Source organism: Paenarthrobacter sp. AT5 (genome assembly GCF_032764245.1).
Classification (GTDB): domain Bacteria; phylum Actinomycetota; class Actinomycetes; order Actinomycetales; family Micrococcaceae; genus Arthrobacter; species Arthrobacter ureafaciens.
In genome coordinates, this window is record NZ_CP136443.1 from 1 (window position 1) to 103,448 (window position 103,448).

At 62.9% G+C, this 103,448-nt stretch carries 99 protein-coding genes, 1 pseudogene and 1 riboswitch; of the genes and pseudogenes, 45 read left to right on the forward strand and 55 right to left on the reverse strand.

Translation table 11 applies throughout. The features are described from left to right. The 3 genes from RI444_RS22535 (at position 1) to RI444_RS22545 (ending at position 4,366) form a co-directional block, all read left to right on the forward strand. Positions 1-627: a DUF3105 domain-containing protein gene (locus tag RI444_RS22535; RefSeq protein ID WP_316963966.1), complete on the forward strand. Its 627-nt coding sequence runs from the start codon at positions 1-3 to the stop codon at positions 625-627. A 344-nt stretch (positions 628-971) separates the two neighbouring features. Beyond that, positions 972-2,936, forward strand: coding sequence for an N-6 DNA methylase (locus tag RI444_RS22540; protein WP_316963967.1), 1,965 nt, complete (start codon positions 972-974; stop codon positions 2,934-2,936). A gap of 161 nt (positions 2,937-3,097) precedes the next feature. After that, positions 3,098-4,366 carry a hypothetical protein gene (locus tag RI444_RS22545; RefSeq protein WP_316963968.1) on the forward strand — a complete coding sequence of 423 codons (1,269 nt, stop codon included), beginning with the start codon at positions 3,098-3,100 and terminating at the stop codon, positions 4,364-4,366. Positions 4,367-4,784: 418 nt separating this feature from the next. On the opposite strand, the gene RI444_RS22550 is transcribed toward RI444_RS22545, so the two are convergent. Then, a complete protein-coding gene (locus RI444_RS22550) occupies positions 4,785-5,810 on the reverse strand; it encodes a DUF808 domain-containing protein (protein ID WP_316963969.1) in 1,026 nt (341 codons plus the stop codon). A gap of 415 nt (positions 5,811-6,225) precedes the next feature. Between RI444_RS22550 and RI444_RS22555 the strand changes: the two genes are divergently transcribed. From RI444_RS22555 to RI444_RS22570, 4 genes are all read left to right on the forward strand, one after another. Continuing rightward, entirely contained in the window at positions 6,226-6,501 is a 276-nt protein-coding gene (locus RI444_RS22555) for a hypothetical protein (protein ID WP_316963970.1), read from the forward strand. 9 nt (positions 6,502-6,510) lie between these two features. Next, positions 6,511-6,765 carry a hypothetical protein gene (locus tag RI444_RS22560; RefSeq protein ID WP_316963971.1) on the forward strand — a complete coding sequence of 85 codons (255 nt, stop codon included), beginning with the start codon at positions 6,511-6,513 and terminating at the stop codon, positions 6,763-6,765. Between the two features lie 114 nt (positions 6,766-6,879). Beyond that, positions 6,880-8,049, forward strand: coding sequence for an ATP-binding protein (locus RI444_RS22565; RefSeq protein ID WP_316963972.1), 1,170 nt, complete (start codon positions 6,880-6,882; stop codon positions 8,047-8,049). Further along, the gene (locus tag RI444_RS22570) at positions 8,042-9,088 is read left to right on the forward strand and encodes a hypothetical protein (RefSeq protein WP_316963973.1); all 1,047 of its coding nucleotides are present in this window, start codon (positions 8,042-8,044) and stop codon (positions 9,086-9,088) included. The genes RI444_RS22565 and RI444_RS22570 overlap by 8 nt, the downstream gene beginning before the upstream one ends. Positions 9,089-9,149: 61 nt before the next feature. On the opposite strand, the gene RI444_RS22575 is transcribed toward RI444_RS22570, so the two are convergent. Beyond that, positions 9,150-14,063 (reverse strand): DUF4082 domain-containing protein, encoded by a 4,914-nt coding sequence (locus RI444_RS22575; RefSeq protein WP_316963974.1) that lies wholly within the window; start codon positions 14,061-14,063, stop codon positions 9,150-9,152. 443 nt (positions 14,064-14,506) lie between these two features. Between RI444_RS22575 and RI444_RS22580 the strand changes: the two genes are divergently transcribed. The 4 genes from RI444_RS22580 to RI444_RS22595 all read left to right on the forward strand — a co-directional run bounded on the left by RI444_RS22580 (position 14,507) and on the right by RI444_RS22595 (position 18,249). Then, complete coding sequence (locus tag RI444_RS22580) at positions 14,507-14,893, forward strand: metalloregulator ArsR/SmtB family transcription factor (protein WP_316963975.1); 387 nt, start codon at positions 14,507-14,509, stop codon at positions 14,891-14,893. Beyond that, positions 14,890-16,845, forward strand: a complete 1,956-nt coding sequence (locus tag RI444_RS22585; RefSeq protein ID WP_316963976.1) for a cation-translocating P-type ATPase — start codon at positions 14,890-14,892, stop codon at positions 16,843-16,845. The genes RI444_RS22580 and RI444_RS22585 overlap by 4 nt, the downstream gene beginning before the upstream one ends. Next, positions 16,842-17,363, forward strand: coding sequence for a signal peptidase II (gene lspA / locus RI444_RS22590; RefSeq protein ID WP_316963977.1), 522 nt, complete (start codon positions 16,842-16,844; stop codon positions 17,361-17,363). The genes RI444_RS22585 and lspA (RI444_RS22590) overlap by 4 nt, the downstream gene beginning before the upstream one ends. A gap of 442 nt (positions 17,364-17,805) precedes the next feature. Continuing rightward, complete coding sequence (locus RI444_RS22595) at positions 17,806-18,249, forward strand: hypothetical protein (protein ID WP_316963978.1); 444 nt, start codon at positions 17,806-17,808, stop codon at positions 18,247-18,249. Positions 18,250-18,327: 78 nt separating this feature from the next. Here RI444_RS22595 and RI444_RS22600 read toward each other — a convergent pair whose 3' ends face one another. After that, positions 18,328-18,942 (reverse strand): copper resistance protein CopC, encoded by a 615-nt coding sequence (locus tag RI444_RS22600; protein WP_316963979.1) that lies wholly within the window; start codon positions 18,940-18,942, stop codon positions 18,328-18,330. Between the two features lie 307 nt (positions 18,943-19,249). Between RI444_RS22600 and RI444_RS22605 the strand changes: the two genes are divergently transcribed. Next, the gene (locus RI444_RS22605; protein WP_316963980.1) at positions 19,250-19,432 is read left to right on the forward strand and encodes a hypothetical protein; all 183 of its coding nucleotides are present in this window, start codon (positions 19,250-19,252) and stop codon (positions 19,430-19,432) included. A gap of 296 nt (positions 19,433-19,728) precedes the next feature. Here RI444_RS22605 and RI444_RS22610 read toward each other — a convergent pair whose 3' ends face one another. From RI444_RS22610 to RI444_RS22625, 4 genes are all read right to left on the reverse strand, one after another. Further along, positions 19,729-20,418 (reverse strand): DsbA family protein, encoded by a 690-nt coding sequence (locus RI444_RS22610; RefSeq protein ID WP_316963981.1) that lies wholly within the window; start codon positions 20,416-20,418, stop codon positions 19,729-19,731. Next, positions 20,418-21,335, reverse strand: coding sequence for a cation diffusion facilitator family transporter (locus tag RI444_RS22615; RefSeq protein WP_316963982.1), 918 nt, complete (start codon positions 21,333-21,335; stop codon positions 20,418-20,420). Before RI444_RS22615 ends, RI444_RS22610 begins: the two co-directional genes overlap by 1 nt. Further along, positions 21,332-21,709: a metalloregulator ArsR/SmtB family transcription factor gene (locus RI444_RS22620; protein WP_316963983.1), complete on the reverse strand. Its 378-nt coding sequence runs from the start codon at positions 21,707-21,709 to the stop codon at positions 21,332-21,334. Before RI444_RS22620 ends, RI444_RS22615 begins: the two co-directional genes overlap by 4 nt. 70 nt (positions 21,710-21,779) lie before the next feature. Then, entirely contained in the window at positions 21,780-23,876 is a 2,097-nt protein-coding gene (locus tag RI444_RS22625; protein ID WP_316963984.1) for a cytochrome c oxidase assembly protein, read from the reverse strand. Positions 23,877-24,075: 199 nt separating this feature from the next. Here RI444_RS22625 and RI444_RS22630 point away from each other — a divergent pair, with 199 nt between their 5' ends. The 5 genes from RI444_RS22630 (at position 24,076) to RI444_RS22650 (ending at position 29,427) form a co-directional block, all read left to right on the forward strand. Continuing rightward, positions 24,076-24,501 (forward strand): metalloregulator ArsR/SmtB family transcription factor, encoded by a 426-nt coding sequence (locus tag RI444_RS22630; protein WP_316963985.1) that lies wholly within the window; start codon positions 24,076-24,078, stop codon positions 24,499-24,501. A 45-nt stretch (positions 24,502-24,546) separates the two neighbouring features. Then, on the forward strand, positions 24,547-25,515 hold the full coding sequence (locus RI444_RS22635) for a cytochrome c oxidase assembly protein (RefSeq protein WP_316963986.1): 969 nt from the start codon (positions 24,547-24,549) through the stop codon (positions 25,513-25,515). Then, positions 25,512-27,143 carry a cytochrome c biogenesis protein ResB gene (locus RI444_RS22640; RefSeq protein ID WP_410510810.1) on the forward strand — a complete coding sequence of 544 codons (1,632 nt, stop codon included), beginning with the start codon at positions 25,512-25,514 and terminating at the stop codon, positions 27,141-27,143. The genes RI444_RS22635 and RI444_RS22640 overlap by 4 nt, the downstream gene beginning before the upstream one ends. After that, positions 27,133-27,990 (forward strand): SURF1 family protein, encoded by an 858-nt coding sequence (locus RI444_RS22645; RefSeq protein WP_316963987.1) that lies wholly within the window; start codon positions 27,133-27,135, stop codon positions 27,988-27,990. The genes RI444_RS22640 and RI444_RS22645 overlap by 11 nt, the downstream gene beginning before the upstream one ends. 432 nt (positions 27,991-28,422) lie before the next feature. Then, positions 28,423-28,596, forward strand: a riboswitch (cyclic di-AMP (ydaO/yuaA leader). 3 nt (positions 28,597-28,599) lie between these two features. Continuing rightward, positions 28,600-29,427: a M23 family metallopeptidase gene (locus tag RI444_RS22650; protein ID WP_316963988.1), complete on the forward strand. Its 828-nt coding sequence runs from the start codon at positions 28,600-28,602 to the stop codon at positions 29,425-29,427. A 34-nt stretch (positions 29,428-29,461) separates the two neighbouring features. Here the strand turns inward: RI444_RS22650 and RI444_RS22655 are convergent, their stop codons facing one another. The 8 genes from RI444_RS22655 to RI444_RS22690 form a co-directional block, all read right to left on the reverse strand. After that, positions 29,462-30,892 carry a TrkH family potassium uptake protein gene (locus RI444_RS22655; protein ID WP_316963989.1) on the reverse strand — a complete coding sequence of 477 codons (1,431 nt, stop codon included), beginning with the start codon at positions 30,890-30,892 and terminating at the stop codon, positions 29,462-29,464. Positions 30,893-31,019: 127 nt separating this feature from the next. Further along, positions 31,020-31,676 carry a vitamin K epoxide reductase family protein gene (locus tag RI444_RS22660; protein ID WP_410510811.1) on the reverse strand — a complete coding sequence of 219 codons (657 nt, stop codon included), beginning with the start codon at positions 31,674-31,676 and terminating at the stop codon, positions 31,020-31,022. A 43-nt stretch (positions 31,677-31,719) separates the two neighbouring features. Next, positions 31,720-32,331, reverse strand: a complete 612-nt coding sequence (locus tag RI444_RS22665) for a TlpA disulfide reductase family protein (RefSeq protein ID WP_316963990.1) — start codon at positions 32,329-32,331, stop codon at positions 31,720-31,722. 45 nt (positions 32,332-32,376) lie between these two features. Beyond that, positions 32,377-33,126, reverse strand: coding sequence for a cytochrome c biogenesis CcdA family protein (locus tag RI444_RS22670; RefSeq protein WP_316963991.1), 750 nt, complete (start codon positions 33,124-33,126; stop codon positions 32,377-32,379). A 4-nt stretch (positions 33,127-33,130) separates the two neighbouring features. After that, the gene (gene lspA, locus RI444_RS22675) at positions 33,131-33,625 is read right to left on the reverse strand and encodes a signal peptidase II (protein ID WP_316963992.1); all 495 of its coding nucleotides are present in this window, start codon (positions 33,623-33,625) and stop codon (positions 33,131-33,133) included. 317 nt (positions 33,626-33,942) lie between these two features. After that, positions 33,943-34,314, reverse strand: coding sequence for a winged helix-turn-helix domain-containing protein (locus RI444_RS22680; protein ID WP_316963993.1), 372 nt, complete (start codon positions 34,312-34,314; stop codon positions 33,943-33,945). A 70-nt stretch (positions 34,315-34,384) separates the two neighbouring features. Further along, a complete protein-coding gene (locus tag RI444_RS22685) occupies positions 34,385-35,623 on the reverse strand; it encodes a ZIP family metal transporter (protein WP_316963994.1) in 1,239 nt (412 codons plus the stop codon). After that, entirely contained in the window at positions 35,620-36,693 is a 1,074-nt protein-coding gene (locus RI444_RS22690; RefSeq protein WP_410510812.1) for a multicopper oxidase domain-containing protein, read from the reverse strand. The genes RI444_RS22685 and RI444_RS22690 overlap by 4 nt, the downstream gene beginning before the upstream one ends. Before the next feature lie 125 nt (positions 36,694-36,818). Here RI444_RS22690 and RI444_RS22695 point away from each other — a divergent pair, with 125 nt between their 5' ends. Beyond that, positions 36,819-37,493 (forward strand): metal-dependent transcriptional regulator, encoded by a 675-nt coding sequence (locus RI444_RS22695; protein WP_316963996.1) that lies wholly within the window; start codon positions 36,819-36,821, stop codon positions 37,491-37,493. Between the two features lie 213 nt (positions 37,494-37,706). Here the strand turns inward: RI444_RS22695 and RI444_RS22700 are convergent, their stop codons facing one another. From RI444_RS22700 to RI444_RS22725, 6 genes are all read right to left on the reverse strand, one after another. Next, the gene (locus RI444_RS22700) at positions 37,707-38,117 is read right to left on the reverse strand and encodes a four-helix bundle copper-binding protein (protein WP_316963997.1); all 411 of its coding nucleotides are present in this window, start codon (positions 38,115-38,117) and stop codon (positions 37,707-37,709) included. Positions 38,118-38,242: 125 nt separating this feature from the next. Next, on the reverse strand, positions 38,243-39,121 hold the full coding sequence (locus RI444_RS22705; RefSeq protein ID WP_316963998.1) for a F510_1955 family glycosylhydrolase: 879 nt from the start codon (positions 39,119-39,121) through the stop codon (positions 38,243-38,245). An 83-nt stretch (positions 39,122-39,204) separates the two neighbouring features. Further along, positions 39,205-39,822 carry a DUF305 domain-containing protein gene (locus RI444_RS22710; protein ID WP_316963999.1) on the reverse strand — a complete coding sequence of 206 codons (618 nt, stop codon included), beginning with the start codon at positions 39,820-39,822 and terminating at the stop codon, positions 39,205-39,207. A 147-nt stretch (positions 39,823-39,969) separates the two neighbouring features. Continuing rightward, the gene (locus RI444_RS22715) at positions 39,970-40,464 is read right to left on the reverse strand and encodes a hypothetical protein (protein ID WP_316964000.1); all 495 of its coding nucleotides are present in this window, start codon (positions 40,462-40,464) and stop codon (positions 39,970-39,972) included. A 95-nt stretch (positions 40,465-40,559) separates the two neighbouring features. Next, positions 40,560-42,710, reverse strand: coding sequence for a copper-translocating P-type ATPase (locus RI444_RS22720; protein WP_316964001.1), 2,151 nt, complete (start codon positions 42,708-42,710; stop codon positions 40,560-40,562). A gap of 63 nt (positions 42,711-42,773) precedes the next feature. Further along, complete coding sequence (locus RI444_RS22725; RefSeq protein WP_316964002.1) at positions 42,774-43,082, reverse strand: heavy-metal-associated domain-containing protein; 309 nt, start codon at positions 43,080-43,082, stop codon at positions 42,774-42,776. 238 nt (positions 43,083-43,320) lie between these two features. Here RI444_RS22725 and RI444_RS22730 point away from each other — a divergent pair, with 238 nt between their 5' ends. Beyond that, on the forward strand, positions 43,321-43,722 hold the full coding sequence (locus RI444_RS22730; RefSeq protein WP_316964003.1) for a hypothetical protein: 402 nt from the start codon (positions 43,321-43,323) through the stop codon (positions 43,720-43,722). A 19-nt stretch (positions 43,723-43,741) separates the two neighbouring features. Here the strand turns inward: RI444_RS22730 and RI444_RS22735 are convergent, their stop codons facing one another. Further along, positions 43,742-44,806, reverse strand: coding sequence for a cation diffusion facilitator family transporter (locus RI444_RS22735; protein WP_316964004.1), 1,065 nt, complete (start codon positions 44,804-44,806; stop codon positions 43,742-43,744). After that, on the reverse strand, positions 44,803-45,165 hold the full coding sequence (locus RI444_RS22740) for a metalloregulator ArsR/SmtB family transcription factor (RefSeq protein WP_316964005.1): 363 nt from the start codon (positions 45,163-45,165) through the stop codon (positions 44,803-44,805). Before RI444_RS22740 ends, RI444_RS22735 begins: the two co-directional genes overlap by 4 nt. 144 nt (positions 45,166-45,309) lie before the next feature. Between RI444_RS22740 and RI444_RS22745 the strand changes: the two genes are divergently transcribed. Together RI444_RS22745 and RI444_RS22750 are read left to right on the forward strand one after the other, a co-directional pair. After that, entirely contained in the window at positions 45,310-45,492 is a 183-nt protein-coding gene (locus RI444_RS22745; protein WP_316964006.1) for a YegP family protein, read from the forward strand. Positions 45,493-45,652: 160 nt separating this feature from the next. After that, a complete protein-coding gene (locus RI444_RS22750) occupies positions 45,653-46,180 on the forward strand; it encodes a hypothetical protein (protein WP_316964007.1) in 528 nt (175 codons plus the stop codon). An 18-nt stretch (positions 46,181-46,198) separates the two neighbouring features. Here the strand turns inward: RI444_RS22750 and RI444_RS22755 are convergent, their stop codons facing one another. From RI444_RS22755 to RI444_RS22775, 5 genes are read right to left on the reverse strand one after another with little or no spacing between them, the layout of a single operon-like run. Further along, on the reverse strand, positions 46,199-46,342 hold the full coding sequence (locus tag RI444_RS22755) for a hypothetical protein (RefSeq protein ID WP_316964008.1): 144 nt from the start codon (positions 46,340-46,342) through the stop codon (positions 46,199-46,201). A 9-nt stretch (positions 46,343-46,351) separates the two neighbouring features. Continuing rightward, positions 46,352-46,750 (reverse strand): hypothetical protein, encoded by a 399-nt coding sequence (locus tag RI444_RS22760; RefSeq protein ID WP_316964009.1) that lies wholly within the window; start codon positions 46,748-46,750, stop codon positions 46,352-46,354. Beyond that, positions 46,750-47,064 carry a hypothetical protein gene (locus RI444_RS22765; protein WP_316964010.1) on the reverse strand — a complete coding sequence of 105 codons (315 nt, stop codon included), beginning with the start codon at positions 47,062-47,064 and terminating at the stop codon, positions 46,750-46,752. The genes RI444_RS22760 and RI444_RS22765 overlap by 1 nt, the downstream gene beginning before the upstream one ends. 28 nt (positions 47,065-47,092) lie before the next feature. After that, positions 47,093-48,391, reverse strand: a complete 1,299-nt coding sequence (locus RI444_RS22770; RefSeq protein WP_316964011.1) for a Y-family DNA polymerase — start codon at positions 48,389-48,391, stop codon at positions 47,093-47,095. A 38-nt stretch (positions 48,392-48,429) separates the two neighbouring features. Next, positions 48,430-48,861 (reverse strand): translesion error-prone DNA polymerase V autoproteolytic subunit, encoded by a 432-nt coding sequence (locus tag RI444_RS22775; protein ID WP_316964012.1) that lies wholly within the window; start codon positions 48,859-48,861, stop codon positions 48,430-48,432. Between the two features lie 925 nt (positions 48,862-49,786). On the opposite strand from RI444_RS22775, the gene RI444_RS22780 reads away from it, so the two are divergent. Next, a complete protein-coding gene (locus RI444_RS22780; RefSeq protein WP_316964013.1) occupies positions 49,787-50,998 on the forward strand; it encodes an IS110 family transposase in 1,212 nt (403 codons plus the stop codon). A 98-nt stretch (positions 50,999-51,096) separates the two neighbouring features. On the opposite strand, the gene RI444_RS22785 is transcribed toward RI444_RS22780, so the two are convergent. Continuing rightward, complete coding sequence (locus RI444_RS22785) at positions 51,097-51,840, reverse strand: GAF and ANTAR domain-containing protein (protein WP_166842556.1); 744 nt, start codon at positions 51,838-51,840, stop codon at positions 51,097-51,099. A 998-nt stretch (positions 51,841-52,838) separates the two neighbouring features. Here RI444_RS22785 and RI444_RS22790 point away from each other — a divergent pair. From RI444_RS22790 to RI444_RS22805, 4 genes are all read left to right on the forward strand, one after another. Further along, the gene (locus RI444_RS22790) at positions 52,839-54,086 is read left to right on the forward strand and encodes an IS110 family transposase (protein ID WP_021474832.1); all 1,248 of its coding nucleotides are present in this window, start codon (positions 52,839-52,841) and stop codon (positions 54,084-54,086) included. A gap of 188 nt (positions 54,087-54,274) precedes the next feature. After that, a complete protein-coding gene (locus RI444_RS22795; RefSeq protein ID WP_316963928.1) occupies positions 54,275-54,706 on the forward strand; it encodes a hypothetical protein in 432 nt (143 codons plus the stop codon). Positions 54,707-54,808: 102 nt separating this feature from the next. Further along, positions 54,809-55,159 (forward strand): DUF3846 domain-containing protein, encoded by a 351-nt coding sequence (locus tag RI444_RS22800; RefSeq protein WP_316963929.1) that lies wholly within the window; start codon positions 54,809-54,811, stop codon positions 55,157-55,159. A 69-nt stretch (positions 55,160-55,228) separates the two neighbouring features. Beyond that, entirely contained in the window at positions 55,229-56,581 is a 1,353-nt protein-coding gene (locus tag RI444_RS22805; protein WP_316963930.1) for a ParB/RepB/Spo0J family partition protein, read from the forward strand. A gap of 717 nt (positions 56,582-57,298) precedes the next feature. On the opposite strand, the gene RI444_RS22810 is transcribed toward RI444_RS22805, so the two are convergent. After that, a complete protein-coding gene (locus RI444_RS22810) occupies positions 57,299-57,634 on the reverse strand; it encodes a hypothetical protein (protein ID WP_316963931.1) in 336 nt (111 codons plus the stop codon). Positions 57,635-57,856: 222 nt separating this feature from the next. On the opposite strand from RI444_RS22810, the gene RI444_RS22815 reads away from it, so the two are divergent. Genes RI444_RS22815 through RI444_RS22825 form a run of 3 tightly spaced genes read left to right on the forward strand, consistent with a single transcriptional unit; the run spans position 57,857 to position 61,141 of the window. Next, positions 57,857-58,249, forward strand: a complete 393-nt coding sequence (locus RI444_RS22815; protein WP_316963932.1) for a MobC family plasmid mobilization relaxosome protein — start codon at positions 57,857-57,859, stop codon at positions 58,247-58,249. Between the two features lie 3 nt (positions 58,250-58,252). Further along, positions 58,253-59,881 (forward strand): relaxase/mobilization nuclease domain-containing protein, encoded by a 1,629-nt coding sequence (locus tag RI444_RS22820; RefSeq protein ID WP_316963933.1) that lies wholly within the window; start codon positions 58,253-58,255, stop codon positions 59,879-59,881. Between the two features lie 27 nt (positions 59,882-59,908). After that, positions 59,909-61,141 (forward strand): hypothetical protein, encoded by a 1,233-nt coding sequence (locus tag RI444_RS22825; protein ID WP_316963934.1) that lies wholly within the window; start codon positions 59,909-59,911, stop codon positions 61,139-61,141. A 95-nt stretch (positions 61,142-61,236) separates the two neighbouring features. Here the strand turns inward: RI444_RS22825 and RI444_RS22830 are convergent, their stop codons facing one another. The 6 genes from RI444_RS22830 to RI444_RS22855 form a co-directional block, all read right to left on the reverse strand. Next, positions 61,237-64,635, reverse strand: coding sequence for a Swt1 family HEPN domain-containing protein (locus RI444_RS22830; protein ID WP_316963935.1), 3,399 nt, complete (start codon positions 64,633-64,635; stop codon positions 61,237-61,239). 6 nt (positions 64,636-64,641) lie between these two features. Continuing rightward, on the reverse strand, positions 64,642-67,425 hold the full coding sequence (locus tag RI444_RS22835) for a DUF1156 domain-containing protein (protein WP_316963936.1): 2,784 nt from the start codon (positions 67,423-67,425) through the stop codon (positions 64,642-64,644). Positions 67,426-67,468: 43 nt separating this feature from the next. Then, positions 67,469-70,996, reverse strand: a complete 3,528-nt coding sequence (locus tag RI444_RS22840; protein ID WP_410510813.1) for a helicase-related protein — start codon at positions 70,994-70,996, stop codon at positions 67,469-67,471. Between the two features lie 96 nt (positions 70,997-71,092). Then, entirely contained in the window at positions 71,093-71,290 is a 198-nt protein-coding gene (locus RI444_RS22845) for a helix-turn-helix domain-containing protein (protein ID WP_316963938.1), read from the reverse strand. Positions 71,291-71,491: 201 nt separating this feature from the next. Beyond that, a complete protein-coding gene (locus tag RI444_RS22850) occupies positions 71,492-71,920 on the reverse strand; it encodes a DUF4913 domain-containing protein (protein ID WP_316963939.1) in 429 nt (142 codons plus the stop codon). A gap of 13 nt (positions 71,921-71,933) precedes the next feature. Further along, positions 71,934-73,364 carry a type IV secretory system conjugative DNA transfer family protein gene (locus RI444_RS22855; RefSeq protein WP_316963940.1) on the reverse strand — a complete coding sequence of 477 codons (1,431 nt, stop codon included), beginning with the start codon at positions 73,362-73,364 and terminating at the stop codon, positions 71,934-71,936. A 114-nt stretch (positions 73,365-73,478) separates the two neighbouring features. On the opposite strand from RI444_RS22855, the gene RI444_RS22860 reads away from it, so the two are divergent. After that, positions 73,479-74,453, forward strand: coding sequence for an IS481 family transposase (locus tag RI444_RS22860; protein ID WP_207604780.1), 975 nt, complete (start codon positions 73,479-73,481; stop codon positions 74,451-74,453). Here the strand turns inward: RI444_RS22860 and RI444_RS22865 are convergent. Genes RI444_RS22865 through RI444_RS22910 form a run of 10 tightly spaced genes read right to left on the reverse strand, consistent with a single transcriptional unit; the run spans position 74,425 to position 84,015 of the window. Next, a complete protein-coding gene (locus RI444_RS22865) occupies positions 74,425-74,784 on the reverse strand; it encodes a hypothetical protein (RefSeq protein ID WP_316963941.1) in 360 nt (119 codons plus the stop codon). The genes RI444_RS22860 and RI444_RS22865 overlap by 29 nt on opposite strands. Continuing rightward, on the reverse strand, positions 74,781-76,367 hold the full coding sequence (locus RI444_RS22870) for an ATP/GTP-binding protein (protein WP_316963942.1): 1,587 nt from the start codon (positions 76,365-76,367) through the stop codon (positions 74,781-74,783). Before RI444_RS22870 ends, RI444_RS22865 begins: the two co-directional genes overlap by 4 nt. Next, positions 76,367-77,875 carry an SCO6880 family protein gene (locus RI444_RS22875; RefSeq protein WP_316963943.1) on the reverse strand — a complete coding sequence of 503 codons (1,509 nt, stop codon included), beginning with the start codon at positions 77,873-77,875 and terminating at the stop codon, positions 76,367-76,369. Before RI444_RS22875 ends, RI444_RS22870 begins: the two co-directional genes overlap by 1 nt. Further along, entirely contained in the window at positions 77,862-79,199 is a 1,338-nt protein-coding gene (locus RI444_RS22880) for a hypothetical protein (RefSeq protein WP_316963944.1), read from the reverse strand. The genes RI444_RS22875 and RI444_RS22880 overlap by 14 nt, the downstream gene beginning before the upstream one ends. A gap of 1 nt (position 79,200) precedes the next feature. After that, the gene (locus RI444_RS22885) at positions 79,201-79,938 is read right to left on the reverse strand and encodes a hypothetical protein (RefSeq protein WP_316963945.1); all 738 of its coding nucleotides are present in this window, start codon (positions 79,936-79,938) and stop codon (positions 79,201-79,203) included. A 27-nt stretch (positions 79,939-79,965) separates the two neighbouring features. Beyond that, on the reverse strand, positions 79,966-80,235 hold the full coding sequence (locus tag RI444_RS22890; RefSeq protein WP_045732737.1) for an integral membrane protein: 270 nt from the start codon (positions 80,233-80,235) through the stop codon (positions 79,966-79,968). A gap of 18 nt (positions 80,236-80,253) precedes the next feature. Continuing rightward, positions 80,254-80,856 carry a DUF6668 family protein gene (locus tag RI444_RS22895; RefSeq protein WP_316963946.1) on the reverse strand — a complete coding sequence of 201 codons (603 nt, stop codon included), beginning with the start codon at positions 80,854-80,856 and terminating at the stop codon, positions 80,254-80,256. A 33-nt stretch (positions 80,857-80,889) separates the two neighbouring features. Continuing rightward, positions 80,890-82,386: a chromosome partitioning protein ParA gene (locus RI444_RS22900; RefSeq protein WP_316963947.1), complete on the reverse strand. Its 1,497-nt coding sequence runs from the start codon at positions 82,384-82,386 to the stop codon at positions 80,890-80,892. Between the two features lie 43 nt (positions 82,387-82,429). Then, positions 82,430-82,939: a hypothetical protein gene (locus RI444_RS22905; protein ID WP_316963948.1), complete on the reverse strand. Its 510-nt coding sequence runs from the start codon at positions 82,937-82,939 to the stop codon at positions 82,430-82,432. Further along, complete coding sequence (locus tag RI444_RS22910) at positions 82,936-84,015, reverse strand: CHAP domain-containing protein (protein ID WP_316963949.1); 1,080 nt, start codon at positions 84,013-84,015, stop codon at positions 82,936-82,938. Before RI444_RS22910 ends, RI444_RS22905 begins: the two co-directional genes overlap by 4 nt. Before the next feature lie 265 nt (positions 84,016-84,280). Here RI444_RS22910 and RI444_RS22915 point away from each other — a divergent pair, with 265 nt between their 5' ends. The 14 genes from RI444_RS22915 to RI444_RS22980 all read left to right on the forward strand — a co-directional run bounded on the left by RI444_RS22915 (position 84,281) and on the right by RI444_RS22980 (position 92,466). Then, entirely contained in the window at positions 84,281-85,018 is a 738-nt protein-coding gene (locus RI444_RS22915) for a hypothetical protein (RefSeq protein ID WP_316963950.1), read from the forward strand. After that, complete coding sequence (locus RI444_RS22920) at positions 85,015-85,776, forward strand: hypothetical protein (protein ID WP_316963951.1); 762 nt, start codon at positions 85,015-85,017, stop codon at positions 85,774-85,776. Before RI444_RS22915 ends, RI444_RS22920 begins: the two co-directional genes overlap by 4 nt. Before the next feature lie 9 nt (positions 85,777-85,785). Continuing rightward, positions 85,786-86,085, forward strand: a complete 300-nt coding sequence (locus RI444_RS22925; protein ID WP_316963952.1) for a hypothetical protein — start codon at positions 85,786-85,788, stop codon at positions 86,083-86,085. Positions 86,086-86,262: 177 nt separating this feature from the next. Next, positions 86,263-86,499 carry a hypothetical protein gene (locus tag RI444_RS22930; RefSeq protein ID WP_156784058.1) on the forward strand — a complete coding sequence of 79 codons (237 nt, stop codon included), beginning with the start codon at positions 86,263-86,265 and terminating at the stop codon, positions 86,497-86,499. 343 nt (positions 86,500-86,842) lie between these two features. Continuing rightward, positions 86,843-87,997 (forward strand): hypothetical protein, encoded by a 1,155-nt coding sequence (locus RI444_RS22935; protein WP_316963953.1) that lies wholly within the window; start codon positions 86,843-86,845, stop codon positions 87,995-87,997. A 365-nt stretch (positions 87,998-88,362) separates the two neighbouring features. Further along, positions 88,363-88,560 carry a hypothetical protein gene (locus tag RI444_RS22940; RefSeq protein WP_316963954.1) on the forward strand — a complete coding sequence of 66 codons (198 nt, stop codon included), beginning with the start codon at positions 88,363-88,365 and terminating at the stop codon, positions 88,558-88,560. Between the two features lie 12 nt (positions 88,561-88,572). After that, the gene (locus RI444_RS22945; protein WP_316963955.1) at positions 88,573-88,923 is read left to right on the forward strand and encodes a hypothetical protein; all 351 of its coding nucleotides are present in this window, start codon (positions 88,573-88,575) and stop codon (positions 88,921-88,923) included. 53 nt (positions 88,924-88,976) lie between these two features. After that, positions 88,977-89,258 (forward strand): hypothetical protein, encoded by a 282-nt coding sequence (locus tag RI444_RS22950; RefSeq protein ID WP_316963956.1) that lies wholly within the window; start codon positions 88,977-88,979, stop codon positions 89,256-89,258. Further along, the gene (locus tag RI444_RS22955) at positions 89,255-89,590 is read left to right on the forward strand and encodes a hypothetical protein (protein ID WP_316963957.1); all 336 of its coding nucleotides are present in this window, start codon (positions 89,255-89,257) and stop codon (positions 89,588-89,590) included. The genes RI444_RS22950 and RI444_RS22955 overlap by 4 nt, the downstream gene beginning before the upstream one ends. An 82-nt stretch (positions 89,591-89,672) precedes the next feature. Then, complete coding sequence (locus RI444_RS22960; RefSeq protein ID WP_316963958.1) at positions 89,673-90,068, forward strand: hypothetical protein; 396 nt, start codon at positions 89,673-89,675, stop codon at positions 90,066-90,068. A gap of 70 nt (positions 90,069-90,138) precedes the next feature. Then, entirely contained in the window at positions 90,139-90,504 is a 366-nt protein-coding gene (locus RI444_RS22965; protein WP_316963959.1) for a hypothetical protein, read from the forward strand. A 93-nt stretch (positions 90,505-90,597) separates the two neighbouring features. Next, entirely contained in the window at positions 90,598-91,230 is a 633-nt protein-coding gene (gene parA, locus RI444_RS22970) for a ParA family partition ATPase (protein WP_069695459.1), read from the forward strand. A gap of 12 nt (positions 91,231-91,242) precedes the next feature. Beyond that, positions 91,243-91,470: a hypothetical protein gene (locus tag RI444_RS22975; protein ID WP_316963960.1), complete on the forward strand. Its 228-nt coding sequence runs from the start codon at positions 91,243-91,245 to the stop codon at positions 91,468-91,470. Between the two features lie 90 nt (positions 91,471-91,560). Then, entirely contained in the window at positions 91,561-92,466 is a 906-nt protein-coding gene (locus RI444_RS22980; RefSeq protein ID WP_156784059.1) for a hypothetical protein, read from the forward strand. A 13-nt stretch (positions 92,467-92,479) separates the two neighbouring features. Here the strand turns inward: RI444_RS22980 and RI444_RS22985 are convergent. The 9 genes and pseudogenes from RI444_RS22985 to RI444_RS23025 all read right to left on the reverse strand — a co-directional run bounded on the left by RI444_RS22985 (position 92,480) and on the right by RI444_RS23025 (position 102,085). Continuing rightward, positions 92,480-93,057, reverse strand: a pseudogene (locus tag RI444_RS22985) (recombinase family protein). A 185-nt stretch (positions 93,058-93,242) separates the two neighbouring features. Then, complete coding sequence (locus RI444_RS22990) at positions 93,243-93,986, reverse strand: PP2C family serine/threonine-protein phosphatase (protein ID WP_251425534.1); 744 nt, start codon at positions 93,984-93,986, stop codon at positions 93,243-93,245. 24 nt (positions 93,987-94,010) lie between these two features. Beyond that, positions 94,011-94,694, reverse strand: a complete 684-nt coding sequence (locus tag RI444_RS22995; protein WP_251425466.1) for a vWA domain-containing protein — start codon at positions 94,692-94,694, stop codon at positions 94,011-94,013. 25 nt (positions 94,695-94,719) lie between these two features. Beyond that, positions 94,720-97,161 carry a protein kinase domain-containing protein gene (locus RI444_RS23000; RefSeq protein ID WP_316963961.1) on the reverse strand — a complete coding sequence of 814 codons (2,442 nt, stop codon included), beginning with the start codon at positions 97,159-97,161 and terminating at the stop codon, positions 94,720-94,722. Next, the gene (locus RI444_RS23005) at positions 97,158-97,586 is read right to left on the reverse strand and encodes a helix-turn-helix domain-containing protein (protein ID WP_316963962.1); all 429 of its coding nucleotides are present in this window, start codon (positions 97,584-97,586) and stop codon (positions 97,158-97,160) included. Before RI444_RS23005 ends, RI444_RS23000 begins: the two co-directional genes overlap by 4 nt. 484 nt (positions 97,587-98,070) lie before the next feature. After that, the gene (locus tag RI444_RS23010) at positions 98,071-98,883 is read right to left on the reverse strand and encodes an AAA family ATPase (protein ID WP_193594591.1); all 813 of its coding nucleotides are present in this window, start codon (positions 98,881-98,883) and stop codon (positions 98,071-98,073) included. Beyond that, the gene (locus tag RI444_RS23015; RefSeq protein WP_316963963.1) at positions 98,880-100,307 is read right to left on the reverse strand and encodes a Mu transposase C-terminal domain-containing protein; all 1,428 of its coding nucleotides are present in this window, start codon (positions 100,305-100,307) and stop codon (positions 98,880-98,882) included. The genes RI444_RS23010 and RI444_RS23015 overlap by 4 nt, the downstream gene beginning before the upstream one ends. Positions 100,308-100,348: 41 nt before the next feature. Then, the gene (locus tag RI444_RS23020; RefSeq protein WP_193594589.1) at positions 100,349-100,954 is read right to left on the reverse strand and encodes a recombinase family protein; all 606 of its coding nucleotides are present in this window, start codon (positions 100,952-100,954) and stop codon (positions 100,349-100,351) included. Between the two features lie 177 nt (positions 100,955-101,131). Next, positions 101,132-102,085: a LysR family transcriptional regulator gene (locus RI444_RS23025; protein WP_316963964.1), complete on the reverse strand. Its 954-nt coding sequence runs from the start codon at positions 102,083-102,085 to the stop codon at positions 101,132-101,134. A 106-nt stretch (positions 102,086-102,191) separates the two neighbouring features. On the opposite strand from RI444_RS23025, the gene RI444_RS23030 reads away from it, so the two are divergent. Continuing rightward, a complete protein-coding gene (locus RI444_RS23030; protein ID WP_316963965.1) occupies positions 102,192-103,379 on the forward strand; it encodes a TDT family transporter in 1,188 nt (395 codons plus the stop codon). Positions 103,380-103,448 lie beyond the last annotated feature (69 nt).

A 103,448-nucleotide genomic window follows, 5' to 3' on the forward strand; every position in this document is an offset into this window, starting at 1 on the left:
ATGAAACCCCGGACAACACCCGGTTCACAGCAACGCTCACCCACCAACACAAAAGGGTCCAGGTCGCCCGCCCGATTGCAGCGGCCATTGATCGCCGTCGGCGTGCCACTCCTCCTCGCAGCCGGCGCGCTCACCTACGGGCTCACCGCAAACGGCAGCGGTCAACCGACCCCGTCAGCAGAGAAGGGCCCGACCATGATCGAAGGAGTCATCAGCTATGCCGGCCTGAGCAGGAACCACGTCCAGACCGCGGTGACCTATCCGCAACGTCCCGGCGTCGGCGGAGACCACTCACCGGTGTGGACGAACTGCGGAGCCTACGACCGGCCCGTGCAGGAAACCCGGGCAGTGCACTCCCTTGAACACGGTGCCGTCTGGATCAGCTACCAACCCGGGCTTCCCGCCGATGACATCGCCAAACTCGCCCGGCTTGCAACCAACCAGAGCCACGTGTTGGTCAGTCCCTTTCCCGGACAGGGATCCCTCATCGAAGCAACCGCCTGGGGAAAACAACTAAGCGTCACAGACCCGGCAGATCCGCGGCTGTTCGCATTCATCAAAGCATTTCAGCAGGGTCCGCAGACACCCGAACCCGGCGAGACCTGCAGCGGCGGAGTCAACGGATAAATCAGGAGACATACCGCCGCTCGACCGGTCAGCCCCCAACGCGCGCTGTCCCATGATCTGCCGCTCACCCGTTGATGGCTCCCGGGCGGGACGACAAACCGCCAATCTAAACTGCGATTTAACCGCCAACTCCGACTAAAAGTCACAGGGGGGAGTGTCCCGAAGTGGTGTGTCCCACTTCCAAGGAATCGGGACGTATTCTCCCGAGCAGGGGACCGGCACGTCAGGCTTTCGGTTGCTGGACCGAGGAGGTCCAGGTTGGTGAGCCTCGCGACAGATACAGTAGACAGACGGCAGCGACTGAGTCGCAAGCCCAGAGGCCCAACGCTTTATCCTAGGAAAACGTGTCTGCAGAACCACTTTTTTACCCGTCCGCCGAGCCCCACGTCATCGTTGCTCCAGGCAGGGTCTTGGATTTCATCGACGGTGTTACCCAGCGTCCCGACACTCCAGAAGAGTATGTCCGGCAGGAAATCTCCAAGTCACTTGTGCGGGAGTATGGGTACTCCAAGGCTGACGTAGCCATCGAGTGGCCGTTGAAGTTCGGCAGTCGCCGCGTCCGTGCGGACATCGCGATATTTGATCCGAACCGCGGACGGGAGCAGTCTGAAGCCCGAATCCTCATTGAGTGCAAGAAGTCATCGATCCGCCCGGCGGACCGTAAAGAGGGCGTCGGCCAGTTGCAGAGCTATATGGCGGCCTGCCCCAACGTCGTGTACGGCATGTGGACGAATGGCCTGGAGTTGGAGTGCTTTCACGCCGTTGTCAAGGATGGCGTCCGTGTGATGGAAAGCGTCCCGGACATTCCACGGTTCGGTGCTGACGCTGAATCAGAGGACCGGCCGGAATTTGAGCAGCTTCGCCCAGCTGCCAGCGATTCACTCCTGTTCGCCTTCAGGCGTGCCCACGACTACATTGCCGGTAACCAAGGTCTGCAGAAACCTGACGCGTTCTGGGAATTGCTGAAGCTGATATTCTGCAAGATTCAGGACGAACGCCAGTCGGAACGTCCAACCTTCTATGCCGCTGCTACGGAACGGTCCGGGGTAAACGGACCGCTGAAGAGCAAGAAGCGCATCGACGCGCTGTTCAAGGCCGTCAAAGCTGATTACCCGCAGATTTTCAAACCACAGGAAGAAATCGAACTATCGCCGGTGGTTCTGGCCTACATCGTTTCCCAGCTGCAGATGTTTGCTCTCCTTGACAGCGATGTAGATGTCAAGGGCAAAGCTTACGAGGAGATCGTCGGATCCAACCTCCGCGGGGACCGCGGAGAGTTCTTCACGCCCAGGAACATCTGCTCCATGATGGTTTCAATGCTCGATCCGAGCGACAGTGACATCATCTTGGACCCTGCCTGTGGTACGGGCGGCTTCCTGATTACTGCCATGAACCATGTCTTGGCCAAGGTAGAGGCTGAGGTCAACGCCACTTCTCGCAGTGACGCCGGCAAGATCGCGAGCATAGAAGCGCGGAAGAAGAAGTTCCTCGAACGGAACCTCATCGGGATGGACTTCAACCCCAGCCTCGTCAAGGCCAGCAAGATGAACATGGTCATGAACAACGACGGTTCCGGCGGGCTTTACCAAGCAAACTCACTGGCGTCGCAGGCGCTCTGGTCTGATGAGCTTCGTGCAAGGGAGCTCTTCGGCACGGTGGATTACATTGTGACGAACCCGCCGTTCGGCTCGAAGATACCCATCGACGATCCAGCCATCCTGGATCGTTTTGACCTCGGCCATCACTGGACTTATGACGAAGAATCAGACCGCTGGGTAAAGGGAACGGAGACTAAGTCCCGGCCACCGGAAATTCTCTTCATTGAGCGCTGCGTTGAGCTGCTGAAGCCAGGCAGTGGTGTGGCTGCAATGGTGCTCCCGGACGGTATTCTGGGGTCCCCGGGGTTGGGCTACGTCCGCCAGTGGCTGCTGGATCACACCCAGATCCTGGCCAGCGTTGACCTTCATGCTGATACCTTCCAGCCGGGGACAAGCGTCCAGACAAGTGTCCTGGTATTTCGGCGGAAAACCGCGGATCAGGTACGTTCAGAGCAGCTCTCGCGGATGATGAACGACTACGACATCTTCATGGCCATCTGCGATCACGTGGGCCATGACAAGCGCGGCAACTCCATTTACGTGCGGGACGACGAGGGCAACGAAATCATTGAAGAGACCAGTGACGTTGTGATGATGACGGTGGATGGGCGGAAGACGGCCCAACTTCACCGTGCCCAAGAGCGAAAGGTCGACGACAACACTTCAGAGATTGCGGAGGCGTACCGGGTATGGTCACTCCAGAGCGTCTAGAGGTACTTAGCGCTCCTGGAACGCAAGGCCCCGATTTGTGGGCCCCTGTTCTAGCGTCGGTCGTTTCCACTGGGCAACGAAGGCTTGAAGCACGTTCATATCTCACCGACGGGTACGGCCAGCGGCAACTTATTGAGTCTGCGCCATCTGGTTGGACGACGATGAAGGACATTGCTGAAGTGTGGCAGCCTTCCCGATTGAAGGGGATCGTTGTCAGGGCTGGCGCAGGACTACCTTTCCTGTCGGCTGGACAGGTCTTCGAGGCGGTGCCAGTAGTAAGGAAGTGGCTCGCGCGGGGGCATGTGCCCGATGAAGCGGGCCGGTATGTGAGTCCGGAGCAAATCCTCATGAGCTGCTCTGGCCGAGTCGGCAGGATCACAGCCGTCTACCCGCATCACGAAAACATCGTCGTCACTCACGACTTGCTGCGAATAGTTCCCAGGGACGCCAATCACTACGGCTGGCTGTACGCGTACATGAGAACGACCCAGTTCCACGGCATCGCCAGCGCGTCGCAGTACGGCCACATGATCAAGCACCTTGAGCCCGAGCACGTTCAGCTCATGCCAGTCATCATGCCCTCGACGGAAGTCGTGGAAAAAACGTCGCGTTTGGTCGCTCTCGTGCTGGAGAAACGGCGGGAAGCGGCGGCAATTGAGGCCCAGGCAAACGCACAGTACGAGTCTCTAATTAATCCAGGAGGGGGAATTCTGGAACGCGTTGTGCACGGAACTGTGAAGGCATCGTCCCTGAACAGTTCCCGCCGTCGTCTCGACGCTGAACACTTTCGGCCGGACTATCAGCAGATTGAACAGCTTGTTCTTTCGGCAGGGACCCGCCCCCTTCAGTCTTTGGAGGACGTGACGGAGAAGGTGTCCCTCGGCAATCGTTTCCGGCGTTATTTCGGGGAGAACGGCACATCGTATCGAAGCGCGGAAGAGTTGTTTGATCTCAACGCTCCGGTAACCAAGCGTGTGTACGCAGGCCTCGTGGACAACCGGGAAAAGTACACGCTTAAGTCCGGTTGGATCATCATGGCCTGCTCAGGACAGGTCTATGGATTGAATGGACGAGTGCTTCTTCTGACAGGGGCTCACGACGGCATATTCGGCAGCCATGATTTGATCCGAATCATCCCCCGCACTGAGGAAATTCACACCGGTTACTTACTGTTGGTGCTCGGCAATCCCAAGTACGGCCGGCCGTTAGTGATTCGAAACGCTTACGGCACGTCAATCCCGCACCTCGATCCTGTTGACGTACGTGACGTCCCGGTACCGCGGTTTGATGCCGAAACTGAACGCAGGTTGGGCGATATGATGGTCCGCGTCGCCGAACTCAAGGCCGAATCCGATCGTTTGGAGAACGAAGCTACAGAACTGGCCGAGACGGTAGCGTCCGTTTTCGTGAAATCTCACGGACGGCAGTAAGAGTCCAGGCTGTCGTTACGTTTCCTGTCCACAAGGGACATTGGCGATGCGGTGCAATACGGGCGTCTTGGTCTCCCAAACACAATGGGTTCGTGTGTGGCGGATATGTTCAAGGCAACAAGCGACCTTCTGAGCCATTTCGGGGCCAAGGAAGTTGAAGGTAGCCCTTCACGGCCACTTTGTTGCCCGCGGCTCCCGGGTTCAGGATTCTCTGCACTGCCTGGTTCCATGAGCTGCTGGGGCAACGTCCCACTCTTGGCTGTCCCACTTCTAAGGAAATGGAACATAGCAGCCGACAAGAGCATGCCGTTTGAAGTCTCGGCGGCCAACGCCTCCCGAGACAAACGAACATGAACTCAAGGCAACCTCCCCAGCCGGAATAGTGTCGCACCACTCCCTTGACCAGTGGGCAAGAGAACTAAGGGGCGGGATCTCTGTTTTGTTTCGTCAGGCGATAGCCGGAGATTGCGGCGCGAACGTCGCCTTCTTCGTGTCCGTCAGTCTTTTTGGTAAACGGCAGCACCTTCAGCAGGGGATGCACGATGACCATGACGACCAGCCCCCACGCGGCGCCGAGAACGGCCGAGCACAGGGTGTTCACGAGCCAGGCCAGGAAGCCGCCGACAACGGGGATTCCGGCAACGGGTGTCTCAAGGACGTGGACGAGGTCATAGGGAGCGTGCCAGCCGAGGTCGTATGCTCCCTGCAGCATGATGTGGCCACCAACCCACAGCATGGCAATCGTGCCGACGAGCGTGATAACTGCCAGTACGGCGGGCATCGCCTTGACGAGCAGCTGGCCGAAGCGCTTGGAGCCTGCGGAGTCTTTGGTGGTCAGGTGCAGGCCGATATCGTCCATCTTGACGATGAGTGCGACGGCACCGTACACGATGACAGTGATTGCGAACGCCACGACGACCAAGATGAACGCCCGGACCCATAGAGACTCATCGGCTACCTCGTTCATGGCAATGACCATGATCTCGCACGAGAGGATGAAGTCAGTAGTGATGGCCCCCTTGGTCACCTTGGCCTCGGCTTCGGGGCCGCGCTGGACGGCCGGTGCCTTCTCGGGCGGCGCGTGGTGGCCGCGGAGCTTGTGCCAGACCTTTTCGGCGCCTTCGTAGCAGAGGTAGGTACCTCCCAGCATGAGGATGAACGGAATGACTCCGGGGATGAAGGCGCTGACGAGCAGCAGTGCAGGGAGGATGATCACCAGTTTGTTGCGAAGCGATCCCCAGAAGATCCGTTTGATCATCGGCAGTTCGCGGGACGGGTCCGCCCCGGATACGTATTGCGGGGTGACGGCGGCGTCGTCGATGACCACGCCGGCGGCTTTAGCTCCGGCTTTGGCGGCTCCTGCGGCGATGTCGTCCACTGAGGCTGCCGCGATGCGGGCCAAGGCTGCGACGTCGTCCAGAAGGGCGACGAGACCGCCGCTCACAGAACGACCTCGCACTGCCCAAGGAATGACGGCTGGGCGTAGATGCCTCGGTCGTGGCGCATGATTGTCATGCTCGGAGTATATGTGGCAGGCAACTCGCCGAGGGTTGACGTCCAAGGCGGGCCAATCAACGGCTCAGGATTCCGTCAGTACCTTGAGGGTGGCCAAGGCCTTCTTGTCGTCTCGTTTGAAGATCACGGTGAGAAGTGGACTGGCATACCGGGCCATGCCAGCCATCTGGAAGTCCACGGTACTGATGAGTCGACAAGTGTCGGGACCCGTTGGCTCCACGAGATAGTCCGTACTTAGCCGGGACCTGAGCGTCTGGGTCTTGCCAGCTGCAGCGCACAGTGCCAAGGTCTAATTAATGTTCCTCCCGCTCCACATGACAGGGCTCAGGCCAGGGGGTTGCGCTATGAATCAATGGTTTCTCCCCTCGGGCGGCATTCTGAGCAATTACATTGCTCCGGGACAGACCGTCCGCCACTCGTTCTGGTGGGAAGATCGCGCGTTTGGTCCTGCCATCCTGGCTGTCGCCATGCCACCTTCAATCGTGGTCTCGACCGGCGGGGTGACGACCCTCAGTAATGGATTCAGCCAAAGTCGCGATCGGCTCACTTATTTTGCTGATCTGCGGGCCGAATCCTCGTATGGCACCGGTTATCGTCTCCTCATTACAGCATTGCGCTAAGGGGCCACCATGGAATGTACGGTCATCAGTGACGAGCGCGGCGTGATTATCGCCATTGGGCCGGCACCGGGCCCGGTGGAGTCCTCCGACGGAGAGGGACCAGCGCTCTGGCACGAGCTAGTGCCCCTTGAAGGACAAACCAGCCAGATTGTGGACGTACCCGATGACTTGCTCAGCGACGCAGAGCAGCTGGCAAAACTGCATCAAACCCACCGTCTTCGCGCCGGCAAAGTGGAGGCTATCGACGGTCCGACCACGAGCTAGGCTCCGGGCAGTTGAGGGACACCCGTCTGTCTGCCTGTCCAGGCTCTTCGAACACGATATCCGAAACTATAAAGGAGTATCCAAAAGATTGGATACTCCTTTATAGTGGTTGATATGGAAAGTGCTTTGAATCCTTACTCACCCGGTTCAGGCCGTCGGCCTTTCGAGCTGGTCGGGCGCCAAAGCGAGATCGATGCCTTCGATTTGCTGCTGGCCAAGACCCGCCAGCGAAGGCCTGACCGGGGGATCGTTCTGCATGGGCTGCGTGGGGTGGGCAAAACGGTTCTGTTGAACGAGTTTCGGCGTCAGGCCGAACATGCGGAGTTCATGGTCGTCTTCCTGGAGGGCAGGGACGCCGAAGGAGGTCCGGAGGCTGTACGGGCCAAGCTCGCCCGGAACCTCCTGCAGGCCGGCCGGAAGCTGAACCGCCGCGGCGCAGGGGAACGACTCTTGGCCGCACTTGGCAGCATCGCATCCTTCTCCGCCAAGCTGGGCGTGACCGGGATCGATATCGGCGTGAACCTCAATCACGGCCGCGCTGACTCCGGATCGATCGAAGTGGACTTGGAAGAACTGATTGAGGACCTCTGCCTGGCACTGGCGGACAAGCGCTCGGGTCTGATCTTCATCATCGATGAAATGCAGGACCTGGACGACGGACTCATCGCCGCACTCCTGAGCGCCCAACACCTGGCCGGCCAACGCGAATGGCCGTTCTATATCGCAGGGGCCGGCCTGCCCAACCTTCCCTCGGTACTCAGTGAAGCGCGCTCCTACGCCGAAAGGATCTTCAACTACCGCAGCATCGGAGCGTTGTCGAGGGAGGCCGCCGAAGCGGCCCTGGTCGTCCCGGCTCAACGCTATGGGGCGTCGTTCGTACCCGAAGCCAAAGACCTCCTCCTGAGCGCATCGGGGGCGTATCCATACTTCCTGCAGGAATACGGATACGCCGCATGGGAAACAGCCCCGGAGAAAACCGTAACCTTCGACGACGCCAAAATCGCGGTGGAAATCGGCCGCGCACAGCTGGACCAAGGGTTCTTCCCCTCACGCTGGAAACGCGCCTCGAAGGCAGAGAAAGACTTCCTTCGCCTGATGGCCATTGACGGTGATGACGGATCGAGCACAGCTGACCTGGCTGAACGGGCACAAAAGAAACAAAGCTCTATGACCATGACCCGCGCATCGTTGATCGATAAGGGGATCATCTACGCACCCGCCCTGGGTGTTGTGGCGTTCACCGTGCCAGGAATGGCTGATTACGTCAAACGCCTCCATGAATAGCACGAACGCAGGAACCGGTACCACTGCAGGCGGGAGGTTGCGGTGGGGAATTCTCCTGACCGTAACCGTTCTGGTTCTTGCCGGAGCCGCGATCTACGCGGTGGGAGCCTACCAGCGCTTCGAGGAGAGCCGCACGGCCGCCTCATCCGTGGGGGTCACCGCAGGCCAGCCTCTCCCCGAGGTTCCTTTCGTCTTGTTCAGGAACACTGCCGGCGGGCAGGGGTATGGCAATGCAGCCACGGTGCCGCTGTCGGCTCCGGGTGGCACGCGTGCTGTCAGTGAACAGGCGTGCGAACGCGTCTATGGCACCGCCGCCATGGTGGTCTGTCTCAAATCCAACCGTGGGTTGGTAACTACGTACGAAGCGTCAGTCCTGAACCGTGACTGGCAGCAGGAACGGGCGTGGCCCATTCCGGGCATACCGAGCAGGACACGCATCAGTCCGGACGGCTCCCTGATTGCCACCACGGTGTTCGTCTCGGGGCACTCGTACACACAAGCCGGGTTTTCCACGGCAACCGAAATCACCGTGCCCGGCGGCGGTACGGGAAACCTCGAAGACTTCGCCCTCATCGTGAACGGAGAACGCCTGCTGGCTACCGACCGGAACATCTGGGGCGTCACTTTCGCACCAGACCAGAGCGATGTATTCTATGCCACCGCAGCCTCGTCTGGGCGTATCTGGCTCGTCCGGGGAAGCCTGACAGACAAGACCCTGACTGCCGTTCGGGACAACGTCGAGTGCCCCTCCATATCGCCTGACGGCAGCCGGATCGCGTACAAGAAGAACGTTGGCGGTCCTCTGAACGCTCACTGGAACGTCGCCCTTCTTGACCTGGCGACGGGCGCGGAAACGGTGCTCTCGGAAAAGCGCAGCGTCGATGACCAGATCGAATGGTTGGATGATCAAAACCTGCTCTACGGCCTGGCTGACGAGGACACCGAAGGTGACAGCAACATTTGGAAACTGCCGACCGATCCCGCGTCCCAGCCGAGCCTCTTCATCGAACACGCGTGGTCGCCCAGCGTGGTCCGCTGACGTCCGGCCCAAGAACCCGGGGAACGGACGGACGTCAGCAGCCTAAAGAACGCCCCACGCGTCAGCAGGTTCCCAGTAATCCGCACAGCAGTCCGCCCGACCCTGTCGGACTCGGTGAGGGGCTGGGTGACGGACTGGGGGTAGGACTTGGTGAAGGGTTCGCGGTCGCCGTTCCGGATGGGGTCGGAGTTGCGGCCGGTGTAGGCGTGGGCGTGGGCGTCGGGGCGGGCACCGCCTGCGCTGGCGCGGTGGTGGCCGAGTAGAGGACATCGACGAAGTAGTTCGTGGAGTTCCAGGAGTTCGTTGGTGCCGCACCGCCGGTACCGTACAGATAGCGGCCGTTGTCAGGGCCGGCGGCGGTGAACACCCCACTGACCCACGTCTGGGCGAAGAACGCAGGAGTGTAGGCGTAGCGGCCGTTGGGCGCCAGATAGGACACGACGTACGTTTCCCCCGGCGCTACGGCTACAGGGGAGGTCAGCATCGCGGTTTGCCAGCCAGTCGCTGTTTCGTTCGAGAACGTCACCTGAGCCAGCCGCATTCCAGCAGCGTTCCACAAGGAACCCACATGGGTTCCGGTATTTCCGGTTCCCTTGTAGAACCGGATGCCGGTGACATTGCCGGCCTCGGAGACCGTGAACGCCGTTCCCAGCTCAACGGATGACGCATCATCGGAGGATGCAGTCTGCGGTTGGAGCTCGCCGAAGATGGACGATTGCTGGGCATCAGGGTCGGCCGTGGTGAACTGCCAGGTGGTGGTCGGCAGCCTCTGGCCCTGTTGGGACTCGATGTTGCTGACGCTGACGGAGATCGCTGTGTTGCCTGGCAGGGCTGCCCCCGGGGTGAATGTCAGGGTACGGCCGTCGGTGGACAGGGCAGCGCTGCCGGTAACGGGTGCCTCGTTCGCCGCCAGCGCGAACGAGGCACCTGGCTTGATGGCGGACGAGAGTGTGAGCGTTGGTTTGATGTCGACGGGCACCCCCGTGGCGTCGGGCGCAGGGGACCGGTCGGTTACCGTCAGCGGCGGCACCGCAGCCATGAACACCAGGTCCACAAGGTAGCTTGCCGTGGAGGGTGAGTTGGGGAAGTCATTGTTGTAGGCGAACGCCCCGGAATCGGGTGCTGTCCGCAGCGGACCGCTGGTGAACCCGTTTCCGAATCCGCCAGCCGTGTAGGAGTAGTGGCCGCCCGGGGACTTGTAAGCCACCACATACTCGGTGTTGGCGTTGATGTTCACCGGCTGGCTGAACGTTGCTGTTTGCCAGCCGGAACTGGACTCATTGGTGAAGGTGACGGTGGCCAGAAGCTGCCCGCCGGCCGTATATACCGAGCCGGTATGTGTCCCGGTGTTGTCGGCGGCCTTGTAGAACCGGACGCCGGTGATCTCCCCCGCAGTGTCGCTGGCGAACCGGACGCCCAGGGACAGCGGCACGCCGTCGTTGGCGTCGGGGGTTCCCGGCGTCACGGTGTCCTGGTAGAGCGTGCACGGGCACGTCCCCGGCGTCCTGGGGGCAGGGACGGTGCTGAACGTCCAAGCAGCGTTGCTTAGTGGTTGCCTGGACGCCGCGGTCGCCGTGACGGTGGCCGTGTACGACGTCCCGGCGGCCAGCGGCCCGGTGGGAGTGAAGGTGACCTTCCGTGTTTGGGGGTCGTAGCCGGTGGCTCCGGCCACGGTTGTTCCGCCTGCGTCTTTTACCGCCAGGTTGACGCTGGAAGCTTCGGCCGGTTCGGACAGTACGGCACTGACCTGGCTGTCCAGCGGAACGCTGGACGCGCCCGGGAACGGGGACTGACCCGTTGGAGTAAACGCCGGCGGTGGAACCATGACGATGACGTCAACGAGGTAGCTGGCGTTCGAACGTGATCCGGGGAAGTCTCCGCTGTACGTGTACGCGCCGGCGTCCGAAGCTGTTCGCAGTGGTCCGACGCTCATGCCGGCGCCGAACCCGTTGGAGGTAGCCGAATAGGTCCCGGTCAGTGACTTGTAGGCCACGATGTAGTCCGTGTTCGCAGCCATCTGTACCGGTTGGCTGAACATCGCTGTCTGCCACCCCGAGGCGCTCTCATTGGTGAACGCAACGGTTGCAAGTTGCTGCCCGGCCGCCGTGTACAGGGCACCGTTGTGGGTGCCCGTGTTGCCGGCCGACTTGTAGAAACGCATGCCTACTACTTCACCGGTTGAAACACTGGAGAACCGGACGCCCAGCGTCAACGGAACGCCGTCCTGAATCTCAGCGATGCCCGGGGTGACGGAGTCGTCAAAGAGGCTGCACGGGCAGGACCCGGGAACCGGCAGTGTCGCCGCGGTCGTGAACGACCAGGTTCCACCGGCTGTGACCGGACCCCCCAGGGTGTCCGCCCCGGCGAGGGTGGCCGTGTACTGCGTGCTGAACGCCAGGGCGCTCGTCGGGGTAAAGGTCGCCCGCCGCGTGGCAGGGTCGTACGCCGTCGTGCCGGCCACCGGGCCGTCGGGGGACTGCAGTGTCAGCTGGACGCTGGAGGCAGTGACGGGCTTGGAGAACACGGCACTGACTTTGGTGTCCACGGAGACGCTGGACGAGGACGGGAACGGTGTGTGCCCGGTTACCGTCATGGGGCTGCTGTCCACCGTGCTGAACAGGGCATCGGCGAAGTAGTTGCCGCCGTTATAACTCGAGGTCGGGAACGCGGAGGAGGTGGCATAGACACCGGCAGGCTCGGCCCCGAAACCCCCGGCCACCTTCAACGGCGCGTCGGAGGACCCAAAGCTAGCCCATTGGAAATTCTGGATGGAGTATCGGCCATTGGGCGCCCAGTAGGACACCGTGTACTTCTGGCCTGCCGCCACCGGGACGGCCTGGCTGAACAGCACGGACTGCCATCCGGAGGTGGTCTCGTTGGTGAACGTCGCCGTGGCCAGACGCTCTCCGGTGGAGCTCCACAGGGACCCGGTGTGCGTGCCGGTGTTGGCAGCGCTCTTGTAGAAGCGCACCCCGGTGATAAAACCGTCCACGGTGGGGGTGAAGCGCATGCCCATTTCGTAGCTGCCGCCGTCACCGGAATCCTGCACTGTCGGAACGGTTTGGCCGAAGACGCTGTAGGGTCCGCTCAAGACGAGGCTCCTGCTGGTGGCTGCGCCGATGTTGGCGCTGTCATCAATGGCCCTGGCTTGGATGGTGGCGGTATCGAAGCCCTTCTGGATATAGGTGTACGTCCAGATTTGCTTGCCCACGGCGGGGTGCCACGTGCCGCCGCCGTCGGTGGAAACCTCGACCCCGGCCACCACCCCGCCGGTGTCGGCGGCGGTTCCGGTGACGGTCACGCTGGTGCCATGCGGCACAGTGGCGCCGTTGGCCGGGGCAGTGATGGCAGCGATGGGCGCGGCCCGGTCCGTACTCGCGACCGCAGCGATCAGCCCGGCAGCGATGGTGGCGGGCTGGGCACCCATATCGGCCAGAAGGTTGACCTGGGCCTGCCGCATCCGCGGATCGGCAGGTGCGCCGTCGCCGTCATGCACTTCGTCCAGGCCCCAGGTCCACTGGACGCTGCCGGCCGAGAACACCAAGGCGCCGCTGGGAGCACGGTACAGGGTCACATGGTGGGTCGTTGTACCGGGCAGGACAGTGTTTCCAAAATCCTGAAGATACTGCGGCACGTCCCCGACGGTGGTCGACAAGCGCACCAAACCCGGTGGACGGAACCCGTTGTCAAGATCCTCATCGGACTCATATCCCACCGTATGCGGCGCCAACGCCGCCGAGGATCCGGCCGGCAACGAGGACAGGGAGGTGTTCCGCCACAACCTGGTTTTGCCTTCCTCCGAATTGACGGTCACCGGCAGGTCGGAGTAGTTGGACATGTAAATGGTTCCGGTCAGCGCGTTTTCGGGCAGTCCGCCGCCATTGGTCTGGGCCGCGAACCGCGGGTCCCGCCAGGTTCCGGTCCATTGGGGGCTGGGGTCGATTTTTTCGTTGGCCCAGGTCTCCTTGTAGGAGGTCAGCGTCCGCCCCGCACCGCTATCCACCGGGGAGGGTTCGAACCGGGTGCGCCAATACCCCTCGTTGCCGGAGAGGAACTGCAGGTTCACGCCCGCGTCACGGGCGGCGGTGATGTTGGCCCGTTGGGGGCCGGACCAGTACTCGTCGTGCCCGACGGAGAGGAAGACCTTGTGATTGAGCAGTTGTGAGCCGCTGCGGTCGGTATCAAGGCCGCTGATATAGCTGACGTCGTAGCCGTTTTGTTCCAGGAAACGCACCATCGGGTACTCGTTGGAGAAGTAGAAGTCCCGGCCGCCGGGACCGCCGCGGGTTGCTACCGGGCGGTTATAGCTGACCTTGTAGGCACGTCCGTTGGGCCCTTGGTAGAAGTCCGAGCCACCATAGGAGTTGTAGGCCTGCCAGGAGGGATCGGAGGTTTGGAAAACAACGTCGGAACGGCTGCCGTCCGAGCGGACGATGAAGGTGATGTGGCTTTGCCCGCCGGTATCGGGCCGGGTCAGCAGGGCGACGTAGACACCTGAGACCGCGGAGGCGGGAACCTGCCACGTTGCGGACACCGCCCACGTGCCGCAGTCATACAACCCCGTGGTGAGGTCATTGAGGCATTGGGGCTGGTTCTGCCGGAACGCGGACGGCGTCACGTCAGCGATCTTGCGGGCACCGTTACCGCCATACCAGCCGGTCCGGTAGATCGCGATGGTGTAGCTGGACGCGCTGGTATCGATCTTAAAGCGAATGGGCTGGCCCGCATTGACGCTGATCTCGGTGGAGAAACCTTGGATGCTGTCGTCACCGGGGCCGGAAATGTCCCACTCCGATGGCGGACTTCCGGGCTTGGAGTTTTCACAGACAACAGGGTTCACTACCGGATCGCAGGGTCCCGCAGCGAGGGCTGTCGGGGCGGTAAGGGGCAGCAGAGCTGCCATCACGGCAATCACCAAGGGCGTGATGAATCCCTTCAAGGGTGACTGCAAGCGGGTGGATGAATGACCGGGCATCGGAACTCCTGGGAGTGGTACGCCTGTTGCGAGTACGGATCCGTGCTTGCCGCACGGTCCCTGCTTGCCGCTCCCCAGCCAGGGTCAAACCAAGAATCTTCAGTTAGGAAACACCAGGGTCCTTGTCCTTGGATGGTCATGAAGAAGAACCAGACCGGATCCGCTATCGACCTTGTAGACCAAGAGGTCGAAGCACATCATCAAGTAACCCTTGGCAGGAGTGTAGGGGGCCGGCGTGCACACGGCAAGGCTTCCCGCCTACCAGGGTTGAAGTTCCCCGCTCCGTCAGCCTCACGAGGGTTCTCGGCTCCAGGCCAACGACAGCCAAGACTTCGCCGCAGTTCTGTTGGATCAGAGCAAAAGCGCTGGGACTGGACACCGGATCAAGGCTCGTTCGAACACCTAAGGGCGATGACATCCAAAATTTCCGCTATCATCGTGTTATGACGATTGATGATGCATACTCGCCTGATCCGTGCGCCCCGCTGGACCCCGCAGCGGCCCTGTTCCATTCCCTCAGTGATCCGACCCGCTTGAGCATCGTGAAGCGGATGGCCGGGGGAGAGGTGCGGGTGGGTGACCTGACCGGGGAGCTGGGCCTGGCCCAATCCACGGTCTCTGCCCATGTGGCGTGCTTGCGTGACTGCGGCCTGGTGGAGGGTCGCACGCAGGGCCGCAGCGTCTATTACTCGCTCTCGCGTCCGGAGCTGATGGACATGCTCGCCCAGGCCGAGGTCCTGCTGGCAGCTACCGGCAACGCGGTCAGTCTCTGCCCGAACTATGGCATTGGCAGCACCGGCACAGTCCAGACGACGGAGGTGTCCCGATGAGTGATGCCTGCGGTTGCAGCGACGAAAAGCCCGGGACCGGCGAGTCCGAGGAAACCGGGGAGGCCGTAGGTTTCTGGCAGGTCCGGGAGGTCCGGGCGGCCGCCGTTTCCGGTGCCCTGCTCCTGGCGGCGTGGATCGCGTCCCTGGCCGGCGCGCCGCAGTGGCTGATACTTCCTCTGGAGATCGCCGCGCTGCTGGTTGCCGCCTGGACGTTCGTTCCGTCCACCCTCCGCCGCCTGCTTAAGGGCAAAATCGGCGTCGGCACTCTGATGACGATTGCCGCAGCCGGTGCGGTCGCGCTGGGCCAGTACGAGGAAGCGGCCATGCTGGCCTTCCTCTATGCCATTTCCGAAGGCCTGGAGGAATACTCGCTGGCGAAAACCCGCCGCGGCCTGCGGGCACTGCTGGACCTGGTACCCGCCGAAGCGACCGTCATACGCAACGGCGAAGAGGTCACGGTCGATCCTGCGGCTCTGGTCCTGGGGGACCGAATGGTCGTCCGGCCCGGGGAACGCCTGGCCACCGACGGGAAGATCATCACCGGCCGAACCTCCCTGGACACCTCTGCGCTGACCGGGGAATCCGTTCCCGTCGAGGCTGGGCCTGGCGGCGAGGTTTACGCCGGTTCGATCAACGGTACCGGCCCGCTCGAGGTCGAGGTGACCAGCACCGCCGAGAACAACTCGCTGGCCAGGATCGTGCACATCGTCGAAGCCGAGCAGTCCCGCAAGGGCCCGGGCCAGCGCCTGGCTGACTCCATCGCCAGCAAACTCGTCCCGGGCATTCTGATCGCCGCGGCCGTGATCATCGGTTTCGGCTTCATCGTCGGGGAACCGATGCTGTGGTTCGAACGCGCCCTGGTTGTGCTTGTTGCCGCTTCACCCTGCGCCCTGGCCATCTCCGTGCCCGTCACCGTTGTCGCATCCGTCGGAGCGGCCAGCCGCATGGGCGTACTCATCAAGGGCGGCGGAGCATTGGAAACCCTCGGCAAGATCCGCACCATCGCACTGGACAAGACCGGAACCCTGACCCGCAACAAGCCAGCCGTGATCGACGTTGCCACCACCGGAACGTCCACCAAAGAGCAGGTTCTATCTCTCGCGGCCGGTCTGGAGGCCCGCAGTGAACACCCGCTCGCCCGAGCCATCCTCGCCGCGGCCGCAGACCGGGCACCGGTCACCGAGGTCGACGCCGTCCCCGGCGCAGGCCTGACAGGTCTGTTTGAAGGCAGGACGGTGCGTCTCGGCAGGCCGGGCTGGATCGACGCCGAACCCTTGGCCGACGAAGTGCGGCGAATGCAACAGGCCGGCGCGACCGCCGTCCTGATCGAAGACGACCGACAGGTCATCGGCGCCATCGCGGTCCGCGACGAGCTGCGCCCCGAGGCCAGGGACGTCATCGCCCGCCTCACTGCCTCTGGTTACACCACCGCCATGCTCACCGGCGACAACACGATCACCGCCAACGCCCTGGGCAAGGAAGCGGGCATCACCGAGGTCCACGCCGACCTGCGACCCGAAGACAAGGCAGACATCATCCGTACCCTCCAAGGCCGTGCCCCGACGGCGATGGTTGGCGACGGTGTCAACGACGCCCCGGCGCTGGCGACCGCCGACACCGGCATCGCCATGGGAGCCATGGGAACCGACGTCGCGATCGAAACCGCCGATATCGCCCTCATGGGCGAGGACCTGAACCACCTGCCCCAGGTCCTCGATCACGCCCGCCGCACCCGGTCCATCATGCTCCAAAACGTCGGACTGTCCCTGCTGCTGATCGCGGTACTCATCCCGCTGGCGCTGGTCGGTGCGCTCGGCCTGGCCGCTGTGGTTCTGATCCATGAACTGGCCGAAATCGTCGTGATCGCCAACGGCGTCCGAGCCGGACGGGTCAGCCGCAAAACCACCCTCACAACCGCCCGACCGGTCCCGGCCCTGGAACCGGCATCATGAGCACTGAACCCACATCAACAGCCAAAGACACCCCGCGCCCCGCGCGCTGGACCTCCCGACGGATCAGGGTCCTTCTGGTTGTCGCTGCGGCAGTTCTGGCCGCCACGGACCTTATCGTCAAGGCCGTGGCCGAGGCCGTTCTCTTTGCTGGTGCAACCAACGACATCGGGCCGATCAACATCCGGCTGGTCTACAACCGCGGTGTCGCTTTCAGCATGGGCGCGGGCCTGCCACCCTGGGCCGTCATCGCCGGCACGGGAGTGATCCTGGCCGCCCTGCTCTGGTTCCTGATCGCCGCAGCGCCCGGCATGTCCCCCCTCTCCCGGGCAGGGGCGGCCCTGTTGCTTGGGGGAGCCACGGGAAACTTCATCGACCGGCTCGACGGGCAGGGCGTGGTGGACTACCTCCATAGCGGGTGGTTCCCCACCTTTAACCTTGCCGATGTATTCGTCACCATCGGCGTCGTGGTGCTGGTCCTCGGCGCCGTCCTTTCCCCGAGGCCACGACACGGTGACTAGGCACCTTGGCCACCACGTTCGGATCCGGCGACGGTGATTCCGACCGGGCGTTTCGATTCCGGATCGTTCGGTCATCAGCAAGATCAACCGATAGGCAGCGTTATCGGTGAGGAACCGTGCGGTGACAATCCATCGTATGAATATCTGTTCATACGCTGTTGCTAGAATTAGTTTCTGGGATTCCCCACAGCGTCTGTGAGGCTTCGCCGTACCCATGGTCCGTGCCAAGGCTCCTAGGCCCAATGTGCGGGGGCGTCGACACTGTCCCTCGGTGGTCTGATGGTGCTGCTTCAGCCGTCTTTGATGATTCAGGTACGGCGGGAACATCCAGTTGTGCTTGCCCCGTCTGCCCCTGACTCAGCCGTTTTTTCTGTGCACCGTTAGTCCCACCGCTATGACCAGTGATCACGTCGTACCCACTCTTCAAGGAGCCACCAAACAAATGCTTTCCAACCCCGCCGCAAGCCGGTCCGCGACTGACGCGGACGCCGCCAAGATGCCCCTCGGCGCCCGTCGACTCGTGCTCATCGGAGGGCTATGCATTCCGGTAGGGCTGGTTGCCGGGCCGTACCTCTTTGGCCTTCAGCTGGTTGCCGTGGCGGGTGTCGTGGCAGTCGCCATTGCCCTGTCTTATCGGCGGGGACAGTCCTGGTTTTCGCGCTTCTCCTGGCTGACGACGGCAGCCGGTGCGCTGTGGGTCATTGCAACGGTGGCCTACTGGCTGAGCATCATGGCTGCTGTGGACGGTTCGTCGGCACCGTCCGCCCTTCCCGCGGTGCTGTTCTACATCGGTATGGCAGCGTTGGCAGTCATGGTCTTGGGCACTATCGCGGGTTGGACCTCTCGTTTGTTGTCCGATCGACGCTCAGCGGCCACGGCCCAGTAGCGCAGCCGGGCGCGTCGGCTCCAGGCACGGTGACCTGAAGCCGACGCGCGAGACGGGATTTCCGCCGGTTCGCCGCCGCTACGCTCCCGAGGCCTTGTCCCTGCGCTTGCGTGCAATGAAGAAGACAGCGGCTGCGACAGCCAGGATCGCGGCCGCAAGGCCAACGGCCATGGGTGCGTTGTCATCGTTGGGCTTGATCTGCTCCGGCGCCGTTTGGGCCGCCGGGGCGGCAGGGCTGGAGGCAGTGCCCGCGGCCGCGGTTGGCGTCGCAGATGGTGTGGCAGTGACGGCTTGGGCGGGATCCTGGACGGTGAAGGAGTAGTTGCCTTCGATGGGGTGCCCGTCGGAGGAAACGGTCCGCCAGAGAACCTTGTATGCCCCAGGGCTCCCGCCGGCTATGGACGTGGAGATGGTCGGGCCGTCCACGGTGACCTTGCCGTTGCTAAGTGTCTTGCCCGTCTCGTCGGTCACGGTGATGACGCTGAGATTGAGTTGCGTGGCATCCATGGGCGGCTCCGAGAGCGTTAGGGAAACGCTACCCGGGGCCGTGGTGACGGTGGTGTCCTTGGCCGGGACAGTGGATTCCAGGGCATCGTGGGCCATTGCCGGTCCGGCGGCGAAGGCCGGGATGAGGATGGCCGCGGCGAGAGCCAGGCGGATGCGGGCGCGCCGCTTGTTGTTGAGGGGATTCATGGTGAATTCTGCGATTCTGCTCGTTGAGAAGGTCTAGTGTGCTCGGTGCGCGCCCCGTGACACCCAAAGCCAATGCCTGGAGTGTCGTGGCGACGGAAACGTTCCGGGGCGGCCCCCGGGCTGGCGGTCGTGCCGGCCCGTTCCTTTGCAGATGGATGGTCCCCGTGACTGTGACCGGCATGCAGGGATATGCCCGGAGGTCGGTTGGTTTGAGCAGGCCCAATAGGGGGCGCAGCCAGGCGGCCAAGGCCCACAGAGCCGACTCGCCCCGGGCCATCAGAAGCGCGGTGGCGAGGATGGCGGCCGCATGCATTCCGAGCATTCCGGGGCTGCCATCCGCGCTGAGATGCTCATGCGGGACAACCCCGCCACCGGCGCTCGGGACGACGGCCATCCCAGGATGGTGGGCCAAGCCGGACCTGGGCGTTCCGGCGCCTGCCAGGGCAGAGAACGCCAGGTGCAGGGCAGCCTGGGATGCGCCCAGATATAAGGCCAGAAGGGGCGCCGTCATCTTTCTGCCGGCCAGCATGGTCGCCGAAGGGGCAACAACAGCTGTCAGCGCTGCCATGACCGGGAAAGCCGGCAGTTCACCTCCGGCCAGCAAGTGTGCCATTGCGGCCAAGGCAAGGACCGTGACAGCCAGAGCAGCGGCCCGCGGAATGCGGAACGGTGCAGGCGCAGCAGCCATCGCACACCGTTCCTTTCAAGGGTGGAGAGATTCGTTTCTAGGTCACGTAGAAGGATGAGGCAACGTGCGAGACGGACTTTGCTGTCCGGGACAGCCTGTTACTTGGCCGCGTCCGCGAGCAGTTGCCGGAATTGCTCCTTGGTCTCAAGGGTGAGCATCTTCCCGTTTAGGAAGAACGTCGGAGTGCCCTTAACGCCCAGGGCGGTACCATCTGCGATGTCCTTCTTGATCCGTTCCTTGGTCTTGTCATCGGCCACGGCCGCATCGTAGGCGGTCAGGTCCAGTCCGAGTTCTTCAGCGAACGTCCGGAACAGTGGCGCCTGGGATTCGGTTTTCTCGCCCCATTGCGGCTGGGTTTCGAACATTTTGGCATACATCTGCTCGTATTTGCCCTGCTGGGCTGCGGCTTCGACGGCAAGTGCGGCGGTGGCTGAATTACGGTGCGCAGGCAACGGGAAGTAGCGGTTGACGAAGGTGATCCGGTCCCCGAACTCCTTCTTCAGTTCCTCGACCACGGGTTGAGCGGCAAGGCACGCTTCGCATTCGAAGTCCAGGAACTCAACGAGCTGGGCCTTTTCGGTGGCCGGGGAGGTCACACGGTGGCTGTCTTCACGGACCAGTTGGGCTTCCGCGACCGGCGTCGGGGCAGCGGGGGCGGGCTTGTTCAGAGTAAAGACCGTGTACCAGATCACGCCAACGGCGACGAGGACGGCCAGCAGGACCCAGATGAAGACCCGGGCCTTCTTCGCGGTATCCATGGATGGGGGAGAGGTTTTGGTTTTGCTCATCAGTGGTGGATGCTTTCCTGGTCGCGGTGGGCGGCTGGTTCGATCTGGAAGGTGGAGTGTTCGACGCTGATATCGAAGTGCTGGGCCACGCAGCCCTGCAGATCCGCCAGGATGGTGGCGGCATGCCCGTCGGTCATGCAGGTGTCTTCCACGGTGACGTGGGCGGAGAGGACCGGTGTTCCGGAGGCCACCAGGGTGGCGTGGAGGTCGTGGACGTCGATGACGTGGGGCAGCGCCAGGATGTGCTCGCGCACCTTGGCCAGGTCCAATCCCTTGGGGGTGGATTCCATGAGCACGTTCACGGTGTCGCGGAGCAGTTTAAGTGTGCGCGGAATGATCAGGACGCCGATGAGCAACGACACGAGCGCATCGGCCTGAAGCCAGCCGGTCACGGCGATGATGATGGCTGCCGCGATGACTGCCACGGATCCGAGCGCGTCGTTGAGGACCTCCAGGAAGGCCGCCTTCATGTTGAAGTTGTGGTTCCGTCCGGAAGCGAGGATAAGGAGGCCGATCGCGTTGCCGGCCAGGCCGATGATGCCGAACCAGAGCATCGTGGACTCACCGATTTCCGGGGGCTCGAAGAACCGGCGGATGCCTTCAACGATGACGAAGCCGCCGACCGCGAGCAGCAGCGCCGCTTGTCCGGCGGCGGCGATGATTTCGGCACGCTTGTAACCCCAGGTGCGCGTCAGGGTGGCCGGCTTCAACGCCAATGATGCGGCGATGAGCGCAATCAGCAGCCCAGCCGAATCGGTGAACATGTGGCCGGCATCTGCCAGCAGCGCCAGGCTGCCGGTCAGCACGGAGCCGATGATCTCTGCGATCATGACCGTGAAGGTGATGGCAAAGACGGTGAGGAGCTTTCCGCGCCGTGCCGTTGCCGCCGCAGTGTGGTCGTGCTCGTGACCACTCATGAGTGGACCTCCAGCTTGTCGGAAGAAGCCAAGGAGCCTGGAATGGTGTCCTGGGCGCATTCGGGTTCCGCGCAGCCGCAGATCGTATCGACTGTCAGGATGGTGCCAAGCAGGTCCTCCAGTGCGTGCGCCAGTTTGGCGTCGGAGAGTTCGTAGCGGACACGCCGTCCGACCGGTTCCGCGGCAACCAGCCCGCAGTCGCGCAGGCAGGCCAGGTGGTTGGAGAGGATCTGGCGGCTGACGCCGATGCTCTCGGCCAGATCCGACGGAAACGCTGACCCGTTTTTGAGCTGCATCAGGATCGCGGCCCGGGTGGGGTCCGCGAGGGCTTTGCCGAAGCGGGCCAGGACGTCGATCGTGGAAAGTATGCGCATACCCGCAATGATACAGAAATATGTGGATTCAGAATATCCTGAACCCAATGAGGGTACGGAACTATCCGCTCTAGGTCTGACCACCACGGCCCCTCGTGTCGCGCTCCTCAAGGCGGGCGAGCATGGCGTTGTAGGCATCCAGGTCCGCGTCGTTGGTGCGCGCGGCCGCCCTGTCGCTGCGTCGCATTTCGCGGGCGTCGGAGCGTGACCACATGACGGCCACGCCGATGGCGATCAGCAGCGTCGGGACCTCGCCGATACCCCAGGTGATGGCGCCGGCCATTTGCTGGTCCTCCAACGGCGGTGCTCCCCATTCGCGGCCCAGTTCGGTGAACCACTCCGGCTGGATCAGGGTGGTCGAGCCCATCAGGGTGACACCAAAAAAAGCGTGGAAGGCCATCGTTGCCAGTAGCAGCAGCAGCCGTAGCGGATAGGGTGCCCGGCGCGGGATGGGGTCGGTGCCGATCATCGACAGGACGAACAGGTAGCCGGTGATCACGAAATGGACCGTCATGAGTTCGTGCCCGGCGTGCTCCCTGAGGGCAAAGCCGAACGCATCGGAGTAGTAGAACAAGACGATGGAACCGGCGAAATTGGCGGCAACGAAGAGGGGATGCGTCACGATCGCGGCCACCCGCGAATGAACCAGGACCATGATCCACTCGCGTGGTCCGCGGGAACCGTCGGTCCGCGGCTTGAGCGCCCTGAGCGCCAGCGTCACCGGGGCTCCGAGAACGAGAAACACCGGGACGACCATGGTCAGAGCCATGTGATCCAGCATGTGTGCACTGAAAAGTATCCGCCCGTACACCGACGGCCCGCCAGAGGTGAAAAACACCAGCGCCGCCAACCCAACAAGCCATGCCACACTGCGTATCCACGGCCAGCTGTCCCCGCGGCGGCGCAAACGCTGCGCCGCCCGCAGATACAGGTACGCGGCGAAGAGGGCGAAGGCGATCCAGAGCCAGTCCGGGCGCCACATGGTGAACCAGCGTTCGGGGGTCAGTTCAGGTGGCAGGAGGTAGCCGGTGAGGACCTCGGCGGGGGTGAGGGCGGGGCGGATGTCCTCCCCGGTTGGTGTGGGTGTGCGGCTCAGCGCGGCGGCCAGGCCGCTGACGGCGCCCATGATCAGCAGCTCGACCACGATGAACCGCCACAGCAGACCGGTGGCCTGCCCGTTCCCGGATTTCACGCTCAAAGCCGGAATCAGTCGCTTCCGGTGCAGGAATCCGATCGCTCCCAAGGCAATGGCGGCCACGGTTTTTGCCATCAGCAGGACGCCATAGGGAGAGTCCAGCCCCGCGGGAAAATCGATGCGGATCGTGGCATTGATGATTCCCGAGGCCACCACGAGGACAAAGGCGAAACCGGCCAGAGTGGAGAACCGTCCGAGGACCGCCGCGGTGTCCTTGCCCAGGGCTGTCCCGGCAACGCCCAAGGCAATGAGACCGCCGAACCACAGGCACACCCCAACTAGGTGCAGGCCCAGGGAGTTGATGGCCTGTTCGTGGTCGCTTCCACCGGCCGCATGGCCGATCAGCATCACCGGCACCAGCCCTGACAAGGCCAGCAACGCGGTGGCGCCCAGGCCCGCGCTGGACCGGACACTGAAGGTCAGGGTGGCAACGACCGAGGAAATGATAACGACCCACAGCCAGGCCGCCCCGTTGGGAAGCTCCGTGATGTAGGAGGTCAGCTGCGCCGCGAATTCGGGGCTGCCCGAGACGGGCACGCCGGCGATGTCGGAGAAGCTGAACACCAATACTGCCAGGGCCGAAAGGGTCCACGTCAGGCTCGCCACCGAGGCCAGCACCATGATCCGGCTGAACGCCGGATGCTCATCGGCGGCAGCTATTTCCGCTGCCGTCACCCCGTACCCGGCCCGGCCCGCATTCCTGCGGCCCCGAAGTACCGGCGGCACGATGAACGCCGCAAAAACCAGGGCACCGATGGCGGCCGCGGCCGCGATGTTCTGCATGGTCTGGGCAACCCCGTAGCCCCACCGGACCAAAGCGCCGGGATCACGGGTCTCGGCAGGCAGGGTTCCCCTGCCATACGCAGTAGCCACCAGCACGACGACCAAGGCGATCACACCGGCCACAGCGAACCAGCGCAGTTTCGGCGATACGGCCGTGCTGCCGCCGGCAGCAGGGGCTTTCAAAGCCACAATGGTTCCTTAACGCAGGTCCGGACCTGATCCCTCCAAGGCTTCGGGGCCAGGCAGCGCCGGTGCATTCCGGCGCCATTCAAGATTATCTGTAGAGTTGTTCAGACGTTAATCGGTGGACGCCGCCAGGCCCTCCGGACAACCTCGGCACGCCACAAGGCAAATGCGACGCATTAGCAAGTAAAGGTACTCTTGATGAATGACCGGAACAGCACAGGCACTGCCGACATCGCACGGCCAACCGGGCAGCGAATGCTCCATTCGTCTGGTCGACGCCGAGAAGGTAGAAGCCGTCAGGTCCCGGATGCCTGCCGACTCGGACGTGACGGATCTCGCGGTGATCTTCGGGCTGCTCTCGGACCCGGGACGGGTGAGGATCCTCATCGCCCTGCTCGAAGGGGAGATGTGCGTGTGCGATCTGGCCGCAACCACGGGGTTGAGCGAATCGGGCGTCTCCCATGCGCTGCGGCTGCTGCGCGGTCCGCGCGTGGTGCAGGTCCGTCGTGCCGGCCGGATGGCGTATTACTCACTGGCCGACTCCCACGTGCGCATGCTGCTGGATCTGGGTCTCACGCACGTCGGACACGCGGGCCAGGACCGGCTGACAATGGTCAGCAACAACTAACACCGATCTCTGGCCTGGCCGGCTCGTCCGGACGGCGGTACTGACATGGGCAACCCTGGAGTCGAGGGCCCGGTCTGGCTTCCCTCGCTGCCGCCGTCGTTGGGGGAGTACCTCGCACCGAACCTCCAACCTGTTCCACTGATCCCCGCCTTGACGCTGCTCGCCGCTCTCTTCTACCTCGCCGGTGCCATCAGCCTTTGGCGGCAGGGCCGGCACTGGTCCCCGGTGCGCACCGCCTCCTTCCTGCTCGGTTGCCTGGCCATCATCGTCGTCATGGGCGCCGGCATCGAAGGGTACGGGTTGCGGATGTTCTCCATTTTCATGTTCCAGCAACTGACCCTGATGATGGCCGTCCCTCCCTTGCTGGTCATCGGATCCCCTGGCACCTTGTTGCTGCGGGCAACCCCACACGGCCGGTTCGGCCGACCGGTTCTGAAGTTTGCCCTCTGGGGCCTGCGTTCCCGCTGGGGCCGGCTGGCCATCCACCCGGCCTTCATGGTGCCCCTGTTTCTGCTCAGCTTCTACGGCGTGTACTTCTCCGGCCTCGCGGACCTTCTGCTGCCGAACTGGTACGGGCACGTCGGGCTGGAATTATTGTTCCTGGCCGCCGGGATCCTGTTCACTGTGCCTCTGATTTCCGCGGACCCGCTGCCGACCCGGCAAACACACTTCGGCCGCATGCTCGACATCTTTGCTGAGATGCCGTTGCACGCCTTTTTCGGGGTTGTCATCATGATGGCCACCGCCCCCATGGTCAAGTTCTTCGCCGCACCACCGGAAAGCTGGAACGTGGACCCGATGCAGGACCAGGGCCTGGCCGGCGGACTGGCATGGTCTTACGGGGAACTGCCAGGGGTGCTGCTGCTGATGTTCATCCTCGTGCGGTGGCAACGGGACGAGGCCCGCGGATGGGTCAAGGCGGACAAGACGGCCGCGGTGGCAGGGGACCCGGACCTGGACGCCTACAACGAATACCTGCGCCAACTGGCCAACCGTCCGGTACGCCAGCGATGACGGCACCTGACTCCGCGGCACCTGCCCGCACCAAGGAGAACGCCCTCCCGACCCCGCCGCCACTCGGAGCGGCGGGCATGATGCGCTGGGCCTGGACCCAGCTGACCAGCATGCGCACGGCCCTGTTCCTGCTGCTATTGCTGGCCATCGCCGCCGTGCCGGGATCACTCTTCCCACAACGTCCGGCCAACCCCTCGCTCGTCACCCAGTACATCAAGGACCGCCCTGACTACGGCCCGGCCCTGGATGCGCTGCAGCTTTTCGACGTCTATTCCTCGGCCTGGTTCTCGGCCATCTATATCCTGCTGTTCATCTCCCTGATCGGTTGTGTCATACCGAGGGCCCGCGCCCACTACAGGGCCATGCGTTCGCACCCGCCACGTACCCCGAAGCGGCTCTCCCGGCTGCCGGAGTACGGCACCTTGGTGCTGCCTGCCGAGGCCGGGATCCCCGCCGCGGCCGCCATCGCCGACGCGGCCGCTGCGCTGAAGAAGCGCGGCTACCGCGTCGAAGTCAGGGCTGAGGAGGAAGCGATGCCGTCGCTGGGTGCAGAGCGAGGCTTCCTGAAGGAGGCCGGGAACCTCGTGTTCCACACCTCGCTGATCGGCGTTCTGATCTGTGTGGCCATTGGCGGGCTGTTCGGGTTCCGGGGACAGAAGATCCTGATCGAAGGCGATACCTTCGTCAACACGCTTGTGGGCTACGACAACTTCGCGCCGGGAACCAACTTCCAATCCTCGTGGCTGGAGCCGTTCACGATCACGTTGGATACGTTCGCGGTCCGTTTCGACAGGGAATCGACCACACAGTTCGGCCAGCCCATTGATTTCACCGCCCAGCTGAGAACCCGGGATGCACCCGGCGCGGACCAGGAACCCCGGACGCTGAAGGTCAATGACCCTGTCTACTTCGGGGAGGTGGGCGTCTTTTTGGTCGGCAACGGTTACGCACCGGTCATCACCGTCCGGGACGGCAACGGCGATACAGCATTCAGTGGCCCCGTCGTTGCCATCCCGAACGATGGCGTCTACACTTCAACGGTTGTCGTCAAGGTTCCGGATGCCCGTCCGTCGCAACTGGGTTTCGTGGGATTCTTCCTGCCTTCCGCCATCAAGAACGAGGAAGGCGTTGCCTACAGCTTCGACCCGGATCCGCTGAACCCCCAGCTGAACCTGAATTCCTACTACGGCGACCTGGGCCTGGACACCGGCGTACCGCAAAATGTCTACAACCTCGATGTGAAGGGGTTGACCCAGCTTAACGGCCGGGAATTGCCCACCAAGGGCATCACGCTCTCACCGGGCGGCACGTACACGCTGCCCGAAGGCAAGGGAAGCATCAGCTTCGATGGCCTCAAACGCTACATCGGCGTGGACATCCGCAGCACCCCCGGACAGACCGGCGTTTTGGTCTTCTCGGTGATGGCAGTTGCGGGCCTGATGGCCTCGCTGTACGTGAACCGCCGCAGGGTCTGGGTCCGCGCCGGAACCCACGATGACGGACGGACGATGGTCGAATACGGTCTCCTGGCCCGCGGCGAGGACCACCGTCTTGCCGCCGAAGCGACGGCAGTCCGCGCAATGCTGGCCGGGCAGTGGCAGCTCCAGGAGGAATCCCGTGGCGTATAGGTTCCTGCTGTCCTGGCGTTGGGCCGGTTTCCTGTTGATGGCGGCACTGTTCGCCGCTGCCTGCATTGGACTGGGGAACTGGCAGATGGATCGTCGGAACCAGGCCGTGACCGAGATCCGCAGGGTCCAGGAGAACTACGACAAAGCCCCCGTGCCGTTCAAGGACGCCCGCGCATACTTCGCCGTCGCCGACCCAGAGGCGAAGTGGACGACCGTATCGGTCACTGGCCGGTACCTTGCGCAAGACCAGAGAATCGTCAGGAACCGGCCCAACAATTCCGCGGCCGGATACGAGGTGCTGGTCCCGTTCCGGTTGAGCTCCGGTGAGACGATCGCGATCAACAGAGGATGGCTGCCGATAGGCAACGACCGGCCCGGATACCCCGACGCGGTGCCCGGCCCACCAACCGGAGAGGTTGCGGCGGTCGTCCGGATCAAACCGTCCGAACCTGACCTTGGCCGTGACGCACCTGAGGGCCAGCTGGCCAGCATTGACCTGACCAATTACGAGATGCAACTGGATTACCCGCTCATGACGGGCAGCTACGGGGTCATGGCCTCGGAGTCCCCACAACCATCTGTGACCCCCCAGCAGCTCGCCGCACCGGCGGTCAAGGAAGGGTCGAACCTGTCCTACGCCCTGCAATGGATCACCTTCGGGATCCTGGCATTCGTCGGCTTCGGATACATGGCACGGCAACAGGCCCGGATCGGTCGCGAGGAACGCGACCTGCCGGACGACATGGCGGACACAGCTGAAGCCGTTCAGCAGCCCAGGACGCCATCCCGGCGCAAACGCTCCGGCTCCGAAGAAGAAGACGCTCTTCTGGACTCGATGGGCCTCTAAACCCCTCAGCAATGGGCAGGACGACAGCGGCATCCAGGCCGTCGTACCGAAGCCCCGCGCCCGGTGGGTGGGTGGTCCGGGCTTATCTGCTGCCGCAGAAAGAACCGCGCCCGTTCCGGGCGCCAGCAGACCCTGTAGCTGGTTCCGAGGTGCTCTCCAGCACCGGGGCCCCGACACCTGGGCCCCAGTGTGCGGTACGTCGGGAACCGGAACCATCCGGAGGTGGAGTTCGTTGATGCCATCAGCTGCTCATCTGAAAAGACGCCCACATGTTGCTTGGCATGGGCGTCGGAGGCAGGCACGCGACCCGGGCGCCAGCATCCGAACCACACACGCTGTGTCACGAAATTGTAACGATGAGCCTTTGCAGCTACTATTAGTTCAGGTTTTTCTGTACTAAAACCCTTGATGCCGCACGCTCAGCCCCGCCGGTGGTATCAAACGACTATCCCTTTTCACGGCGGGGGTGGAGGACCCAGAATCGGCAGCCAGCCTGCCTTGGGGTGAAGCCGCGACGTCGGTGGCCAGGTGGCCGCAGGGGTGCGGCCGGGCATTTTCCTTGGCCCGAACCCGACAGCTAACTTCGCAGGCGAACCGAAAGGATCCCCCATGACTTCCCCATCCCCCCATGGCCGGCGCCGAAAACCAACCTCCGGTCCCTTCCCCCGGGCGGCCGCTGCAACGACTCCCCGGGCTGTCCCGCAGCACCGGGATGTGCCAGCTGCCAGGCCGGTCGGGAATCGGCGCAAACAGGTCGCAACTGCCGCCACGCTGAGCGTCGCCGCGATTTTGACCGCCTCACTCACCGCCGCCCATGCCGGCCCGGCCCCCACCGGCACCGGTCCCGCAGTGCAAGCCCCAGCGGCAAAGGCTTCCAGTGCACCGGTTCAGGCCTCCGCCGGGGCATCCATCAGCTATGAACGGCCGGCTGTCACCACCGAGCAAGCTCCATTGCCACTGCCGGCCAAGACCCAGGTTGCAGCAGCGGGCGCGGCAGCTCCAAAGACTGCCGCAGCCGCACCGGCTGCTTCTGCACCCGCAGCTTCCTCGGCCCGGCTCGGCGCGCCGCTGGCCAGCATGTCGGTCACTTCGCCGTTCGGTATCCGCTCCAGCCCGATCAGCGGCTCCGGGGAACTACATACCGGCTTGGACCTCGTGGCAGCGTGCCAGACCGCGGTGTACGCCGCCGGGGCTGGAAAGGTCGTGGAGGCCGGTTGGTCGGCCTACGGGGGCGGAAACAGGATTGTGGTGGACCACGGTAACGGCTTAAAGAGTACGTATAACCATTTGGCGTCCATCGAAACCTCTGTCGGAGCGACCGTGGCCGCCGGCCAGCGGCTTGCCGCTGCCGGGACGACCGGGGCCTCTACCGGCTGCCACCTGCACTTCGAGGTGCTTCTTAACGGGCAGACCGTGAACCCGCAGGGCTGGATGTGACCCGGGAAGCCAAGACCGCCCACCTCGGGGTGCGCTAGCCAATGATCGGCCGCTCTTCGGGGTAGTGGTACAACTGGCTGCGTTGGCGCAGTGCCAGTGCGGCGGCCAGAGTGACGGTGCCGACGCGGCCGGCGAACATCAGCGCCGACAGCACGTACGCCCCTGACGGCGGCAGCTCGGCACTGAGGTTGGTGCTCAGTCCTACGGTGGCGAAGGCCGAGATGGTCTCGAACAGTACCCGGTCAAGGGAAGCCCCGCTGATCTGCAGGAGCAGAAAGGCGGCGACCGAAACAAGCGTGGCCCCGGCGACGATCACCGAGATGGCGACCCGCATGGTGCCCTGGGGGATGGTGCGGCCATAGACCTTCACGTCGGCATCGCCACGGGCTTCGGCCACGATGGCCAGGAACATGACGGCAATGGTGGTCACCTTGATGCCCCCGGCCGTGGAGGCCGAGCCGCCGCCGGCGAACATGAGCGCGTCAGTGAGGAGCATCGTGGTGGATTCCATCTGGTTCTGGTCCACCAGGTTGAACCCGCCGGAGCGCGTCATGACCGAGGCGAAGAGCGAATGGATGACCTTCTCACCGGCCCCTAAGTTACCGATAGTCCGGACGTTGTCCCACTCCATGACTGCCCACAGGACCGCGCCGGCCGCGAGCAGGATAAGGGAGACCTGGATGGTGAGCTTGGTGTGGAGGTTCCACTTTTTCCAGTTGAGCCCGTTTTGCTGCAGCACCATGACCACGGGAAAGCCGAGGCTGCCCAGGAAAACACCCAGCATCAGCGGAACCAGAATCCAAAGGTCGGTCTCGTAAGGGACGATCCCGTCCGAATGGGGTGTGAACCCGGCGTTGTTGAACGACGAGATGGAATAGAAGACACCGTGCCACACGGCTTGCCAGAACGGCTCGCCGAGGACCAGGAACCGGGGGATCAGGGCGAGGGCCAGCGCCCCTTCGATGACCACGGAGGTCACGATGACAATCCGGAGAAGGGTACCGACTTCACCGAGCCTTCCGGCGTTGTTCATGGCTTCCTGGGCGATGAGCTTGCCGCGCACGCCCAGGCGCTTGCTGACCATCAGCGCCAGCAGGGACGCGAGCGTCAGCGTGCCTAAACCCCCGACGAAGATGCCCAGCAAGATGACGAGCTGCCCGAAAAAGGACCAGTGCGTGGCGGTGGACACCACGGTCAGGCCGGTGACGCAGACGCTGGAAACGGCCGTGAACATGGCTTGGTGCAAGGGTGTTGACTCACCGGATGCAGAGGACGCCGGAAGCGTCAGCAACCCGGTAAAGAGCAGAATCACCACCACGAAGGCGCTGAAGGCGAGGCGGGCCGGGGAGGTGTTGGCAATGTTGTCGATGAGGTCGCGCAGGCCGGTCAGGATTCCGGTGCCCTCGCGGTCCGACAGACCTGGCCCCAGGATGGCGGGCCTGGGCTTTGGCTGTTTCTGGACCATGGGCATTCCTCGATTGGCGGGGCGATGAAGGTTTGGGGTCCGTTAACCCTGGTCCGATGAATCTCAGCGGTTCCGTGTCCGCGGCCGGGCCTCCGCGGGATTTCGGCGGCGGACTCCGGGTCCTTCCTTAGAAACCGGAGGTGCCTATGAAGATGTGAAGGAAGGCGAAGAAGATGGTCGCGGTCACGGCCACGTAGAGCAGGGCGGTGATGATCCAGCCGGACTCGCTCACGATGCGCGCAGCCCGGGCAGGTACCTTGATGATTCCGTGGTCGAGGTTCCGGGCCGTGATCCAGACGAAGAGGGGAATCATTGCGGCCCAGACGATCATGCAGAAGGGGCAGAGGATGTGGATCGAGTACAGAGCCTGGGACCACAGCCACACGACGAAGGCAAAACCAAGTGTGACCCCGCCCTGGAGCCCTGCCCAGTACCAGGGCGCAAAGGTGGCTCCGGAGAGCAGCGCCATGCCGGTGGTGATGATGACAGCGAACGCCACGATCCCGATGAACATGTTGGGAAAGCCGAACACCGAACTCTGCCAGGTCTGCATGACCTGGCCGCAGGAAATCCAGGGGTTGATGTCGCAGGCGGTTTGGTATCCGGGGTCTTTGAGTACCTCGAGTTTCTCCAGTACTAAGGTGCCGGAGGCAAGCCAGCCGATGAGCCCGGTGATGAGCATGAGCCAGCCAAGAGGCTTGTTGCTGGTCATACGGGGGGACTGCGGCTGCGCGGTGGAGGCGGCAGTTTTCATGGTCCCGGTGGGTGGTTGGATGTTGGTCATGGGGTTGGGATTCCTTGGGGTTCGATTCACGCGGGCGGCCTGTTCAGGATCCGGCTGCGGCGGAGGTGATCAGTGCCTTCAGCGTTCCTTTTTGGGAGACCCCGAGGATCCGGGCACTGACGCGGCCTTCGGTGTCGAGCACGAGGGTGGTGGGGACCGCGCGGGGCGGGACGTACTCGGTCATGGCGAGCAGGATGCCGCCATCGCTGTCATCAAAGCTGGGGTACTGCACGTTGAAGGTCCGTTCGAAGGCTTCCGAGGTGGCGGCGTCGTCGCGGACGTTAACCCCGTAGAACAGCACGCCCTTGTCTTTGAATTCGGTGTGGAGGGCGGCCAGGTCCGGCGCCTCGACCCGGCAGGGTGCGCAGGCTGCATACCAGAAGTTGAGGACCACGACCTTGCCGGCCCAGTCCTGGGCAGAGATTTTCTCGCCGTTGAAGAGTTGGCCTTCCAGGGAGACCCGGGCACCGCGTGACTCGGGTGGGTATTCATTCACGGACCCGTCCCCGGCGATGTAGTTCTTGTCGTCTCCGGCTTTGGCCTGCTCGGCCAGGTCGTCCTGGCTCGCGCAGCCGGCGAGGGCCAAGAGGGCCCCGCCCAGGCCCAGGATGGTGCGGCGGCGGGGTCCCCGGCGCGCTTGTGGTTGACTGCTCATTCCGTTGTCCTTGCTGTTCGTATCAGAATTCCGGGGCGGACGTGCCTAGACGGGCATCAGGAACGTTCCGGCGAGGTTTTGGAGTTGGTAGATCCATTGCACCCACAGGCCGGATACCATCAGGACGCCGAGGATGATGAGCATGACGGCGCCTCCGATGTTCACAGCTCTGATGTGCCTGCGCACCACGCTCAGGACCTTGGAGACCCAGTTCAGGCCAAGGGCCACGAGAACGAAGGGGACGCCCAGGCCAAGGCAGTAGACGAAGGCCAGCAAGGCTCCGCGCCAGGCGCTTCCGGCGGTGACGCTCAGGCTGAGGACGGCGCTGAGCGTCGGCCCCATGCAGGGGGTCCAACCCAGGCCGAAGACGATTCCCAGCAGTGGTGCGCCGGTGAGCCCGTTGCGGCCGGGAAGCTGGAATTTCCGGGTTTGTTGGAGCCAGGAAAACCGTCCGAGCAGGACCAGCCCCATGAGGATGACCACGATCCCCAGTCCCCTCATGAGGGGGTCCTGCCAGCGGATCAGCCAGGACCCGATGGCTCCGAAGGCCGCCCCGTACAGGGTGAATACGGCACCGAAGCCGAGGATAAACAGGGCCACGCCAGCCAGCACACGTCGTCTGTTCCGCGGTTGGGTCGGGTCCGTTAGCCCGGAGACGAAGCCCAGGTAGCCGGGCACCAGCGGAAGGATGCAGGGCGACAGGAAGGACACCAGGCCTGCCACTGCCGCCAGCGGCAGTGCCAGGACCAGTGCGCCGGAGGTCACCGTGGAGGCAAAATACTCGCCAATGTCCACCGGTTCAGTGCCTTTCTTCCGTGGTTCGGGCAGGGGTGCGGAAGGATCCGAGCACCAGCAGGACGACTCCGCCGGTGACGAAGACGTCGGCAAGGTTGAAGGTCGGGAACCATCCGGTGTGCAGGTAGTCAACGACTCCTGCCCCATCCATCCGGTCTACCAGGTTCCCCAGGGCGCCGCCGAGCAGGAGGACAGCTCCGGCCCGGGCGATCCGGTTGAATCCGGGAGCCGCCCGGTACAGGAAAACCGCCAGGGCCGTAACGATCACGGCCGTCGCGGCGACAACAATCCATGGGGACAAGGTGGCGCCAAGGCTGAACGCAACACCGGTGTTGTAGGCGAGCCGGAGATTGATTATCCCGTAGTCGAGAACCCTGCCGTCGGCCATGGTTGTGGTGACGATGGACTTGACCAACAAGTCGCCCAACGCCAGAGAAGCGACCGCCAGTGCCATCGCGGCACGCATCGGGAGCAACATCTTGGTTTCCTGGGCTCTCATGCCTCCTGACCTGTCCCGCGCACAGCTGCCAGCAACGACGCAAAAGCCGGCAGTCCTGCCATTTTCCCAGCGGAAGAGTACACGCGGCAGCTCACAGCCGGATCTGCGACCACCGGAAACAAGTCACCTCCGGCGGCAATGAACGATGGGGAGCCCTGAAAGCCCAGTTCCTGCGCATCGCGTTCAGAGGTGATGACACGGACACGTAGACGTTTCACTGGTAGCCCCGCAGCCTCCAGGACGCATCGAAACAGATTCATCGCCGGGACAGTGTTCGGGCAGCCCTCAATGACGCGTAGCTCATAGTCGGTCATGGCCTAGCCGTTACCCCAGCGCGAAGCCACGGTTTCGAGCGGGCTGGTCAGGGCAGGTTCTCCTCCGCTGGGAGCGCAGCAGGTAGGGTCCACGGCCAGGACGACGCCCAGAAGGTCAGTGATGGCATGGCCCAGCCTGGCATCGGCGAGCTCGTACCGCATCCGCCGTCCGTCCGGGACTGCCACCACCAGGCCGCAGCCGCGAAGGCAGGTCAGGTGGTTGGACATGCTCTGCCGCGATACAGACAACGAGTCGGCGAGGTCCGACGGGTAGCCCGGGGCTTCGGAGAGTGCCAGCAGGATCCTGGCCCTGGTGGGATCCGAGACAGCGTAGCCAAACCGCGCGAGCACCGGGGCATGCGTGAGGGTTTCCATGCTTCATGATTACATTCGTCGATGTATCCACGCAATTATGTACTTTTGCCCGAGGGGCCCAGCGGTTGCGTTAGGCCTGGACGAGCAGCCCCGTGGCGAACATGATGCCAAGGCCCAGGATGATGCCGGCGCTGGCCAGCGGAGTGAGTACCTTGCCTGTGTGGTCCTTCATCAGGGGCAGGATCTTGAGGGCGACTTGGGCGACGGCTCCCGCTCCAAGCCCCAGGAGGAAGGCCGAAAGCGCGGGCTGGCTGACCGTGGCTCCGATGAGGGCGCCCGCGATGGCGGGTGCTCCGGCGATCAGGCCCAGTACCGCGAGGCGGCCCAGGCGTGCGGGTTCCTTGGCCAGCGGTGTGACGATTGCAAGGCCTTCGGTGGTGTTGTGGATGGCGAAGCCGACAATCAGCGTGACCCCGAGTGCCAGGGATCCTACGGCATACGCGGAACCGATGGCCAATCCTTCGCCGAGGTTGTGCAGACCGATGCCGATGGCGATGAGCAGGGCCAACCGGCGTGGCGGCAGGGCAGCGGGTTGTCCGGTGCTGCTGAGGTCCTGGTGTCGGCGCATCCAGGCGTCGGTGCCTTCAAGGACCAGATATGCGACGAGGGCGCCGAGGAACACCACGAGGGGTCCGCCGAACGCGCCGCTTGTCGCGACGAGTTCCATTCCTTCGAGGGTCGCGTCGATGGCGAGGAATGCGAGGAGCCCTACCGTGATACCGAGCAGGAGTTTGATCCAGGAGGTTGAGGAGCGGCGGATGAACGGCATCCACAGCATGCCCAGGGCCACCGGAATGACGCCAACGTAAATACCAAGCAGGGTCATTAGTCCGAAGAAGGAGGTACCGCGTTCAGGGCTGAGGGCTGCTGCGTCGACGGTGATGGGGATTTTGCCGCCGATGGAGGTGACGAGGGCTATCTCGTAAGGGTCCCCATCCACCCAGTGGTAGCTGATGGTCAGCGTCGTGGTTTCGAGCGGGGCCATGGTTTCGCGGGTCTGGGTGAAGGCCGCGTAATAGTCCGAGACGTTCACTTGGGCGATGCTGACCGGGTCCGGGCCTTCGTTGCGGGCAGTGACCTGGATCTGGCCGGGCAGGAAACGGACGTCTTCGACGGCGATCTCTTCCTTGGGCGGGATGCCTTCGGACAGCTTCGCCAACCCTGGTCCGTTCAGAACGGCGAACACGGCCATCAGGACGCCGATCAGGACCAACGGTGCAAGTCCGAGCAACCAGGCGGGTGCCGACGGGCGTCTGCCCCCGGGCAGGGTGGGTGGCGTTGTCGTCGTGGACTTTTCTTCAATGCTCATGCCGGGGTCACCTCGAAGAAGCCCATCCAGCCGAGTTCGGCGAACTCGGTCTTGTGGGCGTGGAACATGAATTTGCCGGGGTAGGGGAACCGCATTTCCACGATGCCGCGTTGGCCCTGCACCTGGGAAATGGTGTCGGTGAATTCGCTCGGGGTGAGCATGGTCCCGGTGGGGTAGTAGTGGAAGAAGTTGCCGTGCACGTGGAAGGAATTGATGGGGTCGTACTCAAGAACGTTGATCAGGTGGATCCGCACCAGCGCGTTTTGCTTGACCTGCACGGGGTAGTCCATGAAATGGAAGGGCAGACCGTTGACTGAGTAGAACTCGTTGTCGTCCCCACCATCGGTGTTGTAGCCGTTCATCACCATGACCATCTCGTCATCGGCCGTCGGCCGGCCCTCTTTGGGTTCGATGATGAATCCGCCGTAGAGGCCTTTGGCGATGTGTGGTGCCAGCGGTGACTGGTGGCAGTGGTAGAGGTGGGTTCCGAACGGTGTGGCGTCGAATTCGTAGGTAAAAGACTGGCCGGGCGCGATGGAGCCTGCGCCGATGCCGGGCGTGCCGTCCATTTCCGCGCGGTGGACGCCGTGGAAGTGCATGGTGTGCGGGTGCGCGCCGGCGTTGGTGAAGTGGATGCGCAGCACGTCTCCTTCCCGTGCCCAGAGCGTGGGCCCGGGGATCCTGCCGTTGTAGCTCCATCCCGGGAAGGTCACTCCGGGGGCGATTTCGAAGTCCTTGTCCACGGCCACGATGTCCCACTCCCGCAGCGTCCGCCCGTCCGGCAGGGTGCTGGTCTTTCCCCTGTCGAAGTCCCGCAGAATCGCCGTCGGGTCGATCCCGGCCCGGTCGACCGGGACGGATCCGCCAGCGAAGCCGGCGTGTCCGGCATGGCTCATGGAGGTGGCATCAGCTGCGGGCATCGTGATCGCGGCGGGACCGCCGGTGGATGCTCGTGGGGGCGTGTCCTGGGCAGGTGTGCCGTGACCGGAGTGCGGTCCCGTGCCGTTGGCCTGCGCCTCAAATGGCGCCAGTACCGGCACTGCGGCGAGGGCTGCGGCGCCGGAGATCATCGACCGCCGGCTGAGCAGCTTCTCGAGACTGAATTTCGGCACGCCGACTCCTTGGAATTCACCATTGAAAACAAAATTGTTCGTTAAGCCTAACATTTGTGAGGCGGGCAAAGTAGTATGAAGCAATGCTCGTAACGGATCTGTCCACCTCAGCCCAGGACTATTTGAAACTGATCTGGACCGCCACGGAATGGTCCGCAACCCCCATTACCGTCAGCTCCATAGCCGGGCGCCTCGGGGTTCGGCCCCCCACGGTTTCGGACGGAATTAAGAAACTGGCCGCGCAGAACCTGGTCACCCACGCACCGTACGGCAGCATCGAACTAACCGCTGAGGGTCGTAAACACGCCGTCGCCATGGTCCGGCGGCATCGTCTTCTGGAGACCTTTCTCGTGCAGTCTCTCGGCTACGGGTGGGACGAGGTCCACGAGGAGGCCGAAATCCTGGAACATGCCGTATCGGACAAGCTCATCGAGCGCATTGACCAACGCCTGGGCCATCCCACCCGTGATCCGCACGGCGACCCGATACCCTCTCCTGAGGGGCAGCAGTGCCAGCCAGCCGGAACCCAACTCTCAGCCGCGGCGGCAGGCAGCACCGTGACGGTGACTCGTATTTCCGATGCTGACCCTGAACTGCTGCGCTACTTCACCGAACTGGGTCTTACGCCTGATGCAGAGTTGTCCATTCAGGAGCACCGACGGTTCGCGGATCTCACCACCGTCCGTCTGCGTGGCCAGGAGCAGAACATCGATCTGGGGGCCTCGGCGTCGGAGGCGATCTGGGTTGTAGTTGTCTAGGCCCATGTAGGTAGGCGCTGACCGGGATCGGCATGATCGGGAAGCTTCATCCCGGCTTGTCCGTTGCGCTTCCGCCGTCGAGGGCCCAGCGGGGCCGCCTTGTGGCTGAGGGATGAAGATGTTTGGCTGCGGCCGGAACCACAACGTTCCGTGGCCTAAGACGATGAACGCATAAGGAAACCGCCATCCTTTCGGCCTCCTGAGTGCCTCTTCCTATCCGAGGGCGGGCAGGAGCGCGGCGCAGGCACTCTCGCAGCGTCGGCAGGCCTCGGCGCAGATCCTGCAGTGTTCGTGCATCCCGGCGTGATGTTCGCATTCCGCCGCGCAGATGCCGCAGACGGTCCTGCAGCCTTCGAGAAGTGCCCGGACAATCTCGGTGTTGGTATCGGTTTGGCGGCTGAGGATGGTGCCGGTGGCATGGCAGATATCGGCGCAATCGAGGTCTGTGCGGATGCAGGCAGTGAGGTCGGCGACCATGTCCTCGCCCAGGCACGCGTCGGCGCAGGCGCTGCACGCCTGGGCGCATTCCAAGCAGGCAGCGATGCATTCGGCCAGCCCCTCTTTGTCTACCAAGCCCGTTGCTCTTGGGTGGGAATCGATCATCGCGCTGATGTGGTGGGTCATGGCCTGCTCCTGTCATCGGTGGGCGTGAGGACCGGCCGACCCGGCCATCACGCCCACCCTAGACCGGGCATCCGGGGCACGCCAGAGGCCTGCGGCCTCGTTTTGCGTTGGCAGAACTGAAGGTCTCAGGCGGCGTTAGCGGCGCGGTAGCTCGTGCCGCCGTCGGTGGAGACGACGATCCCTTCGGGTGTGGCAGCCCAAATCCGAAGGTTCCCGTCGGCGCCTTTGAGGGCGGCTATGGCCAGGACTTCACCGTTGATCCGTCCTTTCTTGGTCCACGACTTGCCGGCGTCGGCCGAGTAGTAGGTGGTCCCGTCGGGAGCCACGCCTGCCGCATCGTCCGGGGTGGCGAAGGCGGCGTACTGGATCACCGGGCCGGTCTTGTCCAATGCCCAGGTTGCCCCGCCGTCGGTGGAACGCTGGATTCCCTCAGTGGTGGTGCCCAGCACGGCGTCGCTGTCGGGGTGCCCGGCCAAGACCGCCGGGGCGAACATGGCCGCCACGGTGTTCCAGGTTTTCCCGTCGGGGCTGCTGCGCAGTTGACCGTCGAACGCGACGATCCCGGTTTTGGTGGTGGTCAGGGCGTGGAAATCGGATTCGCCTTGCCGCGAGAGTTTCTCCCACGTTTGTCCTCCGTCGGTGGACTTGATCAGTCCGAGGGGGTTGGGCAGGTCAGATCCCGGGCCGGGGTGGCCGGAGGCATAGAAGATGCCGTCCTTGCCGACGGTGAAGCCCATCAGGTCGTTGGTGCCGCCGATCTTGCTGGCTGGCTGTTTGGTGACGTCGAACAGCCCGTCATGGGTGGCCAACAGCACCTGGCTGGTGTCACCGTTGACGGTCAGTCCGTGAACGTGGCTGCTGGGTAGGGCTTTTTCCGTCAGTTCAATGGAGGGTGGTGTGGAAGCGGGCGGGCTGGCCGGGGCGCAGGCGGCCAGCGCGAACACGAGAGCGGCACCTGCCGCGAGGGCTCCGGTCCGCTTTGCCGGGGTGGTGAAGGATTGCATGGGAAGCTCCAGGTTGGGGAAGAAGGTATGCGGAGGGCGCCGGCCCCCTTGTTGGTGAGGCGACCGGCGCCACGGTGGGCTGGCTAGAGGGTGGCCAGCAGCGTCTGCATTTCCTTGATCTCGGCTTCCTGGGCGCTCACGATGTCCTTGCTGAGCTGGACAGCTGCGGCGTCCTTACCGTCCGTGGTTTCTGTCTTGGCCATGGTCACGGCACCTTGGTGGTGGGCGATCATTTGGGTCAGGAACAGCTTCGCGGCCTCAACGCCCTGAGCGGCTTCGAGTTTGGTCATGTCGTCGGCGCCCATCATGCCGTCCATGCTGTGCCCGGTGGGCGCCTGGGTGGGTTCGCCCCAGCCTTTCAACCAGCCAGTCATCTTTTCGATCTCCGGTCCCTGTGCGTCCTTGATCCGGGTGGCCAAGGCTGTGACGTCAGCGGGAATGTCCTGCTTCTTGAGGATCATGTCGCTCATCTCCACAGCCTGGGCATGGTGCGGGATCATCGTCTGGGCGAACATCACGTCAGCGGCGTTATGGTCCGCGGCCGCTGCCGGGCTTGATGCGCTGGAGGAGCTGCTGCCATGGTCCATGCCCGGCATGGACGTACCAGAGGAACTGGAACCACCGGAAGCGCCGCAGCCGGCCAGTGCGATGGCGGCAGCTATGGCCGTTGCGGCAACAGGTAAGAATTTCTTCGCATTCATCAAAATCAGGTCCTTCACAAGAGTCCAGGGGGCGCAAAGACGCCCTCGCAAAAAAAGGGGGGGTGCATCAGCTTGGCCGCCCCGCCGAAAAGGCTGGGAGGGCGCAAGAAAAGAACGGCCCGGGCGTAGGCCCGGCAGGTGGAACGGTTACGTTCTGCTGATCGACAAGTCACCCGGTGAAGGACTGCCGGGACGGTAGGACCAACGGTCACGAGCAGTGACGGGGGAGGCTGCGGACTTGCCCGTGATGGAGACCGTGTCATCCGGTGCGGGAGCCGCCAGAGCGCCGGTCGCGAGCGTGGGGATGCAGGAGGCACTCATGGAGTACTGGCTTGAGCAATCTCCGGAGCAGGAACACTGCGCAGGCGAGGCTGCACCGTTCGACGTAGACAGCGCCTGCAACGCGGCCGGCTCCGGCGATGAGACCAGATGGCTGGCGTGCCTGGATAGTTCGGGCTCGGACGTTGACGGGGCCGGCCCGGTCGTATCCGGCGCACCTGCGGAGACCATGGCGCTTGAGTGTGCCGAGTGGGTGCCGGTCATGACGTGCATGCCCAGGATTCCGGCGACGATTGCGAGGACGGTGGCCAGAAGGGATGCTGTGAGCAGGGCGGAACCGGCTATGGTGCGTTGCGCGGCCATGCTGGTCCTCCTCCCTGCGTGCTTGCTTTCCTAGGCTACCGGCACCGGCGAGGCATCAGGGGATGCGGTGCGCCGGCGCCGATGGCCTCAGATGGTCAACGAACCTGCGAGGGGTTCAGTTTCACCCGGCGGAGCAGCTGGGCGTTGAGGGCCACAACGATCGTGGAGACCGACATCAGGACCGCCCCGGCGGCCGGGGACAGAACGATCCCGGCGAAGGCCAGCACGCCCGCGGCCAGGGGCACGGCGATGACGTTGTAGCCGGTGGCCCAGACAAGGTTTTGCCACATTTTGGTGTAGCTCGCCCTGGACAGCTCGACCATGGAAAGGACAGCCCTGGGGTCGTTGCCTGCCAGGATGACCCCCGCTGATTCCATGGCCACATCGGTGCCGGCGCCGATGGCGATACCGACCTCGGCGCGGGCCAGGGCGGGGGAGTCGTTGACGCCGTCTCCGACCATCGCGACCTTCAGGCCGCGGGCCTGCAGTTCGGCGACTTTCTTGTCCTTGTCCGCGGGAAGGACTTCGGCGAAGACCTCGTCGATGTTCAGCTCAGCGCCGACCGCGGTGGCTACCTGGCTGGCGTCGCCGGTGATCATGGCAACCTTCACGCCCCTGTTCTGCAACGCTGCTACGGCTTGCCGGGACTCGGGCCGGATGGCGTCCTCCAGGCTGACCGTTCCCAGGATACGGTCGCCGTCAATGACGTGCAGCACGGCAGCGCCGCGCCCCATCCACTCCCGGGTCGAGGCCGACAGCGTCTCAGGTTCCGCGAGTCCGAGTTCGCGCAACAGTGCCGGACCGCCGACCTGGACTGTTCGGCCATCGATCGTGGCCCGCACGCCCCGGCCCATCATTGATGTGAAGCCCGTTGCCGGCGGCAGCGTGAGATTCTTCTCCTTCGCTGCCCGGACGATGGCGCGGGCGACGGGGTGTTCGCTGTCGGATTCGACGGCTGCTGCCAGAGCCAGCAGCTCATTGGTCGCCCCGCCGTCAGTGGTGGCGGTGTTCCTGACCTCGGGTTCGCCCTTGGTCAGGGTTCCTGTCTTGTCGAACAAGACGACATCGACGGTGCGCATCCGCTCCAGCGCGATCCTGTTCTTGATCAACACCCCGGCCTTGGCGGCCTGTTCGGTGGAGATCGCAATCACCAGCGGAATGGCCAAGCCCAGCGCATGGGGGCAGGCGATCACCAGGACCGTGACGGTGCGGGTGACGGCTTCGGGCAGGCTGCCCAAGAGAATCCATGCGATGAAGGTAATGACACCGGCGATGGTGGCGAAGTAGAACAGGAACGCCGCCGCCCGGTCCGCGAGGGCCTGGGCCTTCGAGGACGAGGCCTGCGCTTCAGCGACCAACCGCTGGATGCCGGCCAAGGCTGTCTCGTCACCGACCGCCGTCACGGTGACCCGGACGGTGTTGTCGGTGGCCACGGTCCCGGCCACGACCGGGTCACCCACGGCGCGGAGCACCGTTTTGGACTCCCCGGTGATCATGGACTCATCGAATTCGGCTTGCCCGTCCGCGATGGTGCCGTCGGCGGGCATCCGCGCCCCGGACCGGACGAGAACAATGTCCCCGGGCTTTAGCTCGGAGATTGGGATGGTTTCGACGCCGACATCAGTGACGCGTTCGGCCTCGTCCGGCAGCAGTGCGGCCAGGGCGTCGAGGGCTCCTTGGGCGGAGCCGAGCGCGCGCATTTCGATCCAGTGTCCGAGCAGCATGATGGCCACCAAGAGCGCCAGCTCCCACCAGAAGTCCAGATCGAAGTTCCCGATCCTCAGGGTCGTGGCCCAGGACGCGGCGAACGCGACCGTGATGGCCATACTGATCAGCAGCATCATGCCCGGCTGCCGGTTCTTCAGCTCGTTCAGACCGCCCTTGAGGAACGGCATGCCCCCGTAGAGGAAGATCACCGTTCCCAGAACGGGCGGGATCCAGGCCGATCCCGGGAACTCCAACGGCATGTACCCCAGAAGGTGCCCGAACATCGGACTGAAATACACGACCGGGACCGACAACGCCAAGGTCAGCCAGAACCTGTCCTTGAACATTGACGTGCTGTGACCGGCATGCTGACCGTGGCTGTGGACGGCATGGTCGTCGCGGTCGTTGTGTCCCTGATCGTGTGCGTGGTGCTGATGCGGTGGTTCCGCTGTGCCGGGAGGCTGGTGTGCTGCATGGCCGGGGTCTGCTTCGGCTACCGGCGAGGGGTGATGCTCGTGGTGATGGCTGTGGTCTGTCATGGTGTGCTCCTCCAGGTGCGGCGCTCCGCATCGCCCGAAGCGGTGCGGACACACTTGTTTGGACTAGCTGTTGGTCAGGCTGTAGCCGGCTGACGTGACGGCGTCCCGGACTGCAGAAGGTCCAGCGGAGCCGGTGATGAACAGGCGGGAAACACCGCCCGGGACGAGTTCAATGGCCGCGGCTTCGACACCGTCCACGGCATTGAGGGCCTTTTTTGCGCTGGCCACGCAGCCACCGCAGGTCAGTCCTTCCACGCCGTACTCAACACTCGTTTGGGCGGGCGGAGCTGTGCGGGCTTCGGGTGAGCAGCATCCGCAGCCCGAGGAAGACGCAGAAGTAAGGGGCAGGTCGGTACGTGATGGTGTTTGCATGTCAGTTCCATTCATTGCAGAAGATGCGATGGTGCTGTGGTTGAACGGCTGTAAAGGGGAACCAACAGATGCTCCGCGACATGCCATTCACTGACAACACGACGACTATACCCCTGGGGGGTATTGAAGGCAAGGTGCGACGAACACTCGACTGCCCAGTAAGCGCTGCGTATGAGGGCTTGAGCCTTCCGGCAAGGGAGGCCATGGTTAAGGGACGGATTGCTAAAAGGAGGCTGCAGTGGATCACGCTCAGGACGGCGCGCAATCAGCATCTGTTGCGGGGCTGCTCGCAGCACTGACGTTCATCGACAATGTGGGTTTCCATGGCATCGCGACGACCCTTACAGGGTCAGAGCCGAAGATTGACAGGAACTGGGCGGCACTGATCCGTAACGCCCAAATCGCTGTCGCAGTGACCGCGCTGCCGGATGAACTCCGTCCAGCCGGGGACAGGTTCACCGCAGCCGCAGAGAAACTGATCGCCGTCTTGGAGCGACGCGACATCAACGCTGTCGCTGATCCGGCGAAGGAACTCCATATCGCGTACCACGCGCTCAGCGACGCGGGATGGAACCACCTTGCAGGAACAGCGGGCTTTTCCGCCGGCAACGATCAGCCCGGCGCCGGCCATCACCATTGAGAAATTCGGGTTACCTCGATCAGCCCCGGTGGTGTGCGGAGTGCGCCAAGAGGCGTCCTCTTTCATTGGCTGAAGCTGTGATGGTCTGAATGACCATGCTGTCGAGTTTAGGGAGGGCGTGTTCCAGGCGGTGTTTGGCGTCATGGACGGTCTGTTCGGCGTGTGAGAGTGCCGTGTCCGCGACGAGGATCGTCGCAGCTCCTTGAAGCCTATGGCCGACCCAGCGCAGCTGCAGCTTGGGTACAGCCAGCACGCCCGGGGTGCGCTCCAGAGCATTCTGTCCACGGTCCAGGAGCTCAGGTTCGATGCCGTCCATCAACCGCCGCCCGATGCTGCGGACTGTCCCCCCAAGCAGGACGATGATCGCGGCCGAGATCAGCAAGCCCACGATCGGGTCAGCCAGCGGGAACCCGAGCATGACACCACCGGCTCCGAGCACCACCGCGAGGGAAGTGAAACCATCCATGCGGGCATGCACGCCGTCAGCGACCAAAGCGGCAGAGCCGATCCGCCGGCCGACCCGGATGCGGTAGACAGCCACAATCTCATTTCCGGCGAACCCGATCAGCCCGGCGGCAAACACCCACCATAGGTTTTGAAGTGGCTGCGGGTTCAAAAGCCGGTCAATTGACTGCCACGCTGCGACCACTGCAGAGAGAGCGACGACCAGAACAATGAACAGTCCGGCAAGGTCCTCGGCCCGCCCGTAACCATAGGTATAGCGCCGGCTGGCGGCCCGACGCCCAAGAACAAACGCAATCCACAACGGCACCGCCGTCAGCGCGTCCGAGAAATTATGGATTGTGTCCGCCAACAGGGCGACCGACCGACTGACCAGAACGACGAGAAACTGCAGAGCTGTGGTCCCCAGCAAAATGAAGAGGCTGATCTTGAGGGCGCGGATGCCTTGGGCGCTGGCCTCCAACGCGTCATCGATCGAGTCCGCGACATCATGGGTATGAGGCACGAAAAGCTCGTACAGCCATCCCTTGAAACCCCCGTGATGTTTGTGGGAGCCTCCGTCGTGGTCGTGGTCGTGGTCGTGGTCGTGGTCGTGGTCGTGGTCGTGGTGACTGCTGGTCATGCTGATGCTTGGTCTGCGCGGTGGTGAGCAGGCGTGCCGCCGAGGGCGTGTTCTGCCTGGAAGATGGCGTCGGTGACGAGCTGCCGGGCATGCTCATTCTCAAGCCGGTACATGACCCTGGTGCCGTCCTGCCGGGTGGAGACCATGCGTGCCAACCGCATCTTTGCCAGATGCTGCGAGACCGCTGCAGGCGACTTGTCCAGCAGCTCAGCGAGGGCACCGACGGCCATTTCTCCACCACGCAAGGCGAGGATGATGCGGACCCGAGTTGCGTCGGCCAGCATGGCGAACACCTCCACCGCAAGCTCGACGTACTGACTGTCGGGCTGAAGCCCGCACACTTGCTTATCTGCATCCATATGCACATTCTTGCACAGTTTGTAGGATGACCAAGATATGAATATTGGGTTCCTGGAACGCGGGGGCTGCAACTAAAGCCGGAGTCTCTGACCCACGTCCAAATTACCGCCGCGGGGGGCTGGCACCATGAAGAAGGATCACGCATGGCAGGAAAGTACGAAGTCTACAAAGACAAGTCCGGCGGATACCGGTTCCGGCTGAAAGCCGGCAATGGTGAAACCATGGCCAGCGGCGAGTCGCACACCACCAAAGCCGCAGCCCTGAAGGGCGTTGAATCGGTGAAGACCAGCGCCGGATCCGACGTCGTGGACCTGACTGGCTCCTGACACCCAGCAACTTCTGATATCTAACGCAGGGCCCCGTCAGGCTGCATGCAAGCAGAAGCGGGGGCCTTGCCGCGTCAAACCTTGCTTGTCCTGGCTGGTTATTGTCGGTGTCCCCTGACAGACTCTCTGTCAAGAAACCCTGACAGGAAAGCGGGCGGCGATGGGATGGGAATCCAGCGACTACAACCATGAGGGCTGGGTGGCTGCGGTTGCGCCCGACGGGCGGCTCTCAGCCAGTTCGAACGGGACGGGAATGTTTGTCCACGGGACCACCGGAGACTACGAACCAGCAGGGGAGTTCTACCCGGATCAGGAAATCGTTCCTCATGACCTGATCATGAGCTGGCGTGGTGCCTGCACGTGCGGTTGGCAGGGGGAGCTGTGGCAGAGAGTTCCTACAGTTGCTGACGCTGACGTTGCTACCCGCAAGGAATACGCGCCAATAGGCGAGATTGCGGACGTTTCCGGCGAGGTGGAGGAAGCCGTTCGGGAGGAATGGCTGGTCCATATTGCACCGTCTGAAGCGATCCGCGGCGTGGAGGCGGCCGCGAAGGAGCACCGCCAGGCCGGGCACCGTCTGGATAAAACCGTCGCGGCCGCGAAAGCAGCCGGCGCCTCCTGGACGGACATCGGCCGCGCCGCGAGAATCAGCCGCCAAGCCGCCCACGAACGATGGGCCGACAAGTAAGCCTGCCCGGGGGTACCTCTAGCTGGTGCGGATGGCGATGGCCTTGGAGTCTTCCGGGATCAGTCCTTCGGCGGCCGCGTTGGCTTCTTCGTTCGTCTCGCCTTCGGCTTCGACGTGGCTGAGTTCGCCGTTGCCGGCCTGTGCGGTCAGAGTCACTTTCACCCCCATATTTTAGGCCGCCATCGGCGTGAACGCCTGTTCGAGGGCAGCTTGGAGAGTTGTCGCCTTGCCGCTGCGGCGGAGGTCCACGGGCCTTGAGCCTTGCAGGGCGGGGGAGGGGACCATCATCCAGAGCGCGAAGTAATTGTGAGGGATCCGCAGCTCCATGGCACGGTCGAACAGGCCCACCACGACCGGGTCCAACGTCAGGTCAGGGCGGAACTGGAACCCGGGACAATACACCCCTTCTCCGATAAAGACCCTGGCGAGCTGGCGCATGATTGGTTCGGGATCCTCGTGCACGGTGGAGAGTCTTTCCCGGACCTGCTCCAGGCCCGGGAGATTGAATTCGTTGCGGATCCGTTCCCACAGCTGCTCGGGGATGGGGGAGCGGTAAAAGTCAGTGGGCACTAGCTGATGGACTCCAGCTGCCACCCGGTAGCCATCGGCTCCCGCCGCAGCGTGAACGTCCGCAGCTCCGCATTCGCTGAGGGCTGGCTGGCTTGGACCTGCCAGTGTTCGATGCTGACAAGATCGCCGGTGCCGACTGCTGCCCGGGTCCGGGATTCCCACCATGCGTCCCTGGTGAACCAGTGCGCTGTGTGGACGTCGGGATCGACCATCCAGATCCGGCCGTCGTGACGGATCGCCAACGGGGTGCCGTCGGGGCTGAACCGGACATCGACGTCATGGCCGGTCGTGGGTGATTCAGGTGCAAGAGTCATTGCGGTTTCCTTTCTTACGTGGCGCCGGTCAGGCGGCCTTGACGAGGGGGAGTTCGTCCCAGTGGGTGGTGTACCTGGGGGAGAGCATGTCGCGTTTCATGGTCCAGTCCGGTCCGCCCTTGATGCCGGCATGGCCCAACCCGATGGAGCCGCGGCCGTATCGTTTGGCCACGTCCTCCAACAGGATCCCGATGCCGCGTTCTTCGTGCGGGTTCTCGAACAGCTCCAGGGGTTTCTGGTTCCCGGACGGGCGCAGGTCGGTGACCATGATCCCGGCCCGGACGTACTTCCCGCCGTCATGGACACGGGGGAGCAGCGCGTGAGCTGCCTTAGTGAGCAGCACCGGGTCAGCAGTCGGCATCGGCAGCGCCAGGCAGACCGAGGGGAAGGACTTTTCGTTCGGGTTGAAGTGCGACGTCGCCGCGAACGCCGTCAGCACCTTGGCTTGCAGGTTGTGTTTGGCCAGGCGTGCGGAGGCCATTTGCGCGTAGACGCTCATGACCTGCCGCAAGCCTGCCGTCGTGGTGATGGGTATGGAGAAGGACCGGGAGAAGATCAGCTGGTCACGGCCGATCCGTTCCTCTTCCATCGGGGTACACGGGGTGCCCTGCAGTTCCAGGACGGTGCGCATCATGACGATGGAGAACTTGTCACGGATCGCGACCGGGTTCGCCCGGGTCAGGTCCAGGATCGTGAAGATCCCCATCGCGTTCAGGCGTTTGGTGAGCCTGGTGGCCACGCCCCAGATTTCGATCACGGACAGCTTGGCCATCAGCGCTTCGCGCTGCCCGGCCGGCACTGACTCCCACCGGCAGACCCCGTTGAAGGCTGGGTTGTTCTTCGCCCACTTGTTGCACAACTTCGCGAGGGTCTTCGTTGGTGCGATCCCTACGCAGACCGGTACGCCGACGTTCCGCCGGCACGCGGCCTTCATCTCCCGGACCAGCGCCAGCAAGTCGTCCGGTCCGCCCTTGACGCCCAGGAACGCCTCATCGATGGAGTACACCTCCACCCAGGCCGAGTAGCGGCCCAGCAGCTCCATCACCCGGGCGGAGATGTCACCGTACAGTTCGTAATTGCTGGACAAAGCCACCAGGCCCCATTCCTTGGCCCGGGGCCGGAGCTTGAACCAGGGGTCTCCCAGCCCGATCCCGAGGCGTTTGGCTTCGGGGGAGCGGGTGACCGCGCAGCCGTCGTTATTGGAGAGCACGATGACTGGTTTGCCTTCCAGAGAAGGGTTGAAGGCCCGCTCGGCCGAGGCGTAAAAGCAGTTCACGTCCACGTGCGCGATTTCCTGCATCCGGCGCATGACCGCGGGTTTAGGCATCGGAGCCACCGAGAATCGTGCATCTGATGCAATAGGGCTTACACATGGTGCAGGCACCTCGTGGCCACGCCCCAGGTTGTCAGGTCCGCTAAGGCCGGCACCTCGATGTCGGGAAAAAGTGGGTTGTTGGCCTGCAGAACCACGCCCGTGGGCGTGATCCGCAGCCGCTTGATCGTCAGCTCCCCATCGAGGACCGCTACGACCACGGAACCGTCCTTCGGTTCCAGTGCCCGGTTCACGACCAGCTCGTCACCGTCGCTGATGCCGGCCTGTTCCATGGATTGGCCGGTGACCCGGACGATGAAGGTGCTGGTCACGTCTTTGATCAGGTGTTCGTTGAGGTCGATGCGGCCGTCGAAGTAGTCCTGGGCGGGGGAGGGATAGCCGGCGGCCACCGCAACGGGTGCCAGTAACGCCGTCACTAGGGAGAGTCCCGCATCTATCACACGGGGGCCAACTATCACGCCCACAACACACCTTTTATTCGAATATATGTTCGGATTAACTGTACTCCAAGGGGTCCGACAAAATAGCCGCCGGGGCGGCGTGGACGGCTTGCACGGCCAATGGGGACAGCTTTGAGCTGTGCGGAGGGCTCCACCTGGCCCCCAGTGGGCACAACCCGTCCACCACGAATCGCAGGGTTACCGGTTTTGAGATGCGGCGGCAGTTCGACGTCGGCGGAGTCGAGTTCGGGGTCTACTGCGGTGCGGCATAACCAGGTGGCTGTAGACCGGACGAGGCGTGGTTCCGCTGCGCTCCACCAGGAAATGGACCTTCGCTGCGCTTCGGCCTGTAAAAGCATTTTCTGTACCTTACATGTGGCTGGGTTGTTCTCCGTACAAGGCCACTGATCGTAGCCGTCCGGGGGCCCGACCCGTCAACCCACGCAACCGGGCAATCCCACGCGGTCGCTACGCTCCCTTATTCCGCGGGATTCCCCGGTCGCTCTTCGGGGTTGACGGCCCACCCTCGACCGGCTGGACCAGTGGGGGCCTCGCACGGCGGGGCAGGAAGGAGGTGGCTACATGGCCCGCACCCTTTGGGCGTCCTCTCCGCTTCGCTCCGTGGCCGGCTGTTGGGTCCGGTCCCGGCGTCGCAGAACTCCGCCGTGCCCGGACCTGTTTTGTCTACGACGTTTTTTGGCTGCTGTCCTTATGTTGTTGCCGGGTGGTTTTTCGTGGCCGTTGTAGGGTCGTGGCTACCCAGGGGAGGCGGGTATGGCTTTGTTGCTGTGGCCGGACGATTCGAGCGTGACGGCTTCGTAGGATTGGCCGCCCGCCGCCCCGCGATGACCCGACCGCTGATTGAGAGACGCGACATGATCGCCGGATAAGGACACGACGGCGCGGTTATCTGCCGAGTTCCACCCGTACGACAGAACTGGAGGCTGTTTTGGCGAAATTGTGGGCCGGTATCGATGCCGGCAAAGCCCATCATCACTGCGTCGTGATCGACGCCGACGGAAACCGTCTGTTTTCGCAAAAAATCCCCAACGACGAACCGGCCCTGCTCGAGCTCATGGCCAACGTCCTCAAACTCGGGGACGGGGACGAGATCATTTGGGCAACAGACCTGAACCACGGCGGACCCGCGCTGCTGATCGCCATCCTCGTCGCCCACGGACAGAACATCCTCTACATCCCCGGCAGGGTCGTCCACCATGCCTCCAAGCTTTACCGCGGTGAGGGCAAAACGGACGCGAAAGACGCCGCGGTGATCGCGGATCAGGCCAGGATGCGGCGTGACTTACAGCCGCTGAGGGCCGGGGATGAGATCAGCACCGGTCTGCGGCTCCTCACCGCCCGCCGGGCCGACAAATCCGCGGACCGGGTCCGGGCAATCAACCGCCTGCAGGCCCAACTGCTCGAATACTTCCCCGCCCTGGAGCGCGCCTTCGACTACAGCCGCTCCAAAGCCGCCCTACTGCTGCTGACCAAACACCGGACCCCGGACGGGATCCGCCGCACCGGTCAGGCCAGGCTCCACGCCTGGCTGAAGACACACGGCACCCGCTCCTCCGCCGCGGTGGCCGCAGCGGCAGTCGCGGCGGCAAAGTCCCAGCACACCATCGTCGCGGCCCAGCACGTGGGGGAGGGAATCGTTGCAGCCCTCGCGCAGGAAATCATCACCTTGAACGAAGAACTGGCCACACTCGATGCGCTGATCAGTGAGAAGGTTACCGAGCACCAGCACACCGAGGTGCTGTTGAGCATGCCTGGCTTCGGACCTGTCCTCGCTGCGGAGTTCCTCGGCGCTACGGGCGGCGACCTGACCGTCTTTCAAACGGCGGACCGGTTCGCTGGCGTTGTCGGCCTGGCCCCGGCCCCCAGAGACTCCGGAAGGATCAGCGGCAACCATCACCGACCCAGACGCTATGACAGGCGGCTCCTCCGCGTCTTTTACCTCTCCGGGCTCTCGGCCCTGAAGTCATGTCCGGCCTCCCGCAGCTATTACGACCGCAAACGCCGGGAAGGAAAAACCCACATCCAGGCAATGCTCTCCTTGGCCAGACGACGACTCAACGTCCTATGGGCAATGCTCAGAGACGGTACCACCTACACCTGCACGCGGGTGCCGGTTCCAGCCGCGCGGTTTGCTGCCTGAGAAGTACCTGCAGTTGGAGCGAGGTCTTTCGGCGTCCCTGGCACTACTCGAACACCACCTACAGCGGACGAGTTCTCTTACGCTGTCCGGCAAGCTTCTTACGCGTCGAAGTGCGTCCTGACTTTTGAGTCCTGGGAAATGGATTCGACTACTGATGCGGCGATGTCGCGGAGCTTGACGTTCCGCGTGCTGGAAGCAATCTTCAGGATCTTCATGGCCGTTTCCTGGCTGCAGCGGTTCTGCGCCATGATGGCGCCAGTGGCGAGGTCGATGGTGGTTCGGGATTCCATCGCAGCCATCAGATGAGCTTTGGCCTCGGTCAGCTGGCTGATCCGGACGGCCAGGCGAAGGGCCTTCGACGCATGGTACGAATACGTTTCGACCATGCTGATATCGTCACCGCTGAAGCCATGGGAGCGCGTGGAATACAGGTTCAGTCCCGCTGCGGCTTCCCCCTCCAGGATGAGCGGCACGGACAGGCTGGATCCCACTCCTGCCTCCAGCGCGGCGGCGGTGAAGGCGGGCCACCGATCCTCGTTCACCAAGTCAGGTATATGCACCACAGCCTGCTCCCGGATCGCGGACAGACAGGGCCCGTCGCCGGCACTGTATTGGGTTTCGTCCAGACGGACCGCGCTCTCTTCGCTGCGGGCCACGGTCACGGGTTTCTTCCGCTGTATCAGCGTGATGCTGCAGAAGGCGACGGCAGGGTCAGCCAGGGTGACGGCGGAGAACTGGGCCAGTTCGTCCAGCATGTCTTTGACGTCCTCGGTTTTCAGGACAAGGTCCTGCAAGTGGTCCACGAGGAGTTCAGCGGACTGTGGACGTGTTTCGTCGGCCATGCCTTGGCCTCATTCCTCATTCGGGCCCTGACAACAACCCTTGCTGGGGGCACGAGAGGACGGCGGAGCAGCGCGTGCGGCTGTCTTCTTGAGTATGCTCTACGGTCCCTGCAATGGCCAGTAGGACCAGAACGCCGGCGTGAAAGAAGGCCTCGTTTCCCTGCCTGGCCCAAGTATCGCTGACGGGTCCTCGGGTCTGGCAAGAGCCGCAAAAATCCGTTGACAACATCATTGAGATTCCTGCGGATCATACGGTTCCGCTCCGGCTCAAGCTCCTGACCCCTTCGTTCCTCAGGGGCCCTGCAGCACTGGAATTCTTCGACGGCGCTCCTAATTCGTTGTTAAGCGGCTTTTAGGGGCCAGGTGGTTGGCCATCCTGGGAGCTGTCTTGGTGGGGTTCTGCGGTGGAGTCACTGGTGGTGACGCCTTCGGCGCTCATGGGTCCTTGAATCCTCGACGCAGAGCGGCGCGTTCGCTGGCGGCCCTCCGCAGAACTCTGGATTAACGGGCGGTTGCACGGCTAACGGCTAATCGCGATCGCAAGTGGCTTCCCGCAGACTCGGATCAGTTGGGCCGGCCGGGAGCTGTTTTCGGGATTCCGCGGCGCAGCGCTGCTGCGACGCCTTCGGCGCTCTTGGGTCCTTGAACCCTTGACGAAGAGCGGCGCGTAACGGCGCAGATTGACGCCGCAGGATCCCCTGGACTGGCCGGCAAATGCCATCCGGTTTTGCCGGCCAGGTTCCGCCGCCCCGCGTGGCAGCGGAACCCCCGACTGTTGGCGTGGTACTTGGTTCTCGTGGTGGCGTGCAGACTGCGGGATGACCCCTTCCTTCTCCGGGAGCCGTGGAGCTCTTGGTCAGACCGGGGCGCCCGAAGTGGACTCGTTTCACGAACGGCTGGTGAGATGGCAGACCTTCGAGTCTTGGAATTAGGGCGCTGCGTGATCCGAACTGGCACACCCCGGGAACAGAACACACCTTGACTGCGAGGAGTACAGATTGGACATCTACTGCGGGATCGACTGGGCCGAGGGCCACCATGACATTGCCATCATGGACAGCGCCGGCGAGCTGCTGGCCAAACGCAGGATCACCGACGACGCTGCAGGCTACCGGGACCTACTGGAACTGCTCGCCGAACACGGGGACACACCCCAGCACCCTGTCCCGGTGGCGATCGAAACCAGCCAGGGCCTACTCGTCGCGGCCCTGCGCGCCGGCACCCGGAGCATTTACGCGGTCAATCCACTCTCGGCCGCACGCTACCGCGACAGGCACGGTGTCTCGAAGAAGAAGTCCGACCCGGGGGATGCCCTGGTACTGGCGAACATCCTTCGCACCGACGCCCACGCACACCGCCCTCTCCCGGCCGACACCGAACAGGTCAGGGCGATCACTGTCCTGGCCCGCGCCCAGCAGGACGCTGTGTGGGCACGCCAGCAGACGGCCAACCAGCTCCGCTCCGTGCTGCGCCAGTTCTACCCGGCGCTCCTACAGGCCGGCGCGGTTTGGCAGAACGGCCTCACCCGCCCCGAAATCAGGGAACTGTTGCGTATCGCACCCACCCCGGGCACGGCCGCACGGCTCAGCACTGCGCGGATCGAAACTGCCCTGCGCCGCGCGGGACGCTCCCGCGGCATCGCTGCCCAGGCCCAGCGGATCAAGACCATCCTTCGGGGTGACCATGCCCGCCAGCCCCAGGCCGTCGAAGACGCCATGGGGCAGCAGGCGGCCGGCCTACTGCTCATCCTCGACGCTGCCTGCCAGAGCGTCGATCAGCTCAGCACCGCGGTCGAGGAAGCGTTCCTCACCCACCCCGATGCCCAGATCCTGCTCAGCTTCCCCGGGATCGGCAACCAGCTGGGGGCACGGCTCCTGGCCGAGATCGGAGACGACAGGCAGCGGTTCGCCGACGCCCGCGCCCTGAAGGCCTACGCAGGCTCCGCACCCATCACCAGAGCGTCGGGCAAGAAGAAATTCGTCGGCCGCAGATTCGTCAAGAACGACCGCCTCAGCACCGTCGGATACATGTGGGCGTTGTCCGCCCTCACCGGATCCCCAGGCGCCAGAGCCCACTACCAGCGCCGCCGCGCAGCCGGGGATTGGCACGCAGCAGCCCAGCGCAACCTCTTCAATCGCCTCCTCGGCCAACTCCACCACTGCCTCACCACCGGTACCCGTTTCGACGAAACCACGGCCTTCACTCCACCCGCCCCAATCTCGCAGCTTGACTTCTTAAACACGTGAGATGTCTGCGTCGCTTATTTCCTTTCGAAGATTTCCAGCACCTTGCCCTGGCGGGAGGAGACGCCTCCGTCGGCCCCGTAGAGCACTACGTGCCAGCAACAAAAAAGCAACTGGGGGAGAGGGAAGCTGGCCGGTACCTGAGCCGCCCCACTCACCCACCATTTCGGCAAAGAATGGAGCACCACCACATGAACGCAGTCATCAAAAGGACCGTGACCACCAAGGACACCGAGGAAACCATCCACGACGTGCCCGTGCTCGTGGACTACCACATGAACGACGGATACGACTGGATGGACGTAATCGGTGAACACGGCTGGGCCATGATCCCCAGTTGGGGCTGTGACGGCTGGGACCTTGGTCAGTGGCCTTATGTCATGGTCGCCGGGATCCGTACCGCCGACGAGATCGGCAACCTGTTTGGCATGGCCACCTACTGTGAAGGCGACGTGAGGACCACGTTTTACCGGACCAAGGCTGCTTTTTGGACCGCGATAAGTGAGCAGGCGTTCTTCCATTGGAAGAACGGACAGGCCCAAGGCCCCGACGACCTGCCAGAGGCGGCCGCCGAGATGCCCAGTCGGTACCGGATTCCCTGCAATCTCTCCACCGCCGCCTAACCACCACCCAAACCGGTGCCCCGCCTACGGGCGGGGCACCGCTCCCACCTCAAATGAGTATTTGAGTAAAAACTCATGATTGCAATCGTTGAAGGACAAACCGTGAACACCTGTACAGCACTGATCATCCCCGCCAACCTGGCGGAGACGGCCCGCGTCGAACCCATCGACGCAGGTTTAGACAACCTGCAAACCCTTGTGGCCGGAAACATCGAAGCCGTCACCGTCGATGACTGGCACTTCTACCTGAATGAAGAAGGCAAGATCATGCAGCTTGCACCGAACCGCCGCGCCGCGCAGCTGGTGCTGGAAGAAACCGGTGTTCTGGCAGACGTGTACTGCGGTGACGTCGTTGTCTTGGGCGAAACCGCTGACGGCGACGAAGCAGACGTTCCCGAGCATCTGATTGACACCGCGCAACAGCTTTTCGGACTCCACCAAGCCACCGCCTAGACAGGCTGCGGGCCGGTCACCCAAGCCGCCCCACTCACCCACCATTTCGGCAAAGAATGGAAGAACACTATGAACGCAGCACCCACACTGGAAATGCTCGACCCGGCAACCTTGACCGTTGATCTGAACGTCCGCAAAGACGCCGCCCTGACCGCTGACTTCATTGCCAGCATCAAGGAACACGGCGTGATGGAACCCGTGATCGCGCACCGCAAGGACGACGGCACGGTGCATGTGCTGATGGGACAGCGCCGCACCCGCGCCGCCGTCGAAGCCCAGCGCCCTGAAATCCCGGTGATGATCATCGAGTCCCCGGAAGATGCCGAACGGATCGTTACGCAGGTCGTGGAGAACATCCAGCGCGCGGAACTGACCGAAGCCGACGAGGCAGACGCCTACCACCAGCTGTCCCTGATCGGTGTTTCAGCGGCAGCGATCGCCAAGCGGACCGGACGGAAAAAGCCCGCCGTCGAGGGTGCATTGAAGGCCAAGGCATCCGAGGCCGGGACCGCCGCCCTGGACCGGGGGTGGAGCATCGAGACGGCCCTGATCATGGCCGAGTTTGAACAGGACGAAGCCGCGACGGCCGACCTTGAATCAGTTCTCATGGACGACCCCGACCAGCTGCTCCACGTCGCCCAGCGGTTGCGGGATCAGCGCGAAAGCGCCGCAGCCTTCGCTGCGCTGATCGCCGAACTCGAAGCCCAGGGTAAGACGATCGTGGAGGACGCCGGACACTACTCCGACGACGAGAACCTCTACGTCACAGCCGCCAAAAGGGAAGACGGGGAACCGGCCACCGAGGAGGACGCGAACGCCGTCCTGATCACCACGGATTACCGTGGCCAGCACCGGACCCACTCAGTTATCGCTGGCTGGAAGGACACGGACTTCGTCCCGAAGTACGAACGCTACGACGGCGGCAGCAACGTCCAGAAAGGCCCGATGACCGAGGAACAGAAGGCCGAACGGAAAACCCTGATCGCCAATAACAAAGCGGCCGAGTCTGCCACCATCGTAAGGCGGGAGTTTGTCCGGAACCTGTTGGCGAAGAAGCAGGCGCCGAAGGGCTGGCAGCACTTCACCGCGTACGCGCTCACGCGCCACCCTGAAACGGTCAGCGGCTACGACGGAAAGGTGGCCGCTGAGATGGTGGGAGCGAAGTCCGACGAGTCCGATCGGTGGGGATGGAACCCGCTGCGGGATCACGTGGCTGCGTCCACGGCCCGGCCTGAGTTCTCTTTGATCGCACTGGTTTGCGCAGGGTATGAGAAGACCATTGCCAAGGACTCATGGCGGTCCCCATCTCAGACCCACCGGGACTACCTGAACCAGTTGGTCGTCTGGGGATACACCGCAAGTGAGACCGAGCAAATGATCATCGACAGCGGCAAGCCAGCCGAAGAAACCGAAGCGGCATAAGAAGCCCTTGCCGGGCGGACCCCCCGCCCGGCAAGGACCCGGCCACTCACCACGGGCAGGGCCAGGAACCTCCCGCAGGTCGGGCGGTCCGCCGCCCAGGGCGAACCAGGTTGCCGCTCACCAGCGGCGGACCGCCATAAACGCGCCCACCGTTCATGAAAGTAGGTGCCGCGACTTCACGACAGTCCAACAGCTTCTTCAGTTGTAGTCATGTGCACGGCTTCAGCTAAGCTGGGGCCATAGATTTCCTTTTTTGCCGAAGGACACGAAGGGCCGGCTAACAAGCCGGCCCTTCGTGTTTAAGCCCGTCTTTCAAGAAAGTGGACCCTGCGCCGTTCCTGTTTTTGGTGATCCCCGCCAGTAGCTCGCTGGGAGCCCCCTGTGCCTTAGAAGCCGGCCACGCCGCCACGGTTCCTGTGCCCGCCCCATGCCGGCCCCGCACGGTAGATGTATGTCGTCCCGGCTGAAAAAGTCCCGACCGAGACGGTAGGGGAGACGGCAACGCCCAGGCTTGGACCATGGGAAACTGTTCCGGTTTTGCGCTGTCCCCGATGGACGGAGGCTGTGCACGGCCACCGCTCGCCCAGGGCAAGGTGTGGACGGTTGGTGACGTGGTGGTTGTGTGCAGCCGGTTCGGTGGGTCCTGTCGTCCACATGTGTGCGGCGCAAGCCCGGAGGAAATAGCTTGCGCCGTGCACATGTGGGCGAGGGGTGACGCTACCAGTTTTCGCTAGTTGTCCCGATCAGTTCCTTCTCACGTGCAGCATCATTAGCTGGTTTTGACGGGCGCGTCGTCCTAGCGCCTTTGGGACGCCCGCCGGCCTTCCTGGCCGGTGCGTCCAGCCCGAAGCCCCGCAGGTCAGATTCAGTCCAATCGGCCCTGAGGGCTGCCTGGTAATCCTTCGCATACTTCTGCTCTGCAGCTGCGAGCAACTGAACCACCTCTTGCAGTTCGACGCTGCTGGCAGCAGCGGTCTTCACTGCGTTGACTCTTGCGTCCCTGACGGCGTCAATTTTCGCGGCCGCCTTTGCGGCAATGTTGTCGATATCCATGCCCGTCAGCCTAGTGGTTGAGTTCGGCACCAGAAGCGAGGTTTTCGGGTGAGTTGCACAATTGGTGCCAAAACAGCCCAACGAAACCGTGCGGAGCAAGCTATACATTTACACGGGTGTAAATGGGCGTGTCCTGCACGACTCCTGCGTCGCGGTTTGGCACACTGGCTTGTGGGTCCCCGTTTGGGGTCGCTGCGCTGGGCCTTTGGAAGGGGGATTTGAATGTCCGATGAGGAGAGCTCTCATCGTCCCAATCTGTCCCGCCGCCGTCGTGCGAACACTCCAGCCGGGACGAAGAAGCGCCGTGACGTGTGGGTCACGGTGGAAGAGGAGGCAGCGCTCGTTGCCAGGGCGGAGCGGGAGAAAGTGACCGTCCCGAATCTGCTGGTTTCGGCGGCGCTGGACGCGCGCACGGACTCACCGACTGAGCGTCGAGCAATAGGCGCTGAACTGATGCAGCTGCACAACCTGCTGGCCCGTTCCTCGAACAACATCAACCAGCTTGCACGTCACGCAAATGCCACGGGAGAGTTCCCCGTTGAGGCCCGCGAAGCCTTGAAGCACATCCGCTCGGTTGCGATGCGTATCGACCAGGCTATTGAAGGGCTGATGTAGCCGGTGATCCCGAACATCACCCGCGGTTCCCGCATGGCCGGCCTGATGGTTTATCTGGCATCAACGGACTCGGACAAGACGAAGAACGCGCACACCAATCCACACTTGGTTGCCGGCGATGCTGCCGTGATGAGTTGGTACGACGACGGAGTCCTGGACAACGCGGATGCCCTTGCTGTCGCGAAGCACCTGGATCAGCCACGGAAGTTGTTCGGTGTCTCCGTTCAGATCAAGGATTTCACCTGGGATGCGACCAAGAAGCAGCGCGTCCACGTCGGCTACAAGGACGCGACCGTGTGGCATTGCTCGCTGAGTTTGCGCGCCGAAGAAGGTGCGCTGACGGACCAGCAGTGGGGCGACATCGCGAACGATTTCGTGGACGCTATGGGCTTCACTGCGGCCAGCGGAAAAGCGCAGTGCCGGTGGGCGGCGATCAACCACGGCACGAGCGAAAACGGCAACCACCACATCCATATTGCGGTGTCGCTGGTCCGGGAAGACGGCACCAAAGCATCTACCCACGGGGATTACAAACGCGCGCAGCAGACGTGCCGTGAGCTGGAGGCCAAGTACGGACTGGAGCGACTTTCCAGCGTGCACGCCACCCGTGGTTACGACCGGGCGGAGAAAGCCACTGCCGCTCGGGACGAGCGTGAAATGCACAGGGCTTCGCTGGAACGGAAGGTCCGCGCCAGCGCCAGCGCCGCTGCGACTGAAGGGGAGTTCGTCCGCCGTGCCCGTAACACGGGCATCCTGCTCCGCCCTCGCTATGCGAAGAACACCACCGACGTCATCACCGGGTACAACGTCGCTGAGCGGCCCAAGCCGGGGCAGCGGCCTATCTGGTTCGGTGGCGGTACCCTCGCATCAGACCTGACTTTGGGTTCGCTCCGTCAAGGATGGATGGACTCACCGCACGCGGCGACCGAGGCAGCAGCCGAGTGGAACGCAGCGGCACGCAACAAGCGCACCGTCTCCAGGACCGGACCTGAACGGGCAGTACCGTCGCCCCAGGCATGGGTCGAATACGCCCGCAACGCGACCGCTTTGGCAGAGCAGTTGCGGTCCATCCCACTGGACGATCACGCGACCTGGGCGAAGGCCGCAAGGGACGTTTCCGGAGCGTTCGCTGCATGGTCCCACCGTCTCGAACCCACGCCCGGACCGCTGGCGGCCACCGCGGCTGAATTGTCCCGCACAGCGCAGCTGCGCGCACCGCGGGAGCACGGCAGGCCTGTGGCTTTGCCGTCCATTGCCGGCACGGCCATGCTGTTCCTGGCCGCCTCGTCCAAGAACAAGACAGCCGCGCAGGCAGCCCTGATGGTGCAGCTGGCGAACATGGCCCATGCCATCTACCAGATGCATCAGCAATCCGGCCGGACACGGGAAGCGGAGAGGATCCGCGCCGTTGTCGCGACGCAGCTGAAGCCGTTCGCGGCGACCATGCCGCGACCGGCTACCGTGGGCGGGCCGGCCCCGGTCCCGGAACGTGGCCAGGAACGCAACCCCGTGGAGCTTGGCTTGCGCGGGATGGCTCCGGTCCGTCCCGGATCCGCTGTTCCCGCCACGGCCATACCCGCGAAGACACCCACCCGGACGGGACGGGAATCCGGGCCTGTACTTGACCGATAAAAACACCACTAGTGCGAGGGGAACACCATGAGTGAATCGGACGGAATGGACGACCTGCTGGACGGCGGACTGCGGCAATCGCTGATGATCGCGTCTCGTATTGCCGAAACACTGGCCCGCCACCGGCAGGAAGCACAACGCCAACAGGAACACCAGGACGCCCAGGCTGCACACGAAGCTCAGGCACGCCTGGCAGCCGAGCGCAGCGCCGCCCACGCGGCGCTTGTTCCAGCGGAAAAGGACCAGTGGTGGGACAAAGCCCAGCCGTCCGATATCGCTACCGCGTACACCGTCGCTGAATCGTGGAAGGACCACGACCCGACGGCCCTTGCGGCATCGGAGAAGATCCGTCAGGAAGTCCTGACACGGTATGGCATCGACACCCGCGACGTCGGCCCTGATGCCGCGTACCTTGAATCAGGTATCCACACCATCGCCACCGAAAAGGCACGGCAGGAAGCCCTTGACCGCAGCCAGGAAGAGTCCCGTAAAGCTGCCACCGAACATGGAAAGGCCATGCAGCTGCTCGCGGCCGCCCGCGCGGAAGAACTCCGTGCCCAGGCTGCGAAACTCGCACCCGAAATGGAACGACACCAGGTGCCAGTGGAATACCTGGCCAACCCCGAGTTGGCCAAAGCGCTCCAGCGGGCACACAACGCAAAGACGCCGAAAGCGCTGGAAGCCGCGGACGGAGCTATTAAGGAGCGCCTGTTCCTCATCAGCAAGGACGGCATCAACGGACCCGACATCGACCAGCTCAAGCAGGAAACCACCGCGAACGTCAACGGGGCAGGAGAGGAACACTTCAAAGACCCTGCCTTCGTGGACGCCGCTAAGAACCTCCACGAGGCCAAAATCCTGGCCGAGGGCGGATTCACGGGCGACAAATGGGCGACCCAGGAGCAGCGGTACGAGCGGGCAGAGAAGGAACTCTTTGCCCGCATGGAGGGCATCGGCCGAGAGATCGAGGAACGTGTCACAGGCAACGACAGCGGCCGGCTTAAAGACCAAGGACTGAAAGCTGAGACGACGTCGGCCGCCGACTACGGCTCGGCCGAACGACAAAACGCTTTCGCCGCATCATTGGCCACCACCGGCGCTAAGGAGTCACAGGTACGCGGCCGGGTGGCAGCGGAGCGCAGCGAGGCCACACATCCCCGTGCAGGTCTGACCATGGGTGCAAAGGCTGCCAAAGCACGCAAGGCGCACACTGGGGTATCGAGAGGCGCTGAGCGGTCTAAGAACGGCCCGTCGAAGTAGTTTCCAGCGCACGAAGAAGGAAGGCTACCGAGGTAGGCGGTGGCCTTCCTTCAAACACGAAGGTCTGTGACGCACTATCGTTTTTGGTTCCGTGATTAGTACCTCTCGAAGCCGGAACTGGGGTCGAATTTCAAGACGCGGGCATTTTCAGTAATGGTTCTGACCTCGGAGTCGTCGAAACCCTCGGGTTTGGTGGCCTGGATGTCGATAGTGATTTCCAGGCTCGCGCCAGCACCGGACAGCCGATCGATGATCTCACGGGTGACATTGCCGATATCGCGGGAATATCGATCCGAGTCAATCTTCACTGATCCGAAGAACCTGGCGAGCACTGCGTCCGGGAGCGTTTCAGGCGCCGTTGTCTCATCAGTTGTACTTGGCTTGCCATCGCCGGGCCGGGCCGAATCCGCCGGTCTGACGTCCGCGGTGTAGATTTCTGAGGCCGTAGTACTGGCAGTGCTGCGTGCAAGGGCCTGTTGTGCGTCAATCTGCTCCTGCGCAAGCTTCACATCGATGAGGAGCGTGCTGTCGGTCACCTGAATCGTCGTGTTCGGGCTGGGCGGCACGAGCAACCCACGGTATCGGCCGGTTTCAAGGTCCTTTCCACTGGCGATTGCGAACCGCTCACTGTCAACGAGAACTGTGGACAACGCCTGCACAATTGCACTGTCCAGCACCTCACGGCGGACAAGCCGTGGCAGGTAGACGTAACGTGTGAAGTATCCCCACAACTCGCCGGCGGTGATTTCACCAGTTTCGTGCCATCGTGCGGCAAGCTCCTGGTGTAATGTCGCGCCGAGGATCGGGGCACCGAAGTCTGTCACAAGCTGGTCTTCGCGGCCGAGCTTAGAAGCAACTCGCTCGGCAAGTGAACGTCCGCCAGAGCTTGGCGTCTTATCAGCTATCAACTCGAAGGGTTTGGTCGGGTCGAACTGCTCCGGGTATACCGTCCATACGTAAGCGTCACGGATCCGATCGGATACCGTCTGGTCCAGCCTGGCGACCCAATCGTCGGTCTGTTTGCGCTGCTGGGCCGACAGGTTGAGAGAATCACCGGTGGCCTGTACCCGCTTCCACCCAAGGTAGCTGCGGGTCGCTGCTTCTAAGCTCTCCAATTCGCTTTTGTCGGCCAGCAGGAACACCAGTGTGTTGCGGTGGATGCGCTGGCTAGCGCCCTTGGTCTCGATTGCGTCCTGTATCCACTGGTGCGCGGCCGCTTCTGCGCCATCGGCTTTGCGCCGGGAGTGCCGCGGATGGGCGATGACTAGGCGTGTGTCTTCAAGGTCGGGGATGTCGGCGCTGGATGCCGGTGCAATGTGTACCCGGTCGAAGACACCACGGGACCGCTCTTCGCTTTGCAGACGGCGGCTGATCTCGTTCCACACCGTCTCAACATCCTCACGTAACCGCTCGGCATAATCGTTGGCGGTTTTCGTGACCGATGGCTGCGTGTCAAACCAGTAGTGGCCCTGCTCCTCGTAGAAGTACGTAGACCGCTGCGCGAGGAGTTCAAGTGCGCTACCGAAGTTTCCAAGGGTGTCATCCGGCACCGCAGTACCAAGCCAGACATATTGCTTGTCCAGGCCCTTGCGGGTGCTCTTGATCCGGGGGGCAGCACCCATAAAGATTGTCCGGGCGATACGCTGAGTCACGAACCGCTGCCCCAGGTTTGGCCGGTCAAGGTCGATTTGCTGCGCGGTAGAGCCCTGACCGTCAATGTCGGAGTCGATGATCGGCTTCCACTGATCCTCGAGATACTGGGTCAGGTCAGTGTTGACCGTCGTTGCATCAAGCGGAACTGTGCCGGGAAGAATCAGCGGAGCCGTGTCTTTGGAGGCCCACAGTTCATGCACGATGGAAGAAACAAGTTTCAGCACGCCACGGGTGCGTTGGAACCGCTCCAGCGTCGACCAGTCTTCATACAGCCGGTCCAACAGTTCGGGGTGCAGGGGGTACGAGGCGCGAATGCGCTTTTCGTAGTCGTCACTCGGTGTTGCTGCGTCCCGCGGGAACAGGGACGTGTTGTTCCGGTAGAGCGTGACGAAACTGCGCGCCACAGCTGCGATCGTCGTCAGCCCATCCGCATTCGGCGCTTGGAACAGACGACGACGAACGATTTCGAACGATTCGTCTTTGCTTGATGGCCTCCATTGGTCAGCCACACGCCGGATCACGTTCTGCAGGCGCTCCAACGCAAGCTGCCCATTGGCACCACCGACCTCAATGTCACTACCGCGCCCTGCGTCACCGGTGTCGGATGCAGGGATCGAAACGACAAGCATCGTTCCCGGAACCGATCGGACAACTTCGGTTAGCGACTGCGCGAATGTGAACTGCGTCTCGAAAGATCCCGCTGGAAGCTCTTTGTCTGTGACCAGCTGACGGGCGTACGCGACCCATTCATCGATGAGAATCAACGCGGGCGAGTAGCGCTGGATCAGTGTCCGGAGTGCCTCACCCGGATTCGTACCGGCCCTATCGTCCTCGGCAATGAGGTCGTACGCTTCTCGTCCACCGAGCTGCCAGGCGAGTTCACCCCAGAGGGTACACACCGCGGTACCGTCGTCTTTGATGATCGGGGAACCTGCCTTCAGATACGTCCCAACGAGCGCAACACGTTTGACGCCTAGACTGGCGAGGTCCGGGTTGCCGTTTTCGGCGACAAGTTCCTGAAGTTCCTGTGGCAGTTCGTTCGCGGGTGTTCCGCTGAACAGGTGGTAGAGCGCGAGCATCGAGTGCGTTTTGCCGCCCCCGAAGTTCGTCTGAAGGTTCACCACCGGGCTCGAGTTCGCGTCACCATTCAACCGGCGCAGCGCCCGGGCCAGCAGGTCGTGCAGACCCTCGGTGAGGTACGTGCGGGTGAAGAACTCCACCGGATTGCCGTACTCCGGGCTGGCCGCCTGGCCCGTGTGGACAAGGTGCAGGTCAGCGGCGAATTCCGAAGCGGTAAACTCTCCGCGGGCAACGTCATTGTGCGGGCGTATCACTTCACGCCAAGGGCGAAGCCCAGACCCGGGATCAAGCGACACCCTGGTCCGCTTGACCTGTTTCCGGGTCTGATCCTCAAAGACAGTCCGCTGGAGATCCACACGCAACTTGCGGACATCTTCGGCTGAATCCACAGAACCGACCGCGTGCAGTAACCGCTCGATCGTATCCAGTGCACGGGAGGCGTCATCGGAGCTGAACGGCTCGTTATGCGCCCACAAGTTCCGTGTCTCGCGCAGCTCCGATGCGAACCCCTGCTGAGCACGTGAGAGCACGTCCTTGAAGCGGTACCCCTGCTCGGTGACCGCGCGAAGCTGTACCTGCACGTCATGTTTAGTCAGCGTCCGGGCCGATCCGCCGCGTCGTTGCGCGTCCTCCTCTGCCCATCTGCTCGTCCAGTCAGCGGTGCTGTAAGCGGCCGTCATGACCTGATCGACCACGTCATGAAGCCCCTCGGAGAGTAAGTCGAAGGCTTTGCCTACACGGTCTCGGTTGTTCATCGCCATGGTTGATCAGTCCCCATCCTCATCATCGAAATCAAACACCTGCTGCCCCGCACGCGGCACCAGAGCGAACCTTCGGGCCTGTTCGTTTACGTCACCCCATGCACTAACGAGACCGTTGAACAGAATGGCGTCCTGTGTGTCCCTCTTCTTCTCGGCCTCATGAAAGAGCAGAAAGCCCAATTCCTTCACGGCGTCGAGGCTGACGCGCGTCTGAATTGCAGGCAGCAGCTCGGCGACTCTGTCGGCACCGTCCTTCGCCATTGCCGAGGCCAGACGGACCGTGGCCTCCCACACGCTGACACGCTCATCGGCGGCAGCGTCCCACTCCCCGTCGAGCTGCGACGGCGAGAACAGCCGCGCCTTGCCGCCCTTCGCCTCAAAGATCCCGCCGCGTTCCAGCGCCCCGATCGATGTGTCGGAGGAACGCGCGAGCTGGTCAGCAATGCCCGAGTTCTCCTGGCCCCAGCCGTACTGCCGGTACCACTTCACAGCAAAACGTGTGTCGGCATCGAAGTCAGACTCCTGCTCCCCAATGACCTCATCAAGCGTCGCATTGATGAGCAGCAGCGCGTCCTTCACACTCATGTCAGAACCGTCCGCTTCCCGCACCCGCGAGTACCGCGAAAACACCGAAACACCGGGACCAATCGCCGCTTGGGCAAGATCTACGGGGGCAATTGACCCCTGAATCAACGTCCGAAGCGCCTCAGGAAGCTCCGACTTCAGTGCGGCAACGAACGCGCGCCGAGTCGTCGCGGGCGAATCCTCTGGACGTGGACGACATGCAAGAACGATCGAAGAAGCGAGTGCATTCGTTCCACTGGCAAGTAGTCGATTGGAGGTTTCCGTGCGCATCGGCCACGTCGCCGTGATCTCCCATCCTGCATCGATGAGTCCGTCAAGCAAAGTGTGCCAACCCGTGGAGCTTGTACCGTCAGAGCTTGCATCCTGCTGTTTGTATGCGTAGTAAACCGTGATAGGAACCGCAGGGTTTGCACCCCGACGAATATTAGCGAATACGGCATTGAAGCCATCGATAAAGAACTTCTCCGCCCCCTTTTTACTGCCATGACGGTAAGGGTTTGCTACGAGTTCTTCCGCCTTCGGAGTGAGCATCGTCGCGACTGTCTTTGAATGGATCTTGGAAAGTGATTGGCGAAGCCAAACATAGAAAAAGTCGGAAAGATCTGAGTAACCGATGTTGTCGTAGTAAGGCGGATCGGTTGAAATGACGAGTCCCGTGTAATCGCGAGCTGCAGCATCTGCTTGTTCCACTACGGCAGCACCTGACGACGGAAGTCGTAGAAGTGCCTTGAGTAGGCTCGACAGACTGACAGTGAAGCCGCCAGCGGCAGAGCCAAATGGCATCGTTTCCGCGAAGTCCCACAGCATGGGAATCGCCTGTCGACCAAACAAGTGCCTAACCTGGGTTTTGGTGATTTCCCAGTGGCACAGGGCGTTGCAGATGTCTGTTAGTCGACTGACACCGAATGCCAGGAACGTCGCGACGGCATCCGCATAAGCTGCAGCATTCTGCCCTCCATCTTGCAGGCTTTCCCCAGGGGGCATACCCGCGGCGATAGCATCCAAATACACCCGCTCACGGGCTTCGCCAACAAGATCGCTCAGGGTCGTCAAAGCCACGAGCTGTCGATTGGTGAACAGATCCGCCCACGTTGTCATTCCATAGTTCGGAGTCTTGAAATCACGAGGGTTTCGTGGAAGTTCGCCGTCAGGGACTAGTTCCGGCCGCTCCACGCGCGCGGCGTCTTCTTGTTCGGTTGTTGGTGAAAAATAAAGGCGTTCCCGGCCCCCATCCGCAACCACAGCAATAAGACGCTTTCCAATCCGTCCCGCGCGACCCTCCGAGCGGACATAATCAAGGGAAATCGGCGTGCCGTCCCCGACTGCATACCCACCGGCCCGGCCGATGGTCCCGTCAGCCTCGCCGACGGGACCATCAGCATCGCGTCGCACCTGGTAAACGACTCTCCCGTCGACGACGCTCGCTTCGATCCAGGCTTCCTTGCCCTTCTTCTTGCTCAGCCACCAGGACCGGATTAGAGGCACTTCGATCGGGTTCGCTGGGTTTGGACTCTTCACGGTCCTGGCCCAAAGCCACGCGATGACAGGGTATTTTTTGCCGCCAGGGCCTTCTACCTTTGGATAGAGATGACCTATGCGTCGCTCAGCCTCATCACGCATCCATTCGCCGTAGCGCGTCGCATCCTCTGCAAGACCTTCCACGCGATACCAGCCATTGCGCGTCTCAACAGCTCCGGGAAACACCGGTGGTTGATCCGCGAACTTTGGAGGTATCTCAATGAGCGCCTTATTAATGAGCACAGAAAGCGGGTTAAGATCGCTCGCATGTGCTTCCAAACCTAGGCGTTGCGCCTCCAGTGGGATTGTTCCACCGCCAGCAAAGGGGTCGAGAACTGCGGGAAGTTCTCCATTATTACTTCTACGGATTTCCTCTCGCGCCTGGCGCAGGATCTTTTCGTCATTGCTGTTTTCCCAAACGACGAGCTTCTCGATAAGTCTGTGAAGTCTGGCGCGCTCAGAGTCCTGTTCTTCCACCGTGGGAAACTCTTCCGGACGTGAAGATGGGTCATCCACGAGCTGGGCGAACAGCACAGCGCGGGCTGCTGCCAGGGGGCGCCGGGCCCAGTACAGGTGCAGCGTTGACGGGTGCCCGTGACGGATTGACTTCTCCCGAGAGGCTTCGGCGTTGATGGTTTCTAGGGGCAGCGAGACTTCGATGAGTTTTTTCTTGGGCACGTTGGTCACAGTGTTTCTTTCGGCGGGCTGGTGTAGTGCTGGAGAGGTTTGGTCATCGCGGTGGTCCTCCGCGTTCCCAGTAGTCGCGCCATTCTTCGTTGTATGAGCGGGTCGTCGCGGATGGTTCAATGTGGTTGAAGGCGCCTAGGACGTAGCACAGGCGATCGTGTTCGGGGCCGTCTGGTGAGACGCGGACGAGCGCAAGACGGTGGCGGTCCCCTTGTGTCTGTGCGAAGGTGACCTCGTTAGTCGTGATGGTGAAGGTGTCAGAGTTTTCGATGCGTCCCTTGACCTCGATGTAGTGAACGCGTCCGTCCTGGTCCGTGGACCGGACGTCATAGCCAGGGTTGTTGCGGTCCATCTCCACCGGTGATCTGCCGAGCGCGCGCTCGGCAGCGAGGACCGCATCGACCGCGCGCCGTTCGACTGCTTTCGTCTCACGGGCAAAGGCTTGCGGCGCCTCGCCCGGCCTGATGGTCAGTAGGTTGCTTGGAACGACGAGGGTGGCGCCCCGGATGACCGAAGGCGCAGCGACGAGGTTGGTGGCCTCGTTCAATTCCTGGAGCCGGCGGTCGAGACGGTCGTCGAGCTGGCGGGCACGGTTGTACGCAGTCTCGGCGCGCAGCCGACCGACGGTGCCAGCGCGCTCAAGCGCCTCAAGCCTTGTGTGCTCACGGTCCCAATGGTTGACCTCCGCAAGCAGGCGCTCCTTCACTTGGGCCCTGGTCCGGGCCGTTTCGGCTTCGAGCCGGCCCTTTACCTCGTCCATGCGAGGTTGAAGTCCCTCACGATACGACCATGCCCGGACCAGCTTCTCGTGGTTCTCGCGAACCCATTCGCTGGCGGTAATCTCAGCGATCGCCTTCGTTTCGTCCGGCTGATGCCGGTCGTAGTCGAGGTACGGCGGTGCGGACGACACAGAGACGCCCCCATTTTGTTCCAAGAGCGCGTAGTCGAAGTGGTGCGAGACTGTAATAGGGTCTACGGCAGTGTTCTGAATGCGCTGCTCAACCGTATACATGAGTATGGGCGCGTTGGGCTGCTTATCGCGACGGTCCACGAGCACCGTGCCCCTTTTGAGCACCTGCCCGAGGTCGTGGATGGTCGCCTCAATCACCGCGTGAAGCAGGGGTTGTCCCGGGGCGATCAGTGCAGCGGTGGTGAAGCCGTCGTGTCGGATGCGGTCGAGCTCGAATGTGACCCGCTCATACTGGGTGGCTACAGGCGCCCACCGATTGAGGCGGCGGGCAGTGTCGATCACACGATTGGGAACGCGGGTGATCTCATAACGACCCTTCTCGCGCCTACGGATACGTCCGCCGAGGCGCTCAAACGCGGGAATGAAGAACGCGGCGATATAGCCGGGCTGCAGGCGACGCTCGCGTGCCTTCTCCATCCGAGCGCGGACTTCTTCTAGATTAAGTGCGCTGAACATCTCGGGGTGCAGGGCACGCTCCTCGACCATCTCGTCCAGCCCGTGGGAAACGCCCGCGTCGATAATGCGATCGAGCTTGGCTTTCACTTGGGGCTGATCGCCGTACCGGATAGCCTCGATAAGCAGATCACGCAGAGAGCGTTCCTGGAACGCCTCGGAGTCACCAAGTACATTGAAAAGGTTTCCGCTGTAGGCGATCGACATCTGATCGATCTTCGATAGCAGTCTTGCGAACACCTCTCCTTCACGGGTGTCTTTGGCAACCATGTTCCACAAGTGGCAGACCTCGCGCTGGCCAATGCGATGGATGCGGCCGAAACGCTGCTCAATGCGGTTCGGATTCCAAGGCAGGTCATAGTTCACCATTAGGTGCGCCCGTTGAAGGTTCAAGCCCTCCCCTGCTGCATCGGTGGCGAGCAGCACGACTGTGTCGGGGTCGTTCGTGAACTGCTCCCGTGCTGCCTTGCGGTCCTCCCGGCGAGTACCTCCATGAATCGTGATGACAGAGTCAGCGCGGCCGAGCTGGGCGCTGATCTTACCGTGCAGGTAGTCGAGCGTGTCCCGGTGCTCTGTGAAGATAATGATCTTGCGGATATCACTGGAACCGTCCTGGGCGAGGAGCTGCTCGTCGAGTATGGTCCGCAGCTCCACCCACTTCTTGTCGTCGTCCTGAAGACGCACGCGTCGGGCGACGCCAATGAGCTCTTCGAGGATCGTTATCTCAGCCCGCAGTTCCGGGATTGTCTGCGCGGCGGTCGCGAGGTCCACAACCTGATCCACTTGTGCTTCAAACTGCGCGCGCTCATCATCGGTGGTCTCTTCGTCGAAGTCATCAAAGTCCTCAACAGACAGCGAGGGCACTGAAGAATCGACAGATGAGGTCAGGTCTGCCGCGGTAAATCGTCCTTGGTCTGCGCTGCGTTGCATTTCACGCAGCTTCGTCTCCAAACGATTTTGGCGGCGTTCCAGGGACCGTAGTATCGCTGCAGGGCTGGATGCGAGCCTGCGCTGAAGGACTGTGAGAGCGAAACCGACGTTATTTCCGCGCTTCTTATCGCCAGCCTCCGCGATCCACTCCGCCCGCCCCATCTCGGTGCGGACATAGTCGGTGACCTGCTCGTAAAGGTCGCGTTCAGCAGCACTGAGTTCATATTCGACGGTGTAGGCACGCCTCTCAGGGAACAGGGGCTTGCCCTCGAAAGTGAGCAGATCCTCCTTCACCATCCGCCGCATGAGTCCGCTGGTATCAGTGCGGTGCACGCCCTGACGGAACTGGCCCTCGAAGCGATCGCGGTCCAGCAGCGACATAAACAGTTGGAAGTCTTCCTCTTTCCCGGCATGCGGGGTCGCGGTCATCATCAGGAAGTTGTGCGCGGTCTCCGACAGCATCCGTCCGAGCCGGAACCGCTTCGTCTCATCGACCTCACCTGCCCACGAAGAGTAGTGCGCCGACATCCGGTGCGCCTCATCGACGACTGCAACATCCCAAACCACATCGGAGAGCTGCTCCATCAGGTCCTCGCTCCGGGAGACCTGGTCCATACGGACAATCAAATACGGGTGCTCTTCAAATACATTACGGCCTTGCGCATCATCAACCATCTGCCGGCTGAATACCTCAAAGCCCAAGTCGAATTTCTGCGATAACTCCTCCCGCCACTGCTCGACCAGCCCGCCGGGCGCCACGATGATCGCCCGCTCGCAGTCCGAGCGCAGGATCATCTCCTTCAGGTACAGGCCAGCCATGATTGTCTTGCCAGCACCAGGGTCATCAGCAAGCAGAAACCGCAATGGGATGCGCGGCAGCAGCTCCTCGTAAACCGCACGAATCTGGTGCGGCAACGGATCCACGTCGGAGCTATTGACTGCAACCATCGGATCGTAGAGTGCCGCATACTTGATTCGCAGTGCCTCGGCCGCGAGACGAAACTCGTCCGGGTCGCCGTCAAACGGCGGCGCGGAATCTAAATCACCAGCTAGCTCAAAGCCGGCCGCATCCGCCTCGGTTATTGCGCGTGCACCGCTGCGGCCGGAGTCGTCACGGTAGAAAACTTCGAAAAGATCGGCATCAATCGGATCAACAGCGACCAGTGTTACCGTCTGACCGGAAACGATGCCACGGAGGCGCTGTCCGGCACGCAGCATCGCCAAGTTTAGAGTCGGGTCGCTCACGTACACCTCCTTCTGTTTGGGCAATAGACCAGGCTATGCAAGACCACTGACATTGACGTCGACAGTGGCCTAGTCAGCGTCAGAGCCCTCAGGCGCTGCGGCGCCACCTCCGCGCACCCAGTCGTCAACCTCGCTGGCTTGGAACTTCCATAGGCGCCCGATCTTGTGGGCCGGCATTCCTTTGTCGGCGATCCAGGCATAGACGGTGTCCTTTGTCACGCCGAGATGGGTGGCGAGTTCGTCAGCGGAAATCCACGGTTCGGGCACAATCCGTCCTATCTGTCTGAGCGGCTAGCATCCTCGATGGTACCGGTTTTATCCTGTTTAACCGCTTTTAGCCGGTCATGTCCGGTTGGTGCTGATAAAGGGTCGTTATCTTCGAACCGGGACCACTTCCTTTTTTGGAGCTGCCGACACATGAAGGAGAGGGAGGCCGCCTAAGCGGACTCCCTCTCCTTGGGTTTGGTTCTAGGTTTGTTGGGGACGAACGTCAGGGAACCACCCGTCCGGGGCTTTCTTGGGTTCCAGGAGTTCGGGTTCCCGGTGTTCTTTCAAGTCGCAGTTGTAGAACGGTCCTTGCGGATCCAGTAGCACCCGCATGTGGTGGTCTGCGTGGTCCTTCCACCAGACGCTCATGCCGGTCGCTGGATCATGTCGCAGGTGCTCCCAAGCCCTCCACAGTGCGGCTACGCGGGAGACAGCCTCGGGGTGGAAGTACCATTCGATGCACCACTTGGCCGATTTGCCCGTGACGCTGCGAACGTAGGTGGGTAGCAGCTGTTCGTGGAGAAATTCCTCGGCGGATCCGTAGACGAGCTCCTCCGCTTTCTCCGCACCCTGACGCTCGGTATCAGGTGGCGGCGTATCCGTGTCGTACAGTTCGAAATCATTCGCCATGACCAGGTCCTTCCTACTTCGTGACCCACGGGTTGGCTACCGGTTCAGCCGGCACCGCAACGGCCGGTGCTTCGGGGCGCGGGCTGTACTTCCTGATGGAGGACTCAACTGATTCCTTGTGTGGTCCGCTGTACCAAGGCATGGTCCGGACCAAAGTGGCCGGGGCGCCGGAGGCGAGGACAACGGCGCGTCCGCGGTCCAGCTCGGCGAGGTTTGAGACATCAAAGATTCGTTCCTTGGCTTCCTGACGGGAGCGGCTGGACCCGGACTTACCGGAGGAGACGGAAACGTTGATGTAGCTGTAGTCCCCGATCAGGTCGGACAGAGCGCGGAGGAAACCTTCTTCTGCCACGCCGCCGCCGTAGACCTTGACGTTCGCGGCCGACCAGATTTTCCGCATGTTCGCCTCGCCCCACAGTTCGACGCCTTGGGACCAGGACTGCAGGATGCCCATGACGATCAGGCCTTTGGAGCCGTAGTGGCTGAACTGGTCCGGCAGGCCGGCCCAACGCACCACGTTCGCCAGCTCGTCCAGGGCGAACAGGGCAGGTTTGGGCAGTCGTCCTCCGCTGCGCTCGGCACGTTCTTCCATCGCCTCGGCAATGGCAACGGTCAGTGCGGTTGTGAGTGGTGCGGCGGAGCCGGCGCCTTCCTTGGAGAGGATGTAGATCGTCTCCTGGGAGGCGGCGAAGGCGTGCGGGTTGAACTGCCGGCGCGCATCACTGGCCACGCTTGCGCCGCCAGTCGGGGCGACCCAGCGCAACGTGTTCCGGCTCTTGAGACACTGAATCATCTTCTCGGCGGTACCGAAGATGCCGTCACGCTGCTTGTCAGCCAGCTCCAGCGTGGATTCCAGTCCCTTGTACTGCAGCTCGTAGTCGTGCTGCTTGAGGATGTTGATCGGTTCCCGGTTCACCTGCTCCGTCACCCACAGATACACCTGCGTGATCGGCAGATCCCCGAGAGCGGCAGCGAGGAAGTAGGAGGACAGAATGTCCTCTGCCTTGGGATCGAAGTAGGCGTCAGGCTTTGACCCAGGCACGCGGGAACCCACGGAGAAATGCTGCGTGAGCTTGTAGGCCTTCTCTTCGTCCGTGACGTAGGAGAGTGGGTTCCACCACCAGTCCGGGTCTTCCTGCGCGATCTTCTGAGGATCGAACACCCACACCGGGGCAGTGCGCTCACGGACCCCGCGGGTACCGTCCACGACGTCGCGCTTATTCGATGTCGAGACCACCGCGCCGGGAGCGTCCAGAATGGCCGGAATCACCCGTGAGGTCGATTTACCGGTCCGCGGACCCCAAATATCCAGGGACAGGTCTTCCCACGACTGAAGGAACTTTTGCCCGGTGGACACGACCTTGCCGACGACGATGCCGGGGTTGTCCTTGATGCCCAGCCGTTCGGCCTTAGCTTGGGCTCCCTTCTCGGAGAATGCGGCCAACGCCTTGCCGCGGCCTAGGTGTACTCAGCCAACAGGTTGGTTACACCGTGAGAAGAGTGAAGACCTCTTAGGTTGGTGGTTACCACAACTGCCAACTGAATCTAAGAGGTCTTCATGTCCCACCGTAACGCCCGCCTGACACCGACCGGTAGGCGGATCATCATCGAGCGCGTCCTGTCGGGCCGTCCCATTGCTCACGTGGCTAAGGAACTGGGTATCTCCCGGACGTGCGCCCACCGCTGGGTCAGCCGCTACAGGACCCATGGCTGGGACGGGCTAGAGGATCGCAGCTCCAGACCTAAGTCATGCCCGCGCGCCACCCCGCAGAGGGTGGTTGCCGATGTTGTTGCCCAGCGGATAAAGCACCGGGAAGGTCCAGTGGATTTGGCCCAGCGCTGCGGCGTCAGCGCCCGAACCGTCTCCCGGATTTTGGCCCGGGCCCGCATGCCCAGGCTGTGGGACCTGGATCCGGTCACCGGGACGCGGATTCGTGCTTCCCGGGCCACAGACCGCCGCTACGAACGGGACGCCCCGGGAGACATGATCCACGTTGACGTCAAGAAACTCGGGCGGATCCCCGAGGGCGGCGGATGGCGGACAGACCCCGCGCAGAACCCGGCCAACCACCGTTCCTCGGGCCAGAAGCTGGGCTTTGACTACGTTCACGTCGCAGTCGATGATCACTCCCGCTTCGCCTACGCCGAGGTACTGCCCGACGAGAAAGGGCCTACCTGTGCCGGCTTCCTAATCCGGGCTGCGGCGGCCATGGCAGCCAACGGAGCACCCGTGCGCCGGGTCATGACCGATAACGCCTTCGCTTACAGGCTCTCCCGCGACTTCCAGGCCGCACTGGCACAGTTGGACGCCAAACACATCCTGATCAAACCCCGCCACCCATGGCAGAACGGCAAAGCAGAACGCTTCAACCGCACACTCCAGGAAGGCTGGGCATACCGGCAGCCCTTCACCTCCAACCAGGCCCGCACCGACGCCCTGCAACCATGGCTAGACTTCTACAACAACCACCGGCCCCACGGCAGCCTCGGAGGCAAACCACCCATCAGCAGGTGTAACCAACCTGTTGGCTGAGTACACCTAGGTAGCGGGCGGCTTTGTCGACGCGGGCACGCTTGGACGCACCTTGCCGCCACGCCACGAGCACGACGGTGGCCAAAGCCAGGATGAGCCCGGCCATGACGCAGACAACGATGGTGGCTTCCGTAGGCCACGGCACGCGGCCTTTGATCAGACCTGTGATCAGATCGATCGGGTGCGCCGGTGGGGCGGCGATGTCAGCCATCCACGAGCCGACGTGCAGGGCGGCGTAGGGGCCGCAGACGAAGACGATGATAAAGCCGATGGCCAGCCAGACCAGCAGGGCATCACCGGCTCCGATTCCTTTGCGGTTGGGTGCGCTCATTCTGATGCTCCTTCACTGGGCAGGGCCGGGGTTGCCGGTTCAACCGGGGCTTTCGATGTGGTGCTCCATTTGGCGTTGGTGTCGTTGATTCCTTCGGGGCCTTTCTCCAGGGATGTGAGTCCGACCTGGACGGGGATTCCGGGGCGGCCGCCGACCTTGATGAGGAACTTTCCCCGGCCCGGGGGCTCAGCATCGACGCCGCGGGAGTCCCACGCGGGCGGGTCCTGCCAGCCGATGAGCTTTTGTTGCTCCTGGCGGGAGAGCGGGATGGCGGAGGTCAGCTGCGGCATTTCCGAGGCCGGCAGGCCGCCGCAGATCACCATGCCGGAGCGTTCGACGAATCCGCGGGCTTTCATCCGGTCTTCTTCGGCCGGTAAAGCCAGCAGGTCGGACATGGTGTGGGAGATCATGATCTGTCCGACGCCGACGGAGCGGTTGAGCCGGGTCAGGGCGTCGACCCGGTCCACCATGCCTTTCCCGGCTCGAAGGGCGCGCCACAGTTCGTCCAGGACGACGAAGTAGTTCCGGCGGGGTTCAAGGCCGGCGTCGGCTAGGGCGTTGGCGACGTTGACGGTGCCGAAGCCGTAGGACCAGCATGCAAGCAGTATCGCGGCCTGCAGGTCCGTTTCGGTTTCATCGATGCTGGAGACGTCAAAGACCACGGCACGGTCGCGTACCATCGGCTCGGAGGTTTGCCGGGAGAAGATTTCTCCGAGCTTCCCGCCTCCGGTCAGGCCCAGCAGGGTGGCTTCCAGCGCGCGGGTCTCCTGCAGGTAGACAGACTTGTCTCCGCGGTCGAGGGCGACCTGGCGCAGTTCGTCAGGTGCGGACACGATGACGTCCAGCAGGTTTTTCAACACCGGAACACCGTCAAAGCGTTCATCGAGGATCCGCAAGGCACGATCCAGGATTGTCTGTTCCTGATCGGTGGGAGGGTTGTTCCGGCTGATCGTGATCAGTGAAACGACCATTGTCAGGCGGCGGCCGTGCGCGTCGGCGCGGACCCGTGCTGCGTCCTCAGGATGGCCGTTGTCTTCTAAAAGCTGGGCGGCTTCAACGGCCTGGCCGGGGTCAAGGATGTTCAGGTACCCGACGCCGCGGCCGAGCCGGATCACCTGCCCGTTCAAGGCCTTGACGGCTTTGACGTGCTCGCCTTTGAGGTCGCCCAGGATCAGGGGGTGGATACCTTGGGCGGAGAGTCCGATGAACATCCGCCGCACGACGGTGGACTTCCCCAGACCGGGCTTGCCCAGGATGAACGCCGAGGGGTTGGAAATCAGCCGGGCCCGCTGGAACCAGCTGATCGGGTCGCAGCAGACCGTGGCCTGGGTTTCCTCGTGGCGTCCCAGCGGGATACCGATCATGGGTGAGGACGTACCGGAAGAGAACGGCCACAGCCCGCATACCTGAACGGTGGTTCCCCGGTATTCCTTCACGGACGGAACGAGCTGTGCCATGCCCCCGCCCCGGCCGGGCCAGCCACGGGCACCCGGCGCAGCCCCGCGAGGCTTCTTCGCCTTCTTCTTCGGGGCTGCAGCGGTGTTGTGCTTGAAGGGGCGGGTGAAGAGCTTTGCTCGGGCCATTACAGGGCATCCTTAATCTCGGACGGAACCATGCTGTGCTTGTGCAAGACCAGCCCCAGGGGAAGGGACGCGGCGAACGCGGTGTCCTGGGATCCGTAGGCGCGGCGCAGCAGCACCCGGGCGGTGCCGGAGGTCTGCTCGATGGCGGCGACGGCATCGGGGAGCCGTTCGGCGTTGGTGACGGTGGCCGTGACGACCATGCCGAAGTTCACCAGCCCTGCGCCCTGGGCTTCTTCCTGGGCGGTTTGGGCCGCCGAGCGGGCATCGACCAACGCGCGGGCCGATGGCCGCGTGCCGGAAGTGATGCGGACATTGGCGTTGTTCTGGTCCCGTTCCACGACGGCTGCGGCGCGGGCCGAGTCCATCGGGCGGTACAGCAGCGAGATGCGCTTGCGGTCAATGTCCCCGTGGGGTGCCAGCAGCCGGGACAAGACGGAAGAGTTCACCGATCCCCGCGGTGCACCGGTCATGGTCCAGGACGCGGAGAAGGCGGAATCGTGCCGGTAGTCATCCCAGCTGGCTTGCGTTGCTGTGGGGCCGACTTCGCCCCAGGTCAGGGACACTGGGGAACCGGCGGCGTGGGCTTCATCAATGATCAGCGCCGCCGGAGGATCGTAGGCGACGCGCACGACCTCGCACAGCTCCTGGGCGGACATGGGGCGGGCGATCCCGGCGCCGGTGGACTGCAGCCGTGCTGAGAGGCCCGGGATCCGGGACGCGAGGTCACGGGCAACGTCTTCCGGGGTCCGCTTCTTGGCGCCGGCCCGAATCGCGGCGTTGAACGTCAGGGACACCCAGGCCCGCACCGTTGCCGATCCTTCCGGGTAGGTGTCCACGACTTCGCCCAGCATGTCACGGGCGAACTCGGGGGCGTCCGGGTCGATGTTCATCATGACCTCGTTCCGCAGCCGGTACCCGGAATCAGGGGCGGTCTCCACCGTGACGGCCGCGGCGTCCAGGCCTGCTTCGTCGGCCAGGGACGCGAGCCAGCCGCCCCAGTTCGCTACCCAGGCATCGACCTGTTCCGGGTCAACGAGGGAGGCCCCGTCAGGTTCGGTGGAGAAGACAACCGTGTAGTGGCTGGTCGTGGGGACGTGCAGCATGGCGAAGGGGCGCTTGTAGGAGTCGGTGAACTCGAACAGGGTGGACTTCGCTGCCAGACCGGGCAGCTGGTACATGCCCCACTCCGTGACGCCCAGAGGGCCGGAACGGTAAAGGTTGGTTCCGGAGGACCGGGAGAGCTTGAACGCCATCCGGGTGCCGAACCGGTCAACAATGGACTGGCCGTGCTTGTCCTTGACTGTCAGCAGCAAAGCCATGACACCGGCAAAGGCAAGGACGCCCAGGCCCGCGAGCAACCCCCACAGAGCGAAGCTGATGATGCCCGACAGGAGCCCGGCAAAGACAATAGCGGTACCGATCGCCCCAAGGTTGGCCAGGCCAGCTGAGCGCGGCACGCGCCAGTTGCCGTAAGACGGTTCTTTGTACTCGGTGTTAATTGCTGCCACTAGGGCCCTCCCCCGCTGAATCCTGCGCTGTCTTCTCAATTGCCTGCGACGTCCTGGACGCCAGCTGTGCACCTGTGGCTACAGCCACTCCGGCTGGACCAGCTGCCGCTGCACTACCACCGGCTCTTGCCACTGATACCGCTCCACTGGAACCAGATACTGCTGCCGTTCCGGCGGTTGCTCCGGTCCCTGTCTTGGCTTTTGCATCAGTGCCGGCGGCCCCGCCCGGCCCGCTGCTGCCCGGAGTGGGTTGCCCGCCTCCACCTCGGGGGCCGGCTGGTCCGTCGCTGCCCTTCGGTGAACTGCCGCCGTGCATGCTCTGCGTGTTTGACATGCTCGTTGACGATGCGGGAACGGGGGATGCATTGCCCCTGCCGCTGCCACCCCGGCCAAGCGAAACTGCACCGGTTGCGATTGCTCCGACAGCTGCTCCCGCCCCCGCGCCTCCACCAGAGGCAACCGCACCAACCATTGGGGTCACGAACCGCATCAACGCAGGCAACGCGAAAAGTGCCACGACCATCAGCGTGAATCCGGTGATGGGCTGAACCAGATTGGCGCTGCTGCTACTCCCCTTGCCCATCAGCAGGAACGCGACCGAATACACGATTGCAGCGGCTGGTTTGTAGAGGATGAAGGCGATAGTCCAGCCAACAGCCTTCTGGAACCACTGCCGGCCCATCTCTGTGTTCGTGAACGCGGCCGTGGTTGGGAGGATCCCTGCGAGGATCACCAACATGCCGCTGCGCACTACCATCAACACGACCTGGACCAGGGACGCGATCAGTCCGATCAAGCCCAGGACGATCAGGATGAACACGCCGACGCCGGTCTGGTTTGTCATCACCAGGATCTTCAGGGACTCGGCGAAACCCTTACCGTCGGTGGCACGATTGATCACCACCGCGGCGAAGGCATCAGCGGCGACCACCAGAATGGAGATGACGCCCAGACCAAGGCCGGAGACAAGCGTCAAGGTCAGCAGGGACCGGAGCAAATCCTTCAGGGGCGCACCCCGCTGCTCCCAGATCAAGCGAATACCGCCCAGGATGACCGCCAACACAGCAAGGGCGAGAGTCCACGGCATCAGCTCACTGTTCACCACCGACACAACGGGGCTTGCAGTTCCGTCCTGGCTGGCCAAGTTCACGGTCGGCATTGAAACCCAGAAGGTCGACAGCGTGGTCACCATCTGGCTCATTCCCTCCATGATGGCTTTGGCGAGGTTGTTGATGGCATCGTCTGCAATACCGGCGGCAACATTGCTGGCACCCTGTTGGGTCCAGCAGAGGGCGTTCCAAACTTCGCACTCTTTCTCTGCCATGTCAGACGCCGGCCCAAGGGATGAACGAACTCAGGTCACTGATCTGGCGGACTGCATTTCCACCGGCGGCGGGGATGTCCATCTTCCAGTCCCCGTCTTCCCACAGCAGGGATGTGGAGAAGGCGCCGTATCCGCCGTCACTGCTCTTGATTGCTAGCTCTACGACCGCAGCTTTGGGCGTATACGAGTGGATGATGAAGCCGGCGATCTGCACCTTCGGAGTGGTTCCCCCTCCGACGTCCTTTCCCTCCCTTATTGCCTGTACTGCTTTGTCCCGAGTGGGACTGTCAGCTGAGAGTTCCAGGTAAACCTGCTTCGCATAGCCATTGAATGAGGCAGCCCAGATGTTGGCCGTGGCGTACAGCGCTCCGGTGGGCGACTGCGCGAAGCAGGACCTCAGACCGTCCTTGCCTACCGTGCCAGGACCTGCGGTGGGTGGGTCGGTCGGGACGGCCATGGTTCCCACCAACTCCCACTTGGACGTCGGTGCGGTACCCAGTGCTGTGTCCTTGCTGGCAGGGAGTCCGCAGACACTCTCGTCAGAGGCGGTGGACGTGCTGGGGCTAGCCGGGGCGGAGCTGGTCTGCGCGGGTGCTGGTTGGGCGTTTCCCTGTTCGTTGGGGAGCAGGAAGATGACGACTGCTGCTGCGATCAGCGCGACGACCAGCGCGGCCGCGATGATGAAACCGGGCTTGGTGAACGGATTGCTGTTGGTGGTGCTCTCTGGTGATTGGCTCACGGTGAACCTCCCGTTGTTGGTGCTGGTTTAGACAAAGGCGCGGACGATCCCTGAAGAGCCTGTGATGATGATGCAGCCCATCAGGACCCAGCCGAGTTTGGCGATTGATTCGCCGCCTTCTCCACGACGGAGCTGGATGACCATGCCAATGCCGACAATGATCACGCCCAGGACGCCAAGGACGAGACCGATACCAGAGGCCCAGTTCAGGACGGTCAGCAGGCCGCCGGCTTCAGCGGGCACGACAGGGGTCGGGTCGGGGATGGTGCTGGTGGTGATGGCAGTGATGACGTTCATGGTGAGACCTTTCAGTGGTTAGTGCTGTGGGTTGGGTTCGGTAGCCAGAGCAGCTACATCGGTGACGAAGCGTTGATATTCCCTGCCCGGTGGCGTCGTCGTGGAGCCACCGTGCCGCCACGTCTCGACCCAGGGCAGGATCCAGAGGCGGGGTGCTCCCCCGCCGATAATCGATGCGAAGTCGCGCAGCGTCTTGGGGGTCTTTCCCGGTGCATCTGCCAGGACGGCGAGGCCGATGAGTTCAACCTTGGGTGTTGCTCCTGATGCCCATTGGGTCAAGGCGTTTTGTGCGCTGGTGAGGCCGCGCATGTCTGCGCGGCAGACCAGCAGCACCCGGGGCTTGCTGCCGTCCTGCATAACAGGCCAGCAGTGCCCGGTAGGGCGTGCCCCGTCGATCAGGTCTGCGGTGCGGCTTTCACCTGCTCCCCCGTGGCTCCCAACAATCCACAGCAGCGCGGACCCGGACACTACGCGGTTCGCCAGTCGGTCCGCGGCGTCCGGTTCCACCATGCCCCTCAGCGGTGTGCTGATCACGGCAGCTGGCGGGACGTGCACCTCGGGGGCTTCGTGGTCGTTGCTCTCGGCTGGGCTGGTGATCCAGGGGTTCAGAGACAGTTGCATGGTTCCTCCTTCCTTTCGTTCGCTGTTGGCTCTCTAGAAGCCCTTGGCGACGGCCGCCGCGGCCGCCAGCCATGCCCGCTGGGTCGCGGGCTGCAGGGCTTCATGGCGGATAGGCCCGTTGACCAGGGCCGGGTCGTACGGGATACGGACGACGGCGCGCACGAACGGTTCGAAGCCGTCAGCGATCCGCTGAGCTTCGGCTTTGGCGCGTTTCAGGGCGTCTCCAGTCATGCTGCGTTTGGCGTCGGTGGATTCGGAGACGATCACGACGGCGTTGCGTGCCAGGTCGGCGTCGTGGCCACCACGGGATTCGAGGGTCTGCAGCGTCAGCCGGGCTGCTTCTGCTCGATCCTCTATAGCGGTGACCGGGACGACGAGCTGGTTGGTGTGGTCGATCATCCGCCGCCAGTTCGCTGCCCGGGCGGTATTGCCGGAGTCCATGATGACCAGCCGGTAGTAACGGGTGAGGACCTGGTGGGCGATGTCCACTTCCTCGGCGGTGACTTCGTGGTCGCCTTCTTCGTTTTCGTCAGAGCGCAGCACGTCGAACTTGTCGGCGGTCTGGTGGTGGACGAACTTGGCGATCTCGGCCGCGTTCGTGGACGGTGACAGCAGCTCGGTGGAGGAATCGATCAGGTCCAGGACGCTGCGGTCGTGGGCGCCTTTCTCGGTCCGCCAGCCCAGGGTGCCCTGGGATTCATTGTTGTCCCACGCCACCGTTGCCGCGCCGCTGTAGCGGGCAAGGATCGCCGAAAGCATGACGACCGTGGGGGTCTTGTTCGCCCCGCCTTTGCGGTTCACCACGGCGATGGTCCGCGGACCGGGCCAGTGCTGGCTGACGGTGCGTATGTCTTCGCGCTCGGCCAGCTCCTCCTCTGAGGGATCCATCCGGAGGCCCAGGCGGGTCAAGGTCCCGCGCCAGCCCTGCGTGGCCGGCTCCAGCACCGGGGCGCTGACCAGGAAGGAGGTCTCCTTCAGGCTGCGCCGGGACTGGGGTTCCTCGGGAGCCGCAGCAGCTGCCGATTCAGCCTCAGCGACGCCGATCCTCTGGACGGCTGGACTGACAGGGCCCGGTTCTTCAGTTTCTATGGGAGTGGGGGGCCAGGGCTGGCGGTCAATAGCCGCCGCCGTAGCTGCGCCCCGGCCAGGCTGTGTAGGGACGGTTGACGGCTCAACAAGGGGGATGGTCTCGACGACTGCAGGGGCTGCCGCCTCGGCAGTGATCGCTGGGGCCGGTGCCCGACGGCGGGCCGGACGGGGGACATAGCTGACAGATTCGATCTTGTTATCGGGGTGCACGATGAGTTCACCGTGCCCTTCGGGATCCTCGATCTGGACCCTGACGGGGCGCTGCAAGGTCTGTGCTTCGGTAACGACGAGGGCGAGGGCGTTGTCGCGGAGCTCCTGCAGTGTTTGGCCGTCGGGAACGGCACGGGAGTTACCGGCAACGACGACTTCGGCGGTGCGGTTGTCGCGGATGATGGCCTTGATGTTTGGAAAGGCCAGGATCTCGGTTGATGTACTAACCATGAGCTTTCTTTCTTTACGTGTGTCAGATGGACAGCTGCGGCGCTTAGGGCGTTGGTGGTGTCAGGCGGTTGACCTTCCATGGGGCGTCCTTGCCTGTGCGGAGCAGCTGCAGCGAGTAGGTTCCGGCATTGGTGCGGACAGCAGCTGTGACCCCGTAGCCGTTGGCTTCATCGATCGTCAATGTGGCCGGACCGGTGACGCGGTTAGCCAGGATGTTGGTAGGGTCCACGGCTGAGTAGTCGGCGGTGGCCTGCGGGGTGAGCCACCGGGCGAGGTCATTGGCCCACTGCTCTTCGCCGACCGAGGGACGGGCGAAGTCCGCCATTGCCCTCTCGGCGACATCCACTGCCCGGTCCTTGCTGGCCTGATCCCAGGCAATGCCCATCGTGGGCGGCACTGTCCCGCCCGGTGCCTGCGGGCCGCTGCCGGCGCTCAAGGACACGGGAGCCGAGGCAGTGGCCTGCGTTTCTGTGGAAGATGGATTCGTGTGAGCTGTCTGTGCGCAGCCAGCGCACAGCAGGGCCGTCGCGACGAGAACCACGGGTTTTCTCATTTCTTCTCCTCTTGGTTGGGCAGGTACAGGAACGCGGAGGCGACACTGCTGCTGACGGTGCGGGTGTAGTAGTTGTGGTCATCCGGGGGCGGGTTGCCGTTGTAGCCTTCCTCGACGTAGGTCCCGTTGTCCTTGACTTCCTTGACCACGGCCACGTGGCCGAACGTCGGGTCCGATCCGCCCACGCCTGGCGCGTACCAGACGACCGCACCGACCCGGGGTGTGTGTCCGGTGGGCCAGCCCTTGGCGTCCCATCCGGCTTTCCACGTCACGGCGGAACCGAGGCCCTGCCCGTCAGGGCGGAAGTTCCCGTTCAGGAACTTGAACGGGGCACCGGTGGACCCCATCTGCTGGTTAACCCTCCACAGGGCGAAGTCAACGCATTCGCGGTAAAACATGCCCAATGGCGAGGCGGCCGCGGAGCCTGCCCCTACCTGCAACCAGGTCGGAGAGTTTTTCCACGGGTAGTCATCCCCCGCACCGGACTTCCCTGGGATGGCGCAGTCACTGCTCTCGAGGGAGAAGTCCCCGCCCGAGAGCGCCTGGACGAGCTCGACGGCTTCAGGCCAATACTTGTGGTAGTGGTACGGGTCCGCGTTCCGCTGGACTTTGTTCCCGGCGATAGTCGGCTCCAGAAGTTCCCAGCCCGGTACGGCTTGTAGCGCCTTGATGAAATTGGTGGCGCTGATCGTCGGATCCATGCGATCCGCATAGGAGCCCCACGCGCCGTTGTCGCGCTGCTGGAACAAGCCGCGGGAGTCGGGCCCGGGACCGTCGCCGTAGTCCAGCGCACGCAGTCCCGACTCCCCTAAAGCCACCATGACGCTGATGGTCTGACCCTTTACGGAGAGGTTCAGCGCTTTACCGGCGCCCATGACAGCGGCGGCGTTCTGCAACTGTTCAGCGCTGTATCCCTCCACTTTCGTGTTTCCGTCCAGGGCCACGGCTGCCGGGCCACAGTCCGCCGCCGCAGGTCTCGCAGGACTCAGCAGAACGATGAATGAGCAGACCAGCCCGAAAAACAGCCCGGGAATGACGATCAAGGCCACGAGCGCCAACGACTTCCGTTGGTTCATCGTGTGGTCCGTTCTCTGACGAACGACCTTAGGTCTTGCACGACCGTCCCCTCCCCCGGTGCGCCGAAACTCGCGTCTTCGACTAGGCATCTGGCCAAGGCGTCGGGAGTGCGTCCCCTGATGGGCGGAACCCCTCCCCGGCTAAACTCGGCCAAGAAGCTAAAATAAAGATAGATACCAAAAATTGAGTTTCTAGAAATACTTAACTATTGGTAGCAGTTTAGCAGGTTCATTGTCATGCGTCCTGTCACGTCAAGGAGTGTTTGTGCCCGTCTCAGCCAAAGAGTTCAAGAGCTGGCTGGACGCTGCGTCCATCAGCACTTCGCCGGCTGCCCTCAGTGCACTGACGGGCCTTAACCGCGGAACCCTGGGAAACCAGCTGCGGAGAGGGAACGTGGCTGAATCGACTGTCGTCGCCGTAGCACGGGCAGCCGGGCTAGGGGTGCTTCAAGCTCTCACGGCTTTTGATGGATATCGCGACGTCCTCTCCCGACCCGTGGAACCGTCCGCTGCCGAAGTTTTGAGCCAGGTCCACCACGCGGATCTCATGGCAGAGCTGCAATTTCGGACGTCAAAGACCCATTACCCCCGCGAACTCAGAAGCCACATTCCACTTATTGAGTTTCCGCACGATGGCTCCCACCGCGCCTGGGTGGACGCACTGGATCCGGGAGACCTCCGACACCGCATGGCCGCGGAATCGGGAATGGCACTGACGTACATCATCACGTCCCTCACGGAGAACCGTCTCTCGCCGCACCTTGCCGTAGCGGCGTCCCGGGCGACCGGCGGGTCATTCGCCTCAGGGCTCGTCGTTGTTGGCCTGGTAACGCCGGCAGAGGGCGGCTGGCAGGTGCGTGCACGCGAGGACGAACTGCTGGAGGTTTCCGATGACGCCCTTGTGGAGTTGATTTCAGGGCGCATCAACCTCCTGCAGCGCCGAGTGAAACAGCGCAAAGAGGCCCGCGAATACGCAGAGAAGATGACGGAGCTCCTGGGATGAATGTGCTGGCCGTTGTACCCACTCTGATGCTCATTCTCTTGGGGAGCCTGACGTTCAAGCGCCTCAATGCCCCTACTACGGGATATCAGCATGCACTCAAGGGAAAAGGCAGAAACGTCGCGCTGTCAGGAATATTCCTCACACTGGCTTACCTGCTTCTTGTACCACCCGTGTATTACGCAGTCGACTCCATCATGCCCATCACGAACGCGACGGACTTGCTTTCGAAATACTGCGCTCTGGTCGCCGTGGCGTTTCTTGGAGGCCATCTCAGCCAGGCCTACGGTTCAACATTCGCCAGACGCTGGACCGTAGGCATGCCCGGGGCGGTCATTCTCGGCCTCACCGCTACAGGCCTCCTGCTGACGGTTCTGGCCACGGACGGCCCCGCTCCCTCCCCTCAACTGCTTGATTATGCAACGCAGCCCAGCGTCCGCCTTAACACCTGGCTGGTCCTGATCTATGTTGCCTACGTCGTAGCACCCCTGATTCGGCCGGCCTACTTGGACGCCCGTCGGAACCCTTTCGCCATTGGGAAAGTGGCGTCCGGGATGATCGCTGGAGGCTTCACGCTGTCCTTGCTGCGGGCCGGTAGCTATCCCGCGGAATGGTATGGATCCAAAGAACTCGTCTACGTGTACATGCTCATCTCCTACGCCTCGACCGCCTTGGTCGTCATTGGCCTTGCGCTGTTTGCATATGCGCGACGCCAGAAAAAGCCAGAACGTGAGCTGGGATCCGCCCTGTCGATCGACTAGAAGGACGCCATGACTACTCCCCAACAGGCAAAGACAGCCGTGCAGAAGGTATTGGCAGAGGTCCCACGTGAGCACGAGGCGGCGTACCAGGTCATTTACGCCGCAGTCCGTATCTGTGTGGAGGCTGGCATGGAGCGGAAGGCAGCCGCTAGATTTCTCGGCATCTCACGTTGGCGCATCGACAAACAAGGCCGTTACTTCCGCTCGCTCAGAGCTACCCGGGAGCTGTTCCGCGGGGCTTTCAGCGCTACCGCCGCGCAGACGGCCGCTGGGCCCGTCGATGAGATAGTGCGGCGGGCATGGTCGTGACATGCAGGTTCGACCCATATCCAAAATTTTTGGAGTTTATGACATATTGGAGTCATGGACTTTTCACCACGTGTCATGAGGGCCCGCGAAACCACGGTATGGACGCCGAGCAAGATTAAGCTCGACACACCCGCGCGGATCCCTGCGTATGCATTCGTCGCGTGACACGTTAAAGCCATGAGTGCACAACCAGGACGCGTCCGTCACCCCGACGGCATTGATCTGGTGCTCCTGCAGGGCCGAGTGAGGCCGGAGCGCCGCAAAGCCATCAACAGCGCAGCTGCGAACTCTGGCCGGTCAGTCGGCCTTTACCTTGAGGACCTGGTCCTCTACTTGGAGAAGAACGGCGGACTGCCGGTCTTCCCCAAGATAAACCGACAAGCTGAGGAGCTGCCTATACAGGCCGCTTCTTAAACGAAAGACCCCGCACTAGGTGCGGGGCTTCCGAAATCCTTCCATCACCGTCTCTGTTTGGCGACTGTGCCGGCGATGGATACCAGAACCTTCCCGCGAGGGACGGTCCCTTTGTGTTCCCTTCAAACTGAAAGGTCTTGTCCCCCTTATGGTACCGGACCCTGCCCGGGCGTCAACGCACGTCCCGGCCCGAGTTGTGCCCTGCGGCGAGCAGGGAAAGGCCACGCCGAGAATCCCCGGGTATGTGGCGGTGCAGGGCTTGCCTGGCGTCTGGAAGCAGCGCGACCACGCGCTACTAGGCGAGCATTCGAAACGCACCGAAGCCCCCCGGCGCCTTAACCGAATGGTGGAACGGAACGAGGAAAACGTCCTTCGCGCCGTCCCTGAGGGCAGCTGCGCGCTGACCATGGACTTCGACTGGCTGGAAGCTATCCGCCAACACCCCAAGCTCACTTGGCGCAGATCCGACTTCCGCCGAAACCTCCTCGCCGTGGCCTCGCTTTTACTTCTGGGCTTCGACTTCAATAGCCACACGGTGACCCCGGGCAACGCCTACCTGTTGGCCTCAGCCGGTATCGGCCAAGGCACCCTGGGCCGCATCAAACGCTGGCTGATGCGCCACGGATTCCTCGCCATCGTCGCTGGCGGCCGCTCAGCGATCTACACCCCCAAAAACTGCAGCGGGGAGACCAACCTCTTCAAGGCCGGCGAACGCGAAGAACGGATGGCCGACAGGGCCGTCTACGTCCTTTGCCGTCCCGCCACCGAAGAGGAACTGGCCAGGTTCGGTGAAGAAGAAGTCCAGCGCATGGAATCCAAGTGCAAATTGGACCCGCTTCTGGGCATGTTCGGACTCGCTGTGGACATAAATGGCAACCCTAACCTGCCCAAAGGGAAATCAACCCCCAAAAGCATAAAGGTGTGGGCTTCGCCCACACTGAAATCTTATTTTGAGGCGGCCACTAAATGGGTGGCCGCTATGACGGCCGCTCGTACAGATCTGCAATGGCCAGCTGACAAAACGACAAGCGCCAATGACAAGGCGACCCGCGACTTCAACGAGTTGCAAGCGGCCCGTACCGTCCAATGGCACTCACCGCCACTCCGTAAGCTGCGCTCACGCCACCTCGCCCGGATCCTGGCGCCCTTTTTCCGTGCCGGTTACACACCAAACGATGTCCTGCACGCTCTCGACACCAAACCCGACGGCACCGAGCACCGTCACGATGGTTTCCACGGCGCGTTGAACCTTCCCGCGCTCCTTCAAAGCAGACTCAACCACTGGCGGGTTAACGGCCAGCCTGTCTACAGCCGGCGGCAACGCGCCTTGCAGCGCTCCGAGGCGGCAAAAGCCCAAGCGAGGGCCGAAGCCCAGCGGATCCAGCAGCAAACAGCTGAACGCCGCTCAGACACTGTGCGTGCGTCCTGGCGAACAAGGTTCGCTGATGACTACCAAAAGGGACTTCAGGAGGCTGCCGTACGCGGCACCACGCGCTGACGCCCAATATGGACCGCTTTGAGATTTATCCTCCGGTCTCCACCGGCCCACAGTGGGGACAGCGCAAAACCGGAACAGTTTCCCATGGTCCAAGCCTGGGCGTTGCCGTCTCCCCTACCGTCTCGGTCGGGACTTTTTCAGCCGGGACGACATACATCTACCGTGCGGGGCCGGCATGGGGCGGGCACAGGAACCGTGGCGGCGTGGCCGGCTTCTAAGGCACAGGGGGCTCCCAGCGAGCTACTGGCGGGGATGACCACAACCAGGAACCGCACAAATCGAGTATTTCTCCTAGGGGGGCTAGAATAAAAGTTCCTAGGGGGGCTAGAATAGAAGTGTCAGCAGCCGACTGAGAGGAATTGAAAATGCTCACCGAAACCACCTATCCAAGCGGAAACTCCGTCACCTTCGACCACGAAGACAAGTGGTTTCAGACCTTCGGAGCCACCAACAACATCCTCAGCGGTGACTACGTGGCCGCCGGAGGAACCGGGCGCCAGCACTTCTGGATCGACAAGGAAAGCCTGCAGGCATACATCCCCGCTGCCATCCGCCACGAATGAAGGAGCACCGCCATGATCCGCAAGTGCATTGCCCTCGTCATCCCCGCGCGACTCAGCGACGAAGTCACAGCCAACCGCCAAGACGTCCGCCACGGCACCTTTGAAGCGCTGTACGGACAGTTGGACTGCATCGTCAATGGGGACTGGCAGGTCTACCTCAGGGCCGACAGCCGGAACCTCCACCCCAACGTACGAGCAGGGCAACTACTTCGGGAGACAGGCCTCTACCTGCCCGAGGTAGCAGGCACCGCTGTTTACCTGGGACGCGCGGAATACGGCTGGGACACCGACGCCCCAACCCATCTGATCCGCCTCGCAGAAAAGTTATTCGACACCCGCCTAGCCGCAGTGGAATTCGTTTAGCCAGCCCATGGTGGCCGGGACCCCGGCCACCCCCTCCCCAGGAGCCCGGAACCATGAGCATCACCGTCTACACCATCACCGATGAAACAGGCCGTGAGTGCAGTAACTGCTCCGCCACCAAGAAGGCCATGGACCGCCAGAGAATCACCTACCAGGTAAAGGAGATGACAGCGATGGAGCGGGACACTTTCCGGCAGGCCGGCCACATGGCCGCGCCGTCGTCGTCACCGGTTCAGATTCATGGTCAGGCTTCCGCCCCGACAAAATTCTCACCCTCAAATGAGTATCTACTCATTTACTCAGTTGAGTATCAATCGCGAAAGGAAAGATCATGACGGAGTTAGCCGGCCAGCTCACACTGTTCGACGTAGAGCGGTTCCCCAGCGTAATTGACCCTGAAGGTTACGAAATCGCCTACTGCCCGGCATGCCATTCCAACTGGGGAGCCGAACTTGCCCGTACCCGCAGAAGCGAGCAAGAGCGGATCGAGCAAAACCACGAACTACAGGCGGATGGCCGCTGCGCCTACATGCACAAGCATCTCGTTACGGAGCCCTTTTACACGCTCGAAGAGATGCAACTGATCCGCGTGGGAGGATGGCCCCTGCCTTACCCACGTCCTGCCGGTTTCACGGGGCTATACCAGCTCAACGAGGAATCCTGCTAGCCCCCCTGCGATAAGTGCTCTAGGGGGACTAGCGTAGACACGGACAGCTGCCCGGGCCGCCAGGAAAGGACTCCCCCAACGCATGACAACCAAACGTGAGTTTGAAGCAATCGCCCATAAAGAGGGCAAATGGTGGGAGATACGTATCCACCAGATCAACCAGGCAGCCCGCGCCAGCCGCGCAAAAGACATCCAGGACATGGCTGCCGACCTCGTGGCCACGACGCTCAACCTCGATCCAGAAGACGTAACGGTGCACGTCACCCTCAGAGCGCCTGGAAACATCATGGAACGCTGGACCCAAGCCCGGAACGATCTGGAGAAGGCCCAAGAACTATCGACAAAGGGAGCCGCGGAGTCCCGCGCCGTCATCGCCGAACTGAGCGAGGACTTCACCATCACCGAAGTAGCCCGCATGCTCGGCATCTCCACGCAGCGCGTATCCCAGCTGAAAGCGAAGAAGGCACCAACCGCATAAGCCCGACATAGGCAGTCAGACCACAACCGTAGGCTGACTCAGAAATGCTCATCTCAGAGAGGAACGCACCATGGATGACGAGACCCCCGAAGTGATCCGCGCGGCCGATGACGCCTACGAGGCCATTCGCTCAATCAACCACCTGACCATCACGCAGATCCACCCGGCCCCTACCGTTTATAGCGTCTTAGGAAATCTCAAGGGCCTAGGCCACATGCTGCCGCAGGCGTGCACGCAGCTCGCCAAATCCCTTGGCCGCTCTCTGGACGAATACGACGTGTACGAGGACGACGGCAGCGATCCCATTCAGAGCGTGGCCGCTGCTACCGACCATCTCACAAGGGCCGCGCAGTTGGCCGCCGAACTGGGCGCCGAACTGGAGAAAGCGCAGAGCGCCATTTCCCGCCAAGGTTACAGGGACACGCCGCTCCCCTAGCCTCACTCAAATACTCATTTACTCATGGAATACTCAAATGAGTATTAGCTCAACTACTCATTTGAGTATTTCGCGTAGAACAGGACGCCGCACGTGAAAGTCATCGCAGTTCTCAATCAAAAAGGCGGGGCCGGCAAAACAACCATTGCCACGCATGTCGCCACGGCGCTTAGATTGGCCGGCCATACCGTACTGCTTGTGGACTCAGATCCTCAAGGCAGTGCGCGGGACTGGGCCGCAGCCCGCGAAGATCATCCGATGCCCGTAGTGGGGATGGACCGACCAACGATTGAACGGGACCTTAAGAGCATCGCCCCCGTGGACTTCGTCATCATCGACGGCGCCCCACAAGCCGCAGACCTCGCCGTGTCGGCCATCAAAGCCAGCGACTTTGCCCTCATCCCCGTGCAACCGTCGCCCTACGACATCTGGGCCACATCCGACCTAGTTGACCTGGTGAAGCAGCGAATCGAAATTACAGACGGAAAGCTGCAGGCAGCTTTTGTAGTCTCCCGCGCCATTACTGGAACGAACATCGGAAAAGAAGTCTCCGGGATCCTGGAAGGCTACAACCTTCCCGTTCTGCAATCCCGGGTGCACCAGCGGGTTGACTACCCAGGAACCGCAGCGGGGGGATCTACCATCCTGGAGGACTTCCCGGGGTCGCCCGGGGCCAGAGAGATCCAAGAGCTCACCAACGAACTCCTTACGCTCGTGAGCAAATGAGGAAATGAGTAAATGAGTAGCTTCTCTAAGCTGTCCACTGGGCGCCCCAGCCAGTCCGCCACAGCCAAAGCCAAACTGATGGAAAGCCTTAAGGATGAGGTTCCAGCTGAGCGGCTTCAGCGGGTGAACTTTGAAGTCCCCAGAAGTAAGCATGCCAAGCTCAAAATCCTCGCCGCCAAGCGCAACCAAAGCGTCAAGGAGTTCCTGACCGCCTACATAGACTCGTTTCCAGATGAGTAGTTACTCATTTGAGTATTTGAGTGGGGGAGCGGATCCCAGAACACTATCTAGTTTTGCTTGGAAACGTGGGGACTTGGCATGAATGGCCGCATGACGCTGCCCATCTGGGAGAGCCTTGTCGCCGAAACCCAATTCGCCTCCGATCTGGCCTTGGCCGGGCTTCGTAGACTGTGCTCCGTCCCGACGGCTCCTGATTTGTTCCCCTGGGGCAGTAAAGATCAGAACTACGCACTTCATGTCGGGATGCACTCGTATTCGTCCGGGTTGGAGCGCCTGTGCAAGCTGGCTATCGCCTGCAACGGGTACGCCGTCGCTGGCGAGTTCCCGAGGCTGCGTGACTACTCCCACAAGATTGGGAACCTGCTCAACGCGGTTGAGGAGTTGCCGCTGCCTCAGTCGGGCCCCAGCGTCGCGCCGCGCAAGATGGGATACCTCGTCCGCCCGCTGGACGCCCTCGACCCCGATGTCACGAACATGGTCGAGCGGTTCGCCAATGGGGCCGGCAGATACGAGCACCTAGATTCGCTTTGGAACGATGACACCGAGGTCAGTACGTACAAGGAATGGTCTGCACTTGCTGCAAGGGCTTCGATCTCGGAAGACGTGCGCCGACTGATCTCGATCAAGGAACGAGCGGCCGACGCAATCCAATCTGAGCTGGTTGACAACGGGCTCCTATGGACTTCGCAGCGAGTGATACAGGACCTGGCTCTTGACCTGTACAAGCCGTCAGTCGGGGTAGTGATGAGCCTTTTCCGGAAGGTCCGGTGGGTGTCCGCAAGCCTTGATGTGGCCACTTACTACACACGACAGGAACTGCCACTGCTGGGGGAGGTTGTCTCTCGTATCTTCATCCACACTTCTGCGGACTTCTTCAACTACCACATCGCCAGAATCGGGGACGAGGAGGCCGTGGGCGAAGAGCTCGAAGCCGCACACGAACGGATTCGCTTACGTGAGGCGGAAGCGGACGATGAAGGCCCCCTGGCGCCATGAGCAAACTTATGTCTTAGTCCTTATCGTCCTGGCGAGGCGGTAGGTGGCGATACAGCGTTGTTCGGGCCAGTCCCGTTTTGCTGACAATTTTCCGCATCGGGATGCCCTTCTCCCGCAGCATGGCGGCGTGTTCAAGCTTGTCAGGATCGACTACGGAAGGCCGGCCCGTCCGCCGGCCATGTGCCGTGGCCACCGCCCTCGCATGGGATGCCCGTTCGGACGCGTAGGTTCGTTCCATCTCTCCGAAAAGCGCCAGCATTACTACCGCCAGCTGCGCCATGGGGCTGTCCGGGTTCGATGTGTCGATTGGCAGGGGATCAGCCAGCGTCCGGAGGCCCACCCCGCGCCCTTTGCGCTCGTGCATTAGGTTCAGAGTGTCCCGCACCGTGCGCCCTAGCCGGTCCAAGGTATGAACAACGATCACGTCGCCGGCCCTGGCATGGTCCAACGCCCCCCAAGGCCGGGCCGGTCCCTTGTGGCTCCGGACCTCTTATCGGCGAACACTTTGGTGATGCCGGCGACCGCCAGCGCATCCAGTTGCCGCCCTAGGTCCTGTTTGGCGGTTGAGACTCGCGCATATCCGATTTCCATCCGAGCACCGTACCGAAAGTTGCGTCTGTGACCTCCTTCTATGGCGGGCGTTTTGGCATAACATGCGGGACACGAAGATTACGCGAAACGGTGCGGATCAGTGTCAGTTTCCAAAGTCGTCTGCACTGAATGTCCAAAGTCGCCTGCACAGCCCTGCTGGAGGATCCTTCCCTGAGAATGATGAGCTAACGGGGGCCGACTGCGTACCCCCGCCGCCCGAAAATGCCGATCGAGCAGTCGTCTTTGGTCGCAGCGCGAATCTGAGTGTTGATAGCCCGCTTCAGACGCCGTTTGTACTCAGGGTTCTTCGAGTGGCGGGTCGGTGCGGTGGCCGTGATCGCGATCAGCTTCTCGCATGCGGGTGCGAGCTGCCCCGATCGCTGGTCGTACAGGCTGGCACTCGTTCCATCGCTCATGAGGATGAAGCCGGACACCCCCTCCAGGGAGCCGCGGAACAGCCGCAGCGACGCGACCGCTTCGCTCGAAGTGATGAAGGTCGTGGCGTTGGCAAACTCTGCGTTGTCTGGGGCCGACGCGACCCTCAGCGCGCCGTGCTTCATATACCCAACAACGCCGTCGCCGACGTGGGCGATCACGAATCGGTCCTCCGACACAGCGACCGCCAGAAACGTCGATGCCAGATCGGCAACCTCGCAGCCGATCTTGTCCGCAGTCTCTGCGAGACCGCGACGGAGATGCTCAACGATGTCCTGCCTCGCTTGACCGGCATCGTCGCCGGTTGCAAAGTCATGGAAGCGCTCGACTAACAGATCGCAACCATCGTGGACCACTGACTGAGCCCCATACTCCGAGTATGCTGCCGACCCAGCGCCGTCGGCGAGGCAGAGCACCTGGATACCAGCGCGACGAGCGTATGCGGTCCGGTCCTGTCCTCGGGTGCCCTCGGCTTGGTGCCCTCGACCCCGCACCTGGTGATGGAACTCGTTGAACAACTAGAGCTCCGCCCAGCCGCGAAGTCCTTCCAGGTCGAGCTTCACGTTATCGCCCGGAGTAGACCGGGACACGCGGGAGACCGACTTGGAGAGCCACTCGAAAAACTCCTTGAACTTAAGTCCCTGCAGACGTAGCGGGGGGCGGTCAACCGGGCTGAAGCGGGTTAGAACTGCCATGTCGGCGTCTTTGCCGATCCCGATGGGGAAGACTGTCAGCTTCCGGGCTGCGATCAGTTCGGTCACGCGCTGGACTGCTCGTTCAAGCTCAGCCGGGCTTCCGTTGGGCTGTCCGTCGGTCATGAGCACGAGCCACGGCTGGTAGCAGAGGACGCCGCTGCCCGAGTAGACGGACTTCCGCTTCTCAAGGGTGTCCAGCGCAAGATTGACGCCCTCGCCGAGGAAAGTCAGGCCGGACGGGTCGATCGTCTCGATTCGTTCGAGTCGCTCGATGCTCGCGTAGTCCTGGATCAGCGTGGCTGCCGAGTTGAACTCGACAATGCTGACTTCTGCAGCGTCGTGTGCGTCGTCGTCTTCGTCGATGGCGTCGTAGAACAGGTTCACGCCCTCTATGAGCTCGCGGATCTTGTCGCCCATCATCGAGCCACTCGTGTCGATGCAGAGCGACACGGGGACGCGGGGAGTCGGGTTCTCGACAAGGTCGTTGGCGCCGATCTTGAGAGCCATTGCAGTGTTCCTTCCGTGTTGTTGTCTAGTTCCAGAACCAGTCAGCGATACGCGCCCAGAGGCCCTTCTTGGCAGCGGCCGCTGGTTGCGGCTGTGGCCGCGAGGCTCCAGTCCGGGCGGTTGCCGAGGTGCCAGATCCTGTCGCTGTCCTGGAGGAACTCGACTGGGAGATTCGAGATGCTGCGGCGGCAGTGCAGGCGGGATCGGAGAACTTGTGGCTGGTGGGTACGGGCTTGTAGCTGCGTTGATGCCAGGCGACATTGCCGTATGTGATGAATGGCTTTCCGCACCGCGTGCACAGGCGGGCCGGGTCCAGGGTCGCCTGCTTCGTCTGGCATGCCGGGCAACGCCCATAGGTCAGCTGCGACTTGGGGGTGGGGGTACGGCAATCGCTGCAAGCGACGAGTTGGCAGTTGGAGCAGAGTCCGTTGACGAGGTACTTCGTGCGGGTTTCCTTGCCGCAGTTGGCGCACTTCGCATAGTCGCTCTTCTGGTAGCAATCCCAACAGCGGCCGCCGTAGATCAGCGCGTTGGCCGGCTTGCGCTTCCCGCACTGGCTACAGGTCGTCTTGGTCTGATTGCAGTCGTAGCAGAGCATCGGCTCGTAATAGGACTGGGTGTCCTCGTCCCATTGCCCCACGATCGCGTTGGGTCGTTCGCACTGTGGGCAGTCTCGGATTGGCGTGTCCGGGCGGAATGCTCGGAAGCGGAAGGGGTAGACCTCGTTCGACATGGGGTCGAAGTCATCGGGGCCGCCGAAGAACGCGCTGTACTCACGGAACGCCTGGAGCCACTCTGCCGCACTCGGCCTCCGCTCGTAGCGCTTGCCGTCGCGGTGGAAGGTGTTCCAGAACAGCGACTTCACGGGGAACGGCAGATGGCTCCACATGAACTTCCAGTTGCCCTCGGGCTGATCTCTGTCCGAAGCGCCCTGGAACTGGTACGGGAACTTGCCTCCGGCAATCAGATCGCTCGGATCGCTCGTGTCTGCCCCGGTGCGAGCATACGGATATTGGCCGGTCATCAGGATGTTGAAGAGCATCGTCGCCACCGCGAAGTTCTCCTCCTGCATGGTGCGGAGTCGGGAGGCGTATTCTCCGGTGACCGTCGGGGCCGTGAACATTGGCGTCCCGACGGCGCACGGATAACCCTCAAGCTGCCACGAGTCCGCGTCGATGATCCACACGACCTTCGATGAGTCGACCATGACGTTCTTCGGATTGATGTCGCCAACCAGAATGTTGAGCGAGTGCAGGTAGGAGACCTTCTCCAGGAACGAAACGCAGACGTCGACCAAGTCGCTTTTCGTCCAAGTGGGATACGCCTTTTTGAAGCGCCCAGGGTTCGTCACAGTTCGCTGAAGTTCGCGGCCACTCGCGCGCGGCATTATGTAGCCAAGGAAGTCTCCGTCGGTCGTAGCGAGCGTTGCGATCGGAAACGCGACGCCCTCGCGGCTCAGCCCTCGCGACGACATCAGGTCGAGCTTCGAGCGGCGATGTTCGGTGCGACTGTCCTTGTCGAAGATCTTCGCGACCCGAGTTGGCTGTCCTTCGATTTCATAGACTCGACCTTCTCCGCCCTCGCCGAGGAGCGCGCCGAGTCTGACGACTTCCTGGCCGGCGAGGTTGAGGGAGATGATGCTTTCGCCCTCGCTGGGAATCTGAACAGCAGACAGCGGCTGATCGGGGCCGCGAAAACGAGCGGACTTGGAGAACGGTTTGGCTACATGGCCCGCCGAAATCGACGCGGTAGCCAGGCCGTGCGAAGCCACCCCCTGCCCCGCGGTTCGTGGTGCCCGCTTCACCCATGACTGGAGTCCGAAGGCCGCCTGGACCTGGGGTAGAAGCTCCTTGAGCTCGTCGACGTCCTGCCGGTCCGCGAAGGTCGCGGTGCCATCGTCGACCTTCTGCTGCTTGGCGTCCAGCTTCATGGCACAGCGCCCGTAGAGTGTCTGGTCGTCCTCGATTACCACAAAGCCGTCGCTCGTAAGCGTGCCAGCGACAAGTCTCCGCGCGAGTTGTGCCGAGCGGAGCCGAATGCGGAGCTGCAGTGTGATGTCATCAGTGACGACACACATCTCGTAGCGGTCGCCGGCCCAGTCCACGACCCTGAGGAAGCTGTCGTCGGCGTAGCGCGCGGAGTCATCCCCGAGGTCGGTGCGGACGAGCCCCTTCGTCTCGGCGTCTTCGAGGAAGGTCAGGGCGATGCGGGATCGTCGGACGGCCTCCACCTGTTCCTCGACCACGCGGGACGAGTGCTTCCCGGCATACTTCTCCAGTTCTCGCACGACCTTCGTCGGCACCACGATCGGGTTCCTCTGCGCGACGATCGTCGGGGCGGTCCGTTCGAACAACCGTTTGAGCCCACCGGTCCAGCGGGAGTGGTTGTCCATGAAGATGTTCGTGTCGATGAAAAGTCGTCGCTCGGCCTGCGTGAACTCAGTCGGGTCCAGCTCAGTCCTACTCACCGGGCCTTCTCCGCTCGGTGGCGGAACGTCACGTTGCTCCGACCGCCGGCGCTCACGCGGCTCGTGAACTCGGACATGGCCTCCGCCGCCCGGCCGCGACTTACCTCACGAGCGCGCTGGTACGCGAGGATCTCCTCGGCCGAAATCCGGTGATGCGTACCGACCATCTCAGCCACGATCTCGTCGGCTTCAATGAGCTTCATCAGCGTGGGGCGCGAGACGCCAAGCATCGCCGCTGCCTCGGTCGTACTGTAAAGGTCCTTGATTGGGACGACGACGGCGCCGGACACGCTCTCCGCCTCAAGGAGTGCAAGCACCTTCTCGGCGGTGCGCACGGGGAGTTTGAGCGTCACCTCGATGGTGTCCCCTCCGCCCTCGATAGCGTCGCGGAGCACATCGGCTGCCTCATCTGCTGAGCCGGACACTCACACTCCTATTGTTACAACTGACTCTAAGTGCTGTAAGTGTAAGCCAGTGAAGCGAGTGGCACAAGCCGAAACTAGGGGTGGGACCAAGACCCGCAAACGAAACTGGACTTGCCAACCGGGGGCGCTATTCCCACCCCCCAGAATCTAGAACCATGCATTCCCCGCCATGGGGCGTGGGAAGGTTTCAGGCGTACTTGGGTCCCACCCCCATATGACAGCTGAGGGGCCTCCCGGCGCGCCGGGGTTCCCGAGCATCCTCAACGCTGCACCCGCGGCGTCTCGAAACCCTTGGGATACGAGACGTCTCACCGGCGCTGCCCCTCAAGATCCTGATTCCTATGAAATCTCGTGACTTCTCTGCGCCCGGCGTTTCTCATAACTATGTCTCGAAACCTTCTGCTTGAATTGCCGTACTAATCATTAGTTATGAGTGTGACTGTTAGTTCGGAATGGCGGCTTTTCTGCAGGTCGGTTTGGCGGTTTAGGTGATTCCGATGACGAGTGTTGAGCGTGCAGCTTCGATGACGTCGTCGGTGATGGTGTTGAGCTCGTTGATTTTCATGACGCGCTCGACCTGTATGAAGAGCCGGTCGATGAGGCGGAAGTTTCCCCTGGTTATGCGGGCGACGGCGGCAATGGCCTGGGCGTCAGTGAAGTCGTCAGGGTCCAAGGCTTGCCCTAGCTTGTGCCAGCGGCGCTGCAGGACGAAATGCAGTTCTTCCTGTTCGAGGGGCCGGTATTCGTGGGCGAATCCGACACGGCTGTAGAGCTGGGGGTAGCGGCTGAACCATTTTTCGATCCCGGGCATGCCGATGAGGATCAGGGCTACGTTGTCGCGGTCGTAGCGGTCGCGCAACAGTTCAAGGGCTGTGGCGTTGAGGCGTTCTGATTCGTCAATAATGAGCAGCTCGACATATTTATTGACGCGGGTGTGGGGCCCTGTCCCCTTGCCGATGTCTGACAGGTGTTGGTCCACGCAGATCGACACGCGTGTGCTGGTGTGCTCGATGTCCGCGTGTATCTGTTTGGGGGTGGTGAGCACGGCGGGGGTGTAGAAGACGGTGCGGGAGCGGGAGAGTGCGGCGTAGACCTGGTGATCGGATTCTTCCCGGGGTCCCCACTCCTCCAGTAGCTTCTGTGCTTTGTGCCAGTTGGCATAGCGTCTGGCGGAGAGGGTCTTTCCGATTCCGGCCTGCCCGTAGCAGATGCCGATCGTGTGCTGGCGGCGCACCGCGTCCGCGAACTCCACAAACCGGCGGTGCTCTTTGGTGGCGATGAAGCTTTGCGTGGTCACAGGTCATCCTCCAGGTATGTGCGTAGCTTTGGGCGCTTCGTGGGTTGCTCGACAGAGGGCGGCGCCGAAGCTGGCTTCGGTGACGCTAAATCCGGCAGGTGCCGGGCCACGACGGCGATGCGCTGGTTTATTTGTCCGCGCAGTTCGCGGCGTCTGGCCGAGCGTGCGGCCTGGATGTCCTTGAGGGTGAGGGTTGAGGTTTCGTGGTCGGGGTCTACGGCTTTGCAAATGAACTGGTTCTTGTGGAAGATGCGGATCTCTGTGATGTCCCGGGGGTCGTAGCGGACAATGACGGGTTCGCGGACGTAGGCGGCCAGCAGTGGGGAGACGTACCTGAGTCCTTGGAAGTGCACGCCGTCGCGGTGGACGATCCGCGGTTTGGCAACGGTCAACAGGAGCAGGTTCAGTTCGTCCATGGTTGCCGGGAGCCGGGGCAGCCAGCCGTCCCCTACCCAGGCTTGGTGCGGGGTCGCCTTGATCTCTGGATGCTTCCGCTGGTGATAGTCCTCGATGATGAAGCGGCCGATGGCGGCATCCAGCTCTTTGAGGGTCAGCACCGGCGCGGGCGGCGTGTAGCCGCGGGTCAGGTGTCCGGGCAGTTCGGCCAGCAGCTCCGTATTGACGGTGCCGAAGAAGCGTTCAATTTTTCCGCGTCCCTGGGGTCTGGCGACTGTTGAGTAGGTGATTTCGAAGTGGAGGTCCTTCGCCGTCTGGGTGAGGTGGTTGCTGGTGAAGTCTGAGCCGTGGTCAACGTAGAGAACGTCGGGGATCCCGCACATCGGCCACCCTGGTCCGGGCTTGGGCCAGATGGCCTGCCGCAGTGCCAATGCGGTGTTCAGGGCCGATGGCGCCCCGAGGAAGATGGTGTAGCCGCAAATCGCGCGGGAGTAATCGTCCACGATGGTGGTGAGCCATGGGCGCGCCGGTTTCATGTTCGCGTTCAGCACGAGGATGTCCAGTTCGGTGTGGTCGGCCTGCCAGATCGCGTTCGGCCCCTCGGCCCGGTGCCGCCATGCCAGTTCATAGGTGTCACGGTAAGCGGCCGTTCCCAGCTGGGCGAGTGTCTTCATGCCGGGGTCAACGCCCGCAATGATGGAGCGGACGGTGCTGTAGGAGAGGGGTGGCCAGCCGTGGTCGGCGGCGACGCGGTTGGCTTTGCGGGCGATGGCAGCCACAGATAGGGGCGGGTTCACCAAAGCCAGCCCTTCGACGAGTGCGACCAGCTCGGAGGTGCTCCTGCGTCGGGTGGTCCCTCGGTTTGCACTAGCCAGTCCGGCGATGCCGTTGCGTTTGTGGGCCGCGTGCCAGCGCTGCAGTGTCCGAAGTCCGATGCCTTCGTGCTCAGCAAGGGCAGTAAGGGGCACGCCGTCTTCGATATGCCGGCGAAGGATTCGCCAGCGCACCAACGCTGTCTGGTCAGGCATGGAGGCAGTGTTACCGGTGAGGGTACCGCTGCCTCCGGCCGTCACCGGACTGTTTTCTGCCCTGAACGGCGCCGCGGCACGGCAGGGGCCGGTTCGCGCCGGAGTGCCCGGTAGACGGTGGTCCGGCTGACGCCCAGAACCTCGCCGATCTTCTCGACCGTCATGTCCTTTTGCTCATACATCCGGCGGGCGGTCCGGAGCTTGTCCTTGGTCAGCAACGGGGGCCGGCCGCCAACGCGCCCGCGCGCCCGTGCCGCCTGAAGCCCTGCGCTAGTCCGCTCACGGATCAGGTCCCGTTCGAACTCCGCCAGCGCCGCGAACACATGGAAGACGAGACGTCCGCCCGAGGAAGTTGTATCGATCGCCTCCTGCAGGGACCGGAACCCGATGCCACGCTCCTGGAGATCGGCGAGCTGGTCAATCAGATGTCGGATAGACCGGCCAAGCCGGTCCAGCCGCCACACAACCAAAGTGTCCCCGGGCCGCAGCTGATCCAGAACCTTGGTCAGTTCCGGCCGGGACTCCAGAGACCCGGAAGCCGTGTCCGTGAAGATGCGGTAGCAGCCGGCCGCCTTCAACGCGTCCTGCTGCAGAGCCGCGTCTTGGTCCCCGGTCGATACCCGGGCGTAGCCCAACAGATGTCCCATGCGCCCAAATGTACCAATACCCGTCAACCAGCAGAAGAACCGGCACATAGAATTCGGCACTGAGTTCCGCTACAAAATTTAGGGGTGCCCCGAATCTTTTGAACTCGTCTGGTTGTTTGTAGCGGAAACGGTCGTTTTAGGCAGCCGAACCTCCCTACTTCGCGAAGTCGCCTGGTTTCATGACTTACGGCGGGTGCCGGCTCCCGGGACAGCTCTGGCGGCGATGGCTGCCAGGTCACGGGCCGGGCCGGGCGGTGGTGTGGGGCCGGTCTGCCAAAGGGCGGTCAGGGTGCGGCGCAGGGGTAGCCCGCGGACGGGAACGGCGATGAGCCGTTGCAGGGCGAGGTCGTCGCGGACGGCCAGTGCGCTGAGTACTCCGGGGGCTGTGCCGGCTGCGATGGCGGAGCGGACGGCAGCTGTCGTGGAGAGTTCCACCAGCGGATCTGCCAGGGGCGGGGCCCCTGCGGTGGTGAGCAGGTGTTCGAGGGCGTCCCGGGTTCCGCTGCCGTGTTCCCGGGCGACCAGCGCGGTTGTAGCCAGTTCGGCTGCTGTGACGGGGGTCCGGCGCCGGGCCCAGGGGTGGTCCGGGGCGACGACCACGACCATGTCATCGTTCTGTACCGCCGCTGCGCTCAGGTCCGGGGGAAGGTGCGGGCTTTCGATGAAGCCGATGGCTGCCTGACCGGATCGGACCAGGGCTACGGTGGCTTCACTGTTGTTCACCGTCAGCTCCACGACGGTGGGGACGAGTCCGAGGCTCTCCTGCTGGCGGCGCAGCGCGACCAGCCAGAGCGGCAGCAGGTGTTCGGCGATGGTCTGGCTGGCCGCGACCTTTAGTTGCCGGGCGGTGTCGGATCGGAGCGAGGCGATTCCGGCGTCCAGGCGTTCCGCGGCTGCGAGGACCTCCGCCGCCCACCCTGCGACCAGTGCACCTGATTCTGTCAGGGTGGATCCCCGCGGTGTCCGGGTCAGCAGGGCGGATCCGATCTGGGACTCCAGGGAACGCATCCGGGAGGAGACAGCCTGCTGGGACAGTCCAAGGTGTTTCCCGGCGGCGGAGAGGGATCCCAGATCATGGACCGCGGCGAGCATTTCCAGGGCGGAGAGATCCGGTATCCGGGGGCTGAGCATCGGGGAATCTCCTTCAGAAACGTCACATGTGGTACAAGTCCGGCTTGTACCCTGACAAGTGTATGCCCCCTACTGCGGCAGGTCCGGGACCGGGAGCATGGAAGGTATGGGAACACTGCTGCTGACCGCCGATAAACACCACCCCGCACCACCGGCACAGACCCGGGGCGGCCGCACCGGGGGCCGGCGCGTCCTGCGCCGTCTGGATAGGCCCTCGGAGCTGTTCGCGAACCTGACCCCGAACTGGTTCGCCTCCATCATGGGTACCGGGATCGTCGCGACCGCCGCCGCGACGCTGCCCCTGCAGTTTCCCGGCCTGCGCACTGGCGCCACCGTCGTCTGGGCTCTGGCGTCCCTGCTGCTGATCCTGCTGAGTGCCGCGACCGGGGTGCACTGGATCCGGCACCGGGAAACCGCCCGAAGCCACCACAGCCATCCGGTGATGGCGCACTTCTACGGCGCACCGCCCATGGCGCTGCTCACCGTCGGCGCCGGTACCCTGCTGCTGGGCAAAGACGTCCTGGGCGAACAGCTGGCACTCGGCATCGATACGGTGCTCTGGATCGCCGGGACCCTGCTGGGGCTGGCCAGCGCCGTCGCTGTCCCGTACCTGCAGTTCAGCCGGCACCAGGTCACACAGGACAGTGCGTTCGGCGGCTGGCTTATGCCCGTCGTCCCGCCCATGGTTTCGGCCTCCACCGGGGCCCTGCTGCTGCCCTACGTCCCGGCCGGGCAAGCACGCCTGACCCTGCTGATGGGCTGCTACGCGATGTTCGGACTGAGCCTGCTGGCCTCCATCATCATCACCACACTGATCTGGAACCGCCTCGCCGGGCATAAGATCGGGGCCGCCGCGGCAGTGCCCACCTTGTGGATCGTGCTGGGCCCGCTGGGCCAATCCATCACCGCCGCGAACCTCCTGGGCGGGAACGCCCACCTCGCCGTGTCCGGGACCCTGGCCCGGGCGATGGAAGCCTTCGGCGTCTTGTACGGGGTGCCGGTTCTGGGCTTCGCGCTCATGTGGGCCGCCCTCGCAACCGCCATCACGATCCGCACCGCCCGTCAGGGCCTGCCGTTCTCCCTGACCTGGTGGTCCTTCACCTTCCCCATCGGAACCTGCGTCACCGGCCTGACCGGCCTCGCCGCCCACACCCACCTCGCCGTGTTCGACGCAATGGCCGTCGCAGGCTACACCCTGCTGGTCGCCGCGTGGATCATCGTCGTCGCGCGGACCTTCCACGGCAGCATCCTCGAAGGCACCCTCTTCCAGAAGCCCGCAACGACCGCACCGTAGGCGGGCCGCAGCGGACCAGCAACCCGTCACGCAAACAAGCAACCGTTAACAGCGCCCGAAGGTGGCCTC

What these genes read in the sequence shown, in the direction of transcription:
- RI444_RS22565 (WP_316963972.1), top strand. Translation starts at nt 6,880, where the DNA reads ATGGAAAGTGCTTTGAATCCTTACTCACCCGGTTCAGGCCGTCGGCCT.
- RI444_RS22740 (WP_316964005.1), bottom strand. Translation starts at nt 45,165, where the DNA reads ATGGATGCAGATAAGCAAGTGTGCGGGCTTCAGCCCGACAGTCAGTAC.
- RI444_RS22695 (WP_316963996.1), top strand. Translation starts at nt 36,819, where the DNA reads ATGCTCGTAACGGATCTGTCCACCTCAGCCCAGGACTATTTGAAACTG.
- RI444_RS22595 (WP_316963978.1), top strand. Translation starts at nt 17,806, where the DNA reads ATGCTTTCCAACCCCGCCGCAAGCCGGTCCGCGACTGACGCGGACGCC.
- RI444_RS22965 (WP_316963959.1), top strand. Translation starts at nt 90,139, where the DNA reads ATGGATGACGAGACCCCCGAAGTGATCCGCGCGGCCGATGACGCCTAC.
- RI444_RS22570 (WP_316963973.1), top strand. Translation starts at nt 8,042, where the DNA reads ATGAATAGCACGAACGCAGGAACCGGTACCACTGCAGGCGGGAGGTTG.
- RI444_RS22905 (WP_316963948.1), bottom strand. Translation starts at nt 82,939, where the DNA reads ATGAGAAAACCCGTGGTTCTCGTCGCGACGGCCCTGCTGTGCGCTGGC.
- RI444_RS22870 (WP_316963942.1), bottom strand. Translation starts at nt 76,367, where the DNA reads ATGGCCCGAGCAAAGCTCTTCACCCGCCCCTTCAAGCACAACACCGCT.
- RI444_RS22950 (WP_316963956.1), top strand. Translation starts at nt 88,977, where the DNA reads ATGAGCATCACCGTCTACACCATCACCGATGAAACAGGCCGTGAGTGC.
- RI444_RS22825 (WP_316963934.1), top strand. Translation starts at nt 59,909, where the DNA reads ATGAGTGAATCGGACGGAATGGACGACCTGCTGGACGGCGGACTGCGG.
- RI444_RS22900 (WP_316963947.1), bottom strand. Translation starts at nt 82,386, where the DNA reads ATGGTTAGTACATCAACCGAGATCCTGGCCTTTCCAAACATCAAGGCC.
- RI444_RS22920 (WP_316963951.1), top strand. Translation starts at nt 85,015, where the DNA reads ATGAATGTGCTGGCCGTTGTACCCACTCTGATGCTCATTCTCTTGGGG.
- RI444_RS22910 (WP_316963949.1), bottom strand. Translation starts at nt 84,015, where the DNA reads ATGAACCAACGGAAGTCGTTGGCGCTCGTGGCCTTGATCGTCATTCCC.
- RI444_RS22700 (WP_316963997.1), bottom strand. Translation starts at nt 38,117, where the DNA reads ATGACCCACCACATCAGCGCGATGATCGATTCCCACCCAAGAGCAACG.
- RI444_RS22640 (WP_410510810.1), top strand. Translation starts at nt 25,512, where the DNA reads ATGACGGCACCTGACTCCGCGGCACCTGCCCGCACCAAGGAGAACGCC.
- RI444_RS22975 (WP_316963960.1), top strand. Translation starts at nt 91,243, where the DNA reads ATGAGTAGCTTCTCTAAGCTGTCCACTGGGCGCCCCAGCCAGTCCGCC.
- RI444_RS22770 (WP_316964011.1), bottom strand. Translation starts at nt 48,391, where the DNA reads ATGCCTAAACCCGCGGTCATGCGCCGGATGCAGGAAATCGCGCACGTG.
- RI444_RS22560 (WP_316963971.1), top strand. Translation starts at nt 6,511, where the DNA reads ATGGAATGTACGGTCATCAGTGACGAGCGCGGCGTGATTATCGCCATT.
- RI444_RS22685 (WP_316963994.1), bottom strand. Translation starts at nt 35,623, where the DNA reads ATGAGCATTGAAGAAAAGTCCACGACGACAACGCCACCCACCCTGCCC.
- RI444_RS22725 (WP_316964002.1), bottom strand. Translation starts at nt 43,082, where the DNA reads ATGCAAACACCATCACGTACCGACCTGCCCCTTACTTCTGCGTCTTCC.
- RI444_RS22585 (WP_316963976.1), top strand. Translation starts at nt 14,890, where the DNA reads ATGAGTGATGCCTGCGGTTGCAGCGACGAAAAGCCCGGGACCGGCGAG.
- RI444_RS22655 (WP_316963989.1), bottom strand. Translation starts at nt 30,892, where the DNA reads ATGGTCCAGAAACAGCCAAAGCCCAGGCCCGCCATCCTGGGGCCAGGT.
- RI444_RS22710 (WP_316963999.1), bottom strand. Translation starts at nt 39,822, where the DNA reads ATGAATGCGAAGAAATTCTTACCTGTTGCCGCAACGGCCATAGCTGCC.
- RI444_RS22955 (WP_316963957.1), top strand. Translation starts at nt 89,255, where the DNA reads ATGACGGAGTTAGCCGGCCAGCTCACACTGTTCGACGTAGAGCGGTTC.
- RI444_RS22840 (WP_410510813.1), bottom strand. Translation starts at nt 70,996, where the DNA reads ATGCTGCGTGCCGGACAGCGCCTCCGTGGCATCGTTTCCGGTCAGACG.
- RI444_RS22815 (WP_316963932.1), top strand. Translation starts at nt 57,857, where the DNA reads ATGTCCGATGAGGAGAGCTCTCATCGTCCCAATCTGTCCCGCCGCCGT.
- RI444_RS22750 (WP_316964007.1), top strand. Translation starts at nt 45,653, where the DNA reads ATGGGATGGGAATCCAGCGACTACAACCATGAGGGCTGGGTGGCTGCG.
- RI444_RS22865 (WP_316963941.1), bottom strand. Translation starts at nt 74,784, where the DNA reads ATGAGCGCACCCAACCGCAAAGGAATCGGAGCCGGTGATGCCCTGCTG.
- RI444_RS22555 (WP_316963970.1), top strand. Translation starts at nt 6,226, where the DNA reads ATGAATCAATGGTTTCTCCCCTCGGGCGGCATTCTGAGCAATTACATT.
- RI444_RS22580 (WP_316963975.1), top strand. Translation starts at nt 14,507, where the DNA reads ATGACGATTGATGATGCATACTCGCCTGATCCGTGCGCCCCGCTGGAC.
- RI444_RS22945 (WP_316963955.1), top strand. Translation starts at nt 88,573, where the DNA reads ATGATCCGCAAGTGCATTGCCCTCGTCATCCCCGCGCGACTCAGCGAC.
- RI444_RS22810 (WP_316963931.1), bottom strand. Translation starts at nt 57,634, where the DNA reads ATGGATATCGACAACATTGCCGCAAAGGCGGCCGCGAAAATTGACGCC.
- RI444_RS22615 (WP_316963982.1), bottom strand. Translation starts at nt 21,335, where the DNA reads ATGAGTGGTCACGAGCACGACCACACTGCGGCGGCAACGGCACGGCGC.
- RI444_RS22745 (WP_316964006.1), top strand. Translation starts at nt 45,310, where the DNA reads ATGGCAGGAAAGTACGAAGTCTACAAAGACAAGTCCGGCGGATACCGG.
- RI444_RS22620 (WP_316963983.1), bottom strand. Translation starts at nt 21,709, where the DNA reads ATGCGCATACTTTCCACGATCGACGTCCTGGCCCGCTTCGGCAAAGCC.
- RI444_RS22935 (WP_316963953.1), top strand. Translation starts at nt 86,843, where the DNA reads ATGGTGGAACGGAACGAGGAAAACGTCCTTCGCGCCGTCCCTGAGGGC.
- RI444_RS23025 (WP_316963964.1), bottom strand. Translation starts at nt 102,085, where the DNA reads ATGCTCAGCCCCCGGATACCGGATCTCTCCGCCCTGGAAATGCTCGCC.
- RI444_RS22880 (WP_316963944.1), bottom strand. Translation starts at nt 79,199, where the DNA reads ATGGCAGAGAAAGAGTGCGAAGTTTGGAACGCCCTCTGCTGGACCCAA.
- RI444_RS22665 (WP_316963990.1), bottom strand. Translation starts at nt 32,331, where the DNA reads ATGAGCAGTCAACCACAAGCGCGCCGGGGACCCCGCCGCCGCACCATC.
- RI444_RS22895 (WP_316963946.1), bottom strand. Translation starts at nt 80,856, where the DNA reads ATGCAACTGTCTCTGAACCCCTGGATCACCAGCCCAGCCGAGAGCAAC.
- RI444_RS22660 (WP_410510811.1), bottom strand. Translation starts at nt 31,676, where the DNA reads ATGACCAACATCCAACCACCCACCGGGACCATGAAAACTGCCGCCTCC.
- RI444_RS23020 (WP_193594589.1), bottom strand. Translation starts at nt 100,954, where the DNA reads ATGGGACATCTGTTGGGCTACGCCCGGGTATCGACCGGGGACCAAGAC.
- RI444_RS22610 (WP_316963981.1), bottom strand. Translation starts at nt 20,418, where the DNA reads ATGAGCAAAACCAAAACCTCTCCCCCATCCATGGATACCGCGAAGAAG.
- RI444_RS22830 (WP_316963935.1), bottom strand. Translation starts at nt 64,635, where the DNA reads ATGGCGATGAACAACCGAGACCGTGTAGGCAAAGCCTTCGACTTACTC.
- lspA (WP_316963977.1), top strand. Translation starts at nt 16,842, where the DNA reads ATGAGCACTGAACCCACATCAACAGCCAAAGACACCCCGCGCCCCGCG.
- RI444_RS22735 (WP_316964004.1), bottom strand. Translation starts at nt 44,806, where the DNA reads ATGACCAGCAGTCACCACGACCACGACCACGACCACGACCACGACCAC.
- RI444_RS22860 (WP_207604780.1), top strand. Translation starts at nt 73,479, where the DNA reads ATGTCCCACCGTAACGCCCGCCTGACACCGACCGGTAGGCGGATCATC.
- RI444_RS22630 (WP_316963985.1), top strand. Translation starts at nt 24,076, where the DNA reads ATGACCGGAACAGCACAGGCACTGCCGACATCGCACGGCCAACCGGGC.
- RI444_RS22930 (WP_156784058.1), top strand. Translation starts at nt 86,263, where the DNA reads ATGAGTGCACAACCAGGACGCGTCCGTCACCCCGACGGCATTGATCTG.
- RI444_RS22705 (WP_316963998.1), bottom strand. Translation starts at nt 39,121, where the DNA reads ATGCAATCCTTCACCACCCCGGCAAAGCGGACCGGAGCCCTCGCGGCA.
- RI444_RS22605 (WP_316963980.1), top strand. Translation starts at nt 19,250, where the DNA reads ATGCATTCCGAGCATTCCGGGGCTGCCATCCGCGCTGAGATGCTCATG.
- RI444_RS23015 (WP_316963963.1), bottom strand. Translation starts at nt 100,307, where the DNA reads ATGCCTGACCAGACAGCGTTGGTGCGCTGGCGAATCCTTCGCCGGCAT.
- RI444_RS22535 (WP_316963966.1), top strand. Translation starts at nt 1, where the DNA reads ATGAAACCCCGGACAACACCCGGTTCACAGCAACGCTCACCCACCAAC.
- RI444_RS22850 (WP_316963939.1), bottom strand. Translation starts at nt 71,920, where the DNA reads ATGGCGAATGATTTCGAACTGTACGACACGGATACGCCGCCACCTGAT.
- RI444_RS22995 (WP_251425466.1), bottom strand. Translation starts at nt 94,694, where the DNA reads ATGGCTCTCAAGATCGGCGCCAACGACCTTGTCGAGAACCCGACTCCC.
- RI444_RS22805 (WP_316963930.1), top strand. Translation starts at nt 55,229, where the DNA reads ATGAACGCAGCACCCACACTGGAAATGCTCGACCCGGCAACCTTGACC.
- RI444_RS22635 (WP_316963986.1), top strand. Translation starts at nt 24,547, where the DNA reads ATGGGCAACCCTGGAGTCGAGGGCCCGGTCTGGCTTCCCTCGCTGCCG.
- RI444_RS22575 (WP_316963974.1), bottom strand. Translation starts at nt 14,063, where the DNA reads ATGCCCGGTCATTCATCCACCCGCTTGCAGTCACCCTTGAAGGGATTC.
- RI444_RS23030 (WP_316963965.1), top strand. Translation starts at nt 102,192, where the DNA reads ATGGGAACACTGCTGCTGACCGCCGATAAACACCACCCCGCACCACCG.
- RI444_RS22600 (WP_316963979.1), bottom strand. Translation starts at nt 18,942, where the DNA reads ATGAATCCCCTCAACAACAAGCGGCGCGCCCGCATCCGCCTGGCTCTC.
- RI444_RS22785 (WP_166842556.1), bottom strand. Translation starts at nt 51,840, where the DNA reads ATGGCCGACGAAACACGTCCACAGTCCGCTGAACTCCTCGTGGACCAC.
- RI444_RS22680 (WP_316963993.1), bottom strand. Translation starts at nt 34,314, where the DNA reads ATGGAAACCCTCACGCATGCCCCGGTGCTCGCGCGGTTTGGCTACGCT.
- RI444_RS22925 (WP_316963952.1), top strand. Translation starts at nt 85,786, where the DNA reads ATGACTACTCCCCAACAGGCAAAGACAGCCGTGCAGAAGGTATTGGCA.
- RI444_RS22715 (WP_316964000.1), bottom strand. Translation starts at nt 40,464, where the DNA reads ATGGCCGCGCAACGCACCATAGCCGGTTCCGCCCTGCTCACAGCATCC.
- RI444_RS22720 (WP_316964001.1), bottom strand. Translation starts at nt 42,710, where the DNA reads ATGACAGACCACAGCCATCACCACGAGCATCACCCCTCGCCGGTAGCC.
- RI444_RS22545 (WP_316963968.1), top strand. Translation starts at nt 3,098, where the DNA reads ATGAAGGACATTGCTGAAGTGTGGCAGCCTTCCCGATTGAAGGGGATC.
- RI444_RS22795 (WP_316963928.1), top strand. Translation starts at nt 54,275, where the DNA reads ATGAACGCAGTCATCAAAAGGACCGTGACCACCAAGGACACCGAGGAA.
- RI444_RS22765 (WP_316964010.1), bottom strand. Translation starts at nt 47,064, where the DNA reads ATGACTCTTGCACCTGAATCACCCACGACCGGCCATGACGTCGATGTC.
- RI444_RS22940 (WP_316963954.1), top strand. Translation starts at nt 88,363, where the DNA reads ATGCTCACCGAAACCACCTATCCAAGCGGAAACTCCGTCACCTTCGAC.
- RI444_RS22650 (WP_316963988.1), top strand. Translation starts at nt 28,600, where the DNA reads ATGACTTCCCCATCCCCCCATGGCCGGCGCCGAAAACCAACCTCCGGT.
- lspA (WP_316963992.1), bottom strand. Translation starts at nt 33,625, where the DNA reads ATGAGAGCCCAGGAAACCAAGATGTTGCTCCCGATGCGTGCCGCGATG.
- RI444_RS22890 (WP_045732737.1), bottom strand. Translation starts at nt 80,235, where the DNA reads ATGAACGTCATCACTGCCATCACCACCAGCACCATCCCCGACCCGACC.
- RI444_RS22690 (WP_410510812.1), bottom strand. Translation starts at nt 36,693, where the DNA reads ATGATCTCCGGCGCCGCAGCCCTCGCCGCAGTGCCGGTACTGGCGCCA.
- RI444_RS22960 (WP_316963958.1), top strand. Translation starts at nt 89,673, where the DNA reads ATGACAACCAAACGTGAGTTTGAAGCAATCGCCCATAAAGAGGGCAAA.
- RI444_RS22980 (WP_156784059.1), top strand. Translation starts at nt 91,561, where the DNA reads ATGACGCTGCCCATCTGGGAGAGCCTTGTCGCCGAAACCCAATTCGCC.